The 115,343-nt window shown below is 53.6% G+C and carries 99 protein-coding genes, 3 tRNA genes and 1 other RNA gene (1 of these 103 cut by a window edge); 40 read left to right on the forward strand and 63 right to left on the reverse strand.

Going from position 1 to position 115,343, the window contains the following annotated elements; translation table 11 throughout:
* A protein-coding gene (atpH, locus tag FCN51_RS18565; protein WP_012812312.1) for an ATP synthase F1 subunit delta crosses the window boundary here: on the reverse strand, positions 1–512 show its 5' portion. It extends 112 nt beyond the left edge of the window; 512 of the gene's 624 nt are visible here — the first part of the coding sequence; it begins with the start codon at positions 510–512; the stop codon falls past the left edge of the window.
* Positions 513–797: 285 nt separating this feature from the next.
* Positions 798–871: transfer RNA gene (locus tag FCN51_RS18570), tRNA-Gly, on the reverse strand.
* Positions 872–1,095: 224 nt separating this feature from the next.
* On the opposite strand from FCN51_RS18570, the gene FCN51_RS18575 reads away from it, so the two are divergent.
* The 4 genes from FCN51_RS18575 (at position 1,096) to FCN51_RS18590 (ending at position 3,827) form a co-directional block, all read left to right on the forward strand.
* Positions 1,096–1,172: transfer RNA gene (locus FCN51_RS18575), tRNA-Trp, on the forward strand.
* A gap of 143 nt (positions 1,173–1,315) precedes the next feature.
* Positions 1,316–1,510 (forward strand): preprotein translocase subunit SecE, encoded by a 195-nt coding sequence (gene secE / locus FCN51_RS18580; RefSeq protein WP_003629800.1) that lies wholly within the window; start codon positions 1,316–1,318, stop codon positions 1,508–1,510.
* Positions 1,511–1,514: 4 nt separating this feature from the next.
* Positions 1,515–2,045 (forward strand): transcription termination/antitermination protein NusG, encoded by a 531-nt coding sequence (gene nusG, locus FCN51_RS18585; protein ID WP_003629802.1) that lies wholly within the window; start codon positions 1,515–1,517, stop codon positions 2,043–2,045.
* Positions 2,046–2,192: 147 nt separating this feature from the next.
* The gene (locus FCN51_RS18590; RefSeq protein ID WP_012812311.1) at positions 2,193–3,827 is read left to right on the forward strand and encodes an NAD-dependent malic enzyme; all 1,635 of its coding nucleotides are present in this window, start codon (positions 2,193–2,195) and stop codon (positions 3,825–3,827) included.
* A 57-nt stretch (positions 3,828–3,884) separates the two neighbouring features.
* Here the strand turns inward: FCN51_RS18590 and FCN51_RS18595 are convergent, their stop codons facing one another.
* Complete coding sequence (locus FCN51_RS18595) at positions 3,885–5,912, reverse strand: S9 family peptidase (protein WP_160256563.1); 2,028 nt, start codon at positions 5,910–5,912, stop codon at positions 3,885–3,887.
* Positions 5,913–6,022: 110 nt separating this feature from the next.
* On the opposite strand from FCN51_RS18595, the gene FCN51_RS18600 reads away from it, so the two are divergent.
* Positions 6,023–6,685, forward strand: coding sequence for a DedA family protein (locus FCN51_RS18600; protein ID WP_019087791.1), 663 nt, complete (start codon positions 6,023–6,025; stop codon positions 6,683–6,685).
* Positions 6,682–7,632, forward strand: a complete 951-nt coding sequence (locus tag FCN51_RS18605; RefSeq protein ID WP_064776046.1) for an SDR family oxidoreductase — start codon at positions 6,682–6,684, stop codon at positions 7,630–7,632. The genes FCN51_RS18600 and FCN51_RS18605 overlap by 4 nt, the downstream gene beginning before the upstream one ends.
* A 55-nt stretch (positions 7,633–7,687) precedes the next feature.
* On the opposite strand, the gene FCN51_RS18610 is transcribed toward FCN51_RS18605, so the two are convergent.
* Positions 7,688–10,036 carry a helicase-related protein gene (locus FCN51_RS18610; RefSeq protein WP_160256564.1) on the reverse strand — a complete coding sequence of 783 codons (2,349 nt, stop codon included), beginning with the start codon at positions 10,034–10,036 and terminating at the stop codon, positions 7,688–7,690.
* A gap of 318 nt (positions 10,037–10,354) precedes the next feature.
* On the opposite strand from FCN51_RS18610, the gene FCN51_RS18615 reads away from it, so the two are divergent.
* The 3 genes from FCN51_RS18615 (at position 10,355) to FCN51_RS18625 (ending at position 14,081) form a co-directional block, all read left to right on the forward strand.
* A complete protein-coding gene (locus FCN51_RS18615; protein ID WP_003629809.1) occupies positions 10,355–11,251 on the forward strand; it encodes a ferredoxin--NADP reductase in 897 nt (298 codons plus the stop codon).
* 61 nt (positions 11,252–11,312) lie between these two features.
* Positions 11,313–12,710 carry a glutathione-disulfide reductase gene (gene gorA, locus FCN51_RS18620; protein ID WP_160256565.1) on the forward strand — a complete coding sequence of 466 codons (1,398 nt, stop codon included), beginning with the start codon at positions 11,313–11,315 and terminating at the stop codon, positions 12,708–12,710.
* A gap of 6 nt (positions 12,711–12,716) precedes the next feature.
* Entirely contained in the window at positions 12,717–14,081 is a 1,365-nt protein-coding gene (locus FCN51_RS18625; protein ID WP_160256566.1) for a dihydroorotase, read from the forward strand.
* Between the two features lie 93 nt (positions 14,082–14,174).
* Here FCN51_RS18625 and FCN51_RS18630 read toward each other — a convergent pair whose 3' ends face one another.
* Genes FCN51_RS18630 through FCN51_RS18640 form a run of 3 tightly spaced genes read right to left on the reverse strand, consistent with a single transcriptional unit; the run spans position 14,175 to position 17,819 of the window.
* Positions 14,175–14,639, reverse strand: a complete 465-nt coding sequence (locus FCN51_RS18630; protein WP_004449202.1) for a hypothetical protein — start codon at positions 14,637–14,639, stop codon at positions 14,175–14,177.
* Positions 14,640–14,655: 16 nt separating this feature from the next.
* The gene (locus FCN51_RS18635; protein ID WP_124294848.1) at positions 14,656–15,792 is read right to left on the reverse strand and encodes a DegT/DnrJ/EryC1/StrS family aminotransferase; all 1,137 of its coding nucleotides are present in this window, start codon (positions 15,790–15,792) and stop codon (positions 14,656–14,658) included.
* The gene (locus FCN51_RS18640) at positions 15,789–17,819 is read right to left on the reverse strand and encodes a polysaccharide biosynthesis protein (RefSeq protein WP_160256567.1); all 2,031 of its coding nucleotides are present in this window, start codon (positions 17,817–17,819) and stop codon (positions 15,789–15,791) included. Before FCN51_RS18640 ends, FCN51_RS18635 begins: the two co-directional genes overlap by 4 nt.
* Here FCN51_RS18640 and FCN51_RS18645 point away from each other — a divergent pair.
* Positions 17,813–18,910, forward strand: coding sequence for an MraY family glycosyltransferase (locus tag FCN51_RS18645; protein ID WP_160257162.1), 1,098 nt, complete (start codon positions 17,813–17,815; stop codon positions 18,908–18,910). The two genes, FCN51_RS18640 and FCN51_RS18645, sit on opposite strands and share 7 nt — an antisense overlap.
* A 9-nt stretch (positions 18,911–18,919) precedes the next feature.
* On the opposite strand, the gene FCN51_RS18650 is transcribed toward FCN51_RS18645, so the two are convergent.
* The 3 genes from FCN51_RS18650 to FCN51_RS18660 form a co-directional block, all read right to left on the reverse strand.
* Positions 18,920–19,366 carry a hypothetical protein gene (locus FCN51_RS18650; RefSeq protein ID WP_003629818.1) on the reverse strand — a complete coding sequence of 149 codons (447 nt, stop codon included), beginning with the start codon at positions 19,364–19,366 and terminating at the stop codon, positions 18,920–18,922.
* Between the two features lie 140 nt (positions 19,367–19,506).
* Positions 19,507–19,980, reverse strand: a complete 474-nt coding sequence (locus FCN51_RS18655; protein ID WP_012812305.1) for a MarR family transcriptional regulator — start codon at positions 19,978–19,980, stop codon at positions 19,507–19,509.
* Positions 19,981–20,078: 98 nt separating this feature from the next.
* Positions 20,079–21,665, reverse strand: coding sequence for a leucyl aminopeptidase family protein (locus FCN51_RS18660; RefSeq protein WP_160256568.1), 1,587 nt, complete (start codon positions 21,663–21,665; stop codon positions 20,079–20,081).
* A gap of 9 nt (positions 21,666–21,674) precedes the next feature.
* Here FCN51_RS18660 and FCN51_RS18665 point away from each other — a divergent pair, with 9 nt between their 5' ends.
* Both FCN51_RS18665 and fdxA read left to right on the forward strand, forming a co-directional pair.
* Complete coding sequence (locus FCN51_RS18665; RefSeq protein ID WP_201762619.1) at positions 21,675–24,215, forward strand: helicase-related protein; 2,541 nt, start codon at positions 21,675–21,677, stop codon at positions 24,213–24,215.
* A gap of 170 nt (positions 24,216–24,385) precedes the next feature.
* Positions 24,386–24,718 carry a ferredoxin FdxA gene (gene fdxA, locus FCN51_RS18670; protein WP_012812302.1) on the forward strand — a complete coding sequence of 111 codons (333 nt, stop codon included), beginning with the start codon at positions 24,386–24,388 and terminating at the stop codon, positions 24,716–24,718.
* A 277-nt stretch (positions 24,719–24,995) separates the two neighbouring features.
* On the opposite strand, the gene cyoD is transcribed toward fdxA, so the two are convergent.
* The 5 genes from cyoD to FCN51_RS18695 all read right to left on the reverse strand — a co-directional run bounded on the left by cyoD (position 24,996) and on the right by FCN51_RS18695 (position 30,246).
* Positions 24,996–25,328 carry a cytochrome o ubiquinol oxidase subunit IV gene (gene cyoD / locus FCN51_RS18675; RefSeq protein ID WP_003629825.1) on the reverse strand — a complete coding sequence of 111 codons (333 nt, stop codon included), beginning with the start codon at positions 25,326–25,328 and terminating at the stop codon, positions 24,996–24,998.
* Positions 25,328–25,933 (reverse strand): cytochrome o ubiquinol oxidase subunit III, encoded by a 606-nt coding sequence (cyoC, locus tag FCN51_RS18680; protein WP_003629826.1) that lies wholly within the window; start codon positions 25,931–25,933, stop codon positions 25,328–25,330. The genes cyoD and cyoC overlap by 1 nt, the downstream gene beginning before the upstream one ends.
* A 1-nt stretch (position 25,934) precedes the next feature.
* Positions 25,935–27,926, reverse strand: a complete 1,992-nt coding sequence (gene cyoB, locus FCN51_RS18685; protein WP_012812299.1) for a cytochrome o ubiquinol oxidase subunit I — start codon at positions 27,924–27,926, stop codon at positions 25,935–25,937.
* Positions 27,927–27,931: 5 nt separating this feature from the next.
* Positions 27,932–28,858: a ubiquinol oxidase subunit II gene (gene cyoA / locus FCN51_RS18690; RefSeq protein ID WP_006116679.1), complete on the reverse strand. Its 927-nt coding sequence runs from the start codon at positions 28,856–28,858 to the stop codon at positions 27,932–27,934.
* Between the two features lie 611 nt (positions 28,859–29,469).
* Positions 29,470–30,246: a Bax inhibitor-1/YccA family protein gene (locus tag FCN51_RS18695; protein ID WP_003629831.1), complete on the reverse strand. Its 777-nt coding sequence runs from the start codon at positions 30,244–30,246 to the stop codon at positions 29,470–29,472.
* Positions 30,247–30,433: 187 nt separating this feature from the next.
* Here FCN51_RS18695 and FCN51_RS18700 point away from each other — a divergent pair, with 187 nt between their 5' ends.
* The 4 genes from FCN51_RS18700 to FCN51_RS18715 all read left to right on the forward strand — a co-directional run bounded on the left by FCN51_RS18700 (position 30,434) and on the right by FCN51_RS18715 (position 35,676).
* Complete coding sequence (locus FCN51_RS18700; RefSeq protein WP_160256570.1) at positions 30,434–30,997, forward strand: hypothetical protein; 564 nt, start codon at positions 30,434–30,436, stop codon at positions 30,995–30,997.
* Between the two features lie 208 nt (positions 30,998–31,205).
* Complete coding sequence (locus FCN51_RS18705; RefSeq protein WP_003629834.1) at positions 31,206–33,434, forward strand: PQQ-dependent dehydrogenase, methanol/ethanol family; 2,229 nt, start codon at positions 31,206–31,208, stop codon at positions 33,432–33,434.
* Positions 33,435–33,486: 52 nt separating this feature from the next.
* A complete protein-coding gene (locus FCN51_RS18710; protein ID WP_004449230.1) occupies positions 33,487–34,905 on the forward strand; it encodes a cytochrome c in 1,419 nt (472 codons plus the stop codon).
* A 129-nt stretch (positions 34,906–35,034) separates the two neighbouring features.
* Positions 35,035–35,676 (forward strand): uracil-DNA glycosylase family protein, encoded by a 642-nt coding sequence (locus FCN51_RS18715; protein WP_201762620.1) that lies wholly within the window; start codon positions 35,035–35,037, stop codon positions 35,674–35,676.
* 6 nt (positions 35,677–35,682) lie between these two features.
* Here FCN51_RS18715 and FCN51_RS18720 read toward each other — a convergent pair whose 3' ends face one another.
* The 6 genes from FCN51_RS18720 to FCN51_RS18745 all read right to left on the reverse strand — a co-directional run bounded on the left by FCN51_RS18720 (position 35,683) and on the right by FCN51_RS18745 (position 44,664).
* Positions 35,683–36,978 (reverse strand): glycerate kinase type-2 family protein, encoded by a 1,296-nt coding sequence (locus FCN51_RS18720; RefSeq protein ID WP_160256572.1) that lies wholly within the window; start codon positions 36,976–36,978, stop codon positions 35,683–35,685.
* Positions 36,979–37,041: 63 nt separating this feature from the next.
* A complete protein-coding gene (locus FCN51_RS18725; protein WP_004449236.1) occupies positions 37,042–39,276 on the reverse strand; it encodes an FUSC family protein in 2,235 nt (744 codons plus the stop codon).
* A gap of 144 nt (positions 39,277–39,420) precedes the next feature.
* Positions 39,421–39,954, reverse strand: a complete 534-nt coding sequence (locus tag FCN51_RS18730) for an adenine phosphoribosyltransferase (protein WP_003629841.1) — start codon at positions 39,952–39,954, stop codon at positions 39,421–39,423.
* A 161-nt stretch (positions 39,955–40,115) separates the two neighbouring features.
* Positions 40,116–42,359, reverse strand: a complete 2,244-nt coding sequence (locus FCN51_RS18735; RefSeq protein WP_064776056.1) for an ATP-binding protein — start codon at positions 42,357–42,359, stop codon at positions 40,116–40,118.
* 103 nt (positions 42,360–42,462) lie between these two features.
* Entirely contained in the window at positions 42,463–43,725 is a 1,263-nt protein-coding gene (locus tag FCN51_RS18740; RefSeq protein WP_012812292.1) for a multidrug effflux MFS transporter, read from the reverse strand.
* 159 nt (positions 43,726–43,884) lie between these two features.
* The gene (locus FCN51_RS18745; RefSeq protein WP_160256573.1) at positions 43,885–44,664 is read right to left on the reverse strand and encodes a TVP38/TMEM64 family protein; all 780 of its coding nucleotides are present in this window, start codon (positions 44,662–44,664) and stop codon (positions 43,885–43,887) included.
* A gap of 14 nt (positions 44,665–44,678) precedes the next feature.
* Between FCN51_RS18745 and FCN51_RS18750 the strand changes: the two genes are divergently transcribed.
* From FCN51_RS18750 to rodA, 7 genes are all read left to right on the forward strand, one after another.
* Complete coding sequence (locus tag FCN51_RS18750; RefSeq protein ID WP_012812291.1) at positions 44,679–45,728, forward strand: COX15/CtaA family protein; 1,050 nt, start codon at positions 44,679–44,681, stop codon at positions 45,726–45,728.
* Positions 45,729–46,024: 296 nt separating this feature from the next.
* Positions 46,025–47,614: a 2-isopropylmalate synthase gene (locus FCN51_RS18755; RefSeq protein ID WP_124305436.1), complete on the forward strand. Its 1,590-nt coding sequence runs from the start codon at positions 46,025–46,027 to the stop codon at positions 47,612–47,614.
* Between the two features lie 204 nt (positions 47,615–47,818).
* Positions 47,819–48,865 carry a rod shape-determining protein gene (locus tag FCN51_RS18760; protein WP_003629847.1) on the forward strand — a complete coding sequence of 349 codons (1,047 nt, stop codon included), beginning with the start codon at positions 47,819–47,821 and terminating at the stop codon, positions 48,863–48,865.
* A gap of 95 nt (positions 48,866–48,960) precedes the next feature.
* Positions 48,961–49,875: a rod shape-determining protein MreC gene (gene mreC / locus FCN51_RS18765; protein WP_160256574.1), complete on the forward strand. Its 915-nt coding sequence runs from the start codon at positions 48,961–48,963 to the stop codon at positions 49,873–49,875.
* 5 nt (positions 49,876–49,880) lie between these two features.
* Entirely contained in the window at positions 49,881–50,444 is a 564-nt protein-coding gene (locus FCN51_RS18770; protein WP_003629849.1) for a hypothetical protein, read from the forward strand.
* Between the two features lie 19 nt (positions 50,445–50,463).
* Entirely contained in the window at positions 50,464–52,392 is a 1,929-nt protein-coding gene (mrdA, locus tag FCN51_RS18775) for a penicillin-binding protein 2 (protein ID WP_160256575.1), read from the forward strand.
* Complete coding sequence (rodA, locus tag FCN51_RS18780) at positions 52,389–53,555, forward strand: rod shape-determining protein RodA (protein ID WP_003629853.1); 1,167 nt, start codon at positions 52,389–52,391, stop codon at positions 53,553–53,555. Before mrdA ends, rodA begins: the two co-directional genes overlap by 4 nt.
* 88 nt (positions 53,556–53,643) lie before the next feature.
* Here rodA and FCN51_RS18785 read toward each other — a convergent pair whose 3' ends face one another.
* The 8 genes from FCN51_RS18785 to hrcA form a co-directional block, all read right to left on the reverse strand.
* The gene (locus FCN51_RS18785; RefSeq protein WP_160256576.1) at positions 53,644–54,873 is read right to left on the reverse strand and encodes a hypothetical protein; all 1,230 of its coding nucleotides are present in this window, start codon (positions 54,871–54,873) and stop codon (positions 53,644–53,646) included.
* 12 nt (positions 54,874–54,885) lie between these two features.
* Positions 54,886–55,326 carry an ExbD/TolR family protein gene (locus tag FCN51_RS18790; protein WP_012812288.1) on the reverse strand — a complete coding sequence of 147 codons (441 nt, stop codon included), beginning with the start codon at positions 55,324–55,326 and terminating at the stop codon, positions 54,886–54,888.
* 54 nt (positions 55,327–55,380) lie between these two features.
* Complete coding sequence (locus tag FCN51_RS18795) at positions 55,381–55,800, reverse strand: ExbD/TolR family protein (protein WP_003627566.1); 420 nt, start codon at positions 55,798–55,800, stop codon at positions 55,381–55,383.
* 33 nt (positions 55,801–55,833) lie between these two features.
* On the reverse strand, positions 55,834–56,847 hold the full coding sequence (locus tag FCN51_RS18800) for a MotA/TolQ/ExbB proton channel family protein (protein ID WP_374727186.1): 1,014 nt from the start codon (positions 56,845–56,847) through the stop codon (positions 55,834–55,836).
* 86 nt (positions 56,848–56,933) lie between these two features.
* Entirely contained in the window at positions 56,934–57,683 is a 750-nt protein-coding gene (locus tag FCN51_RS18805; protein WP_012812286.1) for an energy transducer TonB, read from the reverse strand.
* A 342-nt stretch (positions 57,684–58,025) separates the two neighbouring features.
* Positions 58,026–59,157 (reverse strand): peptide chain release factor 2 gene (gene prfB, locus FCN51_RS18810; protein WP_124296306.1). Its coding sequence is split into 2 segments (ribosomal slippage): positions 58,026–59,087 and positions 59,089–59,157, totalling 1,131 coding nucleotides; the frame shifts between segments, so codons are not numbered across the junction.
* A gap of 57 nt (positions 59,158–59,214) precedes the next feature.
* On the reverse strand, positions 59,215–61,977 hold the full coding sequence (locus tag FCN51_RS18815; RefSeq protein WP_160256577.1) for a penicillin-binding protein 1A: 2,763 nt from the start codon (positions 61,975–61,977) through the stop codon (positions 59,215–59,217).
* A gap of 95 nt (positions 61,978–62,072) precedes the next feature.
* Positions 62,073–63,173, reverse strand: a complete 1,101-nt coding sequence (gene hrcA, locus FCN51_RS18820) for a heat-inducible transcriptional repressor HrcA (RefSeq protein ID WP_012812285.1) — start codon at positions 63,171–63,173, stop codon at positions 62,073–62,075.
* Positions 63,174–63,272: 99 nt separating this feature from the next.
* On the opposite strand from hrcA, the gene rph reads away from it, so the two are divergent.
* Positions 63,273–64,007 (forward strand): ribonuclease PH, encoded by a 735-nt coding sequence (gene rph, locus FCN51_RS18825; protein WP_003624868.1) that lies wholly within the window; start codon positions 63,273–63,275, stop codon positions 64,005–64,007.
* Complete coding sequence (gene rdgB, locus FCN51_RS18830) at positions 64,004–64,603, forward strand: RdgB/HAM1 family non-canonical purine NTP pyrophosphatase (protein ID WP_160256578.1); 600 nt, start codon at positions 64,004–64,006, stop codon at positions 64,601–64,603. The genes rph and rdgB overlap by 4 nt, the downstream gene beginning before the upstream one ends.
* Positions 64,604–64,621: 18 nt before the next feature.
* Here the strand turns inward: rdgB and FCN51_RS18835 are convergent, their stop codons facing one another.
* From FCN51_RS18835 to aroA, 4 genes are all read right to left on the reverse strand, one after another.
* Positions 64,622–65,974 carry an L-dopachrome tautomerase-related protein gene (locus FCN51_RS18835; protein WP_201762621.1) on the reverse strand — a complete coding sequence of 451 codons (1,353 nt, stop codon included), beginning with the start codon at positions 65,972–65,974 and terminating at the stop codon, positions 64,622–64,624.
* A gap of 114 nt (positions 65,975–66,088) precedes the next feature.
* Complete coding sequence (rpsA, locus tag FCN51_RS18840; protein ID WP_003624876.1) at positions 66,089–67,807, reverse strand: 30S ribosomal protein S1; 1,719 nt, start codon at positions 67,805–67,807, stop codon at positions 66,089–66,091.
* 284 nt (positions 67,808–68,091) lie between these two features.
* Positions 68,092–68,745, reverse strand: coding sequence for a (d)CMP kinase (locus FCN51_RS18845; protein WP_124305426.1), 654 nt, complete (start codon positions 68,743–68,745; stop codon positions 68,092–68,094).
* Positions 68,742–70,142 carry a 3-phosphoshikimate 1-carboxyvinyltransferase gene (aroA, locus tag FCN51_RS18850; protein ID WP_201762610.1) on the reverse strand — a complete coding sequence of 467 codons (1,401 nt, stop codon included), beginning with the start codon at positions 70,140–70,142 and terminating at the stop codon, positions 68,742–68,744. The genes FCN51_RS18845 and aroA overlap by 4 nt, the downstream gene beginning before the upstream one ends.
* Before the next feature lie 192 nt (positions 70,143–70,334).
* Here aroA and FCN51_RS18855 point away from each other — a divergent pair, with 192 nt between their 5' ends.
* On the forward strand, positions 70,335–70,670 hold the full coding sequence (locus FCN51_RS18855) for a TIGR02300 family protein (RefSeq protein WP_003624883.1): 336 nt from the start codon (positions 70,335–70,337) through the stop codon (positions 70,668–70,670).
* Between the two features lie 73 nt (positions 70,671–70,743).
* Here FCN51_RS18855 and folB read toward each other — a convergent pair whose 3' ends face one another.
* The 6 genes from folB to ffs all read right to left on the reverse strand — a co-directional run bounded on the left by folB (position 70,744) and on the right by ffs (position 75,190).
* The gene (folB, locus tag FCN51_RS18860) at positions 70,744–71,145 is read right to left on the reverse strand and encodes a dihydroneopterin aldolase (RefSeq protein WP_003624885.1); all 402 of its coding nucleotides are present in this window, start codon (positions 71,143–71,145) and stop codon (positions 70,744–70,746) included.
* 3 nt (positions 71,146–71,148) lie between these two features.
* The gene (locus tag FCN51_RS18865; RefSeq protein WP_160256580.1) at positions 71,149–71,949 is read right to left on the reverse strand and encodes an SDR family oxidoreductase; all 801 of its coding nucleotides are present in this window, start codon (positions 71,947–71,949) and stop codon (positions 71,149–71,151) included.
* A 20-nt stretch (positions 71,950–71,969) separates the two neighbouring features.
* Positions 71,970–72,566, reverse strand: coding sequence for a recombination mediator RecR (recR, locus tag FCN51_RS18870; RefSeq protein WP_003624888.1), 597 nt, complete (start codon positions 72,564–72,566; stop codon positions 71,970–71,972).
* 31 nt (positions 72,567–72,597) lie between these two features.
* Complete coding sequence (locus tag FCN51_RS18875) at positions 72,598–72,921, reverse strand: YbaB/EbfC family nucleoid-associated protein (RefSeq protein WP_003624890.1); 324 nt, start codon at positions 72,919–72,921, stop codon at positions 72,598–72,600.
* 99 nt (positions 72,922–73,020) lie between these two features.
* Positions 73,021–75,021, reverse strand: a complete 2,001-nt coding sequence (locus FCN51_RS18880; protein ID WP_160256581.1) for a DNA polymerase III subunit gamma/tau — start codon at positions 75,019–75,021, stop codon at positions 73,021–73,023.
* A gap of 71 nt (positions 75,022–75,092) precedes the next feature.
* Positions 75,093–75,190: signal recognition particle sRNA small type (ffs, locus tag FCN51_RS18885), an RNA gene on the reverse strand.
* A 29-nt stretch (positions 75,191–75,219) separates the two neighbouring features.
* On the opposite strand from ffs, the gene FCN51_RS18890 reads away from it, so the two are divergent.
* Genes FCN51_RS18890 through nagA form a run of 3 tightly spaced genes read left to right on the forward strand, consistent with a single transcriptional unit; the run spans position 75,220 to position 78,177 of the window.
* Positions 75,220–75,762, forward strand: coding sequence for a hypothetical protein (locus FCN51_RS18890; protein ID WP_160256582.1), 543 nt, complete (start codon positions 75,220–75,222; stop codon positions 75,760–75,762).
* Between the two features lie 34 nt (positions 75,763–75,796).
* The gene (gluP, locus tag FCN51_RS18895) at positions 75,797–77,068 is read left to right on the forward strand and encodes a glucose/galactose MFS transporter (protein WP_160256583.1); all 1,272 of its coding nucleotides are present in this window, start codon (positions 75,797–75,799) and stop codon (positions 77,066–77,068) included.
* A 5-nt stretch (positions 77,069–77,073) separates the two neighbouring features.
* A complete protein-coding gene (nagA, locus tag FCN51_RS18900; RefSeq protein ID WP_160256584.1) occupies positions 77,074–78,177 on the forward strand; it encodes an N-acetylglucosamine-6-phosphate deacetylase in 1,104 nt (367 codons plus the stop codon).
* Positions 78,178–78,225: 48 nt separating this feature from the next.
* On the opposite strand, the gene mdoH is transcribed toward nagA, so the two are convergent.
* From mdoH to FCN51_RS18915, 3 genes are all read right to left on the reverse strand, one after another.
* Positions 78,226–80,358 (reverse strand): glucans biosynthesis glucosyltransferase MdoH, encoded by a 2,133-nt coding sequence (gene mdoH / locus FCN51_RS18905; RefSeq protein ID WP_201762611.1) that lies wholly within the window; start codon positions 80,356–80,358, stop codon positions 78,226–78,228.
* Positions 80,359–80,360: 2 nt separating this feature from the next.
* On the reverse strand, positions 80,361–81,905 hold the full coding sequence (locus FCN51_RS18910) for a glucan biosynthesis protein (RefSeq protein WP_003624900.1): 1,545 nt from the start codon (positions 81,903–81,905) through the stop codon (positions 80,361–80,363).
* A gap of 66 nt (positions 81,906–81,971) precedes the next feature.
* A complete protein-coding gene (locus tag FCN51_RS18915; protein ID WP_003624903.1) occupies positions 81,972–82,337 on the reverse strand; it encodes a winged helix-turn-helix domain-containing protein in 366 nt (121 codons plus the stop codon).
* 69 nt (positions 82,338–82,406) lie between these two features.
* Here FCN51_RS18915 and FCN51_RS18920 point away from each other — a divergent pair, with 69 nt between their 5' ends.
* A complete protein-coding gene (locus tag FCN51_RS18920) occupies positions 82,407–82,919 on the forward strand; it encodes a GNAT family N-acetyltransferase (protein ID WP_160256586.1) in 513 nt (170 codons plus the stop codon).
* A gap of 6 nt (positions 82,920–82,925) precedes the next feature.
* On the opposite strand, the gene recA is transcribed toward FCN51_RS18920, so the two are convergent.
* Positions 82,926–83,951, reverse strand: a complete 1,026-nt coding sequence (gene recA / locus FCN51_RS18925; protein WP_220400579.1) for a recombinase RecA — start codon at positions 83,949–83,951, stop codon at positions 82,926–82,928.
* 261 nt (positions 83,952–84,212) lie between these two features.
* Positions 84,213–85,670 (reverse strand): gamma-glutamyltransferase, encoded by a 1,458-nt coding sequence (locus tag FCN51_RS18930; protein WP_003624908.1) that lies wholly within the window; start codon positions 85,668–85,670, stop codon positions 84,213–84,215.
* 47 nt (positions 85,671–85,717) lie between these two features.
* Between FCN51_RS18930 and FCN51_RS18935 the strand changes: the two genes are divergently transcribed.
* The gene (locus FCN51_RS18935; protein WP_160256587.1) at positions 85,718–86,596 is read left to right on the forward strand and encodes a DsbA family protein; all 879 of its coding nucleotides are present in this window, start codon (positions 85,718–85,720) and stop codon (positions 86,594–86,596) included.
* A 47-nt stretch (positions 86,597–86,643) separates the two neighbouring features.
* Here the strand turns inward: FCN51_RS18935 and hemA are convergent, their stop codons facing one another.
* Both hemA and FCN51_RS18945 read right to left on the reverse strand, forming a co-directional pair.
* Positions 86,644–87,951: a 5-aminolevulinate synthase gene (hemA, locus tag FCN51_RS18940; protein WP_050923475.1), complete on the reverse strand. Its 1,308-nt coding sequence runs from the start codon at positions 87,949–87,951 to the stop codon at positions 86,644–86,646.
* A gap of 60 nt (positions 87,952–88,011) precedes the next feature.
* Positions 88,012–88,488: a hypothetical protein gene (locus FCN51_RS18945; protein WP_124296294.1), complete on the reverse strand. Its 477-nt coding sequence runs from the start codon at positions 88,486–88,488 to the stop codon at positions 88,012–88,014.
* A gap of 157 nt (positions 88,489–88,645) precedes the next feature.
* Here FCN51_RS18945 and FCN51_RS18950 point away from each other — a divergent pair, with 157 nt between their 5' ends.
* The 3 genes from FCN51_RS18950 to FCN51_RS18960 are packed head-to-tail and all read left to right on the forward strand — an operon-like array spanning position 88,646 to position 92,875.
* On the forward strand, positions 88,646–90,577 hold the full coding sequence (locus tag FCN51_RS18950) for a transketolase-like TK C-terminal-containing protein (protein ID WP_160256588.1): 1,932 nt from the start codon (positions 88,646–88,648) through the stop codon (positions 90,575–90,577).
* A 52-nt stretch (positions 90,578–90,629) separates the two neighbouring features.
* Complete coding sequence (gap, locus tag FCN51_RS18955; RefSeq protein WP_160256589.1) at positions 90,630–91,652, forward strand: type I glyceraldehyde-3-phosphate dehydrogenase; 1,023 nt, start codon at positions 90,630–90,632, stop codon at positions 91,650–91,652.
* Positions 91,652–92,875 carry a phosphoglycerate kinase gene (locus FCN51_RS18960; protein WP_160256590.1) on the forward strand — a complete coding sequence of 408 codons (1,224 nt, stop codon included), beginning with the start codon at positions 91,652–91,654 and terminating at the stop codon, positions 92,873–92,875. Before gap ends, FCN51_RS18960 begins: the two co-directional genes overlap by 1 nt.
* Positions 92,876–92,938: 63 nt before the next feature.
* On the opposite strand, the gene FCN51_RS18965 is transcribed toward FCN51_RS18960, so the two are convergent.
* The 7 genes from FCN51_RS18965 to FCN51_RS18995 all read right to left on the reverse strand — a co-directional run bounded on the left by FCN51_RS18965 (position 92,939) and on the right by FCN51_RS18995 (position 99,524).
* Entirely contained in the window at positions 92,939–93,832 is an 894-nt protein-coding gene (locus FCN51_RS18965) for a DMT family transporter (protein WP_003629436.1), read from the reverse strand.
* A 58-nt stretch (positions 93,833–93,890) separates the two neighbouring features.
* Positions 93,891–94,553 carry a tyrosine-protein phosphatase gene (locus tag FCN51_RS18970; protein WP_003624925.1) on the reverse strand — a complete coding sequence of 221 codons (663 nt, stop codon included), beginning with the start codon at positions 94,551–94,553 and terminating at the stop codon, positions 93,891–93,893.
* Between the two features lie 176 nt (positions 94,554–94,729).
* Complete coding sequence (locus FCN51_RS18975) at positions 94,730–95,512, reverse strand: succinate dehydrogenase iron-sulfur subunit (RefSeq protein ID WP_003624930.1); 783 nt, start codon at positions 95,510–95,512, stop codon at positions 94,730–94,732.
* A gap of 36 nt (positions 95,513–95,548) precedes the next feature.
* Positions 95,549–97,360, reverse strand: a complete 1,812-nt coding sequence (gene sdhA, locus FCN51_RS18980; protein ID WP_003624932.1) for a succinate dehydrogenase flavoprotein subunit — start codon at positions 97,358–97,360, stop codon at positions 95,549–95,551.
* Between the two features lie 116 nt (positions 97,361–97,476).
* Positions 97,477–97,890, reverse strand: coding sequence for a succinate dehydrogenase, hydrophobic membrane anchor protein (sdhD, locus tag FCN51_RS18985; RefSeq protein WP_019089027.1), 414 nt, complete (start codon positions 97,888–97,890; stop codon positions 97,477–97,479).
* Position 97,891: 1 nt separating this feature from the next.
* Positions 97,892–98,365, reverse strand: a complete 474-nt coding sequence (gene sdhC, locus FCN51_RS18990; protein ID WP_012812271.1) for a succinate dehydrogenase, cytochrome b556 subunit — start codon at positions 98,363–98,365, stop codon at positions 97,892–97,894.
* 136 nt (positions 98,366–98,501) lie between these two features.
* The gene (locus FCN51_RS18995) at positions 98,502–99,524 is read right to left on the reverse strand and encodes an aspartate-semialdehyde dehydrogenase (RefSeq protein ID WP_160256591.1); all 1,023 of its coding nucleotides are present in this window, start codon (positions 99,522–99,524) and stop codon (positions 98,502–98,504) included.
* A gap of 405 nt (positions 99,525–99,929) precedes the next feature.
* Here FCN51_RS18995 and FCN51_RS19000 point away from each other — a divergent pair, with 405 nt between their 5' ends.
* The 5 genes from FCN51_RS19000 to FCN51_RS19020 all read left to right on the forward strand — a co-directional run bounded on the left by FCN51_RS19000 (position 99,930) and on the right by FCN51_RS19020 (position 105,355).
* Positions 99,930–101,081 (forward strand): NAD(P) transhydrogenase subunit alpha, encoded by a 1,152-nt coding sequence (locus FCN51_RS19000; RefSeq protein WP_201762612.1) that lies wholly within the window; start codon positions 99,930–99,932, stop codon positions 101,079–101,081.
* Positions 101,078–101,404, forward strand: a complete 327-nt coding sequence (locus FCN51_RS19005; RefSeq protein WP_003624941.1) for an NAD(P) transhydrogenase subunit alpha — start codon at positions 101,078–101,080, stop codon at positions 101,402–101,404. Before FCN51_RS19000 ends, FCN51_RS19005 begins: the two co-directional genes overlap by 4 nt.
* On the forward strand, positions 101,405–102,820 hold the full coding sequence (locus tag FCN51_RS19010) for an NAD(P)(+) transhydrogenase (Re/Si-specific) subunit beta (RefSeq protein WP_160256593.1): 1,416 nt from the start codon (positions 101,405–101,407) through the stop codon (positions 102,818–102,820). It abuts the gene before it with no gap.
* Positions 102,821–102,895: 75 nt separating this feature from the next.
* Positions 102,896–103,924, forward strand: coding sequence for an alcohol dehydrogenase AdhP (adhP, locus tag FCN51_RS19015; RefSeq protein WP_160256594.1), 1,029 nt, complete (start codon positions 102,896–102,898; stop codon positions 103,922–103,924).
* A gap of 39 nt (positions 103,925–103,963) precedes the next feature.
* The gene (locus FCN51_RS19020) at positions 103,964–105,355 is read left to right on the forward strand and encodes an NAD-dependent succinate-semialdehyde dehydrogenase (protein ID WP_003624944.1); all 1,392 of its coding nucleotides are present in this window, start codon (positions 103,964–103,966) and stop codon (positions 105,353–105,355) included.
* 83 nt (positions 105,356–105,438) lie between these two features.
* Here the strand turns inward: FCN51_RS19020 and FCN51_RS19025 are convergent, their stop codons facing one another.
* From FCN51_RS19025 to xseA, 4 genes are all read right to left on the reverse strand, one after another.
* Complete coding sequence (locus FCN51_RS19025) at positions 105,439–106,614, reverse strand: phosphoserine transaminase (RefSeq protein WP_064776416.1); 1,176 nt, start codon at positions 106,612–106,614, stop codon at positions 105,439–105,441.
* 31 nt (positions 106,615–106,645) lie between these two features.
* Positions 106,646–106,732 (reverse strand) — tRNA-Leu (locus FCN51_RS19030).
* Between the two features lie 55 nt (positions 106,733–106,787).
* Positions 106,788–107,129 carry a hypothetical protein gene (locus FCN51_RS19035; protein ID WP_160256595.1) on the reverse strand — a complete coding sequence of 114 codons (342 nt, stop codon included), beginning with the start codon at positions 107,127–107,129 and terminating at the stop codon, positions 106,788–106,790.
* 98 nt (positions 107,130–107,227) lie between these two features.
* Positions 107,228–108,682: an exodeoxyribonuclease VII large subunit gene (gene xseA / locus FCN51_RS19040; protein WP_160256596.1), complete on the reverse strand. Its 1,455-nt coding sequence runs from the start codon at positions 108,680–108,682 to the stop codon at positions 107,228–107,230.
* A 51-nt stretch (positions 108,683–108,733) separates the two neighbouring features.
* On the opposite strand from xseA, the gene purD reads away from it, so the two are divergent.
* Entirely contained in the window at positions 108,734–110,017 is a 1,284-nt protein-coding gene (purD, locus tag FCN51_RS19045; RefSeq protein WP_160256597.1) for a phosphoribosylamine--glycine ligase, read from the forward strand.
* Between the two features lie 48 nt (positions 110,018–110,065).
* Here purD and rimI read toward each other — a convergent pair whose 3' ends face one another.
* The 6 genes from rimI to FCN51_RS19075 form a co-directional block, all read right to left on the reverse strand.
* Complete coding sequence (rimI, locus tag FCN51_RS19050; RefSeq protein ID WP_201762622.1) at positions 110,066–110,518, reverse strand: ribosomal protein S18-alanine N-acetyltransferase; 453 nt, start codon at positions 110,516–110,518, stop codon at positions 110,066–110,068.
* A 2-nt stretch (positions 110,519–110,520) separates the two neighbouring features.
* A complete protein-coding gene (tsaB, locus tag FCN51_RS19055; protein ID WP_160256599.1) occupies positions 110,521–111,213 on the reverse strand; it encodes a tRNA (adenosine(37)-N6)-threonylcarbamoyltransferase complex dimerization subunit type 1 TsaB in 693 nt (230 codons plus the stop codon).
* Positions 111,210–111,839 (reverse strand): malonic semialdehyde reductase, encoded by a 630-nt coding sequence (locus tag FCN51_RS19060; protein ID WP_160256600.1) that lies wholly within the window; start codon positions 111,837–111,839, stop codon positions 111,210–111,212. Before FCN51_RS19060 ends, tsaB begins: the two co-directional genes overlap by 4 nt.
* A 65-nt stretch (positions 111,840–111,904) precedes the next feature.
* Positions 111,905–112,465, reverse strand: coding sequence for a NifU family protein (locus FCN51_RS19065; protein WP_003623238.1), 561 nt, complete (start codon positions 112,463–112,465; stop codon positions 111,905–111,907).
* 225 nt (positions 112,466–112,690) lie between these two features.
* The gene (locus FCN51_RS19070; RefSeq protein WP_160256601.1) at positions 112,691–113,926 is read right to left on the reverse strand and encodes a DUF2075 domain-containing protein; all 1,236 of its coding nucleotides are present in this window, start codon (positions 113,924–113,926) and stop codon (positions 112,691–112,693) included.
* A 79-nt stretch (positions 113,927–114,005) separates the two neighbouring features.
* A complete protein-coding gene (locus tag FCN51_RS19075) occupies positions 114,006–115,304 on the reverse strand; it encodes a YncE family protein (RefSeq protein ID WP_160256602.1) in 1,299 nt (432 codons plus the stop codon).
* Between the last annotated feature and the right edge of the window lie 39 nt (positions 115,305–115,343).

Genomic DNA, 115,343 nt, shown 5'->3' on the forward strand with positions numbered 1-115,343 from the left:
ACACGCTCGCGAATATTGATACGGGAGTATCCGGCTTCCGCCAGCCGTGCCTGCACTTGGGCACGCTGCTCAGGCGTAAGCGGATAAGCGCTGGCAACTTCTGCCACCACTTCACCCCGGCGGGAAACAGCCAGCGCATCTAGCGCAGCCAGAATCCGGCGCAAAACAGGCAGGCGGCGGTTATCAGCCACAACACCCACAAAATTACGAAGAGTTTGCCCGAACCCCTGCGCCTCAAGCACAGCCAAAACGGCTTTGCGAGATACAAGGATATCAAGACGCCTGTCTTCCAGGACCGTGCGCAAAGGCGCACTTTCATCAATCAGGCGCGCAAGAGCGGCACCTTCATCAAGCACTGCATCCAACTGGCGCTGTTCGGCTGCAAGATCATAAAGCGCCGTTGCATAACGGCCTTCAAGACCATTGGAAGCAAAAGCAACCGGTTGTGCTGTCGTTACGCCCGAGGCCACCACTCTTTTGGTTCTTTCCTTCTGTGCGCGCCGGCATTCCACACTAACAAACTCTGACGGTGCCGCGGCTTATCCGTTAAACGTCTTACAGCACGCAACCATCGGCGCGGCCTCTAGCATGCTCATCAGCCCCACGCAACATCCCTGACGCGCCATTTTTAATTCCACACCCATTTGTGCCACCAAAAGCGCGCAAAAACAGGCCATAAATCACCACAAACCACGAAACACAAAAAGACGCCAGACACGTAATAAAAAACTCACCCTCAGCATCCACTGATAGGATGAAGGATTTTGGTCTGCTTAAAATTTTTGGGAAAAGGAAGATGGAGCGGACAGAGGGAATCGAACCCTCCTCAGTAGCTTGGAAGGCTACTGCATTACCACTATGCTATGCCCGCATACTCCATATGTTTCTGCCACTAACTGCAAAGACGACATTTTGCAAGTTTGAAGAGAAAAAATTTAACCACACACCAAAAAAGGGCAGACATTTGTTGTTTGCCTCTTGACTTTAAGCCCACAACATATTTTCTTCCGCCACCTGCAAAGGCTGCTGTTAAGTGGCTGGTCAGGCTGACGGTTATCCGTTATAGCATTGATCCAGCTACGGCAGACAGGCTGTAGGGGTGTAGCTCAATTGGCTAGAGCGCCGGTCTCCAAAACCGGAGGTTGTGGGTTCGAGACCCTCCACCCCTGCCAGGTTCAAGATTGCAGGTTCTGCGCCGTAGTTTCCGCTTTGTTTTTCTAAGTTTCAACGCGGAAATCCTGTGCGGAATGTGTGGTGTATTCAGGACTGCCGCCGGGAAACATCCGGTTTTCGTGCAGTGTAGAAAGGGTGGTTCGTGTCGTTCAGTCCCGGTAAGTTCCTGCATGATGTGCGTGCCGAGGCGGAACGGGTCACATGGCCCACCCGCCGTGCTACCTTGGTAACCACGGGCGCCGTTCTGGCCATGGCAGGCATGGCATCCATCTTCTTCTTTTTTGTTGACCAGCTGATCGGTCTCGGTGTGCGTCAACTTTTCGGGCTGGGAGGCTAACGACATGGCCAAGCGCTGGTATGTGGTTCACGTCTATTCGGGCTTCGAAAAGAAAATTGCCCAGCACATCCGTGAAGAAGCGGAACAAAAGGGCCTGAGCGACCATATTGATGAAATTTTGGTGCCTTCTGAAGAAGTCATTGAAGTGCGTCGTGGCCAGAAGGTGAATACGGAACGCAAGTTCTTCCCCGGTTACGTGCTCGTCAAAATGGAAATGACAGACGAAACATGGCATCTGGTCAAGGACACCCCAAAGGTTACGGGTTTTCTGGGAACCAGAAACCGCCCTACCCCTATTTCTGCTGCTGAAGCCGAACGCATTATCAAGCAGACAGAAGAAGGTGTGCAGCATCCTCGTTCTGCCGTTTCGTTCGAAGTGGGCGAACAGATTCGCGTGGCAGATGGTCCGTTCACATCCTTTAACGGTGTGATTGAGGAAGTAGACGAAGAAAAAGGTCGCTTGAAAGTCAGCGTCTCCATTTTCGGACGTTCCACCCCAGTGGATCTGGAATACAATCAGGTGGAAAAGCTGTAAAATCAGCTTTTTTATCTGAAAGAACTCAAGGCGGCCTTGGTGCCGCCTTTTTTATTGCCTTAACCCAGACTTGCTGTTTGCACTCTTCCCCTCTGCATAAAAAACCGCTGTAATCCCGCCCTTGGCCTCACAACTCATGGAGTTATCATGCCCTCTGCTTCCACGCCCCAACTGCGAGGAATGGCCCTTCTTAATAATGCGCACCTGAACAAGGGCACGGCGTTTACCGAGGAAGAGCGCCGCCTTTATGGGCTGGAAGGACTATTACCCACACAGGTTGAAAACCTAGATAGGCAGGTAGAACGTATCCACCGCCATCTTGAGGCCAAACCCAGCAATCTTGAACGCTATATCTATCTGAGCGGCTTGCGCGACCAGAACGAAACCCTGTTTTACAAGGTTTTGATGTCTAACCCCGCCCGATTCGTGCCCATTGTGTACGCGCCCACGCTGGCGGCCGTATGCCAGCAATTCAGCCACATCTATCGCCGCCCACGCGGCATGTATATCAGCCTGGATATGCGTGGCCGTATTAAGGATGTGCTGCAAAACTGGCCTATGGATAATGTGCGCTTCATGTGTGTGACCACAGGCGGTCGCATTCTTGGGCTTGGTGATATTGGCGTAAACGGCATGGGTATCCCCATTGGCAAGCTGGACCTTTATACAGCCTGCGGCGCAGTACCCCCCGATTCGCTTTTGCCCGTGCAGCTTGATATTGGCACCACAAACAGCGCCTTAAGAGCTGATCCTCTGTATCTGGGCCTGCGGCGTGAACCACCCCCGATAGAAGAACTCGATTCTTTTGTAGAAGAATTTATTGAGGCCGTGCAGGAAGTCTTCCCGCAAAGCTGTATCCATTTTGAGGATTGGAAGGGCACGGATGCCCTACGCTACCTCAAAAAATATCATGACCGTGTGCTGTGCTATAACGATGATATTCAAGGCACAGCGGCTGTAACTTTGGCCGGCCTGATTACGGCACTGAAAATCAAGAACGAATCGCTAACCCAGCAACGCTTCTTGTTCTTGGGGGCGGGCTCCTCCGGCATTGGTACTGCCGATATGCTGGTTTCCGCCTTGAAACAGGAAGGGCTATCTGAACAGGAAGCCATTGACCGCATTACGTTAATGGATGTGAACGGTCTTTTAGAAACCTCACGCACTGATCTGCTGCCCGAACAGGAACGGTTCGCCAAGGATCTTCCACCATCACGTGATCTGCTGGGCATGATCAAAACTGTTAAACCCACAGTGCTGATTGGTGTTTCCACTGCTGGCGGTTCTTTCACCCAAGAAGTGGTGGAAGAAATGAGCAAGCTGAACGAACGCCCCATTATTTTCCCGCTTTCTCTGCCGCAGAAAAATGGGGAATGCACGGCTGAGCAGGCCTATGAATGGTCTAAAGGCCGCGCACTCTTTGCTGCAGGCTTACAGTACCCAGAAGTGACGTATAATGATCGTACGTTCTATCCGGGGCAGGCCAATAACTTCTACATCTTCCCTGCTCTCGGTCTGGCTGTGTATGCCACCTGCCCCAAGCTGATTACAGATGAAATGGTGATTGAAGCCGCACAGGCTCTGGCAGATCAGGTAGATCCGGCAGCGCGTGAGCGGGGTCGGCTATTCCCGCCACAAAGCGATATTCTGGAAGTGTCTATCACCTCCGCCACACGCATTGCTGAGTTTATTTTTGATAAAAACGCCGCAACGGTGGAACGCCCCAAAGACATTCGGGCGTGGATTGAAAATCTGACTTACAAGCCACGCTATACAGACTAAACCCTTAAAAAATGGCTGAGGGATACTTGCTCCTTCAGCCATTTTTTATTTCCACGCTTAGTTCTGCGCAGCAAATCCAAACACCTTGGCATAAAAAGCCAATTCTTCTACAAAGGCAGCGCGAATAGTCGCTTCCTTGCGGAAGCCATGCCCTTCCCCTTCAAATTCTCGTAAAGTCACCGGCGTTCCAACGGCTTTCAAAGCATTTGCCATGGAATATGCCTGTTCTGGCGGCACAACTTTATCGTCCATTCCCTGCAACAGCAGCACAGGCGCACGAATCTGATCGGCAACAGAAATTGGAGAGCGCTGTAGATATAGTGCCTCAGCTTCTGGCCACGGGCCAATTAGACCATCCAAATAGCGTGCTTCAAATTTATGGGTTTCCTGCGCCAAGGCACGCAGGTCGGTTACGCCATATAGGCTCACACCCGCCGCAAATATGTCTGAAACAGCTAACGCCACCAGCACAGTCATGCCGCCTGCACTGGAACCACGGATGGCGATACGATTCGGGTCTACCCGCCCCGATTCTACAACGGCACGGCAGGCAGACAGACAATCTGCCACATCCACCACACCCCACTGACCTTTTAGACGATTCCGCCACGCGCGCCCGAATCCGGTAGACCCACCATAATTCACATCCAGCACAGCAAACCCGCGAGACGTCCACCACTGGATTTTAAAGGATAATCCTTCCTGCGCCCGCGCAGTTGGTCCTCCATGCACTTGTACAATCATGGGGGGGCGCTCACCCTTTGGCACACAAGCATGGCGGTTGGTTGGAGGATAAAAGAAGGCGTGCCCCTTCAAACCATCTTCCCCATCCACTGAAAAGCGAATCGATTCGGGTATGGAAATATCTGCAACATCCAGTTGTTCTGCCGATGAACGCTGCAAAATAACCTCTGCCCCCTTCTCGGGCGTGCCCACTACAACAGAAGGCAAAGCATCTGGCGGAGCTTGCAACCAAGCAAAACGGCCATCTGCCAGGGGAACAGGGCATTGGTCCGGCTTGGCATGGAAGATGCGATATTCAGATACACCATCCGGTTTTATCCAGCATGTTGCTTGGCCCTGCGTAACGGCCAAAACCAGACAGCCCTCATTTTTGAGCAGTTGATAGCTACTCTGCCCAAATACCCACGCTGGCTGCCCTACTTCCCCTTCTGGAGCAGGATAGCGGGATAAGGTTGGGCTACTTTCCTGCCAATTGACGTTCCATATCGTCCAGCTTCCTGAACGATCAGACAAAACAAGCAGCTGTCCATCAGATGTCCAACGCGGCTCTATAAGCGATTCGCTTGTCTGTTTACCCACCAGCACACGTGCATCTTCAATACCGCAGATGTCCCCCGAAGCATTACGCTGAACACGGGCAAGGCACAGGCGTGTGGCATCCCACGGCATGTTGGGGTGATCCCACTCAACCCACGCCAACAATGTTCCATCTGGTGACAAAGCCGGAGCCGCATAAAAATCTGCTCCAACCTTCAGCACCGTGCCCGCTTTGTTGCCCTGAGCATGCAACGCCACCAGTGCAGTTTTGGCTTCCCCTGCTTCTCGGTGATCTTCCCGCACGGCAAGCACTGTTTCAGAACTTACGTCAAACCGCAGATCAGCAAACCGAAGCCCTATCTCTCCAGCCATAAAAACAGCCGAAGTTTCTGCTTCTCTACGCAGCCACACGCTTCCTGTACGTTTATCGGAATAGGCAATACCCCCGCTTTTCACGGCATAGGCGCCACCGCCATACTCATGCACACGGGTTGCCACATCTGTATCTGGTTCCAGTGCCTCACAGGCACCTTCTGCCTGTGTCCAACGCATCAGCACAGAACGGCCAGCCTCTGCCGGCCGCCGTTCCAGCCAGAAAACAGTATTTTCTACAGCCCGTACCTCGGAAAATGACAGTGTCTTTCCCGCCACCAGATCCGGCGTAACAGGGGAAGGCCATGTGCCACACGGCATTGGCGTGACAGAAGAAGAAAGAGAGGGTGTGTTATTCATGCTGGTATTTTTTACCATTCCGGCAGTTGCATCCAGAAAAACATGCACCCAGACACCGCACGTGTTAAGCATTGCTGCATACGCTCTTACGCAGAATGCTTGACACAACAGGACCTGAACGGTTTCTGCCGTGAGCAGTCTCGTGCTCTGTCTAAATTGGATGTTCTGTTCTGTTACACTCTTTGCACAATTTCTTTTCGGTAGATTACCTGAGCAGCCTTTTCGCCCAATACGGTTATGGGGTGGTAGGGGTTGTGGTAATGCTAGAAAGCATGGGCTTTCCGCTGCCAGCAGAAAGCCTGCTTATTACCGGAGCGCTGTTTTGTGCCACAACGCACAAGCTGCACATTGAGGGCGTAGCACTGGCCGGCGTGCTGGGTGCCATTATGGGCGACAATTTTGGCTATCTGATTGGCCATCTTGTTGGGCTACGTATGCTGCAAAAATATGGCCCCAAAATTGGCCTAACATCTCAGCGCCTTTTGCTGGGGCGCTACGTTTTTCTCAAACACGGTGGCCCGGTTGTGTTTTTTGGCCGGTTTATTGCCGTGCTGCGTATGTTTGTAGCCCTGCTGGCCGGAGCGAACCATATGCCGTGGCATACGTTTTTGTTTCATAACGCGCTTGGCGGCATATTCTGGGCTGGGGGTTACACACTTGTTGCCTACCTGCTGGGGAACGAGATCCTTCGCCTTTCCGGGCCGCTGGCTATCGCCTTTGGGGCGGTGGCCTGTATTGTCATCGGGTCTTTGTTCATATTCATCAAGCGCAATGAAAAACGTCTGACGGAGGAAGCCATGAAAGCAGCCGAGCAGGATGAACGCCTGAAAGTTCTTCCCTCATGACAGGGCGCAGAGCATGGCGCGTTAACCACAACCAGCCTGATCTGAAAGGGCAAGTTGCCCTTGTAACCGGTGGCAACAGTGGGTTGGGCTTTCAGGTTGCGTTGGGGCTTGCACACAGAGGTGCACGTTTATTGTTGCCTGTAAGGCATGCAGAACGTGGGCGTGAAGCTATCTCCCGCATCAAAGCGGAATGCCCAACGGCACAGATTATTCCTTTGCCGCTAGACCTTTCTTCACTCCAGTCTGTCGCGGAATGCGCAGCGGCTGCTACAAAATACACAGACCGGCTGAATCTACTGGTCAACAACGCGGGCGTTATGGCCCCAACACGCCGCAAGGAAACCAAAAACGGTTTTGAGCTTCAGTTTGGCGTGAATCATCTCGGGCATTTTGCCCTAACAGCCCATTTGCGGCATTTGCTGGAAAATGCTCCGGGCGGCGGTGTGGTGGTAAGTGTTGCCAGTTTGGCAGCCTGCAAGGGCCATATTCAGTTTGATGATCTGCAATCCCGCTATCGCTACAGCCCTTTTGGGGCATATCAGCAAAGCAAGCTGGCCAACCTGCTTTTTGCCATGGAATTGGCGCGCCGGGCCGGTGAACAGGGGTGGAATGTACACGCACGCGCCGCACATCCCGGCTGGGCCAGCACATCCATTATTGCCAATGGGCAAGCGGCTAGTCTACCTGCTCCGCTAGGGCGTATTGAGCAGTTTTTGGGTGGTATGGTTTTGCGCGTTATGGGGCAATCTGCTGCGCATGGGGCTGAACCTATTTTATACGCAGCACTTTCCCCCTCCGCACGGGATGGGGATTACTACGGCCCACAAGGGCATCAGGAAAGGCGTGGCCCACCGGGGCCAGCCCATATTCCCCCTACTGCGCGCAAGGGCAGTACTGCCGCACGCCTATGGGATGTTTCTGAAAGGCTGACCGGCACAAGCTGGTAAAAATTTAAAAAAGGGGGCGTCGTCTCACAAACAGGACGACGCCCCCTTTCTATGTTCAGAAACGAGTGGAACGGCGTGTACGGCTCTGCTGCCGTAATACGCTTTCAATCCAGTCATTCAGTCTGCGTGTGGTATCTTCTGCTTCTTCCCGATCCGGGTAGATTTCGGGGAAGCGTAGCGCCAGCCAGCGCCATGCCACCAATCGCTTGTGCCGTTTTTCAGCACGTTCCAGTTCTTCACGCCCAGCCCGCTCACTCGGGGGCAAGCGGCCCGTTCCCGGCGGAAGCACGCGCCGCCCTGCTGCATGGTCTGCGGCCCAACCTACCAGACGACGGATGCCATTATCTCGGTCATCGACCGGACACATGGCGTAAGACCAGCGCGTTGTCAGATCCAGCCCTTCCACCCCTTCCAGAGCAGAGGCAATGGCGAAAGCCTGCTCCATATCTGACAACCGATAATTCGGGTCATCCTTACGCAGCACGGCACGGTGAATACGTGAAAGAACACCATACAGGCTCTGGGAGCCAATTTCCGCAGCTACAGCTTTTACGATATCGGCATCAGGCTGCACATATGGCCGCAGATCATCAGGCTGTTCAGGGTCTGCTTCCAACTGCCGACGAATAAAGGTTGGGCTGCCCGCACCAGCAAGAACCGCAACAACGCCAGTTTCATGCTTACCAAAACGGCCTGCACGCCCGCCAATCTGCTTTACTTCCTGCACGGTCAGATCACGCGTCTGGCGGCCATCATATTTTTTCAGGGCCGCAAACACCACGCGCTTGATGGAAAGGTTAAGCCCCATGCCAATGGCATCTGTGGCCACCAGAATATCGGCTTCTCCATCATTAAAACGCTGGGCTTCTGCACGCCGCACCTCCGGGCTTAACGCCCCATACACCACGGCTACACGCTTGCCGTGCTGAAGCAGAGCAGCACGCAAATCCAGAACCTCACGGCGAGAAAACGCAATCAGCGCATCCCCTGCCCCCAGATCTGCCAACCGCACAGGATGCGATGCCGCCCGCAGCGGGCTTTTGCGTTCCAGAGAAATTTCATCCAGTGGATCACCACACAGTTCGGCAATACGCCGCACCATGGGAATACAATCTGGCGCGCCTAATACATACAAATGCCGTGCAGGTGCCCCCATAATGGCGGCTGTCCATGCGGCGCCACGGTCTGTATCGAACAGCATCTGGGCTTCATCAATAACCGCTACATCCACAGGGCTGTAAAACGGGCACATTTCCACTGTTGCTGCCAGATGCTTGCTGCCCGGCACCACAATCCGTTCTTCACCCGTAGAAAGAGAGGCCTCGACTCCTCTGGAAGCCAGTGCTTCACGAAATTCGTGCGCCAGCAACCGCAACGGAGCCAGAGCCAAACCACTTTCAGCCTGCGCCAGTGCGTTCAGAGCCGTATAGGATTTGCCGCTATTGGTTGGCCCCGTAACAAGGGTAATCTGCCTGTTAAGCGCGCGAGCAGTACGAAAATGCGCAGCATATCGGTCTAGGGCCGCCACACGGGCAATAACGGAATTGGCAACCTTGCGGCCCATATCTGGTGCCGTTTTAGGGCCACCAAATTCTGTCCCGCGGCCATTATCTTTCCGCCATTCTCCCAGCTTGCCACGCAAGGCTACCAATGCGGCGGGGTCAAACTCCCACTTCTCGCGCCCGCCGGATTCGCGCACCTTTCTGGCCACTGGCAGACGATTCTCTGCAATCCAGCGCAAAGCCTCACGTTGGGAGCAACGTAGCAGGCGCGGCACTTCAGCAAACGGAACAAGACTTTCTTCCCATTCCCGCAGTTGCGCTTCTTCCTTGTCGCGCTTCTGGCGGGCGGTCTGTTCTATTTTGCTGGCGGTCTGCTGCCTGCGGGCCTCTTCCCGCCGGGCTGTTTCAAGAAACGGGTCTCCCTCAGGCAGACCAAACGCTACGGCAATGGCCATAAGCAGCAGATCTGTCTGATCGGGGGAAAGCACACGCCCTGTATCCACCAGGTCAGCCTGCACTGTTTCAAACACGGCCCGAGGCGTTGCAGCATACCCACGCAAGCGAGACTCGGCCACAGGTGCCAGCGCGCGCTCCAGTTCCTGATCTCCGGCCTGCGGATCTGTAATGCCGGAAACGGCTTCTTCTATTTCTTCCCGGCTGATCCAGATACGCCCGCTGCGGCGTGTTTTATCCAGCAGGCGGGAAATCCAGCGCTTGCGCCGCACCTGGCACAAAACCTGAAGGTAGGTTTCATCCGGCACCTCATGTGCGCCGGGTTCAAGATTACGGGCAAGGCGGCGGAGAACTTCGTGTTCTTCCTTGGCCTCTGGGGCAATGGTGGTGCGGGCTACAGCGCAGGCAAGAGCCTGACGGGCTGGAGAAGCAGAGCTGTCTGACGTCATGCTTTCTCTCTTGCGTCATCCTGCGGGCCGGAACAATGCCTTGGCGGCATACTTCATGCAAAATAAATCAGAAACCTGCCTTGCCCCCACGGCCCGATTTGGCCATTGTGGCGCCCCCAACCTACCCAGCAGACAGAAGCGGCGGGCGGTTTTCAGCCAGTTACGTGTTGCGCGAACACGTTGTGTGATGAATTTACACTGGCATTAGACGCCTCACCCTTCTAAAAACGCCGCCAGCAAGAAATTCACGGTGCTTTTGTATCTACTACGCAAAGGCACATTGTTCTGATCTGCTACAAGCGGAGTACATAGCGGTCCATGTCTGAAACCATGCTTGAAAACGATATCCTGCCACGGATGTCTGCCTCTGAAGTGCCCAGCGGCCTGCTGCCTGTTGATGGACAGGAAGGCGTGTGGCATCTGGCCTCGCCTACCAAGGAATACGGGCACCTTTACCCTGCCAAGGTTCTGACCGTTCATCACTGGACGGACCGCCTGTTCAGCTTCACCACCACCCGTGACCCCGGCCTGCGCTTTGAAAACGGCCAGTTTGCCATGATCGGGATTGAAGTAGACGGCAAGCCCCTGCTGCGTGCCTATTCCATTGCATCCCCCAACTATGCAGATGAAATGGAATTTCTTTCCATTGCTGTGCCCAACGGCCCGCTGACATCCCGCCTGCGCCACGTAAAAGTGGGTGATACGGTGCTGATCGGCCGCAAACCAACCGGCACATTGCTGCTGGATAACCTGCGCCCCGGCCGTAACCTGTATTTCCTGTCCACCGGCACAGGGCTGGCCCCGTTCATGAGCCTGATCAAGGATCCGGAATGCTATGAACGGTATGACCACGTTATTCTGACACACACCGTGCGTCTGTCTGGCGAACTGGCATATTCCAACCACATCCGCCACGAACTGCCCGAACACGAATTCCTTGGTGAAGAAATCAAGGAAAAGCTGCTGTACTACCCAGCCGTTACGCGTGAAGACTTTGCCGTAACAGAACGCATCACCAAGCTGATTGAATCGGGCAAGATCTTCAAGGATCTGAACATTCCTGAGCTTGATCCAGAACATGACCGCGTCATGATCTGTGGTTCCCCGGAAATGCTGGCTGATACGGAAGCCCTGCTGCGTGCGCGTGGGTTTGATGAAGGCAACATGTCCACCCCGGGTGCATACGTGGTGGAAAAAGCGTTTGCCGAACGATAAGGCACGCGTTTTTAAGCCCAACACCGCCGCTTAAGACACATTATTAAAAGGAGCACGCCCCATGAGCTATGATTTTGATCTTCTGGTTATTGGGGCGGGCTCCGGCGGCGTACGGTGCGCACGCATTGCGGCCAGCCACGGTGCGCGCGTTGCCATTGCAGAAAGCCGACACTGGGGCGGTACCTGTGTGAATTTGGGCTGTGTGCCCAAAAAGCTTATGGTACAAGCCAGTGAATACGGCGATATAGTAGATGACAGCCACGGCTTTGGCTGGACCTCTACTCGCGGTACGCATGACTGGAGCAAGCTAATGGCCGCCAAGGATCGGGAAATTACCCGCCTGAACGGCATTTATGTCTCCATGCTGGAAAAAACCGGTATTACGCTCCTAACCGGCCATGCCCGGTTTGTAGATGGACATAGCATCCGCATTGAACCTTCCCCCCTTGCGCCGGATGAAGCCCCCCGCACCATTACGGCAGAACGTATTGTTATTGCCACCGGTTCCACACCCGTAAAGCCTGATATCCCGGGAGCAGAACTGGCCATTACATCAGACGAAGCCTTCCACCTGCCGCAACGGCCAGAACGGGTGGTTATTATTGGCAGCGGATATATCGGGCTGGAATTTGCCGGTATTTTTGCAGGCTTGGGCTCCAAGGTAGATCTGGTTTACCGGCGCGATTTGCCCTTGCGCGGTTTTGATGAAGAAATGCGCAGCGCCATGGCTGAAGCCATTGATGCACGCGGCATTACCCAGCATCGCCACGCCTGTTCCACCGCCATTACCAAAGAAGGCACAGACCTTGTGGTAGCGCTGGATAATGGACAGCGCCTGCACACAGATTGCGTGTTTATGGCAACAGGCCGACGCCCCAAAATTGACGCCTTGGGGCTGGAAAACACAGCCATTACCACCGCAGATAATGGGCGCATCAAGGTGGATATGAATAGTGAAACAGCCCAGCCAGGCGTTTACGCCATTGGGGATGTTACAGACCGTATCAACCTTACCCCCGTTGCCATTGCGGAAGGCCATAATCTGGCTGACCGCCTGTTTGGCAAAGGGCCTGCCCGCCAATGGTGCTACGCTACAACTCCCAAGGCTGTTTTCTTCTCCCCTCCGTTAGCAACCGTCGGACTGACAGAGGAAGAAGCCGCCCGGAATGGTGTGGTGGATATTTATTTCACACGCTTTACCCCCATGCGGCACACGCTAACCGGCCGCACTCGTAAAACGGTGATGAAGCTGGTTGTTGACCAAAAAAGCCAGAAGGTTGTGGGCGTGCATATTCTGGGGGATGACGCACCAGAAATGCTGCAAGGTGTGGCCATTGCCGTAACGGCTGAACTGACAAAAGCAGATTTTGACCGCACAATCGGTATTCACCCCACATCGGCTGAAGAGCTGGTGACCATGCGTACCCGCACGCGGGAAACCCCAAAAGCTGAAGGATAATTCCCTATGGCACCTTCTGCCCCTTTTATTGGCGACCAGCACGGCCCCTTTGATCTGGCACTGAAAGGTGGTTCCGTTGTGCTGCCTGATGGCACAGTGGAAACCACGGTTTACGTGAAAGATGGCACCATTGCCGCTATTGGTGGGCAGGCTGATGCCGCCCGCACCATAGACTGCACGGGCCTGACCATTCTGCCGGGTGTTATAGATACGCAGGTTCATTTCCGCGAACCGGGTGCCGAGGAAAACGAAAACCTCGAATCCGGCAGTCGTGCTGCAGTGCTGGGTGGGGTAACGGGCGTGTTTGAAATGCCCAACACCAAACCCACCACCTCTACGCCAGAAGCGGTGGCAGACAAGCTGGCCCGCGCAAAAGGCCGCATGTGGTGCGAACACGCCTTTTATGTAGGCGCCACGGTTGATAACGCCGACCAATGCGGTGAACTGGAAAAACTACCGGGTACCGCTGGTATCAAGGTGTTTATGGGCTCTTCCACCGGCAGTCTGCTGGTTTCGGAAGACAGTATGCTGGAGCGCGTACTGAAATCTGGCCAGCGCCGCGTGGCCATTCATGCTGAAGATGAAACCCGCCTGAAAGAACGGATGGGAGAACGGATTGAGGGTGATCCATCCTCCCACCCTGTTTGGCGGGATGATGAAACAGCCCTGCGCGCCACCACGCGTGTGCTGCATCTGGCCCGCAAAACCGGGCGGCGCGTGCATGTGCTGCACATCACCACTCCTGCAGAACTGGCCCTGATTGCACAGCACCGCGATGTGGCAAGCTGTGAACTCACCCCTCAACATCTGACACTAGCAGGGGAAGAAGCCTACCCTCGCCTAGGCACCTTCGCACAGATGAACCCGCCTATCCGTTCTGGCGCGCACCGTGATGGTCTGTGGCATTGGGTATCCCAAGGCTTGCCAGATGTGATTGGGTCTGACCACGCACCCCATAGCAAGGAAGCCAAGGCCCGCACCTATCCGGCCTCGCCCTCCGGTATGCCGGGCGTGCAAACGCTTCTGCCCCTGATGCTCAACCATGTTGCGCACCACCGGCTCACACTGCGCCGCTTGGTGGATTTAACATCCGCTGGCCCGCAGCGTCTGTTTGGCTTGGTGCGTAAAGGCCGCATTGCCGTTGGGTATGATGCTGACTTCACGATTGTGGATCTGAAAGCCCAGTGGACGATCAAGGAAGAATGGTTGGCCTCACGTTGCGGGTGGTCTCCCTTTACAGGAAACACCATTACTGGCCGCCCTGTTGGCACCATTATCCGCGGTAATCAGGTAATGTGGGAAGGTACATTGGCAGACAAAGCCATTGGCGAACCTTTCCGTTTTGATGCCACAGACAGGCCTGTAGGCTAAACCTCCGGCGCAGCCATTCAGCGCATAGCAAAACCCCTTCCACCGTATTGATGGAAGGGGTTTTGTTTTTATGGCGCTATACGCTTTTAAAAATCAGGGAAAGCTGGACCGTTTATAGGGGTAACGGTCAACCATCATCCGCAAAGGCGCAAACTCCTTATTGGAAAATGACCTGTAATGGACCTGAGATCCATCCGGGTTTTCAACAAATACGGTAGAGTTCCAATCTGCGGCACTGATACCTGTCCAAAGCGTAAGCACCAGAGCTTCCTTGCCTTGGGCATCGTTCAGCACCATGCGGGCATCGCCCGATGATGGCGGCGTACGTGTTAACGGCCCCCAGCCACCTTTGTTATCCTTAAACCAGTCATTCACCGCTTTTACTTCATCCTGGCTTAGAGCGCGCGTGCGGTGCATTGGGCCAACATCCAAAGTGCCGCTGGCCACTTGCGGAAAGGAAACCGGCTTCAGGTTAGGCAGAGCCACTTTCCAGATCAGCGCTGCCGTACTGAGCGTAAAAATAAAAAAGCCAATAATAAAAGCCGTCTCTTTCCGCATTATCTGTATCTTTCTCTTACCCGCGCACCGCTGCAATAACGCGGGCCACTTCTTCATCAGTCAGTTCCGGGTGGATTGGCAGTGCCAAAATCCGCTGTGCCAGATCTTCAGAAACAGGCAACGCCGTACCGTCATGATGATCACGGTAAGCTGGCTGTTTATGCAGCGGCAGCGGATAATAAATGGCTGAAGGCACACCTTGCTCTTTCAGGCGGGCCTGCATCTGCTCACGCTCGGCACTGTTTTTCAGCAATACGGAATAAATGGCCCATGCGCTCTGGCTGTCTGGCACACGCGCAGGCACCTGTACCACATCTTTCAGGCCTGCATCGTACTGGCAGGCAATTTCCTCACGCCGCGTCAGCTCTCGTGCAAAATCATCCAGCTTGGCCAGCAGCACAGCGGCTTGCAGGGTATCCAAACGCCCGTTCATGCCGGTGCGCAAAACCTCATACCGGGTTGTGCCTTCGCCATGCGTGCGTAGGGAGCGGTAGAGAGCTGCGCGTTCCGGGTCATCCGTGAGAATAGCGCCGCCATCTCCGTACCCACCCAAGGGCTTGGACGGAAAGAAGGAGAGCGTGGTTGCTGTGGCTTCCCGCCCCAACGGCGCACCGTTCAACTTTGCCCCAAAAGACTGTGCGCAATCTGCCAACAGAAAAAGGTCTTCTTCCTGCGCAATGGCGCGTAAATCTGCCCACGGTGCAGGTTGGCCGAACAGATCCACCCCAACAATGGCACGTGGCTTCAGTTTACCTGCTTCTCGCACAGCACGAATACGGCTACGCAGATGCTCTGGGTCAATCTGGAAAGTGTTTGGGTCAACATCCACAAAAACAGGCGTGGCACCCAGCACTAAAGGCACTTCTGCCGTGGCGGTATAGGTAAACGCTGGCAGGAACACAGCATCGCCCCGGCCAATCTGTTCCCCCATCATCACAATCTGCAAGGCATCTGTGCCGGAGGAAACACCCACGCATTCCCGCGCACCGCACCACTGGGCCAAACGCTGTTCCAGCTCCAGAACTTCTGGCCCCATTACAAAGCGACAATGCGCCAGAACAGCCTCCAGCCGCTGCCGCAATGCGGGTTCCAGCCGTTTTTGCTGGGCTGCGAGATCAAGAAAAGCGATAGGCCTGTTTTGTGAACCGTTCATAATGCCACCTGCTCATTGCCATCGGCCTGCGCCTGTCCGCTGTGTACAACACCCGCAGCCATAGCACCAGACGCCGCAGATTCCGGCGCCAGGGCACGCACCTCTCCTGCTGGGTTATGATCGAATTCCGGCACCAGCAATGCCAGAGTACGCAAAGCAGCCTGCACATCACCTTCTCGCGCATAGGCCGTAATCTGGTCCACCGCCTGGCGTATCTGCTCCAGATCAACCAACCGAGGGGTGGCCATAAGCAAACCGGGTTCATCGGTTGGCACAGGGGCTTCTCGACCGTGAAACAGTTCCTCATACAGTTTTTCACCAGGCCTTAGGCCCGTAAAACGGATGGTTACATCTTCATCAGGGCGCAAACCGGCCATACGGATCATCTGCCGGGCCAAATCTACAATACGAACGGGTTCGCCCATATCCAGCACAAAAATACCACCGTGCCGCAGCAGATCATCAGTGCCAGACCCATCGGTGTGGCGCATGCCCCGCACGCTGGCTTGCAGCACAAGCCCCACGGCTTCTGGCACTGTCATGAAATACCGGCGCATTTCCGGATGTGTAACTGTCAGCGGGCCGCCTCGTTCTAGCTGCCGGCGGAACAGAGGCACAACAGAACCCGTGGACCCCAGTACATTGCCAAAGCGCACGGTAACGCACCGCATGGCATTCGGCTTACCTGATGCACGGGCACGCACATCCAATGCCTGACAGTACATTTCTGCCGCACGCTTGGATGCCCCCATCAGGCTGGAAGGATTTACCGCCTTGTCTGTTGAAATCACAACCATGGCCTGCGCCCCATGACGAGATGCGGTATCCGCCACAACGCGCGTACCATGCACATTGGTCAGCAACCCTTCTGCCGGGTTTGCCTCCACAATAGGCACATGCTTCAGGGCTGCAGCATGAAACACCAGTTCCGGCCGGAAACGGGCCATCACCTCATCCAGCCGCGCTTCATCCCGCACATCGGCCACCACCACTTCACGCGGCACATAAGGAGCACAATCTGCCAGTTCCACGTCTATCTGCCAGAGTTCGAACTCGCCATGATCGAGCAGGATAAGGCGTTCAGGGCTTAACAGAGCAATCTGCCGCACCAGTTCTGAACCAATGGTGCCACCGGCACCCGTAACCAGAACGGTGCGGTTACCAACAAGCCGTTCCATGCCTTCCCGGTCCAATGGCACCTGCGGGCGATTGAGAAGGTCTTCCAGCGGGACGGGCCGCAACTGCACACGTTCGGCTGGAGTAAGATCTGTTAAAGCAGGCGTGCGCAATACCGAGATACCGTGCACCGCCGCAGCATCCAGCACATTTGTCAGGGCTCGACCACGGAAAGAAGGATCAGTCACCACCAAGGATTCGGGCAGCACATTGTTTTTTGCCAGCCGGTCTAAAATAGCTCCGATATCTTCCACATGCCCCAAAATGGGCACGTTATGGATGCGTCGGCCTGCTTGATGTGTGCCCAAGGCCACAAGCCCTACAACACGAATCCCAGCTTCCGGGTTACGCTCCAGCGCACGCAAATACAGATCTGCAACCGTATCTGCCCCTATCAGCACCACGCGCCGCAAATTGGCGCGGCGGAGGGCTATTCTATGTGCCAGACGATACCCCACACGCAGCCCGCCCAACATCACCAGCAGAACCAGCGCATAAATAATGGGAAAGGTCAGACTAGGTAACGGAAAGCCCACCGCCACAAGCCCGCACGAAAACAGCACCGAACTGGCAATAGAGGCCCCGGCAATGCCCAGAAGATCTGAAACACCGGAAAACCGCCAGTACTGCTGCGGCATACGGAACGGCAACCCACTGACAAGCAGCGTGATAGCCCCCCCGGCCAGAAACCAGAGTGGGTGCAGCAATCCATCTTGCGGGGCCGCCAGCCACCGCGCCAGAGGTGCGGCAAGTGCTGCCAATACGCCATCCAGCAGGATATTTACGGCTATCCTGTTTACAGGGCGCAGGCGCGGATTACGGTGCAGGGGCTGAGAGTGTTGTGATGCCATTATCTTGCACCTATAGCGTAGCACCTGCCATCCTAGAAGCGGCTCAACCGGACGACTGTCTTTTCATGTCTTTTTCTTTTTCCTGTGTGGCAATTTTTTGCCTTTTAGGTGCCTGTGTTCTTTCTGCCTGCCTTGTGCGAGGCATGATCGGGCTTGCCGTTATGGATACGCCGGGCCACCGCAGCGCCCATGATACGCCCACACCCAAAGGGGGCGGCATAGGCGTAATGCTTGCTTTTGCAGGTGTTTTGCCGGTTCTTATGTATGTTACTGGCCAGCCACTTTTTTCTTTCTCAGCCTGCGCGTTGGCCGCTGCAACTTTGTTATTGTGTGCCGTTTCATGGCTGGATGATATTTATCAGTGGTCCCCCGCCATTAAATTTGCAGCACAATGTGCCGCTGCCTGCATAATTGTAGCTGGAGGCATTGCTCTGCCTTGGCCTACGCCGTTTATTGGGGCCGTTCTTTCTGTATTGTGGCTGATATTTATCACCAATGCCGTCAACTTTATGGATGGGTTAAACGGGCTGATTTCTGGCTGTTTATGTGTTGCAGCATTATGCATGGCCGCAGCAGCCACTTACTTGGGAGTACCCGCCTTACGCTGGCCTGCATTGCTCATGGTTTTTTGTCTGGCAGGTTTTCTGCCTTTCAATTTCCCAAACGCACGTATTTTTCTAGGTGATGTAGGAAGCCAAGGATGTGGGTTACTGGCTGGAGCCGCAGCTCTGTATACCGCAGCACATTCTCCACTACCCTCTGGATGGGTTGTTGGGCCTGCACTGCTGTTCCCGTTGATTTATGATGTGATTTTTACGCTCATCCGCCGCAAATTGGCCGGACATTCCTTGGTGCAGGCGCATCGTGGGCATTTGTACCAGGTGTTACACCGGAGCGGCATATACGCCCCTGCCATTTCTCTTATGGAATGGACCTTCACACTTTGGGGTATGATGGTGAGCTGTTTTGTAGCCCCAATGCCGATTATGGCGGGAAGTATAACGGCTTTTATACTTGTGTGCGTGCCCCAGCTTGTATGGACAGGCTTTGCCGTTTTACGCACGCGCCAACACCCTGTTGGCGCGTGGTAAAGACCACTTTTATTTTTCCAACGTCAGGGTCAGACCCTGTGCAGAACCGGCAAGCCGAGCACCTTGGGAAATGGTTTCGATTTTAATACGTACGCCATTCTTGTTTTCCAGAACGGCACCACCCAAACCTTGGCCCAGCGTTGCTTCACCATGAGCAGCACCATAAGTCCCATTAAAATCTGACAGACGATGCAGATTATAAACGGTACCTTTGCCTTCAATTTTTGAATAGCCAACGGCAGCAATTGTGCCGCCGGTAATGGAAAACTTATACGTTTTTCCGCCGTAACGCAGCCTGCCACCACCCCATGTATAGCCTACGCCAATATCGGCTGATCTTGCCGTAATGGTAACCGTAGCAGTGGGTGAGCCCATGGCATCTTCAGCATGGGCAACAGGAATAAAACTGGCTGATGCCGCAAGCGCTGCTGCGGCAAAAAATGAAGAAAATCGCATGAAACGTTCCTTTCTTCTTGTTGGTTAGGCTGAAAAATCAGCCTGCTACTTTAATATAAAGCAGCAGGCTTTTCAGAAAACCGTGAAGAAAAAACGTTTCCTACCTGTAAAAGTTTCAAGCTGGACGCAGCAGCTAAAACTCAGGCAGCCATCACACGGCGCACACGGCGGGCAGCGGGTTCACGCTCTGCAGAACGCTGGGCCTTGCGGGCCGCGTTTTCTACAGTTTCACCCATAATGGTGCGAATTTCCTTCAGGTAAGCAGCGCCTTTAGGCGTACGCTGCACCAGCACGGAACGACGGTCCAGCGGATCTACCTTACGGCGTGCCAGATCAAGCTCACTCAGCCGGTCCAGAGCGCGCGTAATAGCTGGCTTGGAAACATTCAGGCTGGCAGCCAAACCACGTACGGTATGGCCAGTTTCATCCAGATAGCATGTCAAAAACACAGCCAATTGGCGAGCGGACAGATCTGGAGCATCTCCACGCACCAAAGACACAATGGTGTCCCGCAGGGTTTTAGCCAGATCCTCTGTTTTTTCTGCTGCCTGAGGCATAAGCTTCACTTTCCTTTTGCTGCACGCTTTTCCTGATCTCTCAAGATAAAGCGACATATTCCCGCTTCCTGTTACGGAACGAATCCCCTTGAGATTTCATATAGGAGGCGAAACGACTCTTTTAAAGTATTAATAAAAACATATTACCTCTTCTTTTATGACACCTTTGTGGCATCGGTATTTTGTTCTTCACAAAAAAGCTTCGTAATAGCTTTGAAAATGGCCCGAACCCCAGGAGAATCCCCACCTTTTGGCCGTCCTGGGCGAGAACTGTCATTCCAGGCATAACTGTCGATATGCACCCAGCGCTGATCTGGATTTACAAATCGTTCAAGAAATAAACCGGCAGTAATCGCGCCTGCCATAGGTCTTGATGAAATATTACTGAGGTCTGCAACAGAACTTCCCAACCATTCGCGGTATCCTTGCCACAAAGGCAAGCGCCACATGGGGTCTGCTTCCTGCTGCCCAGCATCCAGAAATGCCTTAGAAACAGCTTCATCATTACACAGCAGGGCAGGCAAATCTGGCCCCAGCGCCACACGCGCAGCCCCTGTTAGGGTTGCAACATCCAACAACAGGTCTGGTTTCTGTTCCCCGGCTTCGTGCAGCAGGTCACACAAAACCAGACGGCCTTCTGCATCTGTGTTGCCAATTTCCACCGTAAGGCCAGAACGGCTGCGCACCACATCCAACGGGCGCATGGCATGGCCGGAGACACTGTTTTCCACACACCCCAGCCGCACTTCCAACCTTACGGGTAGATTCTGTGTCATAATCAGGCGAGCAAGTGCCAGAACTGTTGCTGCCCCGCCCATATCCTTTTTCATGCGTAGCATGCCGCTGGAGGGTTTGAGATCGTACCCCCCGCTATCAAAGCACACGCCCTTACCCACCAAAGAAATCAGCGGTGCTTTTTTATCTGCCGTGCTGCCCTGCCACTGCGCCACCACCACGCGAGGGCCGCGGTCTGATCCATTCCCTACATGCGCCAGCAAAGGGTAGGCTTTATCCAGCGCAGCACCTTTTATAACGTCTACATGGGCACCAAATTCCTTGAGCACCGTTTTGGCTGCTCGTGCCAAATCTGAGGGCCCCAACAAATTGGCGGGCGTATTGATCAGATCACGCGCAAGCCAGATGGAACGCGCCATTTCCGATGCCACGCTTGCACGTTCCTGCGCCGTGACCACCAACCGTGTTGTGGGTTTTTTGGCAGATGCAGATTTCAGCCCATACTGATACGCCCCAAGGCAGAAACCCAAAATGACATCATACCGCGCAATGTCATCCGGTGCTTCCACCCGCCAGTCTCCTGCTGGCAGATCTTGTGCCAAAGCCCCAAAAACAAATGGGTCCACTACATCTTTTTCGGGCACCCCAAACAGTGCTGTTGGCACACCATTTGTATCTGGAACCATTACCAGCTGGCCCGGACGCGCCTTAAAGCCGCAGTTTTCTGCAAAAGCCGCTGCCTGTTCCCCTATCCATGAGCCCAAAACCGCTTGATCCGAAGGGCGAACAGCATGAACAGTGCGCACCTTGCTTCCTCGGCGGGACACAACCAGACAATCGGCTTCACGAACAGGCATAACATTTCTCCCTTCGCTTTCAGGCAAACTGCCTGCCAGCATATTTTCGTCTGTAAGGATAATGGCATCTGATGGCTTGCTTTTCCACACGCGGCAGCCGACGATGTTTGCATGATGGTTTCTTCCCGCCGTATGGCTGCTGCCGCTCATCACGCATCTATGCAGGACGATGCTCCCGTGCGGGCCATTCTGGGCCCCACAAACACCGGAAAAACACATCTGGCGCTGGAACGGATGCTGGCCCATTCCTCTGGCATGATCGGCTTTCCGCTGCGGCTGCTGGCGCGTGAAAACTACGAACGCATGGTCAAGCTGAAGGGCGTGCGCTCTGTGGGGTTGATTACAGGTGAAGAAAAAATCATCCCACCACAGGCCCGCTGGTTTTCCTGCACAGTGGAGGCCATGCCATCTGACCGTAAGGTGGAATTTGTTGCCGTAGATGAAATTCAGCTATGTGCGGACCCCGAGCGCGGCCATGTTTTTACGGATCGGCTTTTAAATGCACGCGGGCGGTCTGAAACGCTTTTTTTGGGCGCAGAAACCATTGCGCCGCTGCTGAAAACCCTGATCCGCGACATAGAAATAGACACACGCCCGCGCCTTTCCAACCTGACATATACAGGGCATATGCGCCTATCGCGTCTGCCTGCGCGTACGGCCATTGTGGCTTTTTCCATGGCCGAAGTTTACGCCATTGCAGAACTTATACGCCGCAAGCGCGGGGGCTGTGCTGTGGTAATGGGCCAACTTTCACCCCGCACCCGCAATGCGCAGGTAGCCCTCTACCAAAACCGAGAGGTGGATTATCTGGTAGCAACCGATGCCATTGGCATGGGGTTGAATATGGATATCCGGCACATTGCTTTTGCCAATATCTGCAAGTTTGATGGTTACAGAAACCGGCTGCTTACCCCAGCAGAAGCCGCACAGATTGCGGGCCGCGCTGGCCGAGGTACGCAGGACGGTACTTTTGGCACAACCGGGGAATGTCCTGCCTTTCCCGAAGGGATGGTGGAGGCCATTGAAACCCACCATTTTGAACCGCTACCTTTTTTGTGGTGGCGCAACAGCAAGCTCAATTTTACGTCTCCCAGCACACTTTATGCCAGCTTGTGCCAAAAGCCCCCTGACCGCTGCCTGAAATCTGCGGCCCCTGCATCTGATTTATTGGCCCTCTCTGCTCTCATGCAAAATGCCACGGTGCAAAAACTGGCCCATACACCTGCGCGCACCCAGCTATTGTGGGAAGTGTGCCAGATTCCAGATTTTCGCAAACTGGGAGAAGACAGCCATATTCGGCTGTGTGAGCAAATTTTCACTCTGCTTGCCCAAAAAGGGCACCTACCTTCTGCCTGGATGAAATCTCGCCTTGCCAATCTGGAACAGTTGGAGGGAGATATTGATGTTCTGATGCAGCGCCTTATGGGCATCCGCACGTGGTCCTACGTTTCCGCCAGACCGGATTGGGTAGAAAACGCTGCACATTGGCGTAACCATACCCTAAGGCTGGAAGATGCTCTTTCCGACGTATTACATGAACGCCTGACAACGCGCTTTGTAGATAAACGTGCAGCAAGCTTGGCACGGCGCTTGGAAGAAGCAGACACCACCCCTTTGCTTTCCGCCATTACCCGCACGGGTGAAGTAAGCGTGGAAGGGCATGCTGTGGGCCATATGCGGGGTTTCAGCTTTACCCCAGACCCTGAAGCTGCACAGTCTGACCAGAAACTTATTCTCAAAGCAGCCCGCAGAGCAGCCCGTAACCAGATTCCCTATCGGGTTTCCCAGTTCCTGCAAGCGCCAGACACGGAAATAACGCTGAACCTGCAAAATGGTGCACTCAACTGGCAGGAAGATACGATTGCGCGTTTGCAAGCCGGGGCTGACGTGCTGCACCCAGTTATAGAAGTGCGCGAAGCAGAATTTCTGGAACCCGGTCAGAAAGAAAAAATCCGGCAACGGCTGGCTGCCTTTGTTAAGGCATACATCCACAAAGAGCTGGCACCACTCTTTCGGGCTGAAAAAGCAGTTGCAGATCAACCGTTACTCCGCGGCATGGTGCATATGCTGGTAGAAAATGGTGGCGTAGCGGAGGTACCGCACCTTTCCTCCCTGCCTGCATCTGCCCGACACATACTGAAGCGCCTTCACATCACCCAACAGAAAAATACTGTGTTTTGTAGTAAAATGATGCGCCCTGGCTCCATGGCTTTGCGTGCACTTTTGTTAAGTTTACACTCCGGTATTGTTTTGCCAGAGCTGCCACGCACGGGTGCCGTTTCTGCCCCTGTGCCTGCTTTGCTCACAGCGCCTCAGAAATCTCTTCTCATGCAGCTTGGGTGGATTATTTCTGAAGGTACTTTAATCCGACTCGATATTGCTGCTGCTCTGTATGCGGAATCTGTTTCCCTGATTTCACACGGATCACGGCAGATTCCGAATTTCTTTGCCTCTCGGTTGGGTGTGAAAAAGGCTATTCTTCCGGGCATTTTGCGCAGCCTTGGGTTACATGTCCAAAAACCCCAGATTTTACCGGATACACACGCAGGACCACCCGCTCCTTTTCTGATTATCCCCCAGAAAACTGTAAAAAATCGGAAACACTCAAAAAAGCGTACAGGTAGGGTTCAGCCAGAAAAATATAACCACAACAGCCCCTTTGCTGTGCTGGCAACGCTTCGGCAACACCACCAACCCTAGCTCTGTTATAAAAAGAAAGCTGCCCTCCTTACACAGGCGGGTTGCCATTAGGCCAAAAGCGCCTCATATCTGCGCCATCCTTGGTGGCAGGCTTCTATATAACGGTACTGCCATCTGACCCCACGCGGTGAGAGCCCCTCCTCCACCGCCAGATATTTTCGGAGATGGCAATGACCTACGTGGTCACTGAAAACTGCATCCGCTGCAAATTCATGGACTGTGTGGAAGTCTGCCCCGTTGACTGCTTCTACGCTGGTGAAAACTTTCTGGTCATCAACCCAGATGAATGCATTGACTGCGGCGTGTGTGAGCCTGAATGCCCCGCCGAAGCCATTTTCCCTGATAGCGACGACCGTGCAGCAGCGTGGGCAGAAATCAACGCAAAATACGCCACCCAGTGGCCAAACATTACACGCAAGGGCACGCCCCCGGCCGATGCGGAAGAATGGAAAGACAAGCCTAACAAAACAGAGCTGCTTTCCCCCAATCCGCAGAAAGACTGAGAGCCCTTATTTACTTGGGTTTGGAGAAATGGTGTCGGCCTTAGGCTGGCACCATTTTTTTTGTGCCCAGAACCTAATGCACGCTTAAGCTTGGATGTTCCATGCTTCATCCAAAGCCCCGTATGGCGGCGGGTAGCCGTAGATACCAGATACCCTGCACAGATCTGTCAGAAAGACATGATCAATAAAAAAGCCCCTGTAGCCATTATAGCTACAGGGGCTTTTTTCAGCTTGCTTTCCCACCGCCACTTAACGCGGCGGTAGAAACCTCACCATATTAGCGGGACATCATATGCAGCGCGGTGTTGTTCATAATGAACACCGAACCAACAATCAGGATGGCCACGAAAGCAACGGTGAAAACAAAGCACATGTTGTTCCAGCGCTGTTCGGAGTCTCCGCCCATGTGCAGGAAGTAGTGCAGATGCACCAGAACCTGAACCAGAGCGAGAGCTGAAACAGCAGCCAGAGTGCCGGCTGGCGAAAGGCTATGGCTCATCACCACGCCAAACGACAGGACCGTCAGGACAACGGCAAGAACAAACCCGATAATGTAAGAAGATACGCTACCGTGGCTCTCGCCTGAGGAGGATGTATGCGGATTGCTCATCAGATCATGCTCGCCAGATAGACATAGGTGAAAACGCAGATCCAGACGATATCCAGGAAGTGCCAGAACAGGCTCAGGCAGGTGAGCTTATTCATCATACGTTCCGGAATTTCAGTCGTACCCATCAGCTGAGCGATCAGGGTAACAATCCAGATCAGACCACACGTGACATGCAGACCGTGAGTAGACACCAGCGTAAAGAACGCAGACAGGAATGCACTGCGATCCGGACCGGCGCCTTCTGCGATCATGTGCGCAAATTCACGCAGTTCCAGCCCCACAAAGCCAAGGCCAAGCAGGAAGGTAACACCAAGCCAAAGGATAACCTTGGAAACCTGGCTCTTATGGGCGGCAATCATGCCGAACCCATAAGTGATGGACGAAACCAGCAGGAGGGCTGTTTCCAGCCCAAGCCCACCGAATTCGAACAGTTCGTGGCCGGTTGGGCCACCGTTAAACTGGTTACGCAGAACTGCAAACACGGCAAAAAGCGTACCGAAGATGATGCAGTCCGTCATCAGATAGACCCAGAACCCGAACACCACCGGAGATTCGTGGTGATGTTCGTCGTGGCCTGCGGTCTGAACAGTTGTGTTCTGTGCCATGTTATTCAGCTGCCTGTGCCATCAGTTTACGGGTGTGCTCGTTTTCAATCCGGGCAACCTCTTCGGCAGGGATATAGTAATCAATATCCTTATCAGCGCTGCGGGCAATTACCGAACCGATAACACCAACAAGGCCAATAGCAGCCAGCCACCAGATGTACCAAACCGCAGCAAAACCGAAGATCAGGGCAAAGATACCACAAGCCAGACCCAGAGAGGTATTCTTGGGCATGTGGATTGCTTCGTACTGAGCACCAGCCTGACGGGTATCAATACCATTTTCCTTATCATGCATGAACGCATCGAGTTCGTGCACATGAGGAACGATAGCAAAGTTGTAGACCGGCGGCGGGGAAGACGTGGACCATTCCAGCGTACGGCCATTCCATGGGTCACCGGTCACGTCGCGGTTCTGCGGCAGGTTACGGTCACGGATGGAAACATACAGCTGTGTAAGCTGGCAAGCGATACCAAGCATAACCAGCACTGCACCAACTTCAGCAACCAGCAGCCACGGATGCCATGCCGGATTGTCGTAGTGGTTCAGACGACGGGTCATGCCTTCGAAACCGACAATGTAGAGCGGTACGAATGCGCAATAGAAACCAACAAACCAGAACCAGAAAGCGCGCTTGCCCCAGGTTTCGTCCAGCTTGAAGCCCATCACCTTCGGGAACCAGAAGTTCATGCCACAGATGTAACCGAAATACACACCACCAATAATGGTATTATGGAAGTGAGCAATCAGGAACAGGGAGTTATGCAGAACGAAGTCAGCACCCGGGATAGCCAGCATAACGCCGGTCATACCACCGATGGTGAAGGTGATCATGAAGCCAACAGCCCAGTACATGCAGGCATGGAACTGGATGCGGCCCTTATACATGGTGAACAGCCAGTTAAACAGCTTAACACCGGTAGGAATGGAGATGATCATGGTCGCGATACCGAAGAAGGCATTCACGTCCGGACCAGCGCCCATTGTGAAGAAGTGGTGAACCCACACAAGGAAGGACAGAACCATGATGGAGCAGGTTGCGTAAACCATGGTGCTGTAACCAAACAGTGGCTTGCCGGAAAATGCAGGAACAACTTCCGAAAACACACCGAAGGCAGGGATAACAAGAATGTAAACTTCCGGATGGCCCCAAGCCCAAATCAGGTTCAGGTACAACATCTGGTTGCCCCCACCATCATTGGTGAAGAAGTGCATCCCGAAGTAACGATCCAGACCCAGCAGAGCAACTGCAACCGTCAGAACAGGGAAGGCCACCATGATCAGGATGGAAGCACAGAAAGCTGTCCAGGTGAAAACAGGCATTTTCATCCAGGTCATGCCCGGAGCGCGCATCTTCACGATGGTTACAAAGAAGTTCACACCGGTCAGCAGCGTGCCAACACCGGAAATCTGAACGGCCCAGATGTAGTAATCAACACCAACGCCAGGGCTGAACTGATTTTCGGACAGAGGCGGATATGCCAGCCAGCCGCACTGCGAGAATTCACCGATGAACAGAGAAACGTTCACCAGGATAAACGCAACAGCCGTCATCCAGAAGCTCAGGTTGTTCAGGAACGGGAAGGCAACGTCACGCGCACCAATTTGCAGAGGCACGATGAAGTTGAACAGACCGGTCATGAACGCCATGGCCAGGAAGAAGATCATGATCGTTCCGTGAGCGGAGAAGATCTGATCGTAATGGTGTGGTGGTAGATAGCCTGGGTTACCTGCATACGCCAGCGCGAGCTGAGTACGCATCATGATAGCGTCAGCAAAACCACGGAAAAGAGCGACCAGTGCCAGGATGATATACATCACGGCTAGACGCTTATGATCGACAGAAGTGAACCACTCTTTCCAGAGGTAGCCCCACTTACCGTAATACGTAATAAGTCCCAGTACCGCGACACCGACAATGACAACGCCGATGAACGTCCCTACCAGGATCGGCACATCCAACGGGATGGCCGAGAGCGATAGTCTCCCTAGCATAGATCCTATTCCTTCATATTCATGTCGGACATCGCAGACTGCTGCACCTGGATCATCTTGCCAGTGCTTTTGTCCATGACCATGCCATTGTTGTACTTGGCAACGATCGTGTTGAACATGCCGGGTTCAACATGCGCGAAATACTCGACGGGGTTCGCTTCGCTTGGTGCAGCAAGTTTCGGATAGGTCTGGCTATCCAGCTGCTCAGAAGAAGACTTCACCTTTTCAACCCAGGCATTGAATTCATCACCGCTTACAGCAAGCGTATGGAATTTCATGTCAGAAAAGCCACGGCCACTGTAGTTGGCAGATTCACCCAGATAGTCGCCTGGTTCGCTCGCCAGCAGATGAAGCTGGGTCTGCATGCCTGCCATTGCATAGATCATGGAACCAAGACGCGGGATGAAGAAGGAGTTCATCACGGAATCAGAGGTGATGTTGAAGTCAATCGGAGTGTTGACCGGAATGGCCAGCTGATTGACCGTTGCAATACCCTGTTCTGGGTAGATGAACAGCCATTTCCAGTCCAGAGCCACCACTTCAACGTGCAGAGGCTTGGTATTAGCTTCTGCTTCAAGTGGCTTGTACGGGTCCAGAGAATGACAGGTCTGATAGGTAATCACTGCCAGGAAGAGGATAATTAGGGAAGGCACGCCCCAAATAATCACTTCAATTTTATTGGAGTGGCACCACTTCGGCAGATACTCGGCGCTCGTGTTAGACTGGCGATACTGCCAGGCAAACAGAAGCGTCAGCAGGATGGTCGGAATCACAACAATCAGCATTGCGACTGTGGAGGTGGCAATTAGGGTTTTAACCCCTTCACCAACCGGGCCTTTCGGGTCGAGAACATCAAGTTCACACCCGGCAAGCAGCAATGCTGACGATAGGCCGCCCAATCGCGCCACTCTCGCCAGTAACTTGTTTTTCATCGCACGCCTCTTGGTTCTGACATCAAATTAGCCTCACTAAGACTCTTTGTTCTGCTGCCATAGAAGCCTGACAACAGCAAGAAAAACCGCGTTTCAACATTCCCCACCTACCACAAACACATGCCTGAGCGTTGTTTCCTTCATAATCAGGAGGAACATGGCACATCATGCTGGTGGCAGAATGAACGGAGCGCGAAAACACCTTGCGGACACTTTATTCCTAAAGCGCAGATTCTCAAATGTCGGAAAAGTTCCATCAGCCTTTCGTCATAATCAGGTTAGCTGATATGGCGGTGCGGCATGGGTACTCTGGTGCGATAAAAACAGAGGCAAACAACTTCACGAAATATTTCATAATGTTTCAATATTTTCCCGGGAAGTCAAATTTCGCTTTCGATTTCATGCCGTTACGCGAAAAAATTTTATCTCACGTTTTCGTTACAGAATCTTGAATCAAGATAACGGCCTGTTTTGGTACGCATTCCAGACAAACATACCGCCATTCATTCAGGGCATACCTTCCCATACAAAAAAACCCAGCCCTCTGAGAGGCTGGGTTTTCTTTTTCAGGATGCCAACAGGGCCTATAGCCCATTCCGACTCCTATAGAATTAATCGTTAGAGTTTCTTGCGCCCATAAACTGGAGAAGAAACTGGAAAAGGTTGATGAAGTTCAGGTACAGGCTCAACGCATCATATACGCTGCGCTTGGCTGTCATTTCCGGGCCTTCATATGCAGCAAGCTGCGGGTAGGTAACCCGAATACGCTGCGCATCAAACGCACTGAACGCCGTGAAGATGAAGACGCCCACAATGCTGTACACATAGTACAAAGCCGGGCTCTTCAGGAACAGGTTTACCAGGCCAGCAATCAGCAGCCCAAACAGACCCATCATCAGGAAAGAGCTGAAGCGCAACAGGTTGGCTTTAGTAACGTATCCCCACAGAGATGTTGCAGCGAACATACAGGCCGTTACCAGAAACACTCGGACAATGGATGTATCTGTATAAATAACAAAGATATTGGCCATACTGGCGCCCATGGCGGCACAGAACGCCCAAAACAGTGCTTGCGCACCCTGTAGGGAAAGCCTGTTCAGCCCAAAAGACATCACCAGCACAAATGCCAATGGCGAAAGCATGGCAACGTCACCCAACAATGTTGGACGCGGCACCAAACCACCCGGTACCTGTACCACCTGAAAAAACAGATGGCTCAGACTTGTGTTGGCAATAACATATGCCACTATACCGGTAAGCAGCAGGCCAGATGCCATCCAGTTATAAACGCGCAGCATATAGGCCCGCAGCCCAGCATCCAGATTGGCAGCCTGAGCATTCCAATCTGTGGGCGTAGCGGGGGATCGGTAGTCGTGACTAAACGACATGGTGTTTAACTCTCCTTGTCCGGACAGGCCGGCTTTGCTTAATACTTGTGGCTGCCCTGCCCTGTCGTCAAGGGTTACAAAGAATCAGGTCAAAAACAGGGCGCTTTATTCCCACCTGATTTTACCTCTTACTATAACGCATTCCCCCACAAATCGGCTCTTACAAGCCAAGGAATAAAGTACCAGTATGTTTTTGATTACCGGGATCCGTCTTCCCGCCCCCATGCTGGAGTTCTTCCAGCAAATTCAGACCTTCTTTCCCAACCGGGAATGGGAGCCCGAACCCTTCCTGTTTCTTCCTTTGGTAATCGTGGGAGAAACCTCTGATCCAGACGTCATGGAGAATCTGGATGCGGGATTGCTCTCTATCCAGACACCTACACCGGCAACACTTGTGCACTCCGGGTTAGACGTTGTGCAGCAAGGTGAACGAATCATTCTCACAGCCAAGATTCTGTCGGCTGTGTGCGATCACCTTTCCGTGAAAATCAGGCGTCAGGCTCAGCATGCAGGCCTGAAGGTGAAGCGCACCTGCCATCCACTCAGCGTGCCACTCGCTACGATCTCAACCGTTCCACCAGAAGACGTTCATAACTGGTTGCGCATCCACCACAGCCTGCGTGCACCAGAAGCAGAGGTTTATGAATTCACCCTGTTCAGTTCTTGGAAAAATCGTGAAACGACAGATATGGAACTTCTGGCTGATTATGCGTTTACACCGAGTTGCATAGCGCCTTCATCCTTGTTATAACAAGAATTGTAAGCGCCTTTCATAACCTGATTGTGAGCATAATTTCCTGCTCTACAGGCCTGTAAGCACGGGAAATTATCCCGCAGAATGGAAGCTGCTATTCCTTCCCCGTGATTGACAGACAGCGTTCCCCTTGGCTGTTGTGTGAGAAACCGGCCTGCCGGCTATCTTTTTCCTCACCGTATATAATAGTCGAGGACATGAACGCATGACCCGCCCCGCCTCCGCCAAGAGACGTTCACTGCTAGGAATTCTCGCGGCCGGAACAATCTGTGCCGCTGCTTTGCCTTACGCGGCAGTCCCTGCCCGCGCTGACGGTCAGGGTAATACGGGGGAAGCTATCATCCATGCAGATGATCACCCCGAAAACTGGCTTTCTTATGGTCGCACTTACAGCGAACAGCGCTATAGCCCCCTAGATCAGATCAACCGCTCCAACGTGGGTGATCTTAAGCTGGCTTGGTACTATACGCTGGATACCAACCGCGGTCAGGAAGCAACTCCGCTGGTTGTTGATGGCATTATGTATGCCACAACCAACTGGTCCAAAATGGAAGCGCTGGACGCTGCCACAGGTAAGCTGCTTTGGCAGTATGACCCCAAAGTGCCAGGCAACATTGCTGACAAAGGCTGCTGTGATACGGTTAACCGTGGTGCAGGCTATTGGAACGGCAAGGTTTTCTGGGGCACGTTTGATGGCCGTCTGGTCGCTGCCGATGCAAAAACCGGTAAAAAGGTGTGGGAAGTTAACACCATCCCAGCCGATGCCTCTCTGGGCAAGCAGCGCTCCTACACAGTGGATGGCGCGGTACGCGTAGCGAAGGGCCTGGTGCTGATTGGTAACGGTGGTGCCGAATTTGGTGCCCGTGGCTTTGTTTCCGCTTTTGATGCCGAAACCGGCAAGCTGAAATGGCGCTTCTACACCGTTCCGAACAACAAGAACGAACCCGACCACGCCGCATCAGATAATATTCTGATGAACAAAGCCTACAAAACCTGGGGCCCCAAAGGCGCTTGGGTACGCCAGGGTGGCGGTGGCACCGTATGGGATTCTCTGGTTTATGATCCGGTCAGTGACCTGATCTATCTGGCTGTTGGTAACGGGTCTCCCTGGAACTATAAGTATCGTTCCGAAGGCATTGGTTCCAACCTGTTCCTGGGCAGCATTGTCGCACTGAAGCCTGAAACCGGTGAATATGTCTGGCACTTCCAGGCAACCCCGATGGATCAGTGGGATTACACCTCGGTTCAGCAGATCATGACACTGGATATGCCAGTGAATGGCGAAATGCGCCACGTGATCGTGCATGCCCCTAAAAACGGCTTCTTCTACGTTCTGGATGCCAAGACCGGTGAATTCCTGTCCGGCAAAAACTACGTTTACCAGAACTGGGCCAATGGTCTGGACCCTCTGACAGGTCGCCCGATCTACAACCCGGATGGTCTGTATACCCTGAACGGCAAGTTCTGGTACGGTATCCCCGGCCCACTGGGTGCTCATAACTTTATGGCCATGGCCTACAGCCCCAAAACGCACCTGGTCTATATCCCGGCTCACCAGATTCCGTTTGGTTATAAAAACCAGGTTGGTGGCTTTAAGCCGCATGCGGATTCCTGGAACGTTGGTCTGGACATGACCAAGAACGGTCTGCCTGATACCCCAGAAGCCCGTACCGCTTACATCAAGGATCTGCACGGCTGGCTGCTGGCATGGGATCCGGTCAAGATGGAAACGGTCTGGAAGATTGACCACAAAGGTCCGTGGAACGGCGGCATCCTGGCCACCGGCGGTGATCTTCTGTTCCAGGGCTTGGCCAATGGTGAATTCCACGCCTATGACGCCACGAACGGTAGCGACCTTTACAAGTTTGACGCACAGAGCGGCATTATCGCTCCGCCTATGACCTATAGCGTCAACGGCAAGCAGTATGTTGCTGTTGAAGTGGGCTGGGGCGGCATCTACCCAATTTCCATGGGTGGTGTAGGCCGTACTTCTGGCTGGACAGTTAACCACTCCTACATTGCTGCGTTCTCTCTGGATGGCAAAGCCAAGCTGCCGGCTCTGAACAACCGCGGCTTCCTGCCCGTAAAACCACCTGCACAGTATGACCAGAAGGTCGTTGATAACGGTTACTTCCAGTATCAGACCTACTGCCAGACCTGCCATGGTGATAACGGCGAAGGTGCAGGCATGCTGCCTGATCTGCGTTGGGCCGGTGCTATCCGCCACCAGGATGCCTTCTACAATGTAGTTGGTCGCGGTGCGCTGACGGCTTACGGGATGGATCGCTTTGACACCAGCATGACGCCGGATGAAATTGAAGCAATCCGTCAGTATCTGATCAAACGGGCAAACGACACGTATCAGCGTGAAGTGGATGCTCGGAAGAATGACAAGAATATTCCCGAAAACCCGACACTTGGCATTAACCCCTAATGCCTCGGCAGAGTTACGACGTCATTCAGCACACAGGCGATAAGTGGTAAAAATGATGATTAACAGGCTAAAAGCTGCCCTGGGGGCAGTCGCTGTCGGGCTTCTTGCGGGAACGTCCCTGGCGCATGCACAGAACGCTGATGAAGATCTGATCAAGAAGGGCGAGTACGTTGCACGCCTAGGGGACTGTGTGGCTTGCCACACATCCCTGAACGGTCAGAAATATGCTGGTGGTCTTTCTATTAAGACCCCCATCGGCACAATTTACTCCACCAACATCACGCCAGACCCCACGTACGGGATTGGCACCTACACATTTAAAGAGTTTGATGAAGCCGTGCGCCATGGCGTGCGTAAGGATGGTGCTACGCTGTATCCAGCAATGCCCTACCCATCCTTCGCCCGCATGACGCAGGATGACATGAAGGCTCTGTACGCATACTTCATGCATGGCGTGCAGCCGATTGCGCAGAAAAATCATCCAACTGATATTTCCTGGCCGATGTCCATGCGTTGGCCGCTGTCCATCTGGCGCTCTGTATTTGCTCCGGCTCCCAAGGATTTCACACCAGCCCCCGGCACGGATGCTGAAATTGCACGTGGTGAATACCTTGTAACTGGCCCTGGCCACTGTGGTGCATGTCATACACCGCGCGGCTTCGGTATGCAGGAAAAAGCTCTGGATGCATCTGGCGGGCCAGACTTCCTTGGCGGCGGTGGCGTGATCGACAACTGGATTGCCCCAAGCCTGCGTAACGATCCGGTTCTGGGCCTTGGCCGCTGGTCTGATGAAGACCTGTTCCTGTTCCTGAAATCCGGTCGTACCGATCACTCCGCAGCCTTTGGTGGCATGGCAGACGTGGTTGGCTGGAGCACCCAGTACTTCACCGATGCAGACCTGCACGCCATGGTGAAATACATTAAATCTCTGCCGCCGGTTCCGCCTGCACGTGGTGATTACAGCTACGATGCCTCTACGGCTCAGATGCTGGATTCCAACAACTTCTCCGGCAATGCTGGTGCAAAAACATATGTGGAACAGTGCGCAATCTGCCATCGTAACGATGGTGGTGGTGTAGCCCGTATGTTCCCGCCGCTGGCTGGTAACCCGGTTGTTGTTTCCGACAACCCGACATCTGTTGCCCATATTGTTGTTGATGGTGGCGTTCTGCCTCCCACCAACTGGGCACCTTCTGCAGTGGCCATGCCGGATTACAAAAACATCCTGTCTGACCAGCAGATTGCAGATGTTGTAAATTTCATCCGTTCTGCATGGGGTAACCGCGCGCCGGCTAACACAACAGCAGCAGATATCCAGAAACTCCGTCTGGATCATACGCCGCTGCCGACACCGGGTTGGGCTAATGCAACTGAAGAATCCGCTACATGGGGCCTCTTCATGCCGCAGCCTTACGGCGCTGGCTGGACCTTCGCACCGCAGACACATGCTGGTGTGGATGAAGCACAGTAAAGCTTCTACCTAAATAACTAGCCTCTTTTATGGGGCTGGTTACAAAGCGCTGTAGTGGCAACACTACAGCGCTTTTTTTATGTTGTTTGCATTGTGAGTGAGCAGATCATCCCCACATGTTTGAACAACATGAAGCAGACCCAGACAAAATTAGAATGGTGCACGCCAAGTTCTGCAAAAATCAGTAATGTGGAAACACAACTTAACTGTTTGGTGCAGGAAATCAGGAAATGCACAGCTTGTGCACATAAGCTGCCATTAGGCCCACGGCCTGTTTTGCATGTTTCCCCCCATGCACGTTTACTTATTGCCGGACAGGCACCAGGCACACGTGTGCATGAAACCGGGGTATCTTTTAACGATGCATCAGGAGATCGCCTACGGGGTTGGCTTGGTATGAGCCGAGATGTTTTTTATGATTCCAACCGTGTCGCCATTTTACCTATGGCGCTTTGTTATCCGGGTGTGTTGCCTAAAGGTGGTGACCGCCCACCTCCGCCGGAATGCGCCAGCTTATGGCGAGAACGTATTCTGGCGTTACTGCCTAACCTGCACCTAACCCTTCTGGTTGGATCATATGCCCAGAATTACGTTTTGGGAAAAGGCAAAGTATACGAGCGAACAGAGCATTTTCAGGATTTTCTTCCGCAATACTTCCCTTTGCCACACCCATCATGGCGCACAGGGGCATGGGAGCGTAAAACCCCCATGTTTCAGGAAAAAATCATTCCGGCCCTGCGGCGCGAGGTTGCTCGTGCGCTTGCAGATTAAACAGAACTAGAGCACCAAAAGCAGGCGCACGTCATTCACATTCGTTAGCGTTGGTCCTGTTTTGATAAGGTCATCCAGTTTTTCAAAAAAACTGTAGCTATCATGCTGTTTTAGAAATTCCTCAGCAGCCACACCATTTTGCAGGCCTCGGGCTAATGTATCCGGGGTAAATATGGCGCCAGCGGCATCTTCCGTACCATCAATGCCATCTGTATCTCCCGCCAAACCCCATATACCTGCCTGACCATTTAAGGCCAGTGCGCAGGAAAGCAGAAACTCTGTATTCCGGCCGCCCTTTCCCGGCTTTGTGCCTGCGCGAATACTTACTGTTGTTTCACCACCACTTAGCAAAACAGCCGGAGCGCGCACGGGCACAGCATGCTCCTGAACAGAGCGAGCAATGCCACTCATCATCACGCCCATTACGCTGCTTTCACCTTCCAGCGCATCTCCTAAAATTAAAGGCGTTACACCTGCTGCGCGCGCTACCTCTGCCGCTGCTTGTAACGCCATAAAAGGGGTTGCTATCATTTCAACCCGGTTGTCTGCGTTAACAGAATGCTTGGCAGAAGATGCCGCAGTGTTTTTCTCCAAAACATGACGGACTGTATCGGGAACGTCTAAATTGTATTTATCAAGAATACGCAAAGCATCTTGAGGTGTTGTTGAATCCGGCACAGTGGGGCCACTTGCAATAATTGCCGGGTCATCTCCGGGTACATCACTAATAACAAGCGTCACCACTTGTGCAGGTGCTGCTGCCAAAGCCAGCTTGCCACCTTTAATGGCAGATAAGTGCTTACGCACTGTGTTCATTTCAGAAATTGCTGCGCCAGAATGCAAAAGCTGACGGCCAATATTCTGCTTTTCTGCCAGAGTAATGCCCTCTGCCGGCAAAGCCAGCAGCGCAGACCCTCCACCAGATATCAGGGCAATAACAAGATCATCTGGCCCCAACCCTTTTACGGATTGCAAGATATCATGCGCAGCCTGTTCGCTCCGCGCATCTGGTACAGGGTGCGATGCTTCCAGAATCGTAATATGGCGCGTTGGAACAGCATGCTCATCCCGCGTAACCACAATACCCTGCAAAGGTACATCTGGCCATGCAGCCTCTAACGCAGCGGCCATAGCGGCAGAAGCCTTGCCAGCACCTACAACTATACAGCGGCCTTTAGGTTTTTCCGGCAAATATTTTGCCAGCACCTTAAAAGGATCTGCTGCGGCAACTGCTGCATCAAACATGCTGCGCAACAGGGTACTGGCCTGTTTATTCTGTTCGATTTTGATATCTGACTGCACCAACGCAACGCTCTCCTACAATGCTCTACTTTAATATCAGAGCACGTTTATGATCTATCTGGTTTAGGTAAATGCTTTATCCAGATATGGAGAAGACGCATCAAAGAACGCACGGTTCTCTGCCAGCTCTGTTTCTATCACGCGCAGGCTGGCTAATGCCCGAAGCATTTCTTCACGGACAGAAAGATTTGCCTCAGTTTCTTCGCAGTTTAACAAATACTCTACAGCTATATGTGTTGCCCGCGCAGTCCGGCCATATTGCCCGCCATATCGGCCTGTAAAATGCTGCATGCGTTCCATCATCACTTCCACGGCTTTCTGCGCTTCTGGCGGCAGAATATTCTTTGCCAGAACAGTACGTAATCGCATTACGTTCAGCGCAATGGTCATGCTGGACAGCACGCCACTTAAATACCGCTCCAGCACATAGGTATTGCCATCATCCGTTGCCATGGTGGAAAGGCGCACAAACCCGTCTACACTGCGCCCAATAATTTCCGTTACCGCAGGAGGCCTGCGCTGCCCTGCCAAACGGCGCAAGCCACGCAGAATGTTCACTCGCATATCCCACCGCAAACCATCTGGATCGTACGGCAGAAACACACGGTACATCCACATGCAGAACATCATGGCTAACAACAGCGGCATGGCGGTGTTGAAATACATGATTTCATCCATCCGCCCCTGATTGATCGGCCCCACCAAAATAGGCAGAAACAGATTATAGGCCACAGCCGCAAGCACCAGCGGAGGCCACGCAAAAGCCAACCCGCCAATCAACATGGGCACAGCCAGACACATGGCCATCATTTCATAAATAGTCGGCTGGGCCATGACCCACAAATCAAGCAATGCGCTCATGCCAATGACACACACAGTGCCATGCAAGAACGCCTGTGTGGCAAGAGCAGGCTGCTCCAAAGTGGAGAACAGCGCACACACAATACCCACAAACATGATGAATGTGAGGCCATCAGGCCACGCGGTGGTAATCCATATAACACCAGCCAAAAAGATGGTGACGGACGCCCGCAAGCTATTGGTAAACGCCATCCGCCAGTCTCGATAAGACTTCATGGGATAGCGGAAATGATCATGCGGCTGCGGGTTGCGGCTCATTTCAAACTGCTCAATGGCCAGATACAGCTCTTCCAGCATGGTATCCAGCTTATGTAGCAATTGCCCTTGGCGGGTGAGCACTTCCTCCTGATTCACATCCATTGGGGGATGTGTGGCGGCTTCCATTTCTTTTTCCAGGCAACTTGCGGCAAGTTGTCGGCAGGTTGCCCGTAAAGATGTCAGGTCCCGCAAAACCGGCTCAATAGGCTGATCATTATCCAGCCGGTCTGGCAGAGCTTGTAAAAAACTACTCACCTGCCGGGCTGTATCCTGATACTCCACGCCCTGACTATGCGGCACCTCCAGCAGTGCGCCCAAATCCAACCCGCGTGACAGCAACACTGTAATGGCTGCCAAAGCCGCTCTGGCGTGGTCACCTTCGTGCTGGTGTTTCCCCATTTCAATTTCGGCAAATTCAACCTGATCGCTCAGTGCAATAAGGGTGGAGAACACACCGGGCGAATTTGCCACAGCGCGTCTATCGCCCTGTAACAAACGCAAAATGGCGGGTACCGCGCCTTTAAGAGCCTGCACAAAATTGGTTGCCAGCCGCGTTCTGGCCCGCAGCCCCAACTGATACTGAAACAGAGATGAAATTGTGGTTTCCACCACAATACCAAGCGTAATGTATGTGGCACGCGCCATTGCGATCTGGAAAATATGATCGGGCGCTACTATGCCGTCCAGTGCAATAATAACGTATGTAAAACCGGAAGCCCGCATACCATGGATACGGTAATTGGTCATGGCCGCAGGGCCGGGCAACAACGTGCCTATAAAACAGAAAGTGCCAATCCCCACAGCCACAAAAAAGATATAGAGCAGTGGTGATTGCGGCATACTGGCCACCAGCACGATGGCGCATATTGTGCCCACCACCATGCCAAACATATGCCAGCGCGCCTTGGCAATGGATTTACCACGCGTGCCTTGCGCCACCATCCATACGGTAAGAGCAGCCCATTGCGGGCTCCCCAATTCCCACCACAAGGCAATACCAAGAGCGATTAGGGATGAAATGGTGGTACGAAGCGCATACCCAAACGAAAGCAGATTGGGCGCAAACAGCCAGCGCAAGTGGTCAAGCTTGCGCGGTGGACCGCCGCCAACAAGCGCCTGCCGGACAATAATAGAGACCGACCGCCAAAGCTGCCCCAAGGAAAGCGTCATGCTTTTCACGCGGCCAAACCTGAGGTGCTAATGGGGAAACAACGTGCCATACATCTTCTCTTACCCCAACATGGCAGAAAAGCGTATTCACACCTCATATGTTCTGTTCTGCACCCAGATGTGCAAACAGAACATATGAATATTGAAAAGTGCTTATTCTTTGTAAGTTAATAAAGTGGAAACAGGTGCATCCACTTTATTACGGCCACCCAGGCTGGTTAGCTCTACCATAACAGAAGCGCCTACCACGTTAGCACCCGCCTTGCGCAGCAGCGCTACAGAAGCAGCCAAGGTACCACCGGTTGCCAGCAGATCATCCATAACCACAACGCGCTGGCCGGGCTGAATGGCATCTGCCTGAATTTCCAGCGTATCGCTGCCATATTCCAGATCGTAGGTGTGGGAAATGGTTTCACCCGGCAGTTTGCCACACTTACGCAGCATCAGCAGCCCGCAACCCAAGCGATCTGCCAGCGGTGCAGCTGTTAAAAACCCGCGGGATTCAACGGCTGCCAGCAGATCCGGCTTAAGCGGTGCCACCTGCCGTGCCAAACGCCCCATGGCCAACTGCCACGCATCCGGATTCCGCATAAGGGTGGAAATATCGTAAAATAGAATGCCCGGTTTAGGAAAATCGGGAACGTGCCGGATAAAGCGCTTGAGGTCGATTTCCTCATGTGCCGTCATGGCCTTAATAATCCTTCCTGCGTGCCAGCCCAATGCTGACCCTCTGTTACTTCTGCCTTGTATCCTGCCAAAAAGAAGAACACGTTCGGGCAATCCGGCGCCCGCTCTATCCTGCATGCGCCGGTTCTGCAAGGTATGGCGGCTTTTCCCTTATGGTCTACTTATGCCCCGGTACGTGCGCTCAGTGCTGCTGTTACCACTTCCATCAAGCCATCCCGACGGAAAGGTTTGGCCAATAGCCGTGCATTTGCCACGCCACCTTCAGGCAGTTTGGAATCCGCTGTGAGATCCCCCGACATATAAACCACAGCCAGTTCAGGATACCGTTCCACCAATACGCGTGAGAGGGTTAGCCCATCCAGCGGGCCGGGCAGTTGAATATCTGTTACCAGCAGATCAAGAGGCCCTTCCGCAGCTGCTGCCACATCAAACGCCTGCTCGCCATCTCCTGCTTCCAACACGCGATGACCTGCCATACTCAGAATGGTCACAACAATATCGCGGATAGCTGCATCATCTTCCACCACCAGTACCTGCAAAGTCTGTGATGGCGCTGGCTTGTTTATTTTAGGCAGCACGGCTGGCTGTAAAACCTGCGCGGCGGAAAGAGCAGCCGCCTTGGGCAACCACAAGGAAACCTCTGTTCCGCTGCCGCTGCCTGTTGCCACCACAACGCGCCCCTTAACCTGCTGGGAAAAAGCCAGAACCATGGCCATACCCAGCCCTGTACCTGCACCTTCACGTTTGGTGGTGAAAAACGGTTCAAACAGATGGTCCAACACCTCACGCGTCATACCGCTGCCGCTGTCAATCACATCCAACCGCACCCAATCTCCCGCAGGCAGCGGAGTCGGGTCGGACACCACGCGCATGTTGCGGCCTTCCTCAACAGGAAGGCTCATCAGATCTGCATTGACGGAAAATGTTACATTGCGAGCAGCAATGCGCAGCCGCCCACCAGAGGGCATGGCATCTCGCGCATTGATAGCAAGATTAAGCACCGCGCTTTCAAGCTGTGCCGGGTCTGCACGCACAGGCCATACGCCAGACACATCAGCACATTCCACTACAATTCTGGGGCCGATCACACGCGCCAACAGCCCATCGAGCAAGGAAAACAGATTGGCCAGATCAAAGCAGTCTGGCACGCCTGTCTGCTGCCTGCGCATAAAGGAAAGAAGCTGGCTTGTAAGAGCTTCAGACCTATGGCCCGCATGTGTGGCGGCAGAAAGATATTCCTGCCGCTGCTCTACCTGATCTGGCAAGTCATGCTCTGCTGCAAGCTCCAGATTCCCCAAAATGACGGTCAGAAGATTTTTGAAATCGTGAGCAATACCTGCGGTAAACTGCCCCAGCGCACGCAGCTTTTGCGCTTCACCCAAGGCGCGCTCGCTGCGCAAACGCATGGTGATATCTGCGGCTGTTAACACAAACCCACGCCGTTCTGCCGCGCCATCTGGGGCAAAAAACAATGTGCGGCACAATTCCAGATCTGCGCCGTTAATACCCTTGCATTCCACCACCACTGGCGGTGCTGGCTGCCCTTTGGCCAAGCTGGTTTCAACGTGTTCCAATGGTTCAAGCAGCGGCACACCATCTACCACCAGCACTGCGCTTAAATCATTGTAAGACAGGCCGGGTTTGAAAAAACTCTTTTCCAAACCAAGAGCCACGGCCAGTTGCTCATTCCAGTGCCACAAATGACCATCGGCACCAAACACGGCCACACCAAGGCTCAGACTGTCCAACGTTGCCCGCAAACGTAACGCCAGATCACGCGATGAAGCCTCGGCTCGCGCTGCCGCCAAGGAAGAACGATCTAGCACCCAGCCTGCAGAAACAAGGCTGAAAACACCGGTCAGAATCCCCAACAACGCCAAGCGCCGCTGCCAGCTTGTGTTACGCAGCATGTTGGCAACGCGGTCTGCCTGATCCAGCGTGCTGGCCCGGCTGAGAATGGAAAGGTTCTGATCCAGATCCGCCAGAAGTTGCGCCCCTCCGGCGGGCGTGCCCTCTGGTGAATGGGGCCATGCACTTATGGTTTCAAGCTGCTGCCACACACTTTGCAGCGGTTCTACGCGGCCACCGCCTTCACGCAGTTGCACCACACGAAAGGATTCGAACCCACGCCGGGCATCAGAAAGCTGCTGAATGGCCTGCACATAACAACTGCCATCCTGGGGCTTATGCTCGGCCATCCATGCATAATGGCATATACGGGCATCACTGGTGGCGTGATGCAACCCGCGCAAGTAATTGCCTGCCGCTGTGCTCTGACGGTCCAAATTACCATGCCGGGCCATTTCATTGCCCAGCTCAATCCCCATTGTGCCAAAAGTTACAATCAGCAGCCCGGCGCCAATAAGCGCCAGAACGTGGGCCCGTCTTGCTGGATGCCGTGGCATGTTATGCACGCTCCCTTCCCTAACCCCATCTTTTCATCTGGACTGGGCCGCAGCCCTGTCGCCGTCAAGAGCAGAGCGGGCATAACCGCTTTTTGTACAGTTTTTAGTTCACATTCTGTCGATTAGGTCGCACCAAGCCCATCAGGAACATCAGAATAGCACCACAACACATGCATCCTGCCATAGGAATTGCAGACACAGCCGGAAATTGCCCAACCACAACACCGGCCACGGCCCCAAGCACATATTGCAGCGTGCCCGCCAGAGCAGAGGCCGCCCCGGCAAGAGAGGGATGGTCTGCCAAAGCCCCCATCATGGCATTGGGAAAAATAATACCCGTAGGTGCAAGAGCCAGCAGCATGGCCGCAATCACCAACCACACCTCATATGGCTGCCATGCCGGAGGTGCGTACCACGCACTCCACAAACTCACTGCCACCAGCAGAATCCCTCCGGTAACGGAAAGGCAGATCGCACCCATAAGCAGCTTTCCGGAATCAATACGCCCCACCAGCAGCCCGTTCACTTGGGATGCCCCGATCATGAACACAGCAAAAAAGCCGAACAGCATGGAAAAATGCAGCGGTGAGAAATGAAACAGCTGCACAAACACAAACGGAGCTGCCGTAAGATAGCTGAAGGACATGAAGGTGGAAAAAGCTGTTATCAGCGCATGACTGGCAAAAGCCCGATCCCGAATCAGGGTGACGTACCGCGTTACCAGCGTGAAGGGAGAGAGTGCGACCCGCCGATCATACGGCAGGGTTTCTGGCAGTACGAACAGAATCAGTGCCACACATATCGCGCCATAGGCCGCAGAAGCCCAAAAGATAATCCGCCAGGACACAAACTCTACAACTAGACCACCCAGCATAGGCGCTAAAATGGGTACAACACCCATGACCATAACCAACTGAGACATCATGCGTGCCCCAGCATTACGGTCTGGCACCATATCACGCACACAGGCCGTGGGAATAACCAGACTGGCCGATGCCCCAACAGATGCCACAAACCGCGCAATAGAAAACGTGGTGATATCTGGCGCAAATGCGCAAACGGCAGAAGCCACGGCATACAGGGCGTTGCCTATAAGCATGGGGCTACGGCGCCCAAATCTATCTGATAAAGGGCCAACCGTAATCTGCCCGATAGCCAACCCTACAAACCAGATGGACAGCGTAAACTGCACATTGCCAGCACTTGTATGGAAGGTCTGCTCCATGGCCGGAAAAGCAGGCAGATAAATATCTGTCGAAATAGGTCCAACGGCTGTCAGGAACCCTAAAAGCACAGGTACCCACATGGGGATGCGCCCACCAATAAAAGACGTTCCGGCATCCCGCACAGCAGAGGGAGAAGCCATAAGCAGCACTCCAAAAACAAACAAAAACAGAAGGAAAAGAAAAATGTCTGGCAAAAACAGCGCCAACAGCTCTGCGGGCCAGCGCCTTACTATTTTACAAGAGGGTTAGAATGAGCCCTTAGTTCCTGACACCTCAGAAACAGCCAGACCATATACGGATCAGGAAACCTGCCGGGCTATACGTGCATGCCGCCATAACCACACCCCAATGGCGCCAGAAAGCACAAACAATGCACCACCGGCTGCATACTGCCAAAAAGTACCTACCTGAACCCCCGCCCCCAACAAAACGGCAACAAGGTTCTGCGGTATACCGCCCAGAAGGGTTGCTGTAAAAAACGGCAGCACATCCATACCTGAAATACCCCCCAAAAGGTTCAGCAGTAATGCGGACCCTACGGGCAACAGTCGCAAGGTGAGAATACTAGAAAACGGCTGACGTGTCAGAAATGCGTCCATTTGGGCAAAACGTTGCCCCAATTTCTGCCGTGCCCATGCACGCCCGCCCCATCTGGCCCAGAAAAAACCGGCCAAGCACCCCAATGTGGAGGCTATAGTGATAAGTGCAAGGCCTTCCCACAATCCATAAGCCAATCCGGCGGCAAATCCGGCCACCTGGCGTGGCAGCCCAAACCCGCACCACAAAACAGCACCAGATAGAAACACCATGCGGCCCCATACGCCTTGGCGTAGTACATCCGTACCATGCAGCATGCTGTGGAGTGCGGGCACATGCCGCAACCCAACTGCCCCCACCACCAATACAAGCAACATGAGCAGTGGACGCAAAAGCGATACAGAAGACCGAGAAGGAGGACGAATATGCTGTTCCATCCAGCCAAGCGGTACCATCTTCTTGCAGCAGCCCGCAAGCTGGCTGTAAACCCGATACAGAAATTTAACCCACAGCGTCAAAGGCTGCCATGCCCACCTCATCATCCCCCCAGACAGACATGACACCCGCCCACCGCAAACTCATTTCAGGCTGGCTGTTTCTGCTTTGCTTCATGCTGCTGGGCATGATCGCCATTGGCGGCGTAACGCGCCTGACGGGTTCGGGCCTTTCCATTATGGACTGGCAGCCAGTAAGCGGCTTTATCCCGCCCCTTTCCCACGCTGAGTGGGAAAGGTTGTTCGCACTTTATCAAACCATTCCACAATATCACCTTCAGCATGAAGGATTTGGGCTGGAAGGGTTCCAGAAAATTTTCTGGGCGGAATGGATTCACCGCTTTTGGGGCCGTCTGATGGGGCTGGTGCTTCTGCTGCCCCTGATCTGGTTTGTTGTGAGAGGCATGATTACGCGCCGGTTGGCCCTGCGCTTGTTCATCTTTTTCATTCTGGGTGCGCTACAGGGTGCCATTGGGTGGTTTATGGTGGCCTCTGGCTTCCGCCCCAACAGCACGGCTGTGGAACCTGTACGTCTGGTACTGCATCTGAGTGCGGCCCTGCTGCTTTATGGCGCTATTTTGTGGACAGCATTTTCTATCCGCTGGCCCACACCAGAAAGCCATGGTTCATCTTCCGCTGCACGTTTGGCCAAGCGGCTGGCTTGCTTCACCATCGTGCTGCTGTGCACCACCATTATTGCCGGTGGGTTTACGGCTGGCACACATGCGGGGTTCCTGTTCAACACCTTCCCGCTGATGGACGGGCATTTGATCCCGACTGATTATGCCCAGCTTTCCCCTTTCTGGATGAACTGGTTCATCAACAAAGCGGCTGTGCAGTTTGACCATCGCCTGCTGGCTACTCTTACAGCCCTGAGCATTGGCGCTGTGCTTCTTGTTGGCCTAAAAGCAACGGATCTGGGGGCCAAAGCCCACAACGCCTTTATCCTTTTAGGGTGGGCTGTGGTTATTCAGTACGCGCTTGGCGTAACCACCCTGCTGTTGGTGGTGCCTGTATGGGCTGGTGCTGTGCACCAAACCTTCGCCGCCGTGTTGCTTGGCGTTATGCTGTATGTGCTGCATTGCCTGCGCGGCACCAAGGCTGTGGCCTGAAAGAGCATTTGAGAACGTTTTAATGTTGCGTTTGAAAAACTGGACGGTATGGTGCTGCGCATGAATTCCGAGTGGTTCACGTCCGATTCCCTGCAGACCCGCAAATTAGCGGGTGCGGGCGGCGTGGCCCTCCGTCTGGATCTTCTCCTTCGACTAATCTGCCCCTGAGCGAGCCAGGTGGCCAAGCGCTGCCACGCCCAGGGGAGAACGAAAAGAGCGCCCGTGCATAAACGGGCAGAATATGGCACAGCCCCTCTATTCTTGTTCCAGACCAGACTTTATTCAGGAAGAATTCCATGTCTGCTGATACCACCAGCTTCAATCATCCGTCCTTTGGCCGCATGACGCCAGACCGCGTGATTGTGTTTGACACCACCCTGCGTGATGGCGAGCAATCTCCCGGTTTTTCCATGAACCTGGCAGAAAAGCTCCGCATGGCGGAAGCGCTGGCCAACCTGGGCGTGGACGTGATTGAAGCAGGCTTTCCTGTTGCTTCCAAAGGTGATTTCGAATCCGTTAACGAAATTGCCAAAAACACCAAGGGTTCTGTTATCTGTGCACTGGCGCGTAGCGGTGGCGCCAAGGATATTGCGGCTGCGGGTGAGGCACTGGCCCCGGCAGAACGCAAACGTATCCACAACTTTATTTCCACCTCTCCGCTGCACATGAAATACAAGCTGCGGATGGAACCGGAAACTGTTCTGGAACTGATTACATCTGGCAATGCCGCAGCCCGCAATCTGACAGATGACGTGGAATGGTCTGCTGAAGATGGCTCCCGCACAGAACCGGATTTTCTGTGCCGCTGCGTGGAAGCCGCCATTAAGGCTGGCGCCACCACCATCAACATTCCCGATACCGTTGGTTACGCTACACCAGAAGACATGGAAAAAATCTTTTCCATGCTGCGCCAACGCGTGCCGGGTGCAGATCAGGTAATCTTCTCTGCCCATAACCATAACGATCTGGGGCTGGCTGTTGCCAATACGCTGGCTTCTATCCGTGGTGGTGCGCGGCAGGTGGAATGCACCATCAATGGTATTGGCGAACGCGCAGGGAATGCCGCGTTGGAAGAAATTGTGATGGCACTGCGCACGCGCCATGACCAATACCCCTTCACCACCGGCATCCATACAGAAGGCCTGCTGAAGGTTTCTCGTATGCTGGCCACCATCACCAGCTTTGATGTGCAGCCTAACAAGGCCATTGTGGGCCGTAACGCCTTTGCGCATGAAAGTGGCATCCATCAGGATGGCGTGCTGAAAAACGCTGCCACCTATGAAATCATGACCCCAGAAAGCGTGGGTTGGACACGTTCTTCCCTGGTTATGGGCAAGCATTCCGGGCGCGCGGCCTTCCGCGATAAGCTGAAGGTGCTGGGTTACGAAGGCATGGATGAAACACGCCTGAACGAAGCCTTCACCCGCTTTAAGGATCTGGCTGACCGTAAAAAGGTTGTGTACGATGATGACATCATCGCGCTGGTGGATGATGAAGCCCGCGACCATGACCGCATCCGCTTTGGTGCACTGAGCCTGAAATCCATTTCTGGCCAGCCTTCCGAAGTTGATCTGGAACTGAGCGTGGATGGCAAGGCGATTGAAGCCAAAGCCACAGGCAATGGCCCTGTGGATGCTGCCTTTAATGCGCTGCGCAAGGCCTTCCCACATGAAGCACGTCTGGCCCTGTTCTCTGTTGGTGCCGTAACAGAAGGTACGGATGCACAGGCCCGCACAACCGTGCGTCTGGAAGAAGCCGGCAAAATGGTAGATGGCCAGGGCGCAGATGCAGATACGGTTGTTTCTGCCGTACGCGCTTATGTACATGCACTGAACAAGCTGCTGGTTAAACGGGCTCGGACAGAACCAGAAGCCCTGACAGCCTGAAAAAACTTTTCAGGCCCTCCTGCAAAACCGGGCAGACAGACCTTACCTTGAGATTATATGTCAGTTTCTTGACGGAAGGTCTTGTCTGCCTCGTTACGCACCGGTAATTCCTGCTCACATATTTCCAAAGCAGCAGGGGCAGGTTAGCGTGCCCGGCTTTCTCGTCCTCTGTTGTATGGTGCCCGCTTCAACCAGGAGTCCTGGATGTTTTCTCGTCTGCTCGGTCTCATGTCTGCCGACATGGCTATTGACCTGGGTACTGCCAACACCCTTGTTTACGTAAAAGGACGGGGTATCGTTCTGAACGAACCGTCTGTTGTGGCTATTGCAGATATACGAGGAAAAAAGCAGCTTCTTGCCGTGGGCGAAGAAGCCAAGCAGATGGTTGGCCGTACACCGGGTAATATTACGGCCATTCGCCCCATGCGTGATGGCGTGATTGCTGATTTTGAAGTGGCGGAAGAAATGATCAAACATTTCATCCGCAAGGTTCATAATCGCCGCGCTTTTGCCAGCCCCCAGATTATTGTGTGCGTGCCCTCCGGCTCCACCGCAGTAGAACGCCGCGCCATTCAGGAAAGCGCAGAAAGCGCCGGTGCACGCCGTGTATTTCTGATTGAAGAACCCATGGCTGCTGCCATAGGTGCTGGCCTGCCGGTTACAGAGCCTTCTGGCAGCATGATTGTAGATATTGGTGGCGGCACAACAGAAGTGGCCGTTATCTCCCTCGGCGGTATTGTGTACGCACGTTCTGTGCGCGTGGGCGGAGATAAAATGGATGAAGCCATTATCTCCTATATTCGCCGCACCCACAGCCTGTTGATTGGGGAAAGCTCGGCAGAACGTATCAAGATCAGCCTTGGCTCCGCCATGATGCCGGATGAACCTTATGAAAACGGCCCGTGGCAAGACGTTAAAGGGCGCGATCTGATTAACGGTGTCCCGCGCGAAGTACAGGTTTCACAAGCGCAAATTGCAGAAAGCCTTATGGAACCCGTAAGCCAGATTGTGGATGCCGTAACAACCGCGCTGGAAAACACCCCACCTGAACTTGCTGCCGATATTGTTGATAAAGGCATTGTTCTTACCGGCGGTGGTGCACTGCTCTACCGGCTGAGTGATGTACTGCGCCTTGCAACGGGTCTGCCAGTTACAGTAGCTGAAGATGCACTTTCCTGCGTAGCTTTGGGCACAGGCCGTGCACTGGAAGAAATGAAGCGTCTGCGCAACGTGCTGACAACCATGTATTAACTCAAGGCACCAGCTATCTGGCTGTAATCCGGCGCCAGAATGCAAACGGGCATGCCTTCCGCTTTCCTTCCCTCAGATAGGGGTTCCCGGCTTTCATGATCCCGGTTTCCATCCAGGTAAGACAAGCTCTTGGCAAACTGGTTTTGCCAGTGCTGCTGCTATTGTCTGTTGGGATTATTATTGCAGGGCAAGCTGATAGACGGCTGGCTGATACAGCCCGTATGTACGTGGCAGATGCTCTGGCCCCTTTGTGGGGGCTTATTGCCCATACGCAAACAGATGTTAGCCACCTTGTGCAGGGCGTAAAAGACGCCCGGCATTTGGCCGAAGAGAACACCAAGCTCCAAACAGAAAATGCCAAGCTACGCCGCTGGTATGATGTGGCCGTTTCTCTTGCGCGGGAAAATGATAACCTGAAAACAGAGCTGCACTGGGTGCCAGAACCTACCCCTGCCTTTGTAACAGGCCGGGTAGTGGCAGATAGTGGCGGCATGTATGCCCGCGCTGTATTGCTTGTAGCTGGCACAACCAGCGGGGTACACGTAGGCAATGTGGCATTGGCCACAAATGGCTTAGCAGGGCGGGTTACCGAAGTGGGCCCTCATGCAGCCCGTGTGTTGCTCATAACCGATATTGCCAGCCGCCTGCCCATTGAACTGGAATCCAGCCATGCCACGGCCATAATGGCAGGTGACAACTCCCCCATGCCAAGGTTGATGTATTACCCGCAGGATTCACGCCCCATTGAAGGGGAGCGTGTTGTGACCAGCGATCAGGCAGGGGCCTTCCCCATGGGGTTGCCCATTGGCACAGTGCATTACCTGCACCCCGGACAACCGGTTGTGCAGCCCTTTGTGCAACTGGATAAACTGACCATGCTACGCGTGTTTGATTTTGGACAATCTGAAATTGAACCGCCTGATGCACCGGGGCATGTGCCACTTACGCGCCCGCATCGTCCGTTAGCACTGCCATTCAAAACACTTCTGGGACAAGGGCAGGAAGGGTAAACCTGATGTCCGATCCCTCACCCCCATCATGGGACCCAGATCTTGAACCGCGTCTAACGCTTGGCCAGAAGCTGGACCGCACAGCGCGCCATCTGCTGCCATCGGCTTTTATTGTTCTGGTTATTATCTTTTTTTCGGCACCCCTCGCCATTCCCGGTTCTGCCGAACTGCTTTCTGCCATTGTTATTGGCTCGGTGTTTTTCTGGTCTGTCTGGCGGCCTACGGGCATGCCTGCGCTGGCACCGTTCCTGCTTGGCCTGTTTATGGATCTGGTTGGCTTTACACCTTTGGGCGTCAGCTCATTTATTCTGCTTCTGGTTTACGGAATCAGCACCTATGCCCGGTTTGGGCTCATGCGCATGAATTTTTTAGTAGTATGGTTCCTTTATGGTCTGATAGGTGGAGCCGCTTCTTTCCTGCAATGGGCGTTGGCATGTCTGTTTCGGCTGCACGGTCTTGATCCGGCGCCTGCCTTTTTTGAAGCACTACTGTGCATAGGGGTTTATCCGTTGCTTTCCGCCACCTTCTCATGGTTCCTGCATATTCTGGATGAAAAGGAATCCGCATGAACAGGCATGAAAGCTTCTTATGTGGCTAAAGCGGCGCAAGAAAGAAAACCGGCGTTTTCTACCTGTTCGTGAACAGAAAGACCCTGCACGCGGCGTTTTTACACGCCGGGCGCTGCTGTTTATGGCTGTTCAGACTGTGGCCTTGGGGGAACTTGGCCGCCGCCTGTATAAAATCCAGATAGAAGATGGCGACCATTATGCCCGCATGGCTGCCAAAAACCGTATCAGCAAGCGCCTTCTGGCCCCGCCGCGCGGGCGTATTGTAGACCGCTACGGCGTTGCCCTTGCCAATAACAAGGAAAACTGGCGCGCCCTTTTGATGCCCGAAGAAACCACGGATGTGACGGGCACGATTGAACGGTTTTCCAGCATTATCCCGCTAGATGAACGCGACCGTACACGAATCGCGCGTGAAATGCGGCATCAGCGACGCTTTGTGCCTGTCATGCTGCGAGATTTTCTCTCATGGGATGAAATGGCGCGCATTGAACTCAACGCGCCCTCTCTCCCCGGTGTGTTGATTGATGTAGGCACACGCCGCGTTTACCCGGAAGGCGAATTGCTCGCCCACATTATCGGTTACGTAGCACCGCCCAATGAAAAAGATGTGGCCCGCTCTGCCTTGCTGGCTCTGCCGGGGATGCGCGTAGGCCGCGCGGGTATTGAGCAAAGTCAGGATGACAATCTACGCGGCACGGCTGGATCTGTGGAAATGGAGGTCAACGCCGTTGGGCGTGTGATGTCTGAACTGAACCGCGAAGAAGGCGTGCCGGGTGAAGAAATTAGCCTGACTATAGATCGCGCGCTCCAGCAAAAAGTGCTGAACGCTATAGGAGATCAAACAGCCTCTGCCGTGGTGATGGACTGCCAGAATGGTGAAGTACTTGCCATGGTCAGCACGCCCTCGTTTGATCCCTCATTGTTTGATAGCGGCGTCAGTCATGCACAGTGGATTGAGTGGACAAACAACCAGCGCACGCCCCTTATCAACAAAGCTGTCGCGGGGGTGTATCCACCGGGCTCCACTTTCAAACCTGCTGTGGCAATGGCGGCTCTGGAATCGGGTCTTGTTTCCCCCACGGATCGTTTTTTCTGCCCTGGCCACTTGGATGTAGGTGGCACACGCTTTCACTGCTGGTCTCGATGGGGGCATGGATCTGTTGATCTGCATCTGGCGCTTAAATATTCCTGCGACGTTTATTTTTATGAAGTCGCACGCCGTATCGGCATGGAACGCATTGCTGCCACAGCACATAAATTCGGCCTTGGCACGCAGTTGGATATTGAACTTCCCCACACGCGCACCGGCCTGATTCCTACTCCGGCATGGCGGCAGGCTCACCACCACCATTGGAACGGTGGGGATACAATTGTAAGCGGCATTGGGCAGGGGTTTGTACAGGTTACGCCACTGCAACTGGCTACCTATACAGCCCGCATTGCCTCTGGTCGGGCCGTACAGCCCCATCTTGTGCGTGCCATTAACGGGGAAATTGGCAAGCAAGTACAACCAGACCATTGGCCCACCCTTGATATGCCAGACAGATATCTGGCGGCCCTACGCTCTGGCATGTTTGCCGTTATTAACGAACTCCACGGAACAGCCCCCAAAGCGCGGCTAGATCTGCCCGGCATTACCATGGCTGGCAAAACGGGCTCGGCACAGGTGCGGCGTGTTTCACGCGCATTGCGTGAAAGCGGACATTTTAACTCTGCCAATCTGCCTTGGGAGTATCGGCCGCATGCGTTGTTTATCTGCTTCGCCCCGTATGATTCCCCGCGTTATGCCGTTTCTGTGGTAATCGAACACGGAAACGCAGGTGCAGATGCCGCAGCCCCTCTGGCCCGTACCATCATGCGCGATACTTTGCTGCGGGACCCGGTAACACACACCACGCCGCCGCCAGAAAGTGTAGCTGATGCAAGCAGCCTGGTAAGTGATCCATGAAGTTTCATAAACGGCTGCTCAGAGCAGAACCCAGTTTCCGCCTGATGTCCAAGCTATGGCGTATCAGTTGGCTTTACATTCTGCTGATCTGCACATTGGCTGGCGTTGGCTACGTTACGCTCTATTCTGCCGGAGGGGGTACGCCCTACCCCTTTGCCGCCCCGCAGGCTGCACGCTTTGCTGTGGGTTTGGTGATGATGATTACCATCGCCATGTTGCCGCCACGCATGCTTATACACGCAGCAGCACCCATGTACGTGCTCTCACTTATACTGCTTGTAGCCGTGTTACGCATGGGCCATGTGGGCAAAGGCGCAGAACGTTGGCTGATTATAGGTGGGTTACAGGTTCAACCCTCGGAATTCGCCAAAATTGCGCTGGTTTTGGCACTTTCTGCGTGGTTTTCTCGCATAAGCTATGCCCGAATGGGCAACCCTTTGTGGTTAATACCGCCAGCCCTTATCGTGCTTGTGCCTGTTGGCCTTGTACTCAAGGAACCTAACCTTGGCACTGCTGTCATTATTGGCGGCATTGGAGCATCGCTATTTTTTGCTGCCGGGATGCGGCTTTGGCAAATTGTGCTGCTTTTGCTTCCCGTGCCGTCGCTTATCAAGTTTGCATACAACCATCTGCATGATTACCAGCGCGCACGCATAACCACCTTTTTGCACCCGGAAAATGATCCGCTAGGGGCAGGCTACAATATCATCCAGTCCAAAATTGCACTGGGTTCTGGCGGCATGTGGGGGCAGGGTTACCTGCATGGATCACAAGGGCAATTAAACTTCCTGCCCGAAAAACAGACAGACTTCATTTTCACAATGATTGCCGAAGAATGGGGGTTTGTTGGCGCTGCCGCTGTTATTGGCCTGCTGCTCATGATCATTCTGGGCGGCATGATTATGGCTATTCGTTGCCGTAACCGCTTTGGGCGCCTTATTGCCCTTGGCATCAGCATGAACTTCTTTTTTTACTGCCTGGTTAATCTTTCCATGGTGATGGGCGCTATCCCTGTAGGGGGGGTACCTTTGCCATTGGTCTCTTACGGTGGCTCGGCCATGCTGAATGTTATGCTGGGGTTTGGGTTGCTGCTTTCAACATGGGTTCATCGTGATTCTGTTGACGATGAAGACGAAGAAGACGCCAACAAAGATCTTATCTGATGCTTCCATTACCGCAGGTTCATTGCTTATGAAAAAGGCCGCTCTCAATATCAGAGCGGCCTTTTTTATAATTTTGCAGTCTTAATAATTATTTGGCGCCAGAGGGCTGCGTTACACGCAAGATCCAAAGCTGCGCGATATCATGCGCACCGTTGTCTCCTTCAACACTGCGCAAAGCAGCCAGAGCCTGATCCTTATGGCCAGCATAAAGCTCTGCCAGCCCCAAATGCAGGCGTGCGATATTCACATCGCTTACGCCCTTGCTGATAGCCTGCTGCATCAGTTGCAGACCTTTATCAGCCTGCCCGAATGTAACGTAATTGTACCCAACCGTTAGCAAATCATCTCCATTGCTGGCAGAAGCAGCTGCCTGCTCATCTGCTGCAATAGAAGCCTTTTTGGAAGCGACAGCCTTTTCAACCATAGCCTTCAAACGGGCCTGACGCGGAGCTTCTGCCCCTTGCCCCAACACGCCTGATTGATAGCCCTGGTTCATCAGGTCTAGCGCCAGTTGCGGCGTATTCTGCTGTACTGCAATTTCCGTCATATCCATAAAGTCACGCGCTTGGGAAACATCCCCAACAGCCAAACGGATACGATAAACATCCAACTGCAAGGATGCCGGAATTTTGGTGTTTACAACCAGTTCATGCAGCAAAAGCGCCCAGTATTCCTTTTTGGGGTAATAAGTCGCCAATAGAACATAAGCATGCGTGGTCGCTGCAGAATCTTTTAGAGCCGTCGCACTTGCTGCGAGCATTTGCAGCTCAGATTCCGTGGGAGCTTTGCCAGCCTTTATAGCGGCATCTGCCTGCTGCTTCACCACCTTGATGGTATTGGGGTAATCCTTCTGCAGATAGTAAGATTGCGCAAGCAATGTTTCCATCTGGGGATCAGAGCCAGCGGCCTTCAGATATCGCTGAATATTGGCAACAGCTTTGGGGTAATCCTTGGCAGTGTAAGCCATGGTTGCTTCAGACTTCAGCATCTGATTTTTCATGGCCTGCGGCGTGCGGGGGGAAGCAATCAGCTTATCATAAGCTGCTGTTGCGGCAGAAAGATTACCTGCCTGTGTGGCCACAGCTGCACGCATCTGCGCAATGGTATAATCTTCGTAATCTGTTTTGCCTTTTACGGCATCCGCAGCGTTTACTGCATCCATTGCCTTGGCATAATTATGTGCTGCCAGAGCAGACTGCGCGGCTTCCAGTTCTGTCCCAACCTGTTGGCCGAGTTCATCTGCCGCATGTGCAACAGGCTGCATAACAACCCAAGCTGTTGTTGCACAAAAAAGGGTACGTAAAAAACGAGAAGCCATTCTCAAAAATCCTCACTTACCGTCAGCGAACTGTTCCTGTCCGACGATTCCGAGTTTTGTGACGCCGAGGCGCTGTGCGTCGGCCATGACGTGGATGACGGTTTTGTAGTCAGCCAGACGGTTGGGCTGGAGGTGGAACTCCGGGCGGGAGGCCTCTGGCCCGCTGGCGATCTCACGCAGATGCGCCTGCAGATCGGCCTCGCCATTGATGGGCTGGCCATTCCAGGTCAGCGAGTTGTCAAAGTCCACAACCAGCGTCACCACAGGTGTTTCTTCCGTGCTGGGCGGCGGGTTGCCCTGCGGCAGATCAATCGAGACCGCCTGCGTCTGCAACGGGATGGTGATGATCAGCATGATCAGCAACACCAGCATCACGTCAATCAGCGGCGTGGTGTTGATGTCGACAATGCCTTCATCTTCCGTTGTGCTCTCCGAGCCAACATTCATGCCCATGGCCTGTGCTCTCCCCCACAGGATGGGGTGGCGTGCTGCGCCACCCGCCCCTGCCTATTTCGGCTTTTCCGTAATGAAATCGATATGGCTGATGCCCGCTTCCTGACACGTCGCCACCAGACGGCCCACACTCTCATAGCGTGTGGTCACATCCCCGCGGATCTGGATCTGCGGCTGCGGCTTTTGCACCGCCGCCTTCTCCAGCCGGGCCAATAGATCGGCCCGGTCCTTGATCGGCGTTTCATCCCAGAAGGTCTGACCATCCGCCGTGACTGCCAGAACCACATTGCTCAGCTTGGTCTGGGTGGGCTGGTTCATGTCCTTGGGCAGCTGCACCTTCACGGTATGTGTCGCCACCGGAATGGTGATCAGAAAGATGATCAGCAGCACCAGCATCACATCCACAAGCGGTGTGGTGTTGATGGCGGAGACGACGTCGTCTTCCCCGCCGCTATCGCCAACCTGCATGCCCATAAGCGTTCTCCTTGCCTTGACCTGACCCGTTGATTACCCGACGCGGTTGGACACCGTGGCCGTGGTGGGGGAGTTGTCCGGGCGCACCACAATCTGGTCTACCGCAGCGCCATGACGCACACCCCCGATGAGGATGGACTGCAGGTCAGAAGCAAAGTCGCGCACCAGATCCATGGCGGTCTTGTTGCGGCGCACCAGCAGGTTGTAGCCCAGAACGGCCGGCACAGCGGTGGCCAGACCAATAGCCGTCATGATCAGGGATTCACCCACCGGACCAGCCACCTTGTCGATGGAGGCCTGACCGGCAATGCCGATGGCTGTCAGCGCGTGGTAGATCCCCCACACCGTGCCGAACAGACCGATGAACGGAGAGGTGGAGCCCACGGTGCCCAGAAACGCCAGACCCTTTTGCAGGCTGTTCTGGATGTTGTTCACCGCGCGCTGGATGGACATGCCCGTCCAGCTATGCAGGTCAATGCTTTCCTGCATCGTGCCTTCATGGTGTTCGGCAGCCACAATACCGGTATCGGCGATGTAGCGGAACGGGGATGTGGAGGTCAGAGCGGAAGCCCCTTCCTGAATGCTGTGCTTGGTCCAGAAGCTTTTGGTGGCTTCCTTGGCGGCCGCAAACAGGCGGGCCTGCTCGATGAACTTGGTGATCATGATATACCATGTGCCCAGGGACATGGTGAGCATGATCAGCAGCACGCCGCGGGCAATGATATCCCCATTGGACCACAAAGCACCCAGACCGTAGGGGTTGGCTTCTTCCTTGGTGTCTGCTGCAGGTGGGGCCTGTTCGGCCGGAGCGCTGGCAGCGGGTGCTGGAGCCGCAGGGGCTACATCCGGTGTGGCGGCAGGTGCCGGTGCGGAAGATGGCGCCGCATCAGGAGCCGGTGCCGTGGCCGCAGGCGCTGCGGGGGCCGCATCCTGGGCAAAGGCTGCCACTGGGGCTGCAGTGCTCATCAGCAGCGCCAGAGCCGGAGCCGCAAGACCTGACACAAAAGAACGGGGCAGTCTGGTCATCTTCCTCATAATCCTCATCATCAGGGCCCGATCCGCTTCCCTGTCATGTAAACAGATCGGGCAATCCGTATTTGTATTACTGGCCAGCATGAAAAACTGACCCCGTTTTAGTCATCCAGCCTGAAGCGGATGACGTAGACCTTGTGCAGTTCCTTCACCGGTGCGCCATTACGTGTGGCCGGGCGATAGCGGGCCTTGTGCACGTAATCCAACGCTGACTGAGCAAAGGCCTGACCGCCAGAGACCGACTGCACATGGCAGTTGCTGGTCATGCCAGAAGCTTCCACATCACAAATCAACGTCACACGGCCTTCAATGTTGTCTTCCTCCATTTCTGGCGGATAGACCGGCTGCACATTGTTTAAGGGCGCAGAACCAGCAGACGTATCTGGTGCGTCTGTTGTGCCATCTCCTGCAGCGGCTGCACTACTGGGTGCAGATGTTGCTGGAGGCGCAGCAGCCGTTTTGGTTTGCGGCGGTGTTGGGTGCTTAGGCGGCGCCTTGGCCACGTGCTTGATGGGCGGCTTGGGCGGCGGTGGCACCTTGATTTTCGGCGGCGGAATGTATGGCGGCGGCGGCACAGCCATAACCGGAGGTGGGGGTGGTGGCGGAGGCGGGGGTGGCGGAGGCGGCGGGGGTGGCAACATAACTGTTTTGATAGGCGGATGTGTAACAGGAACACTTGCCGTGGTTCCCATACCGTACATCAGCCCCAGCACGCCCATAAGATGCAGCGCGACAACCACCAACAGGGCAACAACACTGACAACAGCCCCTACCCGGAACGTATATTTCACCGAGCCCGGCTGTTGCTCGTAGTCATTCATATTTGCACGTCCTCCTTTGTCACCCTGCATCGCGACAGATGCTATTATCTTACCCTTGATACACAGGGCGTTACCGGAGCCTGTTTACCTTGGTATGACAATAACAGATTGCTGTTCTGCCATACAGGTAACCTTTCCCGACTTTCGATTGGGCAATTAGATAGGCTTTCTGTCAAGAATGTTCTGCTAATTTCACATTTTCTTTCATAAAGACAATCTGTTCTGGCGCAGGAACAAAATCGCTCTCATGCTGAGTTTTCTCAGCTTCACCAGTGTTTTTCCTGTTCCCCCTTGGCTCTTTTCCTAACAAAAAAGCAGGCCCAAAATGGAGCCTGCTTTTTTGTATTTTTGTTTCGATTTAAGAATAAATCCTTACTGGGCTGAAGCACTGGCCTCTGATCGCGTTGCTCCTACCCGCATGGCAAGTGCTGCTGCCATAAAGGCATCCAGATCACCATCCAACACCGCATCCGGGTTGCCGGTTTCTACCCCTGTGCGCAAATCCTTTACCATCTGGTAAGGTGCAAGCACGTAAGAGCGGATCTGATGCCCCCAGCCGATATCCGTTTTAGCAGCTTCTGCTGCTGCGGCCTCGGCTTCGCGCTTCTGCAACTCTGCTTCATACAAACGCGCACGCAGCATCTGCATAGCCGTTGCACGGTTGCGGTGCTGGGAACGGTCTGTCTGGCAGGCCACAACAATGCCTGTGGGCATATGCGTGATACGGATAGCGGAATCCGTTTTGTTAACGTGCTGCCCACCAGCGCCAGATGCCCTAAAGGTATCTACTTTCAGGTCTGCGTCATTGATCTCGATTTCAATGGAATCATCAATAACGGGATACACCCAAACAGACGCAAAGGATGTCTGGCGGCGTGCTGCGGCATCAAACGGTGAAATACGCACCAGACGGTGCACACCTGCTTCTGTTTTCAGCCAGCCATAGGCATTGGGGCCGGAAACGAGAATGGTGGCAGATTTCAGGCCCGCCTGTTCCCCTTCCGAGCTTTCCATCAGCGTAACCTTGTAGCCATGCGCCTCTGCCCAGCGGGTGTACATACGCAGCAGCATTTCTGTCCAATCCTGCGCTTCCGTACCTCCGGCACCTGCGTTCACTTCCAGATAGCAGTCATTGCTGTCTGCTTCCCCAGAAAGCAGACTTTCTGTTTCCCGCCGTTTGGCTTCTTCCGCTAGATCACGCAGGGTGGCCATACCTTCGGCCACCAAATCTGCATCCCCTTCGGCTTCAGCCAGCTCAATCAGTTCACTGGTGTCACGCACGTTGGTTTCAAGCGCTTCCACACCTTCAATCTGATTGGCCAGAAGGGTGCGCTCACGCATCATTTTTTGCGCAGCGTCTGAATCATTCCACAGATCGGGGTCTTCTGCCCGATTATTCAGTTCAGCGAGTCTTTCCTGGGCGACATCCCAGTTAAAGATGCCTCCTCAGCAGTGCCACTGACTGCTTGATCTGGTCATTAAGGGCTTCAGTCTCGGCAGACATCAGGCCGATTCTCCATATTTTTCTATCATGTCAAAAAAGACAATGTGGTGTTGGCCCTCAATAAAGGCCACCCATACCAATGTCACCCCCGGCTGGTGCAGAAGGCGCCGCAGAACCTGACGAACCACCATTGCCGGAAGGTGCGTGTTCTCCTGATTGGCCGCCTCCAGAACCTTCAGCAGCCATATCACTTTCAGAATCAGGCATGTTTTCAGCACCTGTATCTGCGGCTGTGAGTTCCTGCGGGTTGACGTTGCTTGAAAGGTTTGCGCTCAACCCTGGCACCTGCCCTTCCTTAAAGGCATCTATGGCCACGCCTCTGCCCGTATCATACTGCACGAGTGTAATGCCTGCGGGTGGCACAAAATCCTGCCGTGGATACCCATCCAAGGCGGTTTTCATCACCTTGTTCCACAAGGGGCCAGCAATAGCACCACCAGTTTCGTTTTTACCGAGGGACTGAGGTGTATCAAACCCGATCCACACAACGGTTACGATATCCGGAGTGTATCCAGCAAACCATGCATCATTAAAGTTCTGGCTGGTGCCGGTTTTACCCGCGATAGGCACATCTATGCCCGTTCCAGCCCGCATGCCCGTGCCGCGCCGGATAACATCCTGCAACATGGTGGTAATCTGGAACGCACTTTGGGCAGATGCCACCTGCTGCCGGCTATCATGCAAGGCAGGCAGATCATTTTGCCCAGGCATGACAATAGGCTGCTCTACAGGAGCGGCTGCAGACGCAGCTTTTCCTGCATCCCCAGATTTCTGATCCGATGGTGCATCCGGGAACACAGCATCCGCCGCGGGCTGCTCTGCCCCTTGCCCGCCATTACCTTCCGCATTTGGCTGCACGGAAGCTGTGGTCAACGCCAGCCCCTCCGGCCGCCAGATAACGTGACCTTCACGGTCCTGCACATCGTCCACCAGTGTTGGCGTTACCTTACGCCCACCTGCTGCGAGCGAGGCATAGGCCCCGGCTTCCTTCAGCACTGTGGTTTCCACTGCCCCAAGTGCCGCGGGGAGTACGTGCGGCATAGAATCCACCAACCCAAGGTTGGTTGCCATATCCGCCACGGTTTTCATGCCCAGATGGGCCGCCAAGCGAATGGTAACCAGATTGCGCGATTCACGCAGGGCATCATGCAGAGTGGTGGGGCCCCAGAAATCTTTTTCATAGTTATTGGGGTGCCATGCTCCGTAAGAAACGGGAGAGTCATCAAACTTCTGGGAAGGGGAAATCCCCTGTTCCATGGCATCCAGATAAACAAATGGCTTGAAGGAAGACCCCGGCTGACGCAGCGCCTGTGTTGCGCGATCAAACTGCGAAGCCTGAAAAGACCATCCGCCCACAAGAGCCAGAACCCGACCCGTGCGTGCATTCATGGTTACAATGGCGCCTTCCACCACAGGCACCTGCATAAGGGCAACATGGCCCCCTTCGGCCTGCGGTTGCACCATCACTACATCGCCGGCGCGCAATGGCTTAAAGCGTCGTGCCCATGCCATATCCTTGGCCTGCACCACACCTGTACGGGGCTCGCCTCCGCTTTGGGATGCGTTGTTCCGCCGCACAACGCTGCCTTCAAGCCAGCCCACCTGCCCCTTTGCATCCAGCACAACAGCCAAACGCCATTGGTCAAGCATACCCGCAGGCACAGGAACGCCCTGTAAAGCTTGCACCCATTCTGCTGTGGAAGTGGATGACCCGATATCGGAAAGATGATGCACTGGCCCACGCCAACCACGATGTGCGCGATCATACGCCATCAGACCCTGGCGCAGAATATCCTGTGCATTGCGCTGAAGCGGCAGATCCAAACTGGTATGAACATCCAGCCCGCCCTGCATGGTCACGTCTTGGCCGTAACGCTCCATCAGTTCGCGCCGCACTTCTTCTGCAAACCATTCGGCCCCCGGTGCCGGGCCTGGGCGCGTAAAGCTGCGGGTGGTCAACGGCTGGGCTTCCGCTACACGCGCAGCATCATGCGTAATAGCCCCAATATCGGCCATACGCTCCAACACCCAGTTTCGGCGCCCTCTGGCTGCATCGGGGAAGCGTACGGGGTTATAATTGGTGGGAGATTTAGGCAGCGCCGCCAAAAACGCGGCTTCTGCATCATCCAGCTGATCAAGCGGCTTGTTGAAATAGGTCTGAGATGCTGCGGCAATACCATATGCGCCACTGCCCAGATAAATTTCGTTCAGATAGATTTCCAGAATCTTGTCTTTGGGCAGAACCTGCTCCACCCGCATGGCCAAAAAGGCTTCCTTAGCCTTACGCCGGAAAGACACCGCGTTGCTGCCCAGCAGCATGATACGCGCCACCTGCTGCGTGATGGTGGACGCCCCAATAGGCCGCTTGCCTTTGCCGCGCGTTAAATCCGTAAGGCCAGCGCGCGCAATGGCAACGGGGTCCACCCCTTTATGCGTCCAGAACTTCTGGTCTTCTGCCGCAACAAAGGCATTTTTAACCTTATCGGGCACAGCACTGATGGGCACAAAAATACGCCGCTCATTCGCCAGTTCGGCAATAAGCTGATCATCTCCAGCATAAAGGCGGCTCATGACTGGCGGCTGGTAGGAGCGCAAGCCCTCTACCGTAGGCAGATCCGCCACAATCCCTTCGTATTGGGACCACAACAGAACTACAGCACCCGTGGTGCCAACCAACGCCAACGCAGCCGTTGCACCAAGCACCTTCCGCCATTGGCGAAAACGCGGGCGGCGCAGATCGGGCCTGCGATTTTGCGGAGACCTGCCCTGAGAATGGCTGGAAGATGAACCCGGATCACCAGAAGACGGAGCGCTTGTCATACAGGCCCTTTACCATTCTCACACATAATCGTCTGCCCTGTTTGCGCATTGTAATAAAAATCATGGCCGAATTCCGACCACATCTACAAACAGTGCTAACCCAACATGTCACCCAGCAGGCGGGCTGTATAATCCACCACCGGTACAATACGCCCGTAATTGATACGGGTGGGGCCAATAACGCCAATAGCCCCTACTATCCGGTTAGCCTCATTGCGGGCCGGTGCCATGACAACAGACATGCCCGTAGCCCCAAACAACCCGCTTTCTGCGCCAATAAAAATGCGTACGCCTTCTGAGTTTTCTACCAACTCCAGCAAACGCAACATGGTTTCCTGCGCTTCCAGTCGGTCAAACAGCGTTTGAATGGCCAGTAACCTGTCCTGCCCATCTACATCAGCCAATAAACGGGATTGCCCGCGCACAATCAGGGTGCCCCCCAGCCCGTCTCCGCCGCCATCCCAAATGGCAAGGCCACTTTCTACCACCTCCGCCGTGAGACCATTCAGAATACTTCGGTCTTCCGTCATTTCAGAACTCACGCGCGTGCGTAAATCTGGCAAAGAAGCCCCCATGGCCCGTGCGTTCAGATAGTTTGCCGCCTCCACCAAAGCAGAAGGCGGCATACCCGGTGGTGTTTCAATAACCCGGTTTTCAACATGCCCATCTGCGCCCACCAGAATAACCAGTGCGCGATTGCTGCCTAACGCCACAAACTCAATATGCTTGATGCCACCATCCCCCTTGGGGGCTACAACCAGCCCGGCTGCATCGGACATACCCGCCAAAAGTGAAGATGCCTCTGTAAGCGTATCTTGCAGTGAGCGCCCTTTGGCCTCCAGCGATTGACCGATGACCCGCTGGTCTTCTTCCGAGAGCGCGCCAAACTGCAACAGGCCATCTACAAACAGCCGCAACCCTTTTTCTGTAGGCAACCGCCCAGCAGATGTATGGGGAGAAAACAGCAAACCTGCTTCTGTAAGGGATGCCATGATATTGCGTATTGTGGCCGGAGAAAGCGGCAGCCCAAGCCTGTGAGACACAGTGCGGGAGCCAACAGGTTCCCCACTCGCTACATATTCTTCCACCACTTCACGCAGAATAGCCGCAGACCGCGCATTCAGCCCCGGAGGCAGAGCAGCTTTTACTGGCAGCAAACCACGCTTCATGACACAAGGGCTCCTTCGCATATCCATAAATCCCGGATAGCCTTTATATACCCTATTCGTGCAGTTTTACTGCCGACAAAAGCGCACCATACGCGCCCGACATCTTATTTTACCAAGGAGCTTTCCATGCGCCCTTCAGGCCGCCAGCCAGACCAGATGCGCCCCATTACCATTGAAACAGGCTTTGCCCACCACGCTGAAGGCTCTGCCCTTATTCGCGTTGGTGGTACGGAAGTACTGTGCACTGCCAGCATAGAAAACCGCGTGCCACCTTTTTTGCGTGGTAAGGGTACAGGCTGGGTTACGGCAGAATACGGCATGCTGCCCCGCGCCACCCACACACGCGGCAACCGTGAAGCTGCAAAGGGCAAGCAGTCGGGCCGCACGCAGGAAATCCAGCGCCTTATTGGCCGTTCCCTCCGCGCCGTCACAGATCTGGACGCTCTGGGTGAAATGAGCATTACGCTGGATTGTGACGTGCTGAATGCTGATGGCGGCACGCGCTGCGCTTCCATTACGGGCGCATGGGTGGCGTTGCGTCTGGCACTTGGCAAACTGGTTGCCACCAATGTGCTGCCACGGCTGCCGCTGCGTGGGCAGGTTGCTGCTGTTTCCTGCGGGCTGACAACTGAAGGCGCTGTGCTGGATCTGGATTACGTAGAAGATAGCTCTGCTTCTGCCGACACCAACTTTGTGCTGACAGCAGACCGTCGCATTGTGGAAATTCAGGGCACTGCAGAAAGCGCACCGTTTACGGAAGATGCGTTTGACAACCTGTTCGCACTGGCACGCAAGGGTGTAACCGAGCTGTTTGAAGCCCAGATGGCTGCCGTGGAAGCTGCGGAAAAAAAGCGCGCATGAACTCCATAAAACTGGAACGTGGCAGCACCCTTGTGCTTGCCACGCACAATGCTGGCAAGCTGGCAGAATTTGCCACGCTACTGGCTGATTTTGGCATCAAGGTTGTTTCTGCTGGTGAGCTAAACCTGCCAGAGCCAGAAGAAACGGCCACCACCTTTGCAGGCAATGCCGCCATTAAGGCATTAGCCGCCGCCAAAGCCGCCAACCTGCCCGCACTAGCCGATGATTCTGGGCTATGCGTGGCCGCACTGGATGGCGCACCCGGCATTTATTCTGCGCGCTGGGCTGGCCCGAACAAAGATTTTGCCGGTGCCATGGCGCGTATTGAAAAAGAAATTGGGCAAGGCGAACGCAACGCATGGTTTATTTGCGTACTGTGTCTGGCTCTGCCTGATGGCCGCACGGAAAGCTTTGAAGGCCGCATAGATGGGCAGATTGTCTGGCCCCCTCGTGGCACGCAAGGGCACGGATATGATCCGATTTTTGCCCCTGACGGCGAAACCCGCACATTTGCTGAAATGGCTGATGCGGAAAAAAATGCCATCAGCCACCGCGCCCGTGCCTTTGACACCTTTAAAAGCGCGTGCCTGAGCTAACGCCTAACTACCTACAAACTAGCCACCTGCCGGTTCTGCGGAGCTGACAGGTGGCCCCTGAATGGGGAAGCGAATCAGCAAATAGGGTGGTTGGCGTTCATCTTTACCATCATGAAAACCAGCGAGCCTGTTCCACTGCCCCAACGTGCAATACACATGGGTTTGCGTGCAAAAAATACCGTCTGGTGAAAGAATCCGCGGATCATGCACCATGAGTTCCATGGAACCATCCGTATTGCGGCGGAAAATGGCATCATGCTCAAAATTGGTAGTGTAAATGCGCCCTTGAGCATCTGTTGCCAGACCATCCGCCACACCTTTTTCCCCCTCATCCTTTACGGCAGCCGCCAACGCACTTTCTGTTGCAGACATATCTGACAGCAAAGCTGTGGGCAGGCTGTACAAGCGACGACTGGTAAGAGGTGAATAAAAAACGCGGCTGGAATCTGGGCTTAAGGTAATGCCATCCACCCCGCCGGTAACAAATTTGGGTTTTTGCGCGGGATCATATTTAAGCGGTATCCCTTCCACCACGGCCATAAAACCTGTTTCTGCCTGTATGGAGGGATGTTTCCCCAACACACGCCGTTGCTGACCTGTGGCGATATCTACCACCACCAAAGCCGGACTGTGGCCGAAGGAGCTATCGGCCACATACACGGTTCCTTCCGCCCCATGTGTAAGGTCCACCCGCAAATCATTCATATGGCTGTCAGGCAACAAAGCTGGAGCTTTTAGAACAATAGAACGCACCAACTTATTGGCAGCAGGATCAAAGCAGACAATTTTTGCGGCACCCGGCTGCAAAGGTAATCCGGCCAATTTGCCATCATCAATCGCCCAGATAAAACCGCGCGTGTCCTGTGTCATACCGTGAATGGAAAGGAGGCGGTCTGCCGGAGGGGCATTTGATGGCATGCTCAACGCGGCACTTGGCCAAGGGACAAGATGGCCATTCACCAACTCCGCCAACGTGGCCCCTTTATGGTTAATGGCATGCCGCGGAAAGCCTACAAAAACACGGCCATTATCCGCCACCACAATGCCCGATGGCCCCGGCCCATAAAACTCTGCCACAATCTCGAATGATCCGGCAGATTCGTACCCCTGATCTCCATGCATCCCGGTTTGCACAATGGCGCTTGGTGCAGCACGCACAGATTTGGTGAGCACCAGACCTAAGCTCGCACCACCAGCCACAAGCAGATGCCGACGCGCCAACTTTGGTCTGATTGCAGGGCTAAGTGGTTTCTGATTCAGCATTATGTTCCGGCGCACCATTCCGTTGTGTCTCCAGTTCTTTGGTGAATCTGAAACACAGTGTGCCACAGATTGGCAGGTATCCGGGCGTTTTCTGCCCAGCCCTTCCATCACAACACAGCGCAACACAAAAAAAATGGCGCCGGAAACCGACGCCATTTTCTTAAAACGTAATGCTCAAAAAACATAAAGGAGCAGTCAGACCGCTCCTTTATGGCTGAACAATTAGTCTTCGCCGTCTGTGTTACGACGACGGATAGCTGCACCCAGGATATCACCCAGGGAAGCACCGCTATCAGCAGAGCCGTATTCGTTGATGGCCTGCTTGTCTTCTTCCACTTCACGGCCCTTGATGGTCAGGGCCAGCTTGCGGGCTGCACGATCAACAGAGATGATCTTCGCATCCACGCGTTCGCCAACTGCAAAGCGTTCCGGACGCTGTTCTGCCTTATCACGGGCCAGTTCAGCGCGACGGATGAAGCCGGTCAGAACATCATCAACCTTCACTTCGATACCGTTCGTCTGAACAGCGGTCACGGTGCAGGTTACGATGGAGCCCTTCTGAACGCTGGCAAGCGCATCGGCTGCCGGATCTTCCTGAAGCTGCTTGATGCCCAGAGAGATACGTTCTTTTTCCACATCCACGTCCAGAACCTTGGCTTTGACAACCTGGCCCTTTTCGTAGTGCTTCATGGCTTCTTCGCCCGGTTCGTCCCAAGACAGGTCGGACATGTGAACCATGCCGTCGATGTCTGCAGACAGACCGATGAACAGGCCGAACTCGGTGATGTTGCGGATTTCGCCTTCTACGGTGGAGCCAACTTTGTGCTCTTCCGCGAACTGCTCCCACGGGTTGCGCTGAACCTGCTTGAGGCCCAGAGAAATGCGGCGCTTGGCGCTGTCCACATCCAGAACCATCACGTCCACTTCCTGAGAAGTTGCGACGATCTTGCCCGGATGGACGTTCTTTTTCGTCCAGGACATTTCGGACACGTGCACCAGACCTTCAACGCCCGGTTCCAGCTCAACAAATGCGCCGTAATCGGTGATGTTGGTCACGCGGCCCGTGAAGCGTGCACCCGGCGGGTACTTCAGGGCAACATTTTCCCACGGATCAGCTTCAAGCTGCTTCATGCCAAGGGAGATACGCTGTGTTTCCGGGTTGAAGCGGATAACCTGCACGCGCACCGGCTGGCCGATCTGCAGAGCTTCGGACGGATGGTTGATGCGCTTCCATGCAATGTCGGTCACATGCAGCAGGCCGTCAACGCCGCCCAGATCAACGAACGCACCGTAATCGGTGATGTTCTTGACCACGCCATCCAGAATCATGCCTTCCGTCAGGCCCTGGATCAGTTCGCTGCGCTGTTCAGCACGCGTTTCTTCCAGAACGGCACGGCGAGACACAACGATGTTGCCACGAGCGCGATCCATTTTCAGGATCTGGAACGGCTGGGGCACACCCATCAGCGGGCTGACATCACGCACGGGGCGGATATCTACCTGGCTGCCGGGCAGGAACGCCATAGCGCCACCCAGATCAACCGTGAAGCCACCCTTCACACGGCCATAAATGGTGCCGTTGACGCGGTGATTGGCTTCAAAAGCCTTTTCCAGGCTTGTCCAAGCTTCTTCACGACGTGCTTTTTCACGGGAAAGGACAATGCTGCCATCGCGATCTTCATACCGTTCAACATACAGTTCAACGATATCGCCAGGCTTAACTTCCGGCTTTACACCCTGAGGTGCAAATTCACGCAGAGCAACGCGGCCTTCGCTTTTCAGGCCGACATCAACAATAGCGTAATCATCGGTCAGACGAACAACGCGGCCACGAACAACGGAGCCATCAAAGCCCGTATCACGGCCAAGGGTTTCGTCCAGAAGGGAGGCAAAATCTTCACCGCGGAAGTGATCCGCAGTTTGGGTTGTGGCTGAAGCCATGTGTAACTGTTAACCTTGGGCCTGCCTGCAATGGGCAAGCAAGCTATTCCTGCGCCCCGCATCATGCGGCACGGCTTACCTGGCATGTCTGTAGGGGCCATCCCCTGTAGCCTTTTTGCCAAGCCTCAAATCAAAATAAAAACAAACCTGCAAGGTACGCAGTGTTTGATCATGCACAGACACTGTGTACAGGCCGCTTGTCAATACAAACCACCCGTGCACAGCCTGAAAACCGCCAGAAAAACGGCATTACGTTACCAGTCTAACACAATTCCGCAGAATTTTTATTCTGAGATTCCAGCGAGTCGTTCTCTTACAATCTGCAATGCTTTTGCCAAAACAGCATCTGCTTCAAGCGCATCTGTTTCGATCACATATGCGTCATCCGCTACAAGCATGGGGGCGGAGGCACGCCCGGCATCTGCCTCATCCCGCGCGCGTAGAGAATCTTCCAGTTCTGCTATACGCGTTGGGGCATCAGGAGCATTCCGGTCACCACCAAGTTGCAAAAAGCGGCGCAAAGCCCGTGTGCTGGGAGATGCCGTAATAAACAGCTTTACGTCTGCATCCGGAAAAATGGCAGTGCCAATATCGCGCCCATCCAGTACGGCACCTTTTGCCTGCGCAAACCGGCGCTGTGTTTCCACCAAAGCCGCGCGCACTTCTGGCTGTGCCGCCACTTTACTGGCAGCCTGCGCCACTAGGGGTGTGCGTAAATCTGGTCTTTCTAAATCGGCTGGCAACAACTGTGAGGCAAATTCCTGCGCGGGAGAAGCCGGGTCCTGCCCCGCATCCAAGGCCAAGCGCCCAACTGCACGGTAGAGCAAACCTGTATCCAGATACGGTAGATGCAAAGCTTCTGCCAACCTGCGCGCCAATGTGCCTTTACCTGCGGCGGCAGGGCCATCCACTGCGATAACTGGGCCGCCTCGTGTCATGCTACAAACCCCGCGCCAATGCTGTTCATCAGATCCAGATACTGTGGAAAGCTGGTTTCGATAAAAGAGGTATCATCAATTTCCACAGGCTTTTCAGCCACAAGCCCCATAACAGAAGCGCTCATGGCCAGACGGTGATCCATGTGAGTTTCAACCTTCCCGCCGCCGGGGATATGACCAGCCGTGCCGTACACAACCATGTCGTTTCCTTCCACAGCGGTGCGGACACCATTGTTTTCCAGCAGCGCTACGGTTGCGGCCAACCGATCGCTCTCTTTCACCCGCAGTTCTTCAACTCCGCAAAAGCGCGAAACGCCTGATGCATAAGCCGCAGCAACGGCCAGCACCGGATATTCATCAATCATGGAAGGTGCACGTTCTGGTGGCACTTCCACACCTTTGAGGGCGGAGGCGCGCACACGCAAATCCCCTACGGGTTCTCCGCCTTCTGTGCGTGCATTCAAAATTTCAAGCTGGGCACCCATTTCCTCCAATGTGGTAAACAATCCGGTACGCAATGGATTGAGCCCCACCCCAAAAATGGTGATGTCCGACCCAGCCACCAGCAGCGCCGCAACAAGCGGGAAAGCAGCGGATGAGGGATCACCCGGCACGGCAACATCACGCGCCACAAGGTTGGGCCGCCCCTGCAAACGAATAATCCGGCCGCCATCAGGCGTTTTTTCTACGGAAACTTCTGCCCCAAAATGGCGCAGCATGTTTTCAGTATGGTCACGCGTGGCAACTGGCTCTTCTACGCGTGTTTCACCCACCGCATTCAACCCGGCCAGCAATACGGCAGACTTAACCTGCGCAGAAGCAACGGGAAGGCGATAATCCAGCGGCTTGGGGTCTGCCAGACCACGAATGGCCATGGGTAAACGACCGCCCTCACGCGCAAGGAATGTGGCACCTGTTCCGGCCAGCGGGTCCATAACGCGCTTCATGGGCCTGCGGCGAAGGCTGGCATCCCCCGTCATTACGGATGTCATGCCGTGGCTGGCCAAAATGCCGGAAAGCAAGCGGGCGGCCGTGCCAGAATTGCCCATATCCAGCACGTTATCTGGCTCTTTCAACTGGCCAACACCTGGCCCGCTTACACGCCACTGGCCCGGCCCTTCCTGCACGGCATCTGCCCCCAAAGCACGCATGGCTGCAGCCGTGCACAACACATCCTCACCTTCCAACAGGCCAGAAATATGCGTGGTTCCCTTGGCAAGGGATGCAAACATGAGGGCACGATGGCTGATAGACTTATCTCCCGGCACCCGGATGGAGCCGGAAAGAGGAGCTTGAGCGCGAGAAACCCGTAACGGGCGGGTGGAAGATGTGGTCTGCTGTGTCATACCTTGTTCATTCCGGCGTGTGGGGCGGCAAGTCAATCCGCCAGAAACCATAAAAACTGCTTTCTGCTGCCAGAAAATGCATTTGTTCTGCAAGTCGGGTTTGACAGGACACAAAACACAATGGCATTTGGCGTCGCCTTATAGTCTGGTTCGATTCCACCTCGCGTTGCGGGAAGGTATCGGCCTTCTTTCCGGGGCATCTGTGCCCCCCAATCTGACTGCTCAGGATCGACAGGTAGCAAGATGTCTCAGCCCGATCTCGGCACCAAACGCGTCTGCGTCTCCTGCGGTGCCCATTTTTATGATCTAAACCGCACTCCTGCCGTATGCCCCAAATGTGGCACGGAACAGCCCCCACTGGTGCCCCGTTTGCGCCGGAATTCTGATACCCTGTCCAACACCCCGGCAACAGCGGCCCCCGCCAAGAAACCCAGTGAAGATGATATCGATCTGGATACAGATGCGGATACAGATGCCGATGACGTGCTGGAAGATACCGCCGATCTGGATGACGATGATGATGATGACATCAGCTCTGATATTGATGTCAGCACCGATTCGGACGAACACGACTCCTGATCTGCTGCCATAAACACGGCAAAGAAAAAGCCCGCCTTTTGGCGGGCTTTTTTATGAAGATCTCATCAAATTTTTACGCAGGTGTTGAACGTCTTTCTATTTCCACACCAACGGCTTCGATTTCTTCAAAAACATCCAGCTTTTCAATCCGTACCCGCACCACCTTCACGCGGTTATCTGCCAGCACACCGGCCGCAATACGTTCTGCCAGCGTTTCTACCAGCCTGACATGCCCCTCCGCCACAATCTGACGTACCAGCACAACCACCTGCTCGTAGGAAACTGTGCGGCTTAGATCATCCGCACCGATTTCCAGATCTGTGCGATCATCCACCCCGAACGAAACGGATACGCGAATACGCTGCGATACCCCCTGTTCGTGCGGAAAAACACCGATATTGGCATCCAGAATCATGTTGCGGATAAACAGGCGGCGCAAAGGCGGCTGATCCGCCCATGGAGCAAAAACAGCCATTTTCTATTCTTCCAATACAGCACCGGCAGGCAACGCCGGAGACCATTGTAAATGCTGCCCACCATCCAGCGCCAGCATCTGCCCTGTTACAGAGGGTAAAGCCAACAGCACCAGTGCGGCGCGCGCAACTTCTTGCGGCGATGTGCCATGCCCCAAAGGCACAGAGGCACATTGCCGGGCAAACTGTTCTTCTGTCTGCCGCGTACTTGGCAGTGCTGGCCCGGGGCCTATGGCATTCACACGTATGCCCTTAGGGGCCAGAGCCAGCGCCATTGTTTGTGTTAACGTCCACAAAGCACTTTTAGACACCGTATAGCTGACAAAATGCGGCGTAAGAGACCACACACGCTCATCCAGCATATTCAATATCATGCCTTGCGCCGTTTCTGGCAGCGCCTTGGCAAAATGCTGCATCAGCACAAATGGGGCACGCAGGTTGGGTTTTAGGTGCGCCATCCAGCTTTCACGCGTGGCATTGTGCCATTCATCCCGCTCAAACGTAGAGGCATTGTTGACCAGCACACCTAGCGGCCCACCCAAGGCAACTGACGCCTGTTCGACCAGAGGTTCCACCCCTTCTTCGCGCGCCAAATCTGCTTGCAACAAGCAGCTTTTCTGCCCACACGCGTTAATAGCGGCTGCCGTTTCCTGCGCATCTTCCTGACCTGAGCGATAGTGAATTGCCACATCAAAGCCAGCCTGTGCCAACCCCAAAGCTATGGCACGCCCAAGCCGTGCCCCTCCGCCCGTTACCAACGCACGACGGGGAATGGCCGCCGAAATGGGAAAACCATCCAGTGGCATCGTATCAGCCTCCTTTATCGTCATGCAGGGCGCCGTGCGCCCAGTGCTGCGGCCAGAGTGCCATCATCCAGCACATCCAGCGCCCCACCCATGGGCACGCCTTGCGCAACACGGCTGACGGTTACACCACCATAAGGCGCAAGCTGATCCATCAGCCAATGCATGGTGGTGGCACCTTCTACTGTTGCGCCTAATGCCAGAATAATTTCGCGCACTGTGCCTTTGTTCAGCTTTTCAAACAGCGGGGCTACATCCAGATCTTCCGGCCCAATACCCGCCAATGGAGAGAGTGTGCCGCCTAGAACCTGATACACACCCCGGTGCACACCAGCACGCTCCAGCGCCCACAGATCACCCACCGTTTCCACAACACAGATCAAACCCTGATCTCGCAAAGGATCAGAGCAGATATGGCATGGATCTATCGTATCCAGATTACCGCAGGATGAGCAGGTTTTTATGGCATTGCCTGCCCGCTCCATTGCGTGCGCCAAAGGCGCAAGCCGGGTTTGCGGTTCTTTCAGCAAATACAGCGCAACCCTGCGCGCAGAACGCGGGCCAAACCCCGGCAACCGGCCCAAAAGCCGGATAAGCTGCTCTATTTCCTGCCCACCCATACCGGACAATTCTGTTACTCGCTCCGCTATATCAGAACGGCAGTTTCATGCCGGGCGGCAGGTTGAGGCCACCGGTGACTTTCTGCATTTCTTCTGCGGCTTTTTCATCCAGCTTTTTGCGGGCATCTGCACAGGCAGCCACGATCAGATCCTGCAGCATTTCCATTTCTTCCGGATCTGCCAGTTTGGGATCAATTTTAATGGAGCGCATGTCCCCTTTACCACTCAGCACAACCTGCACCATGCCTGCGCCAGCTGAACCTTCAATGTTCATGGCTTCCAGCGTGCTCTGCATTGCTTCCATTTTGGACTGCATCTGCGTGGCCTGCTTCATCAATGAGGCAAGATTTTTCATCAACTATCCCTTTATTCTCAAACTGCCGGGTTACTGGCAGCCTGTTGCTATATGTCACACCACACAGCCTGAGGGGCGTGCATTACCTGCTCACCGGAGTCAGTCTGGAGACATGCCCGGATCATAGGGCCGTTCATCATCATCCAGAAACTCTGCATCCAGCGGCGCAAAAAGCAGCTCTGGCACAGGTTCTTCTGGCGGCAGGCCGTAATCATCCAAACCGTGATCGCGCACTTCTCCCAGTTCTGCATCCGGGAAAAACTTGAGAATGGCCTTCACCAGCGGGTGCGCTTCAGCTTCCTTACGCCGAAACTGAATAATCTCAGCACCTTGCGCATCCAGCGTAGGCTCACCTTCTTCTTCCGAAAGACCGACCCGCCAAGACATACCCGTGGCGCGGTCCAACACTTTGCGAAGCTCTTGCGCGGCACCAGCGGGCACGTGCTGCTCAAACCGCAACACAATATGCCCGGGCGCAAAGGACACCAGATGCGCTGCATGCCGAAGCTGCCCATGCAGGATGGCTTCTTTCTGATCCTTCACCAAAGCCACGGCTTCTCGCCATGTGCGCGGATGAGGTAGAGCTTGCGGCTCAACAGATGGCATAGGCACCGGTGCCGCTACCGGCACGGCAGCAGAAACACTTTGCCCACCACCACTGACCATACGCAACGGCGGTGGCTGATGCCCTGCAGAAACAGATGAGGTTGGCACAGCAGAAGTTGCCCCAGCAGCAGGCGCTCCAGAACTTGCACCCTCACTTGGCGCAGTTCCTCCCTGCCCTACAGAACCTTCCGCCCCAGAAAGACGTTTTATTAAATCTTCTGGAGATGGCATATCCGCCACGTAGCATAGGCGAATGAGCACCATATCTGCGGCAGCGCGTCTATCAGATGCAGCTTCTACTTCCTGCATCCCCTTTACCAACATCTGCCACGCCCGCATAAACACCGGCACCGTAAAGGTATCCGCCATATGCGTGCCGCGCACACGCTCGGCTTCTGGCATATCTGCCGAATCGCGCAGGCTGGGCACAGCGCGCAAGCGGGAAACCGTGTGCACCAGTTCCAGCATATCCCCCAACACAAGGCCGGGATCTGCGCCACGTGCGTATGCTGCATCCAGCAACGCCAAAGCCTGCTCTGGCTTACCAGTCATCACGGCTTCCAGCAGATCGAACACCACTTCCCGATCCGCCAAACCCAGCATGTCACTGATAACCGTGGCGCCAATAACGCCATCTGCATCAGTCTGCCCCGTGCCCTGCGCTATGGCCTGATCCAGCAAGGAAAGCCCATCACGCACTGAGCCATCGGCAGCTCGTGCAACCAATGCCAATGCATCTGGTGACAGACGCACATGTTCTTTTTCTGCAATGCGGGAAAACAGCCCAACCAGTTCAGATTGCGGAACACGACGCAAATCAAACCGCTGGCAGCGTGAAAGCACCGTTACCGGCACTTTCCGCAGTTCTGTGGTGGCAAAAATAAACGTAACTTGTGCTGGCGGCTCTTCCAGCGTTTTGAGCAGCGCATTAAAGGCATTGCGAGAAAGCATATGCACTTCGTCAATAATAAAAACCTTCATGCGCCCCTGCATGGGGCGGAAACGCGTGGCCTCTATTATCTCGCGCACATCATCCACGCCCGTGCGGGAGGCGGCATCCATTTCCAGCACATCCGGGTGCCGGTCATTCAGGATGGCTACGCAGTTTGCACACACACCGCAGGGATCTGCCGTTGGGCCACCTTTTCCATCTGGCCCGATACAGTTAAGGGCACGCGCAATAATACGGGCCGTAGTGGTTTTGCCCACACCACGCACACCTGTAAGCATAAACGCATGCGCCACCCGCCCTAGTGCAAACGCATTACGCAGCGTGCGCACCATGGCTTCCTGGCCAATCAGATCATCAAAAGTGGTAGGGCGATATTTACGGGCCAGCACCCTGTATGGCGATGCGGCCTGATCCTGCTGCGTTGCGGGAAGCTGTTCTGGTACCTGTTGGGCGGGCTCATCACCAAACAGACCGGGGCCTTCCATTTCAGGATTGGGGAGTCCCTCATCCTGAGGAAGCTGCGCGTCTGTGTTGTCGCTCATGCCTTGCCCGAAGAAAAAGTTCACGCCTTGTTTTATATGCGAAACACGTGCCGCATTGGCGGAAAATAACGGGTGGAAAGCCGAACAATGACCCGGACGAAACTTACCATGGCTGCTTCCTTCCGGATCTGACCGGGTTGGCAAGGTATCCGTCCACTGCCGACTTTCCGCTTTTTACATAACACTAAATGGGTGCGCATGCCAACCCTGTGTAGTAGCCGCCAAAGCCCGTTGCTTTACCTTCTGGCCATGAACAGGCTAAAAACAGAGCACCCCAGAAGCACAGACCTGTGTATTAAGAGAGTTTTGCGCGTGTTTTTATTCCGCCCTTCCACTCCGCTTTTTCGGCCATTTGCTTTGGCATCCCTCTTTTTTATGGGCTCTCTTGCTGCATCAGCAGTGGCGCGCGCAGATGATGATCCGCCACCCCGTACAAACGTGCCCAATGCGCAACTGCAAAAAGAGCTGGCCGTTCTACATTTTAAACCAGAAGCAGCCAGCCCGGCCTGTATTGATGCCCTGAAAGAACTGCACAAAACACAGGATATGCTCAAAGCCGAAGAAGCTCGATCCCATGATCAGGATCTCGCTATTGCGGAAGATGTGCTGGAATCTGATTTTGAAAATTCCATAGAAATGTGCGCCCCAGATGTGCAGCGCTTGTGCGAAGCACCCAACCCTTCTGCTGAGTTGGCACATACCTGTGAGAAAATTGACAGTCTGCCGGATTCTGCAAACTGATTTTTCTTTAAAATCCAGAAAGGCTTGGCCCGGCATGCACAATCGCACCTTCTGGCGTGCAGTTTCCTGCCCGGCGGGGCCTTATGGCTGGCCACCACTTATTCTGGTTGCAATATTATTTTTTATAATCGGCTTTGTAACCTGGTTGAACGGCCCCCTGATATCCTTTGTGAAAATTGCATTTTCTCTCGATGATATCAGTGCATTTTTAGTTCCTTTTGTTTTTTATATTTCCTACTTTTTATTCGCCATTCCGGCGGGCAGAATTGTAACAAAACAAGGCCTACGGCAAAGCCTGATATATGCCCTAAGCATTATGACAGCAGGCATGATTGTTACAGGCCAGTTTATGAAAGTGCCCTCCTACCCCGGCACATTATGCGGATTTTTAATTCTGGGAAGTGGGTTGGCGCTTCTACAGGTTGCCGTAAACCCTTACATAAGTTTTTTAGGCCCCGTTGACCGCGCTGCACAGCGCATTGCAATTATGGGCATTTGCAACAAAGTTGGAGGAATTTTAGCGCCTGTTGCTTTGGCGGCATTTGCCATGCCGCATGTTGGCGACTTGCCTTTGGTGCAAAGAAATTCTCTTTTGCAAAAACAATTCATTTCCACAATTTACTGGCCATATATAGGAATGGCTGTACTTTTAGCTTTAACCACTTTGTATATAAAATTTTCAAGTTTGCCTGATATAAAAACACCATTTTCAGACAACAAAGAAATTAACGCCCCAATGAAATTCAACCCAACCCTGTGGTTTGGCGTTATGGCCATGTTTCTTTACGTTGGCGTAGAAGTTCTGGCAGGAGACGCAATTGGCACTTATGCATCTGGGTTCCACATTCCATTAAATATCTCCAGCCTTTTTACATCAGCTACCCTTGTTTGTATGCTTTGTGGATATCTGACGGGGTTGATATGTGTACCCCGCATTTTTTCTCAAGAGCGCGCCCTTGTGCTTTCCTGTTTTACAGGTTCTGCCCTAAGCCTTTTGGCATACATGACGCATGGCTACCTATCCGTTGCATGCATTGCACTTCTTGGATTTTCAAACTCCATGATATTCCCATCTCTTTTTCCAACTGTTTTGAATTCTACTCAAAATAAAACTTCTTTTGTATCTGCATTGCTGGTTATGGCATATTGTGGAGGCGGCATTTTGCCGCAATGCTTTGTGTGGTTAAAATCCATTATAGGGTTTCAGGCAGCATTTTCTACACTGTCCTGCATATGCTATTTTGTAATTTCTTTATTTATTTTGTGTTTTTCAAAAAAAACTACACCACAAACTTCTAACGGCTAAATAACATGACAGAACTTTCCGGAAACCTTGTTCTTCCCAATACAGTTGTAAGTGGAAAGATAAATTTCGAAACCACAATCCAGAACATTGCACCCACCAAACATGAAATGAACCGCTATATTCTTCCGGGATTTATTGACGGACATATCCACGGTGGCGATGGGGCAGATACTATGGATGGTGTAGAAGCCATTCATACACTCAGCAGGTTTCATGCCCGGCATGGCACAACAACATTACTACCCACAACAATCACCAGCCCTTGGCCGGATGTTATCAACACATTGCAGGCTATTGCTGAAGTTACCGGGCAACAAATTCCCGATGGCCCCATGATACACGGCGCACATCTGGAAGGGCCTTTTGTAAGCCCCCATAAACTTGGTGCCCAGCCCCCTTTTAATATCCCACCAACCCCAGATAAGGTTTCAGAAGTTCTTGCCACAAACTGCGTGCGTGTAGTGACATTGGCACCAGAGCTACCCCACGCACAAACCGCCATGGAAAGTTTTGCCAAAGCTGGCGTGTGCGTAAGCCTTGGCCACACCGTTGCCAGTTATGAACAAGCCCATCAGGCTATTTGCCATATTTGTAAAGCTGGTGGTGTGGCTGGCGGTACGCATCTTTTTAACGCCATGCCCCCTATTGAAAGCCGACGCCCTGGCCCTGTTACAGCCTTGATGTGCAGTGACGCCTATGCCGAGATGATTTTTGATACACACCATATTCATCCAGCAACATTCCAATTGGCGCAACGCGTTATGCCGGAGCGGCTTGTTTTTGTAACCGATGCCATGCGTGCTGCTGGCTTGCCGGATGGCCCAAGTCAGCTTGGTGGGCAGGACGTGATTGTAGAAAATGGTACGGCACGCTTACCAAATGGTAGCCTTGCAGGAAGTGTGCTGACACTGGATGTCGCCCTGCGTAATGCCATAAATACCGGAACACCGCTGCACGAAGCTGTAGCGCTTTTAACGCGCAATCCGGCAAACTATCTGGGGCTGCATGACCGCGGCACACTGGAAACCGGAAAACGTGCTGATTTTGTTGTGATGGATTCTAACCTGCACGTGCAGGAAGTATGGGTAGGCGGCCAGCGTATTCATTAAAAATGACGGGAAGAGTTTTTGTTTGCTTCCCGTCATAATACGTCAGATTTACTCTGAAAGCTGCAGAACGCTTTCCACGCCTTTGCGCGTGCCAAGCACCGCAGCTTTTTCTTTGACTGTAAGCTTGTGTTCAACTTCAGAAACCGTGTGAGATTCTGAAAGCTTCACCAAACCCACCAACTGATCTGCATTAATAGGATCGCCAGCTTTGCGTTCTGGTGGCAGCATAGCCATATGTGCCTGCGCCAGCCCTACATCTGCCCGCAAAGCGCGCAAAGCATCTTCCGGAAGATCTGGCGCCTCATCACTTTCCCGGTCTTGCTCTACCTTTTTAAGAACATCCGGCATGTTGGTTTCTTCTGGCACCAGAAGTAGGCCAGCTTTACGAAAATCCAAGCCCACATTACGGCTGCTGGTAAACGCTACCAGAGGAATGGAAAAAACCAGACCCAACAAAACAGGTGTCATCCAGAAAAACAGTGATGGAGAAACAACCCATGCCCCAGCACCCAACAACAAACCAAAAATGGTAAAACGCCCATATTGGCGCACAATATCCATAAACGGTACGCCGCCGTCATCTCGCCGCTGTGCATTCCAGCCGGAATCATGGCCTGTGAGAATAGAAAATACGCCGAGCGTTTGAATCAGCATGGCTATTGGAGCAATCAAGCCACCAATCAGCGTTTCCACCAATATGGAACCTGCCGCACGTATGGCACCACCACACCCTTTGCAATTTTCTCTATCCAGCAAGAGGGCGATATAAGCGAGAAGTTTTGGTGCCAACAACACAATCATGGTGCCAATAAACACGTACTTCGCCTGCACTGGATCAACATGTGGCCAGTGTGGATAAAGAAGCTTTGTTTCACCAAAATATTCAGGCCGCTCAAAATGAGCCTGCAAGGAAATGAGAATACCTGTTAGCAAAAATACCAGCCACAAGGGGGATGTTACATAAGCCCCGATGCCAACAATCATGTGCATCCGGCTAACCCAATGCAGCCCCTTTGTTGGCAGAACCTTGACGTGCTGAAGGTTGCCTTGGCACCAACGCCTATCACGAATGGCAACATCGGTAAGAGATGGAGGGCTTTCCTCATAAGAACCATCAAGCGCTGGTACCATATGAATGGCCCAGCCCCCACGGCGCATCAGGGCAGCTTCTACAAAGTCGTGGCTTAGAATATGCCCACCAAAAGGTGGCTTTCCCGGCACATGCGGCATACCCGCCTGCTCTGCAAAAGCGCGTGTGCGGATAATGGCATTATGGCCCCAGTAATTTCCTTCTGAGCCATGCCACCATGCAATACCGTATGCAATAACTGGCCCATACACACGGCCTGCAAACTGCTGCAAACGTGCAAACAGTGTTGTGCCGCCAGTAATAACCGGAAGTGTCTGTATCAGCCCTACACCGGGATTACGTTCCATTGCTGCGGCCATACGCACCAACGTAGCGCCAGACATAACGGAGTCTGCATCCAGCGTAACCATGTGGTCATACGCTCCGCCAAAGCGGCGTACCCATTCCCCTAGGTTACCTGCCTTACGCTCCACATTGTTATGGCGGCGACGGTAAAAGATATGATCATATCCGCCAGTTTCTTCACGCAGCGCCAGAAATGCAGCTTCTTCCTCTACCCACACATCCGGGTTTGTAGTGTCCGATAAAATAAAGAAATCGAACGCAGCCAGTTCTCCCGTTTCCTGCAAACTATCGTAAATGGCTTTCAGCCCCGCCATAACGCGGCGAGGAGGCTCATTATACGTGGGCAGCAAAACAGCGTTACGCCGCGCAAGCTGGGGCAAAGGGCCAGACTTGCTAATCCCCAGTCCAAGCCCCCCATGCGCAACTAAAGAACAGAACCCGGCAACCGAAGATGTGAATGCCAGTGCAATCCACATAAACAAAGCAATAAACAGCAGCAGCATGATCACACCCAAGGTGGAAACACCTGCTTCATCCATCACTTTATGTGTGCGCCATGCCCCATAGGCCGTTAGCAGCAAGGCAGACCCAATAACAGCCAGCCGACGCAGCACAATATTCCGCGGAGAGGTAATAGGCGTGCGGCCACGCCCTGCCATGTTAGGTGCAGCATGAAAATCCTGCACCGGCATATCCAACGGAGATTCTGAAGGGAGAGCACGAAACATTTGTGTAGAATCCGGCATGTTTACGGCGTCCATCGGTACAACCACTGTTCAGATACTGGCCCTGCATCCGTTTCCAACGCGCAGCTTAGATCTGCCACCTTGGCATCACCCGGCACAAACTCAAATGTTGTGCGCCACCCGTTGATTTCCGGATTTGGCTCTACAACAACATTACGAATTGTGCCGGCAGATGCTTGAGGAGAAACGTGAAAATGCGTGTCCTTCGGCAAATGCTCGAAAGGTGCTCCCACAAAATCTATAGCAAAGAAGCGGGCAGTTTTATCATCCACCACAGCGCCAACACGTGTGGCTCCAATACGCGCCAGTGGAGTGGGGAAAGGCGCATCCCACCCCCAGTACATGCGATAGGTAAAGCTGTATTCCTTGCCTGCCTGCAGGGGTTCCTTAGGCCGCCAGAAGGCAACAATATTATCGTTCACTTCATTAGGCGTGGGAATTTCCACCAGATCTACCCAACCCGAACCCCAATCTCCAATAGGCTCAATCCATAGGGAAGGACGCTTTTCATAATGCAAGGCCAGATCTTCATAATCATGAAAAGAGCGCCGACGCTGCATTAACCCGAAACCGCGCGGAGAGGTATCGGAGAATGTTGAAAACTGGAGATCAAGCGGATTACGCAATGGCCGATAAAGCTGTTGGTCTGCACCTGTCCACATTTGCAGGGCTTCGCTATCATGCGCAGCGGGGCGCCAGTCATCAATGTGGTTGCGATCGTTCCCGTCAAAATAGAACATGCCCGTCAGCGGCGCGATACCAGATTGTTCTATTTTGGTGCGTGGGAATAATGTGGATTGCACATCAAACACCGTGCTCTCACCTGGGCGGATAGTAAAACGAAAAGCCCCTGTAAGAGATGGGCTATCTAGCAGCGCATGAATGACAACAGACTGCACGCCAGGCTGAGGTTTTTCCAACCAGAAAGCACGGAAAAGCGCAAATTCCTCACCTTTAGGGTCCCCCGTACCATCGGCAAAACCGCGCGCAGAAAGCCCGTAAATCTGATCTTTACCGACTGCACGGAAATACGATGCCCCCAGAAAAACACAGAACTCTTCCATCACTCCGGGGGTGTTAATTGGAGCACGCAGGCGCAAACCAGCAAAACCCAGATTATCATCTACCCGCAAAGAAGAATCTGCATATGTAAACAAGTCTGGAGAGTAAGGGACAGCCGCAGCCTGCCCGTTTTGCACTTCGTAAATTTCGATCCGCGGCTTGTATAAAAAACCACGCGGATAAAATTCCACATCAAAACCCAGATTATCACCAGCCCACAAAGCACGGTCCGGGCGATAGGCAATGCTCCGGAACTGATCAAAATTCAGGTTGGAAAGTGCCTTTGGTAACGTCTGGTCTGGCGCCTTGTAAGCCCCGTTTGCCAGCCTGCGAGCAATCTGCGCAACTGTGTTATCATCAAATGCGCCTGTGGCACTTACCAGCCCTTCGGCGTGCGCCCGCCCAATGGCACCCCCTACCAGCGAAGCCAGAGTAGCACCCGCCCCTGCCTTGATTACATCACGTCGCTGCACATTTGCTGACACGTCTGTCTCCCGTTCTCTTGGTAAATTTTATGGGATGGTTTTTTCATTGCTCTGAAGAGACCCATCTCATTCTGGTGAGGTTTTTTGTGGGCACACAGACAATAAACTTTCCAGTTCCGCCATATCGGAACTGGCTGCCTGAGCAGCCTTATCTTCGATCTGACGATACAGGGTGACAACCGCTTTACCTGTGGGCGTAAGGAAAGCCCCACCGCCCCCACCGGGACGCGTGATAACCAGAGGTTCCTTAAAAAGCTGGTTCAGATTATCTACCAACAGCCATGTACGACGATAAGACATGCCCATGGCACGCCCTGCCGCTGAAATGGAGCCCGTTTCTTCCAACTTTTCCAGAAGATGTATCTTGCCGTGCCCCAACGCAGGCTTACCATCTGCATCTAGCCGCAATGTCAGTCTTACTCGTGCCGTCATGCCTACCCACTTTTCCAGTTATCAGCCTTTGAGTTGAATAACTGTATAAGGAAAAAACGGAAATTCTATATGACTCCCAGCGCAGATACCACTTGGCGTGCCATGACACCAGATGATCTTACCGGTGTTATGACATTAGCTGCCCGTGTTCATCCTGATTACATGGAAGATCTGGCTGTTTTTGAAGAACGCCTGAAACTTGCACCCAGTGGCTGCTTTTCTCTTGTACGAGATAAAGAAGTGCTTGGCTATCTGATAAGCCACCCATGGCAAGGCCTTGTTTCCCCGCCATTAAACACTTTGCTGCATACTCTGCCTGATCAGGCAGACAGTTGGTATATTCATGACCTTGCCCTTTCCCCCACAGTAAGAGGGCAAGGGTTTGCACAACAGGCTTTAGTATTGGCAGAACAAACAGCCCGCAGGCATAATCTGCACACTCTTCTCTTAACGTCCACCTGCCACGCCATTGGCTTTTGGCAAAAAGCAGGGTTTACGGATGCGCCCACCAATAAAACAGAACAGGCGGCGCTGGCATCTTACGATGCACAAGCCCGCCTGCTTTACCGCGCTATAAATTAAAGAAGTTCAGTCACCTTCTTGGTGTTCTGGCGCCACCATCATGGCCTCGGCAACAACACCGGCGTGTTCACGCACACGGCGTTCGATATCTGCGGCCATTTCTGGATGATCACGCAGGAACTGTTTGGCGTTTTCACGCCCCTGCCCAATGCGCTGACTATCGTATGAAAACCAAGCCCCGGATTTTTCGACAACACCAGCTTTTACGCCAAGGTCAATCAGCTCACCCACCTTGCTGATACCTTCACCGTACATGATATCAAACTCTACCTGACGGAAAGGTGGCGCCATTTTGTTTTTAACAACCTTTACGCGCGTTTGGTTACCAGTAACCTCATCCTTGTCCTTAATGGACCCGATACGGCGAATATCCATACGCACGGAAGAATAGAACTTCAGGGCGTTACCACCCGTGGTTGTTTCCGGGTTCCCAAACATTACACCAATTTTCAGGCGGATCTGGTTCAGAAAGATCATCAGGGTATTGGAGCGTGCCACCGTGCCCGTAAGCTTACGCAGCGCCTGGCTCATCAAACGTGCATGAAGGCCAACATGGCTATCGCCCATATCCCCTTCCAGTTCTGCACGTGGCACCAATGCGGCAACACTATCCACCACCAGAACATCAATCGCGCCGGATCGCACAAGTGTATCTGCAATTTCCAGCGCCTGTTCACCCGTATCTGGCTGGCTGATCAGCAGGTTATCTACGTCCACACCCAGCTTTTTGGCATAACTGGGGTCCAGCGCATGTTCGGCATCAATAAAAGCACATGTGCCGCCGCGTTTTTGCGCTTCTGCAATAGCATGGAGCGCAAGCGTGGTTTTACCAGAGCTTTCTGGCCCGTAAATTTCCACCACACGCCCACGAGGCAACCCACCAATTCCGAGCGCAATATCCAGCCCAAGGGAACCAGTAGGAATAACATCTGCCTCTACTTTGGGCCGCTGCCCCAAGCGCATGACAGAACCCTTGCCAAAAGCACGTTCAATCTGCCCCAGCGCGCCTTCGAGAGCCTTTGCCTTATCCATTTTTACCATTCCCTTCCTGTGGGCCGGACTGCCAGATGTATGTAAGGCCCTTGAATGTGCATAACGCACCATGCACGAAAGATTATGCGTTTGATTCCTGCCATAAAGCCCCTGCGGCAGCAACGAATGTACCGGGTAACCGCTTTATGAAAATTTTTTGCTGCTGTTGCCATCTCTCCCTGTTCTATTAAGAACAAATTGGCAACTTTTCAAGATGGCAGCGTGAGATTAAGCTGCCATCTTTTAAGATTCTGAAAATTATCAGCTCTTTTTCCCATGATCGGAAGAAAGAGCTAGCCCGAACCCTCTGGGGTCAGTCCAACCAAAGCATTTGCTGCCATCGCCCGGCAAACCGGCTGGGCAGGACACAAAATTGGCACGGCCTACACCGTTGGTAACCTGTGGCCGACTGCCCGCTATTGCAGCCTGCAACGCAACGGCCGCCGTATCTGCCGCTACATTCTGCCCAGATGCGGTAGCCGCAGCCTGAAACTGGTTATTACCGCGGTGCGCAATGGCAACAGGCAGAAGCGGCAGGGGTTTCCGCACCGGAGAAGCCCCCAGCATAATGCCTGTGGAACCAGCAATACGCCCAGTACCAAACAGATTGTTCATGGTGAATGCACAGCCAACAGATTCCCCTTGCCTATCTGTCACCACAAAAGATGTAGAAGCAGGCAAGGCCGGCAGAACAGAACCAGCAGGAATATGGCCGGAGTTCAGGAGGGCCTGTGCATCTGCAATACTGGTAGCAGCCCCTTTTGCGCCTTGCCGGGCACGCCAACCAGATACTGCCGTTTCAGCCCTTACACGACCGCCATTCTGCCCCACATTGGAAAGATACGCGGCAGCCATACCAAACCCGCCATCTGCAGGCGGTGGCAGAAAGCTGATATCAACACCATCAACACGCGCTGTAAGCGGTTGGGCCGCCACGGGAACAGCCGCACGCAAATCCAGCGTTGTCAACCCGGCACCTGCAACACGCGCGGCATCTGCAAATGTCTGGCCCAAGGCACCAGCATAAAGATCGCCCACACCAGCAATGCGCATCCGCTCCAGCGCACCTGCCAAACGTGTTTGCACCATCACGTCATCCGCCACCAGCACGTTACCGTTGGCATTACCAAAAATGGCACGGGTTTTTTCATCTGCCAGCAAGGGTGCCTGAACAGCCGCAAGGTCAGAGGCCAACAATCCGCCTACCGGCACCCCGCGGGAAGCCAGATTACGGGCCGGCAACAGCAGATCAGCAAAATCCACACTACCATAACGCAGCTGCATCAAATACAGGCCACGGGCCAGCATGGGTACAGAAGCAGGGCGATCTGCCCCGGCATCATTCAACCCGGCTCTGGGCAGAAACACAAAAGCTTGCCCAGCACTATCACCCGGCTTCCATGCCAGACAGGCACCACCGCCACCCAAAGATGCGCGGGAAGGCAGCGTAACAGAAAGAGCGAGCCCAAGGGCTGCCGCAGCATCGGCCGCATTGCCCCCTTTGGCCAGAACATCGCGCCCCACCAAAACGGCCTGCGGTTCATCCGCCACCACTTCCCCCACAAACCCGGTTTCCACCGGCTGTGCGATATGGCTGCCAGAACTACAGGCTGGCAGAACAGAGGTAAGAGCAAGAGCCAAAGCCCCCGCACGCTTGCGAGAACCAGAAAGCACGGTTTTAAACCGCGTAAAACGGGGAATAATAGAACGGGCGGCCACGCCTTGCTTTCTCCACTACTGGGCCCGTCCGGCGGGCAGTCGTCTGGATGGTATCTCTCTGGATTAACCTGCTTTACGGCGGGCAGCAACAGCCCAACCTTGCCGTAATGACCGCACGTGCCATACCATTCCAGTTTATGGACAAGGACACCATGCAGAATCTGAAATCTTTCTTCCGCCTTACAGCGGGCGCTGGGGCACTGGCTGCCGCTCTGTTTTGTGCGGACTCCGCGCCAGTACGTGCAGCAGATAGCAGCTTTACACCTGCCCAGCGCGCCGAAATCGTCAACATCATGCGCAACGCCCTGAAAACCGACCCCTCCATTCTGTCGGATGCGATTGCCTCCCTGCAAAATCAGGCCGCAGCGCAGAAAAGTGCCTCTGCGCTCGACCTGGTTCGCCATAACAAAGCGCTTTTTGGTGGCAGCTCTACTGATGTGGTGTTGGGGAACCCGCAGGGTACCCTGAATGTAGTGGAGTTTTATGACCCACGCTGCCCTTACTGCCGTAAGGTGCTGGATGATCTGGATGCACTTGTTGCCGCAGAACCAGACCTAAGACTGGTGGAAAAAGTTATTCCTGTTCTGGGGCCAAACAGCACGCTGGATGCACAGGCCATTATGGCTGCTGGCTTGCAGGGCAAATACATTCCGTTCCAGAAAATCCTGATGGCGGATTCTTCTGCCCCTGGGATGGATCGAATCCGGAATGCAGCACGTCAGGCCGGGCTGGATGTGGATAAGCTGGTGAAGGACATGAAAAGCTCAGCCGTCACCACAGCGCTGGCAAAAAATGTTGCTCTGGCCCGCTCCATCAATCTGGAAGGAACGCCTACCTTCATTATTGGGGATCAGGCCATTATCCCCGGTGCGGTTTCTTTATCTGAACTTAAAGCTGCCGTGGATAAGCTGAAAAGCAGCCACTAATCCTGTTTGGTGGGTGCGTTAAAACCCGCACCCACCAGAAATGCTTTTTACGCGGCCGAGCAGGCTGCCTGACGTGCTGGCATAATGCCTTCTTCACGCAGCAGAACACCCAGCGCATTAATCAAGTCATCCATCATCTCATCCGTGTGGAACGGCCCCGGCGTAAGGCGCAGACGCTCCGTGCCCTGCGGCACAGTCGGATAATTGATGGGTGTTGCGTAGTGCCCATACTCTGTCAGCAAACGGCGGCAGATGCGCTTGCAACGCTCTGCATCGCCAATGGGAATAGGCACAATATGGCTGGGTGTCATGGTAAACGGCACACCGGCAGCCCGCAGGCGGTGGCGGAACGTATTCACGCGCTCAAAAATGGATTCACGGCGCCAGTTTTCCGCACGCACCTTGCGCACACTGGCAAGCGCCCCTGCCACAACTGGTGGCGGCAGTGCAGTAGTGAAGATAAACCCGGAAGCTGTAGAGCGCAGAAAATCTACAATCTCAGCAGAAGCTGTAATGTAACCGCCATGCACACCAAAGCCCTTGGCCAGTGTGCCTTCGATAATATCAACCTGATCGGCCACACCATCGCGCTGGGAAACACCGCCGCCTTCCTGACCGTACAGGCCCACGGCATGTACTTCATCCAGATAGGTCAGCGCATTATATTTACGGGCAAGCGCACAGGTTCCGGCGATATCGGAAATATCACCGTCCATGGAATAAACGCTCTCAAACGCGATCAGCTTGGGAGCATCTTTTGGTGCTGCCGCCAATTTTTCTTCCAGATCTTTCAGGTCATTATGTTCGTAAATGACTGTCTGAGACCCGCGAGCACCTTTGATGCCTGCAATCATGGATGCATGATTCAGCCGGTCTGAAAAACAGATCCAACCTGGCATGGATGTCAGAATAGTTTGCAGGCTGGCCTGGTTGGAAACATAGCCAGAAATAAACAGTAGCCCAGCTTCCTTACCGTGCAAGGAGGCCAGTTCTGCTTCCAACTGCGTATGCAGCGGGCTTGTGCCTGCAATATTACGCGTACCACCTGCGCCAGCCCCGTGTTCCCGAATGGCGGCGATAGCAGCGTCCTGCACCTCCGGCACAACGCCCATGCCCAGATAGTCATTGGTTGACCATACAATAACTTCACGCCCTTGCGGCAGATCACGCACGGCCTCTTCATACAAAGGAAAGCGCTCTGCCTGACGAGCCAATGGCGTAAAGGTTCTGTAACGCCCCTGATGTTTGATCTGATCCAGCGCCTGATGGCAGTGATCATAAAAAGGATGGCGGGCGTTTTTTATCGCTCCCACGCTAACTTTCTCCTCGCTTCTCGTCAGAAACGGTCGGGGCATGGCGCGTACCCATCGGCCGTCTGGCCTGTGTGTTCACACGTTTGTGTATATAGTGCTGCTTTACCGCACATACACCCGCACAACCGGTTTCGTCACGGAAGAATCCGGCATAGCGGACATTTCCACCTGCGCTTCCGATGCTCCGGCGTTAATCATTTCCTGCAACACGGCGCGGCCATCACCCTGCACCAAGTTCATCAGGGAAGATTGTTCCGCATCTGCATTGGCCTGTGGCGGCACCAGACATCTGACAACAAACAGAACATCAGGTTTGCGGCTAAGGGCAAGACGCGTGATCTGATCAACCGGTCCTTCCCACTGCGATGCAGGGGTACCTGCTGCCAGCTCAATCAACGGCGGCACAGGCGGCGGACCCGGCGGCGGCGGCGGAATATACGGCTTGGGTGCCACACCTGCGTTCGGGTTGAAGGTTTTTTGATCAACCAGCTTGCAGCCTGTCATGCCAACCAGCACGCACCCCGCAACAACAACACGGAGAAAAGACCCTTTTTCTATCACTCGGGAAACGGGCAGCATAACAGGACAGTTCTCCACCAGAACGTGTAATGGCAATTCAACATGGCTTTACAAAGCCATTTCTGTTTCTTTCGCGCTCTCCTGCACCGTGTGCAAGTCCTTTGGGCCTTTTCTTACCCTTTTCAGCAGCAAAATTTCGTTCCACACTCTCTTTCCAATGGCACAGGCCACACTCATAGAGCATCCATTTACCTCCCCTGCGGCAGCCCTGCCTGCGCAGGATACAGTTGTGCTGCGCCTATGTGCGGCGGCTCGCCTGCTTTTAGGGAAAGCCAGAAATTCTGCGCATCTGGCGTTACTGCAAACACTTTGCCTGCCTGTTACGGCACTATGGTGCCGCGTGCTGCGTTTTGATCCAGCGCACCCCGACTGGCCGGACCGGGACAGATTTGTTGTGCCCTCCGCCACCCTGCATCCTTTATTGCAGGCCATGCTGCACCTTAGCGGCACTTACGCGTTTTCCGAGTCCCCTTTGGAATATGGCATGCATCCGGGCGTAGAAACCGCCCCTGGCCCTGCTGGGCAAGGCATTGCAGCTGCGGCTGGTATGGCACTTGCAGAACACCTGCTGGCAAAACGCTATGGGCGCTCATTGGTCAACCACCGGACATGGGTGCTGGCGCGCGATGGAGATTTGGCCACTGGCGTTGCCATGGAAGCCGCGCAGCTTGCCGGTCGTTTTGGCCTGACCCAACTTGCTGTTCTCGTCAGCCCCACGCCAGGAGCAGATAGAACCGAGTTCTCAAACTCTCTGGCGCGTTTTAGCGCATCAGGGTGGAGCATCCGTAAAGTAGATGCATCACAGTTAAGCGCCATCAACGGTGCTCTAGCGGCCACCTTGCGGGCTAAAAAACCAACACTTATTGCCTGCATGCCGCCTGAAAGCCCGCAAACCTTTCGTCCTCAACCATGCCTATCTCCAGAAGAGGAACTGACAGGCCCGTGGAGCCCAACAGCCCGACGCGGCGCCACAGCATACCGTTCATGGCTTAAACGGTTGGCCAGACATCGCCTGCGCACAGCTTTTGAGCGTGAAACTGCTAACACCTTACCAAGCTTGCTCATGGAGGACTGGAGCCGGCTGTGCCGCCGCGCCATGCAGCCCACACATCAGGCCTCCACCCAGCAAGCCGCCATAACCAGCCTGCATACGCTTTCTGCCCTTTTGCCAGAGCTTACAGTTTTAACCGCAACATCTGCATTGCCACGCACCTCTGCGGCAGCGCACATTCAACCAGACTGGCCATGTAATATTCAGGAACATGGCATGGCCGGAATGTTAAATGGCATGTCCTTACATGGCGGCATTTTACCCTGCGGCATTGCCAGTATGATTACGGTGGACCGTATGCGCGCCGCACTCCGTATGGCTGCGCTGATGCGCCAGAAAATTATCTATCTTTTAACAGATGATGGGCTGGCCCTCAGCCATGATGGTGCAAGCTGGCAACCAGTGGAACAACTTGCCAGCCTGCGCGCCATGCCGCATCTGGCCGTTTTTCGGCCCGCAAACGCACAGGAAGCCTTTGCCTGCTGGAAGGCAGCCATCCGCTGGCAATCAGGCCCGGCTGTTATCATGCTCTGCCCCAACCCGCCCGAACATTCCTATGCTATGCCCATGCAGGGATCTGCCGCACGCGGAGGATACATTCTGCACGGCAGTGCTACGCGGCATGTCACCCTTATGGCTTCTGGCCCAGAAGTGAGCATTGCATTGGAGACGGAGCAACTCTTGCGGCAACATGGCGTGCAGGCCGCTGTTGTTTCCATTCCCTGCTGGGAAGTGTTTTCCAACCAACCAGAAGCTTACAAAACTGCAATTCTGGGCACAGATGTGCTGCGTGTGGGAATTGAAGCTGCCTCTGGCTTTGGATGGGAACGCTGGCTAGGCAGCCAAGGATTTTTCGTTGGTATGGATGATTTTGGCGTATCCGCACCTGCCAACGCGGTGTATGAACGTTTTGGCATTACTGCCGGAGCGATTTGTGCGCGGGTTTTAAAACACTTGCGTACATCCGGCGCCATAGAAGAAAGGTTCCTTCAGGCGCCATCACCTACCTCCTGCCAGCAAGAGCGGGAGCCGTTGTAACAATAAGAAGATCGCACAAGATCACAGAACGACAGAACGGAGAAAGAAAACCATGGCAGTCAAAATCGCTATCAATGGCTTCGGACGCATCGGCCGCCTTGTGCTGCGCGGCATTATTGAAAGCGGACGCACCGATGTTGTGCCGGTAGCTATCAATGATCTGGGCAGCGTAGAAGCCAATGCCCATCTGTTAAGCTATGACAGCGTGCATGGTCGCCTGCCTGCTGATATCCGGGTGGATGGCAACAAAATTATTGTCACCGCCAACGGTCGCACATGGGACCCCATTACCGTTTCTGCGGAACGTGATCCCTCCAAGGTTCCTTTTCAGGGCGTTGACGTGGCCATGGAATGCACCGGCCTGTTTACCTCCAAGGAAAAAGCGCAGCCGCTGCTTACAGCCGGCGCACGTAAGGTGATTATTTCCGCACCTGCTACAGATGTGGATGCCACCATTGTTTACGGTGTAAACCAGGATGTGCTGACATCGGACATGACCGTGATTTCCAATGCATCCTGCACCACCAACTGTCTGGCCCCAATGGCCAAGGTGCTGGAAGATGCGTTCGGGATTGAACGTGGCTACATGGTTACCATTCATTCCTACACGGGTGATCAGCGCACGGTAGACACGCTGCACAAGGATCTGCGCCGCGCCCGCGCTGCTGGCCTGAACATGATCCCGACCTCCACAGGTGCCGCCCGCGCTGTTGGTCTGGTTCTGCCACAGCTTAAAGGCAAGCTGGATGGCACCGCCATTCGCGTTCCTACCGCCAATGTTTCCATCGTTTCTCTGGACTTTGTGCCTAAAAACGCACCGGCTTCAGTTGAAGACGTCAACAACGCCATCAAAGCCGTTGTCGACTCCGGCAAGATGAAAAACGCTCTGGCGTATTCTGATGCACCGCTCGTCAGTTCTGATTTCAACCATGCACTGGCATCTTCAACATTCGATGCAACACAGACCGCATTGGTAGATGGCGGCAAACTTGTTCGTGTCTGCTCCTGGTACGATAACGAATGGGGCTTCTCCAACCGCATGTCTGATACAGCAGCCCTGTTCGGAAGCCTGTAATGGCAGAACTTCCTTTCAGCACGCTGGATACGCTTGACCCCAAGGGCAAACGTATTCTGCTGCGTGTGGACCTGAACGTGCCCATGAAGGACGGGAAGGTTACAGACGAAACACGTATTGAACGTGTTGTGCCCACCATTCGCGAACTGGCTGAAAAAGGCGGGCGGGTTATTCTGCTCAGCCATTTTGACCGGCCAAAAGGCAAGGTGGTGCCGGATATGTCGCTCCAGCCCATTGCTACGGCTCTGGCCACAGCTTTGGGGCGGCCTGTCAGCTTTGCGCATGATTGCATTGGCCCGGATGCCGAAGCCGCTGCGCGCTCCATGCAGGATGGAGACATCCTGCTGCTGGAAAACACGCGCTTTCAGCCGGGTGAAGAAAAGAACGATGCAGGCTTGTCCGCAGCCCTCGCCAGCCTTGGCGATGTGTATGTGAACGATGCCTTTTCTGCCGCGCACCGTGCACATGCTTCTACCGCTGGCGTTGCAGCCCATCTGCCATCTTATGGTGGCCGATTGATGCAGGCAGAGCTGGAAGCCCTATATGCTGCGCTGGAAAACCCGGAACGGCCTGTTGGGGCTATTGTGGGCGGCGCAAAAATTTCCACCAAACTTCAGCTTCTTGAAAACATGCTGGCAAAGGTGGACATGCTGGCTATTGGTGGCGCCATGGCCAACACGTTTTTGGCTGCCAAGGGCCTACAGGTTGGCAAATCCCTGATCGAAAAAGACATGCTGGATACAGCACGCACGATTATGGAACAGGCCAAAGCCAAAAACTGCGATCTGATCCTTCCGGTAGATGTTGTGATTTCGGAAGACTTTATTGCAGGAGCACCCACACAGGTTGTGCCTGTAATGGCTATTCCTGATGGCTGGATGGCACTAGACGTTGGACCAGAAACCGTAAAGCTGCTGCAAAGCAAACTTGCTGGTTTGAAAACGCTGGTCTGGAACGGGCCTTTGGGCGTGTTTGAACTGCCTCCGTTTGATGAAGGCACAAATGCTGTTGCTCAGGCTGCTGCCCAGCTGACGCAGGAAGGTAAACTGAAAACCGTAGCCGGTGGTGGAGATACTGTTTCCGCCCTGCGGCATGCGGGTGTGCTGCATAAGATGTCTTATGTTTCCACCGCAGGCGGGGCTTTTCTGGAATGGCTGGAGGGCAAGGTGCTTCCCGGCCTGACAGCTATCAGCACAACACTGGAAAAAACCCTGCCAATCTAAGCACGGTTTTAAAGTTCTATTCTTGCAAAACCACTCCAGACCTTGTGTCTGGAGTGGTTTTTTTTATGCTGTCTTTTCAGCTTTCAACTGCGGGCGTGGATGCCCGTACATTTGCATCAACCCAACACCCGCCATAACAATACACCCACCAATAAGGGTGCGCGCATTTGGCACTTCTCTCACCAACACAAACGCCAGCAGAAGCGTTGTGGGAGAAAGCAAATATAACAAGCCGGAAGAACGAGCGACACCCACCTGCCCTACCACATGCGCCCAAGCGCCATACCCCAGAATAGACGGGAACACCCCCAGCACCCCAACCAACGCCCAAGCTGGCCAACCATTATGCGTGTTTATGGCACTGGGAAGCCATGGCAGAAGCAGACCTGCGCCAATTAGCAAAATATAAGCCGTAGTCACCAACGCTCCGTAGCGCGTTACCAAAGGCCGTTGGAGCAGATAGTATGTTGCAGAGCATAAAGCTGCTGCCAGCATAACTGTGGTGCCAGAACCGAAACCTAACCCGCCGGGTTGGCCGCTCCCAATAATCACCACACCGGTAAAGCTGATAAGGGAGCCTAGCCACCCCCACACAGTCAGTCGTTCGTTCAAGAACAGAACGGCAGCAATAGCGGCTAAAAAAGGGGCTGTATTCAACAACAGACTGGCTGCGCCAGCAGAAACTGTCTGTTCACCCGTATTGAAAAGAATATTGTAAAGCGCAATGCCAATGCCGCCACATGCTAAAAAGCGTGGAATATCTTTTAGTCGCGGTAATGCTGGGCGCTTTACACACAACCAGCACACAACAAGGCACGCAGCCACCATATAACGGGCCGCAGCTAACGGAACAGGCGCAAAAAAAGGAAGTGCCAGCCGCACAACTGGATATGCACATGCCCAAGAAAGCAATGCAGCCACAACGGCCAGAACAGGCACAGGTTTATGAGGAACCATTCAGTATCAGGCCCTGCAATTAAAAAGGATCATGGAAACCGTGATCTTTTTTCCGCACCTATTCGCGCCGCAAAACCTGATCTGTCAGAAAAGAAGAAAGCTTATTTGCCACAAACTCTTCTTTTAGCGCATGCTCATCATATTCATTTCGCACCCATTCAAGAAAAGGCATGCGACCTTCTCCCTCCGCCTGATAATGCAGGAAAAATGCATCCAGAATACCTGTGCGAGAACTCCGGAAATGCCCGTATTTCCAAGACAGTTCCTTAAGCGCCTGTTGGGCAGATCCACCTTCAAACAGCACCACCAAGCCAGACGCCAAACCGGCGCGATCTGCGCCCGATTTACAATGCATCAGCATTGGAAAATCCAGCTTCTGGTACATATCCGCAAAACGCAGAATTCTATCCTTATGGGGCGCACCACGGCTTTCAAACGCCATATCTACATGGTGCAAACCAAGGCCGCGTGCAGCATTGCGAGAGAGGGCATCAGACCCGCATTTTCTATGCCCACGTAAGTTCACCAGCGTACGCAAGCCCAACCGTTCCATGGCTCTTTTCAAGCGCGCTGGGGTGGGGTGGTTACACCGATATACTTTGCCCGGAATAACCGCGTGGAAGTTCGTCCACATCAGGCGGAAAATGGCGTGATCTACAAACAGGCTGTCAGTCCAGGCCCGCGCACGGCCAGATGATGAAGAAAGATGGCCGTCAAACACGAAAAACCTCACTACCAAACAGATCGTCTTCTAGCAGGTTTCATGTTCCACCTTCCTTTGCTGCCGTCAATGCAGAAGGGCAGGAAGATGAGGTATCTTCGCTTGAGTTACAAAAAACCCGGCAGGGCAAAGCCATACCGGGTTTTTATAAATCTACTGACTGGAAAGACGAAAAATCAGACTTTCCGTTCCAGTTGCAGTTCCTTGATACGCCCAATGGCCTTAGCCGGGTTCAGACCCTTCGGGCATGTCTGGGTGCAGTTCATGATGGTACGGCACGCATACAGTTTGAAGGTATCTTCCAACCCATCCAGACGGTCACCCGTATGTTCATCGCGGCTATCGGCAATCCACCGATACGCTGCCAGAAGAACGGCTGGGCCTAGATACTTGTCCCCATTCCACCAATAGGATGGGCAGGATGTCGTGCAGCAGAAGCACAGAATGCATTCCCACATCCCATCCAGCTTGGCACGTTCCTCAATGCTCTGCTTCCGTTCGGAATCTGGCGGAGGAGCACTGTCTGCCTGCATCCAAGGCTGGATGGAGCGCAACTGCGCATAAGCACCATCCAGATTGGACACCAGATCTTTTACAATTGGCATATGCGGCAGCGGATAGATGCGCACATCGCCTTTGATGTCCTTGATGGGTTTTAGGCACGCAAGCGTGTTTTCCCCATCAATGTTCATAGCGCAGGACCCACAAATCCCTTCACGGCAGGAGCGCCGGAATGTCAGTGTGGGGTCTATTTCGTTCTTGATGTGGATGATGGCATCCAGCACCATTGGCCCGATGGTATCCAGATCAAGTTCGTAGCTATCAATAACCGGGTTTTTGTCATCATCCGGGGTCCAACGATAAATCCGGAATGTTCTGACATTTTTTGCACCGGCTGGTGCGGGAAAGGTTTTACCTTTCCCGATCGTGCTGTTGCGCGGCAGTCTGAGTTCAACCATGTTCGCCTCCCTTTATCGCCCGTTCGTTCCGATAACTCAGTAAACGCGCTTTTTGGGTGGGAAGACCTGCACATCATCGGTCAGGGTCTTCATATGCACCGGACGGTAGGTCAGCTTCACGCCGCCCTTGTCATCCAGCCACGATACGGAATGCTTGAGCCATTCCTTGTCATCACGGTCAGGATAATCATCCCGCGCGTGTGCCCCACGGCTTTCATGCCGTGCAAGGCCGCTTTCCAGCGTGACAGTGGCGTTTGCCAGCAGGTTTTCAAACTCCAGCGCTTCCATCAGATCGCTGTTCCAGATCAGGGAGGAATCTGCCACAGAGATATCGCTCACACCGGTCCAGATATCGCGAATCTTGTCCACGCCTTCCTGCAGGCTTTCCTGCGTACGGAACACAGCAGCATGTGTTTGCATATCACGCTGCAAGCGCTCACGCAGAGCAGAAACCTTGGTGCCACCCTTGGCGTAACGCAGCCGGTCCAGCCGATCCAGCGCAGCTTCACCAGCACCAGCAGGTAGCGGACGGGTGAAGTCTGTTGGCTTCACCACTTCCGCAGCACGACGGGAGGCAGCACGGCCAAACACGATAAGATCCAGCAGAGAGTTTGTGCCCAGACGGTTTGCACCATGCACGGAAACACAAGCCGCTTCACCCACAGCCATCAGGCCCGGCACAACTGCATCCGGGTTATCCGGAGTTGGGCGCACCACTTCACCATGAATATTGGTGGGAATACCACCCATATTATAATGCACGGTTGGCAGAACCGGCACGGGCTCCTTGGTCACGTCCACACCGGCAAAGATGCGTGCCGTTTCAATAATACCCGGCAAACGCTGGTGCAGAAGATCAGACCCAAGGTGCTCAAGGTGCATCATGATGTGGTCTTTTTTCGGACCACAGCCACGGCCTTCCTTGATCTCGATTGTCATGGCGCGAGAAACCACATCGCGCGAGGCCAGATCCTTGGCTGTTGGCGCATAACGCTCCATAAAGCGTTCGCCTTCGGAGTTGGTCAGATAACCACCTTCACCACGGCAGCCTTCTGTCAGCAGGCAGCCTGCTGGATAGATGCCGGTGGGGTGGAACTGCACAAATTCCATATCCTGCGTAGGAATACCCGCACGCATGGCCATACCGTTACCATCACCCGTACAGGTATGGGCAGAGGTGCAGGACTGGTACGCACGGCCATAACCGCCGGTAGCCAGCACAACCATCTTGGCGTTGAAACGATGGATTGTGCCATCATCCTGGCACCAGGCCATCACGCCACGGCATTCACCTTCCTCATCCATGATGAGATCAATGGCAAAATATTCGACAAAAAATTCAACATTGTGCTTGAGGCACTGCTGATACAGCGTGTGCAAAATGGCATGGCCGGTACGGTCAGCCGCAGCACAGGCACGTGGCACAGGCGCCTTGCCATAATCGCTCATATGCCCACCAAAGGGGCGCTGATAAATCTTGCCATCTTCCGTGCGGGAAAACGGCACACCAAAGTGTTCCAGTTCGCGCACAGCAGGCACGGCCTCACGGCACATAAATTCAATGGCGTCCTGATCGCCCAGCCAGTCAGACCCCTTTACGGTGTCATACATGTGCCAGCGCCAGTTATCTTCGGCCATGTTACCCAGAGAAGCCCCGATGCCCCCCTGTGCAGCCACAGTATGGCTACGTGTTGGGAAAACCTTGGTAACGCATGCGGTGCTTAGCCCTGCGGCGCCCATTCCCAACGTTGCACGCAGGCCCGAACCACCTGCTCCCACAACCACAACATCATAAGCGTGATCAACAATTCGGTAAGCTCCCCGTGACGGAGAGGTATTGGCGTTCATCGTGACGGCGCTCCCATTGCGTTCGGCCTGTCAGTCTTTTCAGGTTCGTGCCACAGCGCTTCAGGCTTTGGGGCGCTGGCGGCACAGGCTCTTGATTCTATAAGGCGGTGCCCGGCTTATTTGGCAGTGCTACCGCGCACAAACAGCTTGATAACGGCAATTACGCCCAGCAGCCCCAACAAGGAGGTGCCGATTTTAACAAGCAGCCGGGTAGGCAGATGCGCCTTGCCATGCACGTAATCATCCACAATGACCTGCAGCCCAAGCTGAGCATGGTAGAAAGTGGTGATGATCAGGGCAATCAGCATGGTCGCGTTTACGGGCTTGCCGCCCCACTTCACCACTTCTGCATGATCTGCGCCGCCAAGGCGGAACATCTGCACCACAAACCACGTTGAAAGTGGAAGCAGAGAAGCTGCCGTTACACGTTCGGCCCACCAATGGCCTACACCGGAATGCCCGGCCCCAAGCCCGCGTGCCCGCCCAAGCTGGGAGCGCATGACTTCAATATGAGGAGCAGAAGCATTCATGTCAGGACACCTTTCCTGCTTTGGCGCGGCTGCGTTTGCGACAAATGGAAACAGCCAGAAGGCCAGCCGCCAGAACAGTGCTGACACCAGCGGTAACACCCACGGCTACCGGGCCATCCTTGTTAACTTCCTTTTTATCGTACCGGTAACCGCTATCCCAGATCAGATGGCGAATACCGCCAACCGTGTGGTAAATAACAGATGCCAGCCAACCAAGTAGCACAAGCTGCCCAAGCGGGTTGCCCGTAACCTTACGCGCTGTAGCAAAGGCTTTTGGCCCTTTGGCCGCAGCCCCAAGCCAGAACACACCCAGTGTTGCACCTGCTGTTGCGATAACGCCCGTAATACGGTTCATAATGGAAAGAACCATGGAAAGGCGATAACGGTAGACCTGTAAATGCGGCGACATGGGCCGCTGAATAAGTCTGCCGTCACTTCGGCTCCCTACATAGAGGGCCTTGCGGATATCCTGCATTGTCTGCCTCGTACCCCGTCTCTATCCCGTAGCGCCGGCTGGATCCGGCGTTTGCATCGTTTTTGTCCTACGCCCCACCCCTCTGGCCGGTCAATTCAACAGACCAACACGAGGCCGAGAGGGGTGGGATTCTCACTCAACCGTGTCTGGGCAGGAGATCGAGAGCAATCATGGTTTCGGCAATCTGCACCGCGTTCAAAGCCGCACCTTTCCGCAGATTATCGGACACACACCAAAATGCGAGACCATTGGGAACTGTTGGATCGACACGAAGGCGTGAAACGTAGGTTGCATCTTCACCCACCGAGTCAATCGGAGTCACGTAGCCACCATCTTCACGCTTATCCAGCACCACAATGCCTTCTGCTTCACGCAGGGCTTCGTAGGCACGCTTGATGTCAACGGGTTCTTCAAACTCAGCCACAACAGATTCAGAGTGACCAATAAACACGGGCACACGCACACAGGTGGCAATCACGTCTACATCCGGGTCGAGAATTTTCTTTGTCTCGACTCGCATCTTCCATTCTTCTTTGGTCGCGCCATCATCCATAAACACATCGATCTGCGGAATGCAGTTGAAGGCGATCTGCTTCTGGAACTGCTCTATCTTGGGTGGGTCATTCACAAAGGTGCCGCGTGTCTGGGCGAACAGTTCATCCATGCCGTCCTTACCTGCACCGGAAACAGCCTGGTAGGTGGACACCACAACCCGCTTGAGGGTGAACAGATCATGCAGCGGCTTAAGTGCCACTACCATCTGAATGGTAGAGCAGTTGGGGTTGGCAATAATGTTGCGCTTGATCTGCTTAAGGGCGTTCGGGTTTACTTCTGGCACCACCAGCGGCACATCCGGATCCATACGGAAGTGAGAGGTGTTGTCGATCACCACGCAGCCTGCCTTGGCTGCAATGGGTGCATATTTTGCAGACACAGAGCCACCGGGAGAAAACAGTCCAACGTCCCATCCGGTGAAATCAAATGTTTCAAGGTTCTGCACTTTCAGAACCTGATCTCCGAACGAAACTTCCCGCCCGGCAGAACGCGGCGAGGCCAGAGCCACAATTTCATCAACCGGAAATTCCCGCTCCGCCAGTGTTTTGAGGATTTCACGCCCCACGGCTCCAGTCGCGCCTACAACAGCAACCCGATATCCCATAATCCACCTGCTTTTGATCTTGTATATATGTCGGCCATATATATGGCCTGATGGCGGCAGACCCTAGACCATTACGCAACCAAATGGAATTGCCTGCCACGGGCAGCTGCCCCGGTGATTGCACGCCCCGCGGCTTTTTTCTGCACACTCCAAAACATTGATACCCACCCGAAACAGAAACCCACTGCCATGGTGAGCCGTTTAAGCGCACGACATACGGAACAAGGGGCAGGCCAGCGCTAAACAAAAATACAATAAATTACTTGAACACTATGACTATATTTTTTGATACACATCATTGCAGCCTCCCTGCGCGCCGTAGTGTCATGACTTTTGTGCCTCAGGCAGGATGCAAAACCTGTTCTGACCTTTGCCCAACTTTTACAACAGAGTTTGGAACAGACCGTGACACTTAAAATTGCAATTCTGAAGGAAACGGCAGCCGATGAAAGACGGGTTGCCATGATTCCATCAGTCGCCCAACGCATTGCCAAACTTGGAGCCTCACTGGTTCTGGAACAGGGCGGAGGGGCCGCTGCAACCTATACGGATGCAGCATACACCCAGGCTGGTATCACCACAGAAGCGGATCAGCAGAAACTTCTGGGAGATGCAGATATTGTGTTGGCTGTGCAGCCACCCAGCGTGGATACGGTGAAAAAAATGAAGCCCGGCAGCCTGCTGGTATCTTTCATTTACGCCAAAACACAGCCCGATCTGGTCAAGGCTTTGCGCGATGGCAAGATTACCACATTTGCCATGGAGCTTATTCCACGCATCAGCCGGGCACAGGCCATGGATGCGCTTTCCAGCCAAGCAGCCTTGGCCGGGTATTACGCACCTCTGCTAGGCTGCGTGCACATGCAGAAAATTCTGCCCATGATGACAACTGCCGTTGGCTCGCTCCGGGCTGCACGTGTGTTGGTAATGGGGTTGGGTGTTGCCGGGTTGCAGGCTTTGGCAACAGCGCATCGGCTTGGCGCTGTGTGCGAAGGCTATGATGTGCGCCCCGAAACCAAGGAAGAAGCGGAATCCGTTGGTGCACGCTTTGTAGATACCGGCGTGGATGCCCGAGGCGCTGGCGGCTACGCCCGTGAACTGACACCTGAAGAAAAAACAAAAGTGCGTGCTGCACTCAGCCAACATATTGCACAGGCTGATCTGATTATCACCACAGCAGCCGTTCCCGGCAAACATGCACCACGCCTGATTGATGCAGACCAGTTGGCCGCCATGAAGGAAGGCTCTGTTGTGGTAGATATGGGCGCCCCCAATGGCGGAAACTGCGAAGGCACAAAAGCCGGAGAAATTATTAAAGTTGGGCCGGTAACATTGGTGGGACCAACCAATCTTCCTTCCTGCCTGGCTGCACAGGCGAGTGAGCTTTATGCCAAAAATATTTACAACCTTTTAGAACAGGTTTTGCATGACGGCACGCTAAAACCTGATTTTACGGATGATGTCATTAAAGGCACCACCCTTACGCATGATGGCGCAATAACCAATGATGCCATCAAACAGTTTATCGAAAGCGCTCCGGTGGAGAAAGCATCATGATTACCGCAACATCCATGACCTTTATTATCGCTTTATACATTTTCATGCTGGCGGCCTTTACCGGGTATGTGGTGATCAGCCGCGTGCCATCCATTCTGCATACGCCCCTGATGTCTGGCTCCAACTTTATCCATGGGATTGTGGTTGTTGGTGCTTTGGATGCGTTGTTTAACGCAACCAGCATTTCCGGACAGATTATTGGTTTTATTGGGGTTTTTCTAGGCGCAGGCAACGTAATGGGTGGCTATGTGGTAACAGACCGTATGCTTGCCATGTTCCGGCCCAGCCAAAAACCGGCCCCCGCCAAGAAGGAACAGCAATAAATGTTTATTGAATACATTGTAGGCCTAAGTGGCCTTATTGCTGCCGGCCTGTTTATTTACGGGCTGAAAGCCATGTCCTCCCCCGTTACGGCTGTATCTGGTATTGTTACAGCTGGTTACGGTATGATCTTTGTTATTTCAGCAACTTTTCTGAATTTATTTAACGTAACAGAAGCCGCAAAACCGCACCTTCTGGTAAATGTGGTGTTGGCTGTATTGGCTCTGGTTCTGGGTTGCGCATGGGCTGGTTGGCGTGGCCGTACTGTGCAAATGACAGCCATGCCGCAGATGGTTGCAATTTTTAACGGTATGGGCGGTGGTTCTGCTGCTTGCTTGGCAGCTGTAGAACTTTTAAGCGATGATCCAACATCCCCCCTACACCTCACCATTACCGTTTTGGGTGCGCTTATCGGGTGTATTTCACTTACCGGTTCCATTATCGCATGGGCCAAGCTGGACGGGCGAATGAAAAAGCCTGTTCGCTTTGGTGGTCAGCGTATTTTCAATGCCGGGGTGTTTCTTATTGCTCTGGTGTTGGGCGCACTTACGGTCATGCAGTATGCCACACCGATGGGGGAACTCCCGCGGGATCTGTTCTTCCTAGCGGCTTTGCTGTTTGGCGTGTGCATGACACTGCCTATCGGTGGTGCCGATATGCCGGTTGTTATTTCGCTCTACAACGCATTTACCGGGCTGGCTGTTGGGCTTGAAGGGTATGTGATGAACAACCCTGCCCTGATGATTGCAGGCATGGTTGTAGGGTCTGCCGGTACATTGCTCACTGTGTTGATGGCCAAGGCCATGAACCGCTCACTCACCAACGTGTTGTTTAGCAACTTTGGTGATAGCACCAGCAGCGCCAAAGGCCCGCAAGGTGAAATGCATTCTGTTGATCCTGCAGATGCTGCCACCACCATGCGTTATGCATCTAGCGTGATCATTATTCCCGGTTACGGGCTGGCCGTGGCACAGGCACAACAGAAACTTTACGAATTTGTCAAAATTCTTGTTGCCGATGGTGTAGATGTTAAGTTTGCCATCCACCCCGTTGCTGGCCGTATGCCTGGACATATGAACGTTCTGCTGGCCGAAGCTGGCGTGCCATATGACATGATTTATGACATGGATGACATAAATGATAGTTTCGCTACAACGGATGTTGCGCTGGTTATTGGCGCCAACGATGTGGTGAACCCGGAAGCCCTGACCGATAAATCTTCCCCCATTTATGGCATGCCTATTTTGAATGCTTACAAGGCGCATCAGGTCTTTGTCATTAAACGTGGTACGGGCGTTGGATATTCTGGCGTGCAGAATCCGCTCTTCTTCCAGAAGAACTGCACAATGGTATTTGGAGATGCACAGGCCGTGCTTTCCAAAATGGTTGAAGCTGTCAAAAGTCTTGGCGGCTCCTGAGCATGACAAGGGCGAGGCTTATCCCTCGCCCTTTTTTATTTTCCATATCTGTTTGTAAAATAAAGGAAGCATATCATGTCCGGAAAAATGAAAGCCGCTGTGGTTCATGAATTTGGCAAACCACTAACCATTGAAGAGCTGGACATTCCCACCATTAAACCTACCCAGATTTTGGTTAAAATGATTGCCTGCGGCGTGTGCCATACAGATTTGCATGCTGCCAGCGGGGATTGGCCCAAAAAACCACATCTGCCGTTTATTCCCGGCCACGAAGGAGTTGGCACGGTTGTGCAGGTTGGCAGCGAAGTAGATTGGGTAAAGGAAGGTGACGTTGTTGGCGTGCCTTGGCTCTATTCTGCCTGTGGCCATTGCGAGCATTGTCTGGCTGGGTGGGAAACGCTTTGTGCGAAGCAAGAAGAAACTGGCTATTCCGTAAACGGCTGCTTTGCCGAATACGTGGTAGCAGACCCTAACTACATTGCTCATCTTCCCAAAGGCGTAGACCCCGTAAAAGTTGCTCCCGTACTGTGCGCTGGCCTGACCGTTTATAAAGGCCTGAAAATGACAGACACGCGGGCAGGGAACTGGGTTGCCATTTCCGGCGTTGGGGGGTTAGGCCAGATGGCTGTGCAGTACGCCGTAGCAATGGGGCTGAATGTTGTGGCGGTAGATATTGATGATGAAAAACTGGCAACCGCCAAAAAGCTTGGTGCAACGTACACTGTTAACGCCAGAAATACAAATCCAGCAGCATTTATGCAGGAAAAAGTTGGTGGCGTACACGGTGGATTGATCACCGCTGTTTCCACCAAAGCATTTTCTCAGGCTATGGGTTATGTGCGGGCAGGGGGCACTTTGGTGCTAAATGGGCTGCCGCCGGGTGATTTCCCAATTTCTATCTTTGACATGGTCATGAATGCCATTACCATTCGCGGCTCCATAGTAGGCACACGGCTGGACATGATTGAAGCTCTTTCCTTCTTTGCGGAAGGGAAGGTAACATCTGTCACCACAACGGATCGGATTGATAACATCAACGCAATTTTTGATGCACTCAAAAACGGTCGGGTGGAAGGCCGCGTGGTTCTGGACTTCCGCAACTGAGCAACTCCTAATCTCAGAAACAAAAGAAGGGTTATTCTGATGGCTTATGCAACAATCAATCCCTTCACCGAAGAGCAGGTGAAGACATTCCCCACCGCCACAGATGCGGAAATTGAAACAGCGGTTGGCAAGGCTGATGCCGCTTTCCAGAAATGGAAAAACTTCTCCCATGCGGATCGTGCACGCATTCTGCAGAAAGCAGCTGATTTGCTGCGCGAAAATCTGGATGAGTATTCCAAGCTGCTGACCCTTGAAATGGGCAAGCGCTTTGCTGAAGCTCAGGCAGAAACGGAACTGTCCGCTGCTATTTTCGAATACTACGCCAAGAACGCTGAAAAGCTGCTGCAGCCGCAGGATCTGCCCGTAGCAGACCCACAGGAAGGTCGCGCCAAACTGGTGTATGAACCGCAGGGGATCATTGTTGCGATCGAACCTTGGAACTTCCCGTTCTATCAGGTTGCCCGCATTATCTCTCCTCAGCTTTCCGCTGGTAACACGGTTATTCTAAAGCACGCCTCCAACGTGCCGCAGTGTGCTGCCGCCATGGAAAAACTGATGCTGGACGCCGGGCTGCCAGAAGGTGGCTTTATCAACCTGTATCCGTCCCACTCACAGCTTGCCACGGTTATTCAGGACCCACGCGTACGCGGTGTTGCCCTTACGGGCTCTGAAGGCGCAGGTGCCAAAATTGCTGCTACAGCCGGTGGCGCACTTAAAAAGTGCATCATGGAACTGGGTGGCTCCGATGCGCTGATCGTGCTGAACGATGCAGACATTGAAAAAGCCGCCAAATGGGCTGTTTTTGGCCGCCACTGGAACGGCGGGCAGGTGTGCGTTAACGCCAAGCGCATGATTGTGGAAGACGGTGTTTACGACAAGTTTGTAGAGCTGTACCGCAAAGGCGTAAGCGCCCTGCGTATGGGTGATCCGATGGACCCCAACACCACCATGCCGCCTCTTTCTTCCCGCGGGGCTGTGGAAGACCTGAAAAAGCAGGTTTCTGAAGCTGTGGCACACGGAGCAAAAGCAGAAGAAGTTCCGCTGGAAATGCCCAACAAAGGCTGTTTCTTCCGCCCTGTTATTCTGACAGATCTGGATGAAAGCAACCCGGCACGCCGTTGGGAATTCTTTGGCCCGGTTACCATGCTGTTCCGCGCGAAAGACGCAGACCATGCTGTAGAAATCGCCAATGATTCCCCATACGGCCTGGGTGGTTCCATCTTCTCTCAGAACGAAGAAAAAGCTGCTGAACTGGCCCGCAAGATGGACACCGGCATGGTGTACATCAACCACCCAACAATGGTGAAAGCTGACCTGCCGTTTGGTGGTGTGAAGCGTTCTGGCTTTGGCCGCGAACTGATTGACCTTGGTCTGAAAGAATTCGTCAACACCAAGTTGATCGACATTGTGGACATTGACGCACCGTTCTAATAGGCGCGGCTCAATCCAACAAAAAAGGCGGAGGGAAATTTCCCTCCGCCTTTTTTATACCGTGTAACGGTAAAAATTTTTAATTACTGCGGTACGACCTGCGCAAAAGCCCAATCCAGCCAAGGCAGTAAGGCGCGCACATCTGCTGCTTCTACCGTAGCACCACCCCAGATACGCAGGCCCGCAGGGGCATCACGGTAACTGGCCAGATCAAACCCAATGCCTTCTTCTGCCAGAATGGCCAGCATCTTCTTGACTGTTTTGGTCTGATCTTCACGCTCAAGGGCCAAGAACCACGGGGCCACAATACGCAGACAAATAGCTGTAGAGGAACGTTCTTCACGCTTCTGAGCCAGAAACTCTACCCAGTCCGTTTTTTCCACCCACATGGTTACTTCAGCCAGATTGGCTTGGCTGCGCGCTTTCAGCCCTTCCAAACCGCCAGCACCTTCAGCCCATTTCAGGCTATCCAGCGCATCTTCCACGCACAGCATGGAAGGCGTGTTAATGGTATCTCCCCGGAAGATACCTTCAATCAAAGCACCCTTGTTGGTCATGCGGAAGATTTTAGGCAGAGGACGTGGCGCCTGAAAACTTTCCAACCGCTGCACAGCCTTGGGAGAAAGGGCGATCATGCCGTGGGCGGCTTCACCCCCCAAAGCTTTCTGCCAAGACCATGTCACCACATCCAGCCGATCCCACGGCAGATCCATTGCAAACGCAGCAGAGGTGGCATCACAGATTACCAGCCCCTCATGCTGCTCTGGAATGGCATCTGCTGAGGGAATACGCACGCCAGAGGTGGTGCCATTCCATGCCAGCACCACATCATGGTTCCAATCAACCTGCGCCATATCTGGCAGGCTGCCGTATTCGGCTTTCAGAACCCGTGTGTTTTCCAGCTTAAGCTGGGTGACAATATCCTGCGCCCATAGTGCTGAGAAACTTTCAAACGCCAGCACATCTACCGGGCGTTCCCCCAACATGGACCACAAGGCCATTTCCACCGCACCGGTATCGGAAGCAGGCACGATACCTACGCGCCAACCTTCTGGTACACCCAAAATGGCGCAGGAACGGTCAATAACTTCTTTCAGCCGTGCACGCCCTTCTGCTGAGCGATGCGAGCGCCCCACCAACGCATTTGCCAGCGCCGATACATTCCAACCCGGCCGCTTTGCGCACGGGCCAGAAGAAAAGCATGGATTAAGGGGACGGCTGGCCGGACGAGGAAGAACGGATAAGGAAGCGGCTGTCATAACCTTGGCCAGAATAGGGGGAGAAGAAATCTGGTGCGAGAGAGGGGACTCGAACCCCTAAGCCCTTTCGGGCGGTCGATTTTGAGTCGACTACGTCTACCAATTCCGTCACTCTCGCAGCGTGGCCCTTTTCCTATCAGCAAATTGCCGCCGGGAAAAGAGGCATGCATGCTTTATCGGCACACTCTTTTTGTACCGTCAGAGGCAATATAGGTGCCTGTCTGGGTATCAAAGCATGCATTTTGCACGCAAGAATTGCCAGAAGAAAGCGGCTGCGGGTAATTTTGCACACCCATCGCCATATTTTCACGCGCAGCGGTTCCGCACAGTGGTGTGTTCAGCGGTGCGGAAGGGTCATTTATCAAATGGCTGTCATTCGTTGCAGATGGCTCGGTTGTCAGGCCCGGAGCAAAGCTTTGCGGGGGAATACGATGTCCCTGCTGAGGCGCACACCCTGCCAGCAGCCCTCCCGCCAGACACAGGCTGACAACACCAACAGAAAAACGGATGGACATGCGCTTTCTTCTTTCCTGACAGCGCGGGCCCCTCCGCCCGCGTGGTTTATATTTGGCAGATCATAAACCTGATTGGCGTTGTAGCTCAACTCGGCGTGTTACAGTTCCAGCACGCCTTGCTTGGGTTGGCGCGTGCCATCGCCAATCACAGCCGGGCGGGCACCATCACCGAATGTTAGTTCTACACGTTCGCCATCACGTAATTGTTCAGCACTGGTAACTGGCCGCCCCTCCGCCGTAACAAGTGCATACCCACGGGCCAACACAGCGCGGGGAGAAACAGCTTCCAACTGCCCGGCAATACCTGCAAGAGCTGTCCGTCTTTCCCGCACCAATGCCTGCAATGGGGCGGGAGATATCCGTAGACGACCCAACCGGGCATCCTGCTTTTGGAAAGTATGCGCCATGCTGGCCTGCAACATGTTTGCCAGCACCGCCAAACGGGTGCGCCGCCCTGCCAATAAGGTTTCAACCGCAGGCATATGGCGTTCAATAGCAACCAGATCGGCTTTCCGCCGCTGCACCAAAGCGGGCAGGGCAACATCTAATCTACGGCCTCTGTCATCCAACTGCATACGCGCTGTCTGCAACAGGCTTGGCAGATCCGGCATGGCAGAAGATGCACGATCCAGCCTTAAGCGTGCGGTTTGTAGCTGGCGAGAAAGCGCGCCCAATGCACGCGCGTTTCTGTGCTCTATATCTGCCAGAAGTTCCGTGCGCACTGGCACGGCCATTTCTGCCGCGGCTGTGGGTGTTGGCGCGCGCCTGTCTGATGCAAAATCAATCAGGGTTGTATCTGTTTCGTGCCCTACGGCAGAAATCAGCGGGATTGTGCATGCAGCAGCAGCTCGTACCACGGCTTCATCATTAAAAGCCATCAGGTCTTCGAGTGATCCACCACCACGCGCCACAATCAGCACATCTGGCCTGGGCACTGCACCTTGGCCATCAAGCTGGGAAAAACCATCAATCGCCGTAGCAATGCGCGCCGCAGCTCCTTCCCCCTGCACAGGCACGGGCCAGACAATAACAGGCCGCGGGAAACGCCTTTGCAAGGTTGTGCAGATATCATGCAGCACAGCACCTTGAGGTGATGTCACCACCCCGATCACGCGCGGCAAAAGCGGAATGGCTTTTTTGCGGGCTGTATCAAACAGCCCTTCTTCCGCTAGCCTGATGCGTAAGCGTTCAATACGGGCCAGCAAAGCGCCTTCGCCCGCATATTCCATCCGCTCTACAACAAGCTGATAGCTGGAACGCTCACCATAAGCCGAGATCTTACCGGTGGCGATAATCTCCACCCCGTTTTCTGGCGCCAGACCAAGGCGAGAAACCGAACCACGCCATACCACACCAGAAATTTTGCCCCGCTCATCCTTGAGCGAAAAATACACATGGCCGGAGGGGTAGCGTTTAAGTTCCGTAATTTCGCCACGCACGCGCACGCGGCTGAATGTGCCCTCCAGCGTGCGCCGGATAGCACCCGAAATTTCTGAAACGGTAAATTCCGGCACATTGTTGCTGGCCGATGGAATGTCAAACTGTTCGGTCATGCGGCTAACCTATGCTACAGACGCTCGCCCTGAAAAGAGCAGAACATCAAGATGCAGGAGAAAACAATGCGGGTACTTCTGGTTGGATCTGGCGGCAGGGAGCATGCGCTGGCCGCAACACTTGCCCGTTCTCCGGAACTTTCAGCCCTGTTTATCGCGCCCGGCAACCCCGGCACAGCGGAACTTGGCGTAAATGTGCCCATTGGTGCGCAAGATGTTCCTGCACTTGTGCAGTTTGCTCTGGAACAAAAAGTCGATCTGGTTATTCCCGGCCCGGAAGCCCCATTGGTGGCAGGGCTGGCCGATGCCTGTGCCCGCGCCAAGCTGGCCTGTGCAGGCCCCACGCAGGCTGCTGCCCGGCTTGAAGGCAGCAAAAGCTTTACCAAGGAAATCTGCTACGCCGCCAACATTCCCACAGCACAGGCCGAACGGTTTACAGACGTAAACGCCGCCTTGACCTACGTGCGTGAAAAAGGTGCACCCATTGTTATCAAGGCCGATGGCCTGGCAGCCGGAAAAGGCGTTGTGGTTGCCACCACATTGGCCGAAGCCGAAAGCGCTGTGCAGGACATGATGGCTGATGGATCACTTGGTGATGCAGGCCGCTGTGTGGTGATTGAAGATTGCCTTGTCGGTGAAGAGGTCTCTCTTTTTGCATTCTGTGCAGGTGAAACAGCAACGCTGATTGGTGCCGCCCAAGATCACAAACGCATTGGAGATGGAGATACCGGCCCCAATACCGGCGGAATGGGAGCTGTTTCCCCTCCAAAAGGTTTTGGTCAGGCAGAACAGGAAGCCGCGCTTGATCTGCTGGTACGCCCCATGCTGAAGGAAATGGTGCGCCGTGGCACACCTTTCCGGGGTGTTATTTTTGCTGGCCTGATGCTGACAGATAGTGGCCCGCAACTGATAGAATACAACGTAAGATTTGGTGACCCGGAAGCCGAAGCACTGCTGCCTCGGCTTACTTCTGACCTTCTTCCTGCTCTTAAGGCTCTTGCAGAGGATCGGCTGGATACCACACCTGTCACATTTTCCGATCAAGCATCTGTTTGCGTTGTCATGGCTGCGCGGGGCTATCCTGGTTCACCTGAAAAAGGTGCCGTTATTTCCGGCGTTGAAGATGCCAACAAACTACCTGATGTGCAGGTCTTTCAAGCTGGTACCAAGCTGAATGCGGCAGGAGAACTTGTTGTGGCCGGAGGGCGCGTACTGGTTGTTTGCGCATTGGGAGACACCGTGAAACAGGCGCAGGAACGCGCTTACGAAGGTGTTAAAGCCATTTCATGGGATGGTGCTACATGGCGCACAGATATTGGTAACCGCGCCCTTTAATCAGCTTTAAATAACAGCCCTTAGCCATACAGACCCGTTTCTGTTTGGTTAAGGGCTTGCTGTTTGGCAGGCTCGGCCCAAAACCAAGGCGTCTGAGCCATCTTCATAATACTTTTTGCGTAAACCGAGTTTTTCAAAACCCTGTTTTTCATACAGGGTTCTGGCGGATTGATTGTTTACCGAAACTTCCAAAAACAGGTTTTGCGCCCCCTTATGTTGCGCAACCTGAGCACCCCATGCCAGCAACTGTTGGGCCAAACCGCGTTTTCTATACTCTGGCAATACGCAGACCGTTAAAATTTCTGCTTCATCCACCACAGTGCGTAACATGATAAAACCGGCGGGTTGATCTTCCTCCATAACAATACCTGCATGCACACCCGGAGATGACAGCAAAGCCGTTATGGCTGTTTGATCCCACCGAGCACCTGTATTGAAGCATTGCGCATGCATGCTGGCTAATAGCTGTGCATGTGCAATACTTGCCTCCTGCATATGCACGGTCAAACTGGTTGGGCCCGTAAGCCATCTGCCGGCAATTTAGCTTCTGGCGGATCTACATACAGCGGAACAGGGTCTAACGGAGGAAGCTTTCCCATTTGGCGTTTAAGTGCTGCATCTGCAATTTGCTCTGGGGTTGGCGTGCGTAATGGGCTGTGAATAGCATGTGAGAAAGAAAGAGCCTCACTAGCATCACCCGCCACCAGCCAATTTCCTTCAGGAGCCTGCCAATGGGCTATCATGACTGCACGAACATGCTGAGCATCTTCAACAAACACCCGGCCACGACGCGCCGGTGTAACCACCAACCATCCTTTTAATTCTGGATGCCGCTGTAATTCTGCATCCAATGCAGGTGCCAGAGCTTCAGCGCGTGTTACGCCCACCAATGGGCAGCCAGCCCCCAGTGCAAAACCGGCAGCCACAGCGCAAGATGCACGCAGGCCAGTAAAAGACCCCGGCCCGACAACCACAGCAACAAGATCTGGCTGTATGCCAGTTTCTGCGCCCCATCCTGTTTTTTGTAAAACCGTATCGGCAAGAAGGTTAATGCCCTCTGCCGCCTGCTTACCCGCCACCATCTCGGCATTCAGCATAGAAAGTTTATCACCCTCGGCCAGAACGCAAGCGGCCATCCCGCAAGCAGACTCTCCTGCTGGGCTACCATCCAGAACCAGAATACGCTGCACCATCATGAAACCACGCAGCAGGCTTCTTCAAACGCCAGACGCGGGGCACGTGGGAGCTGATTTTCAAAATCTCCATACCCCAGGCACAGCAGAAAGTTTGCACGCCAACCCTGTTCCGCCAGAAAAGCGTCTTCCACTAAAGCCTGATCAAACCCGGAAATTGGCAAAGCATCAAGCCCAAGGGCACGAGCTGCCATAATCATGTAAGCCCCTTGCAGCGTGCCGTTCCGAAAGGCGGTTTCCTCTGCTAACCCAACGTCTGATGCAAACCATGAGCGTAGGTTTTCTTGCGGGCACAAACGCGGCAACTGCTCAAAAAATAACGGATCATGCGCAACAATGGCAATAACCGGCGCACCCATTACCCGATTGACGTTGCCCTCAGACAAAGCCGGACGCAACCGCTCACGCCCATCTGAACCGGTAATAAAAACAAACCGGGCTGGGCTGCAATTGCCGGATGTAGGCCCCATTTTTGTGAGATCATACAACTGACGCAGCACATCTTCTTCGACTGTGCTGGTTGTCCAGCGGAGGGGCGTACGCGCCTTTCTGAAAAGGAGATCCAGCCCGTTTTCATCCAGCATATGTATCTTGCCCTGTCTTGCGTCTATCATTGAAAGGGCAGGCATAAAAAACACCTGCCTGCTTTCTATGCCACGCTTTGGTGCGCGACAAAAGCAGACAGGTGCAGCACTTAGTCTACCTGCTCGACAGAGACCACTTCTGGCACGTAATGACGCAGCATGTTTTCTACACCATGCTTAAGCGTTGCGCGGGAAGATGGGCACCCTGAACACGCACCCTGCATGGTCAAGCGCACGATGCCATTCCGATAACCACGGAAAACAATATCCCCGCCATCACCAGCCACTGCTGGGCGCACACGCGTATCCAGCAGTTCCTTAATCTGCGTTACAATTTCTTCATCTTCGGGAGCAATGGCATCTTCTGTAACAGCTACGCCTTCTGCCACGACAGGATGCCCAGCCACAAAATGATCCATCAGAGTGGACAGAATTTGAGGCCGTAGTTCTTCCCAATCTTCAGAATCTGCTTTTGTTACAGAAACAAAGTCGTTCCCCAAAAACACGCGAGAAACACCGGGAAGGGCAAACAATGCTTCCGCCAAAGAAGAGCGGCCAGCTACGGCATCAGCATCAATAAAATCAATGGTGCCAGCATCGCCCATAACTGCCTGCCCAGGCAGGAATTTGAGCGTAGCAGGATTGGGTGTGCCTTCGGTTTCTATAAACATGACCAGTTGAGCCTGAGTAATGAGGAAAGAGAACTTGTTATCTTTCAGTTGGCATTAGAATGCGTACGAAACAAGTCCTGTATTCAAAGAAAAACGGTTCTTCTTAGGGGAATTCGCTTTGAATAATCAACTTTCCTTAATTTTACATGGCAGAATGTTTGCCTTGCTCTTTGGCAAATCTGCCATGCAATTACGAAGCAGAAAGTAACCCAATTAAAGCAGACCTTAACTGCGTAATGATTGCTCCTGCAGCAGCTTCTCTCTTAACGCAGGATCATGGGCATAAAGATACAGACCTTTGACTGCCCTTGTCATAAGCACATTGATGGCGTTGAGCATGATCTGCTCCTTCACCTGCTCTGGTTGGGCCAAGCCATCCTTACCAGCAAAAGCGGCACCATCTTCATAACGTGTGGGGTCCAGGCGCAAGCAATCTGCTTGTGCATCATACGTAACAGATGACCCCAGAATGAGTCCTACATAATTCAGATCAAACCCCTGCACGGTATAAACAGATCCAACTTCATTGATCGTATCGGGTCGTTCTGCCCAAGGCAGTTTTTCATCTGGCTTTGACAGATCCCACCGCAGGTGGAAACGTCCTTCATCAATAAAGTGCTCTTTGCCATCCAATCTGTAAGGATAATCATAAGTCGCAACGATGCGTGACAATCCACACTGGCTATTTTTCTGTTTGATTAACGCGTACATTTCTTGAGCATCATCAAAACATCTGAAATCAAAATTCTGCTTTTTTGGGAAAGTTGTCACTTTTTTTGAGCAGAAATTTTTTATCCATTCCAAAACATCTGCGTTTGCATGCATGCGAAATTGATCTGTCAGATAAAATGTTTCTACTGGGAATCCATTTAGAATTTCTGAAAGCGTATTTTTATTCCAGTAACTTTTAAACTTCAAAACCTGTTTTTCATCAAAAACAAGGATAACAATCCGAGCAAGCTTTATAATCTCTTCAAGGTGATTGTTTTGGTTAAATCTATTGTATTTATCAGAACGTGTTAAAAGAAGATGCGCTTCATCAATCAGCACAATATCTGCTCTTTTTCCTAATTTATTCATTTTGTTTATAAATGTTGTTGGACGCTCAAAATCCTTTTTCCTGATATACGGAAAGTCTTCTGATATATTTGTATATAGCTTCATCATTTCAGGATGATTCACAATAAGGTTGTTTTCCTTTCCAGAAAAACAGTCTTCATCCTGGCCGCTTCTGGCCATGTGCTGCAAATCATTAAATATAGAATTTATAACAAGACTTTTTCCTGTTCCGGCATCACCTTCAATAACAAAAATAGCGTGTTCATCTTTTTGGTGGGCCTTACAAAACTCAAGAATATCTTTTTTTAGCGCTTCCTGTGCAGAAGATAATTTTTGAAAGGGAGATAGTTTCTTTTTTGCATTATTATTTTCAATATTTTCATTCTGAAAATGAGACATCATGTTTTCCTAACCCCATAAAAAAAAGCCTTTCTTGAAAACAAGAAAGGCTTTTTTCAAAAACAGTCTTAGATTTCGATCCTTAACGCAGGATACCAGTATGTCCGATGCAATACCGGCCAGGCTGTGGCCATACGGTAAGGCCATGAGGTTCCGCACCAACCGGAATTTTAATCATAGAACCATCATCGGTATTGATTTTGTAAACAACATCATCAAACCGGCCTGAAAGCCATAGGCTTTTACCGTCTGCGCTTACATTCCCCATATCTGGGCTACCGCCACCGGGAATAGGCCAATCAGCTACAATCTTATTGGTTGCAAAATCAATAACTGTAACACCACCCGCCTTGCTGTGCGGTTTACCATGAATTTTATGAGAACCACGGTTGGCAACATACATTTTTGTACCATCGCGGCTGGGGTACAAACCGTGCGTGCCAACACCTGTATGAATAAAACCTGTTTCCTTAAATGTATCGCCATCTACAAGGAAAACACCATCTGCCATCATATCGGCAACGTAAAAGGTTTTCCCGTTTGGAGAGATCAGAATATCCTGCGGCATGCCTCCACTGGAAAGAGCAAGATAGCCCAGAACTTTTTTGTTTACCGTGTCAACTTTTACAAGGTGACCACCAAATTCACATGTAAAAATGGCATAGCGTCCATCAATCGAGAAATCCGCATGGTTCACACCCTTACATTGCGGAACTTCAACAGATTCCTGCAAAGCCATTGTATGCGGATCACGAAAATCCAACCGCTTGCGGGCTTCTGCCACCACAATGGCTGATTTGCCATCTGGCGTAAAATACATGTTGTAAGGATCATCCACCTGCACAGCAGGGCCGGGCTTGGCTGTACGAGGATCTATGGGCGTCAAGCTGCCGTTTGTAGTGCCTTCGGCATTGTTAGTGACCCATAATGTCCGCAAATCCCACGAAGGAACAACGTGTTGCGGGCTTTTACCAACAGGAAAACGATCCACGACTTTTGATGTGGCCGGATCAATAACCGAAACATCATTGGAGCGCAGGTTTGGCACATAAACACGAGCCGGATCTTGCGCCACTTCCCGTGCAATATTACCCGCCCGTGTTTCACTATAAAGGTTATTCGGATCAATAACGGGGGGCATACCCGGAATTGTTTCAATTTTTGTAGCTGAAGTTGCTGTGTTTTGCGGAACAGGCGTAGAAACTGGTGCCGTTGCAGGTGCAGGAACCTCTGCTACTGGCTGTTGCGCCGATGGGGCTGGTTGCGTAGCATCTTGGGCAAATGCCGCTGTTCCAGCGCTCATCACCGCAGCTAAAGCCGTTGCCGCTATCAAATAGGCTTTGGAAGCCATTACACTATACCTCATTATCTCTGGCACCATGATTTATCTATTATATCAGGTTCGATTTATCATGGTGCC

The sequence above is a fragment of the Acetobacter pasteurianus genome, from assembly GCF_009914215.2.
In the GTDB taxonomy this organism is placed as follows: Bacteria; Pseudomonadota; Alphaproteobacteria; order Acetobacterales; family Acetobacteraceae; genus Acetobacter; species Acetobacter pasteurianus.

Coding starts and splice junctions, on each gene's coding strand:
- nusG (WP_003629802.1), top strand. CDS start 1,515: ATGGCCAAGCGCTGGTATGTGGTTCACGTCTATTCGGGCTTCGAAAAG.
- FCN51_RS18590 (WP_012812311.1), top strand. CDS start 2,193: ATGCCCTCTGCTTCCACGCCCCAACTGCGAGGAATGGCCCTTCTTAAT.
- FCN51_RS18595 (WP_160256563.1), bottom strand. CDS start 5,912: ATGCTTAACACGTGCGGTGTCTGGGTGCATGTTTTTCTGGATGCAACT.
- FCN51_RS18605 (WP_064776046.1), top strand. CDS start 6,682: ATGACAGGGCGCAGAGCATGGCGCGTTAACCACAACCAGCCTGATCTG.
- FCN51_RS18610 (WP_160256564.1), bottom strand. CDS start 10,036: ATGACGTCAGACAGCTCTGCTTCTCCAGCCCGTCAGGCTCTTGCCTGC.
- FCN51_RS18615 (WP_003629809.1), top strand. CDS start 10,355: ATGTCTGAAACCATGCTTGAAAACGATATCCTGCCACGGATGTCTGCC.
- gorA (WP_160256565.1), top strand. CDS start 11,313: ATGAGCTATGATTTTGATCTTCTGGTTATTGGGGCGGGCTCCGGCGGC.
- FCN51_RS18625 (WP_160256566.1), top strand. CDS start 12,717: ATGGCACCTTCTGCCCCTTTTATTGGCGACCAGCACGGCCCCTTTGAT.
- FCN51_RS18630 (WP_004449202.1), bottom strand. CDS start 14,639: ATGCGGAAAGAGACGGCTTTTATTATTGGCTTTTTTATTTTTACGCTC.
- FCN51_RS18635 (WP_124294848.1), bottom strand. CDS start 15,792: ATGAACGGTTCACAAAACAGGCCTATCGCTTTTCTTGATCTCGCAGCC.
- FCN51_RS18645 (WP_160257162.1), top strand. CDS start 17,813: ATGCCATTATCTTGCACCTATAGCGTAGCACCTGCCATCCTAGAAGCG.
- FCN51_RS18640 (WP_160256567.1), bottom strand. CDS start 17,819: ATGGCATCACAACACTCTCAGCCCCTGCACCGTAATCCGCGCCTGCGC.
- FCN51_RS18650 (WP_003629818.1), bottom strand. CDS start 19,366: ATGCGATTTTCTTCATTTTTTGCCGCAGCAGCGCTTGCGGCATCAGCC.
- FCN51_RS18655 (WP_012812305.1), bottom strand. CDS start 19,980: ATGTCGCTTTATCTTGAGAGATCAGGAAAAGCGTGCAGCAAAAGGAAA.
- FCN51_RS18660 (WP_160256568.1), bottom strand. CDS start 21,665: ATGAGCGGCAGCAGCCATACGGCGGGAAGAAACCATCATGCAAACATC.
- FCN51_RS18665 (WP_201762619.1), top strand. CDS start 21,675: ATGCAGGACGATGCTCCCGTGCGGGCCATTCTGGGCCCCACAAACACC.
- fdxA (WP_012812302.1), top strand. CDS start 24,386: ATGACCTACGTGGTCACTGAAAACTGCATCCGCTGCAAATTCATGGAC.
- cyoD (WP_003629825.1), bottom strand. CDS start 25,328: ATGAGCAATCCGCATACATCCTCCTCAGGCGAGAGCCACGGTAGCGTA.
- cyoC (WP_003629826.1), bottom strand. CDS start 25,933: ATGGCACAGAACACAACTGTTCAGACCGCAGGCCACGACGAACATCAC.
- cyoB (WP_012812299.1), bottom strand. CDS start 27,926: ATGCTAGGGAGACTATCGCTCTCGGCCATCCCGTTGGATGTGCCGATC.
- cyoA (WP_006116679.1), bottom strand. CDS start 28,858: ATGAAAAACAAGTTACTGGCGAGAGTGGCGCGATTGGGCGGCCTATCG.
- FCN51_RS18695 (WP_003629831.1), bottom strand. CDS start 30,246: ATGTCGTTTAGTCACGACTACCGATCCCCCGCTACGCCCACAGATTGG.
- FCN51_RS18700 (WP_160256570.1), top strand. CDS start 30,434: ATGTTTTTGATTACCGGGATCCGTCTTCCCGCCCCCATGCTGGAGTTC.
- FCN51_RS18705 (WP_003629834.1), top strand. CDS start 31,206: ATGACCCGCCCCGCCTCCGCCAAGAGACGTTCACTGCTAGGAATTCTC.
- FCN51_RS18710 (WP_004449230.1), top strand. CDS start 33,487: ATGATGATTAACAGGCTAAAAGCTGCCCTGGGGGCAGTCGCTGTCGGG.
- FCN51_RS18715 (WP_201762620.1), top strand. CDS start 35,035: ATGAAGCAGACCCAGACAAAATTAGAATGGTGCACGCCAAGTTCTGCA.
- FCN51_RS18730 (WP_003629841.1), bottom strand. CDS start 39,954: ATGACGGCACATGAGGAAATCGACCTCAAGCGCTTTATCCGGCACGTT.
- FCN51_RS18735 (WP_064776056.1), bottom strand. CDS start 42,359: ATGCCACGGCATCCAGCAAGACGGGCCCACGTTCTGGCGCTTATTGGC.
- FCN51_RS18740 (WP_012812292.1), bottom strand. CDS start 43,725: ATGGCTTCTCCCTCTGCTGTGCGGGATGCCGGAACGTCTTTTATTGGT.
- FCN51_RS18745 (WP_160256573.1), bottom strand. CDS start 44,664: ATGATGAGGTGGGCATGGCAGCCTTTGACGCTGTGGGTTAAATTTCTG.
- FCN51_RS18750 (WP_012812291.1), top strand. CDS start 44,679: ATGACACCCGCCCACCGCAAACTCATTTCAGGCTGGCTGTTTCTGCTT.
- FCN51_RS18755 (WP_124305436.1), top strand. CDS start 46,025: ATGTCTGCTGATACCACCAGCTTCAATCATCCGTCCTTTGGCCGCATG.
- FCN51_RS18760 (WP_003629847.1), top strand. CDS start 47,819: ATGTTTTCTCGTCTGCTCGGTCTCATGTCTGCCGACATGGCTATTGAC.
- mreC (WP_160256574.1), top strand. CDS start 48,961: ATGATCCCGGTTTCCATCCAGGTAAGACAAGCTCTTGGCAAACTGGTT.
- FCN51_RS18770 (WP_003629849.1), top strand. CDS start 49,881: ATGTCCGATCCCTCACCCCCATCATGGGACCCAGATCTTGAACCGCGT.
- mrdA (WP_160256575.1), top strand. CDS start 50,464: ATGTGGCTAAAGCGGCGCAAGAAAGAAAACCGGCGTTTTCTACCTGTT.
- rodA (WP_003629853.1), top strand. CDS start 52,389: ATGAAGTTTCATAAACGGCTGCTCAGAGCAGAACCCAGTTTCCGCCTG.
- FCN51_RS18785 (WP_160256576.1), bottom strand. CDS start 54,873: ATGGCTTCTCGTTTTTTACGTACCCTTTTTTGTGCAACAACAGCTTGG.
- FCN51_RS18790 (WP_012812288.1), bottom strand. CDS start 55,326: ATGGGCATGAATGTTGGCTCGGAGAGCACAACGGAAGATGAAGGCATT.
- FCN51_RS18795 (WP_003627566.1), bottom strand. CDS start 55,800: ATGGGCATGCAGGTTGGCGATAGCGGCGGGGAAGACGACGTCGTCTCC.
- FCN51_RS18800 (WP_374727186.1), bottom strand. CDS start 56,847: ATGATGAGGATTATGAGGAAGATGACCAGACTGCCCCGTTCTTTTGTG.
- FCN51_RS18805 (WP_012812286.1), bottom strand. CDS start 57,683: ATGCAGGGTGACAAAGGAGGACGTGCAAATATGAATGACTACGAGCAA.
- FCN51_RS18815 (WP_160256577.1), bottom strand. CDS start 61,977: ATGACAAGCGCTCCGTCTTCTGGTGATCCGGGTTCATCTTCCAGCCAT.
- hrcA (WP_012812285.1), bottom strand. CDS start 63,173: ATGGATATGCGAAGGAGCCCTTGTGTCATGAAGCGTGGTTTGCTGCCA.
- rph (WP_003624868.1), top strand. CDS start 63,273: ATGCGCCCTTCAGGCCGCCAGCCAGACCAGATGCGCCCCATTACCATT.
- rdgB (WP_160256578.1), top strand. CDS start 64,004: ATGAACTCCATAAAACTGGAACGTGGCAGCACCCTTGTGCTTGCCACG.
- FCN51_RS18835 (WP_201762621.1), bottom strand. CDS start 65,974: ATGGAAGGGCTGGGCAGAAAACGCCCGGATACCTGCCAATCTGTGGCA.
- rpsA (WP_003624876.1), bottom strand. CDS start 67,807: ATGGCTTCAGCCACAACCCAAACTGCGGATCACTTCCGCGGTGAAGAT.
- FCN51_RS18845 (WP_124305426.1), bottom strand. CDS start 68,745: ATGACACGAGGCGGCCCAGTTATCGCAGTGGATGGCCCTGCCGCCGCA.
- aroA (WP_201762610.1), bottom strand. CDS start 70,142: ATGGTTTCTGGCGGATTGACTTGCCGCCCCACACGCCGGAATGAACAA.
- FCN51_RS18855 (WP_003624883.1), top strand. CDS start 70,335: ATGTCTCAGCCCGATCTCGGCACCAAACGCGTCTGCGTCTCCTGCGGT.
- folB (WP_003624885.1), bottom strand. CDS start 71,145: ATGGCTGTTTTTGCTCCATGGGCGGATCAGCCGCCTTTGCGCCGCCTG.
- FCN51_RS18865 (WP_160256580.1), bottom strand. CDS start 71,949: ATGCCACTGGATGGTTTTCCCATTTCGGCGGCCATTCCCCGTCGTGCG.
- recR (WP_003624888.1), bottom strand. CDS start 72,566: ATGGGTGGGCAGGAAATAGAGCAGCTTATCCGGCTTTTGGGCCGGTTG.
- FCN51_RS18875 (WP_003624890.1), bottom strand. CDS start 72,921: ATGAAAAATCTTGCCTCATTGATGAAGCAGGCCACGCAGATGCAGTCC.
- FCN51_RS18880 (WP_160256581.1), bottom strand. CDS start 75,021: ATGAGCGACAACACAGACGCGCAGCTTCCTCAGGATGAGGGACTCCCC.
- FCN51_RS18890 (WP_160256582.1), top strand. CDS start 75,220: ATGCCAACCCTGTGTAGTAGCCGCCAAAGCCCGTTGCTTTACCTTCTG.
- gluP (WP_160256583.1), top strand. CDS start 75,797: ATGCACAATCGCACCTTCTGGCGTGCAGTTTCCTGCCCGGCGGGGCCT.
- nagA (WP_160256584.1), top strand. CDS start 77,074: ATGACAGAACTTTCCGGAAACCTTGTTCTTCCCAATACAGTTGTAAGT.
- mdoH (WP_201762611.1), bottom strand. CDS start 80,358: ATGCCGGATTCTACACAAATGTTTCGTGCTCTCCCTTCAGAATCTCCG.
- FCN51_RS18915 (WP_003624903.1), bottom strand. CDS start 82,337: ATGACGGCACGAGTAAGACTGACATTGCGGCTAGATGCAGATGGTAAG.
- FCN51_RS18920 (WP_160256586.1), top strand. CDS start 82,407: ATGACTCCCAGCGCAGATACCACTTGGCGTGCCATGACACCAGATGAT.
- recA (WP_220400579.1), bottom strand. CDS start 83,951: ATGGATAAGGCAAAGGCTCTCGAAGGCGCGCTGGGGCAGATTGAACGT.
- FCN51_RS18935 (WP_160256587.1), top strand. CDS start 85,718: ATGGTATCTCTCTGGATTAACCTGCTTTACGGCGGGCAGCAACAGCCC.
- hemA (WP_050923475.1), bottom strand. CDS start 87,951: ATGCCCCGACCGTTTCTGACGAGAAGCGAGGAGAAAGTTAGCGTGGGA.
- FCN51_RS18945 (WP_124296294.1), bottom strand. CDS start 88,488: ATGCTGCCCGTTTCCCGAGTGATAGAAAAAGGGTCTTTTCTCCGTGTT.
- FCN51_RS18950 (WP_160256588.1), top strand. CDS start 88,646: ATGGCACAGGCCACACTCATAGAGCATCCATTTACCTCCCCTGCGGCA.
- gap (WP_160256589.1), top strand. CDS start 90,630: ATGGCAGTCAAAATCGCTATCAATGGCTTCGGACGCATCGGCCGCCTT.
- FCN51_RS18960 (WP_160256590.1), top strand. CDS start 91,652: ATGGCAGAACTTCCTTTCAGCACGCTGGATACGCTTGACCCCAAGGGC.
- FCN51_RS18965 (WP_003629436.1), bottom strand. CDS start 93,832: ATGGTTCCTCATAAACCTGTGCCTGTTCTGGCCGTTGTGGCTGCATTG.
- FCN51_RS18975 (WP_003624930.1), bottom strand. CDS start 95,512: ATGGTTGAACTCAGACTGCCGCGCAACAGCACGATCGGGAAAGGTAAA.
- sdhA (WP_003624932.1), bottom strand. CDS start 97,360: ATGAACGCCAATACCTCTCCGTCACGGGGAGCTTACCGAATTGTTGAT.
- sdhD (WP_019089027.1), bottom strand. CDS start 97,890: ATGAATGCTTCTGCTCCTCATATTGAAGTCATGCGCTCCCAGCTTGGG.
- sdhC (WP_012812271.1), bottom strand. CDS start 98,365: ATGCAGGATATCCGCAAGGCCCTCTATGTAGGGAGCCGAAGTGACGGC.
- FCN51_RS18995 (WP_160256591.1), bottom strand. CDS start 99,524: ATGGGATATCGGGTTGCTGTTGTAGGCGCGACTGGAGCCGTGGGGCGT.
- FCN51_RS19005 (WP_003624941.1), top strand. CDS start 101,078: ATGATTACCGCAACATCCATGACCTTTATTATCGCTTTATACATTTTC.
- FCN51_RS19010 (WP_160256593.1), top strand. CDS start 101,405: ATGTTTATTGAATACATTGTAGGCCTAAGTGGCCTTATTGCTGCCGGC.
- adhP (WP_160256594.1), top strand. CDS start 102,896: ATGTCCGGAAAAATGAAAGCCGCTGTGGTTCATGAATTTGGCAAACCA.
- FCN51_RS19020 (WP_003624944.1), top strand. CDS start 103,964: ATGGCTTATGCAACAATCAATCCCTTCACCGAAGAGCAGGTGAAGACA.
- FCN51_RS19025 (WP_064776416.1), bottom strand. CDS start 106,614: ATGACAGCCGCTTCCTTATCCGTTCTTCCTCGTCCGGCCAGCCGTCCC.
- FCN51_RS19035 (WP_160256595.1), bottom strand. CDS start 107,129: ATGTCCATCCGTTTTTCTGTTGGTGTTGTCAGCCTGTGTCTGGCGGGA.
- xseA (WP_160256596.1), bottom strand. CDS start 108,682: ATGACCGAACAGTTTGACATTCCATCGGCCAGCAACAATGTGCCGGAA.
- purD (WP_160256597.1), top strand. CDS start 108,734: ATGCAGGAGAAAACAATGCGGGTACTTCTGGTTGGATCTGGCGGCAGG.
- tsaB (WP_160256599.1), bottom strand. CDS start 111,213: ATGATGGTGCAGCGTATTCTGGTTCTGGATGGTAGCCCAGCAGGAGAG.
- FCN51_RS19060 (WP_160256600.1), bottom strand. CDS start 111,839: ATGCCTGCCCTTTCAATGATAGACGCAAGACAGGGCAAGATACATATG.
- FCN51_RS19065 (WP_003623238.1), bottom strand. CDS start 112,465: ATGTTTATAGAAACCGAAGGCACACCCAATCCTGCTACGCTCAAATTC.
- FCN51_RS19070 (WP_160256601.1), bottom strand. CDS start 113,926: ATGATGTCTCATTTTCAGAATGAAAATATTGAAAATAATAATGCAAAA.
- FCN51_RS19075 (WP_160256602.1), bottom strand. CDS start 115,304: ATGGTGCCAGAGATAATGAGGTATAGTGTAATGGCTTCCAAAGCCTAT.